Source organism: Salimicrobium humidisoli (assembly GCF_002295105.1).
Classification (GTDB): Bacteria; Bacillota; Bacilli; order Bacillales; family Halobacillaceae; genus Salimicrobium; species Salimicrobium humidisoli.
In genome coordinates this window covers 1-115343 of record NZ_NSGH01000008.1, presented here as the reverse complement: position 1 = coordinate 115343, position 115343 = coordinate 1, and the positions used below count along the sequence as shown (strand labels likewise).

The 115343-nt window shown below is 46.7% G+C and carries 114 protein-coding genes (1 of these 114 running past the window's edge); 4 read left to right on the top strand and 110 right to left on the bottom strand.

The window, feature by feature from the left end:
• The 4 genes from CKW00_RS06825 to miaA all read right to left on the bottom strand — a co-directional run.
• Positions 1-672, bottom strand: partial view of a methionine gamma-lyase family protein gene (locus tag CKW00_RS06825; protein WP_008587751.1) — the 5' portion only. The gene continues 549 nt to the left of window position 1, outside the view; only the first 672 of its 1221 coding nucleotides appear in the window; its start codon is at positions 670-672; its stop codon lies beyond the left edge, outside the window.
• Positions 665-1915 (bottom strand): GTPase HflX, encoded by a 1251-nt coding sequence (gene hflX, locus CKW00_RS06820; protein WP_095821942.1) that lies wholly within the window; start codon positions 1913-1915, stop codon positions 665-667. The genes CKW00_RS06825 and hflX overlap by 8 nt, the downstream gene beginning before the upstream one ends.
• A gap of 202 nt (positions 1916-2117) precedes the next feature.
• The gene (gene hfq, locus CKW00_RS06815; RefSeq protein ID WP_008587755.1) at positions 2118-2342 is read right to left on the bottom strand and encodes an RNA chaperone Hfq; all 225 of its coding nucleotides are present in this window, start codon (positions 2340-2342) and stop codon (positions 2118-2120) included.
• Positions 2343-2382: 40 nt separating this feature from the next.
• Positions 2383-3321, bottom strand: coding sequence for a tRNA (adenosine(37)-N6)-dimethylallyltransferase MiaA (miaA, locus tag CKW00_RS06810; protein ID WP_095821941.1), 939 nt, complete (start codon positions 3319-3321; stop codon positions 2383-2385).
• A 223-nt stretch (positions 3322-3544) separates the two neighbouring features.
• On the opposite strand from miaA, the gene CKW00_RS06805 reads away from it, so the two are divergent.
• A complete protein-coding gene (locus CKW00_RS06805) occupies positions 3545-3901 on the top strand; it encodes a helix-turn-helix domain-containing protein (RefSeq protein ID WP_008587760.1) in 357 nt (118 codons plus the stop codon).
• An 83-nt stretch (positions 3902-3984) separates the two neighbouring features.
• Here CKW00_RS06805 and mutL read toward each other — a convergent pair whose 3' ends face one another.
• From mutL to smc, 95 genes are all read right to left on the bottom strand, one after another.
• Positions 3985-5805, bottom strand: a complete 1821-nt coding sequence (gene mutL, locus CKW00_RS06800) for a DNA mismatch repair endonuclease MutL (RefSeq protein WP_095821940.1) — start codon at positions 5803-5805, stop codon at positions 3985-3987.
• Between the two features lie 15 nt (positions 5806-5820).
• A complete protein-coding gene (mutS, locus tag CKW00_RS06795) occupies positions 5821-8358 on the bottom strand; it encodes a DNA mismatch repair protein MutS (RefSeq protein WP_095821939.1) in 2538 nt (845 codons plus the stop codon).
• Positions 8359-8545: 187 nt separating this feature from the next.
• Positions 8546-8965 (bottom strand): RicAFT regulatory complex protein RicA family protein, encoded by a 420-nt coding sequence (locus tag CKW00_RS06790; RefSeq protein ID WP_008587765.1) that lies wholly within the window; start codon positions 8963-8965, stop codon positions 8546-8548.
• Positions 8965-10521 (bottom strand): tRNA (N6-isopentenyl adenosine(37)-C2)-methylthiotransferase MiaB, encoded by a 1557-nt coding sequence (gene miaB, locus CKW00_RS06785; protein WP_095821938.1) that lies wholly within the window; start codon positions 10519-10521, stop codon positions 8965-8967. The genes CKW00_RS06790 and miaB overlap by 1 nt, the downstream gene beginning before the upstream one ends.
• 222 nt (positions 10522-10743) lie before the next feature.
• Complete coding sequence (locus tag CKW00_RS06780) at positions 10744-11541, bottom strand: TIGR00282 family metallophosphoesterase (RefSeq protein WP_095821937.1); 798 nt, start codon at positions 11539-11541, stop codon at positions 10744-10746.
• Positions 11542-11611: 70 nt separating this feature from the next.
• A complete protein-coding gene (gene rny / locus CKW00_RS06775; protein ID WP_076570462.1) occupies positions 11612-13174 on the bottom strand; it encodes a ribonuclease Y in 1563 nt (520 codons plus the stop codon).
• A gap of 183 nt (positions 13175-13357) precedes the next feature.
• The gene (recA, locus tag CKW00_RS06770; RefSeq protein WP_095821936.1) at positions 13358-14410 is read right to left on the bottom strand and encodes a recombinase RecA; all 1053 of its coding nucleotides are present in this window, start codon (positions 14408-14410) and stop codon (positions 13358-13360) included.
• 158 nt (positions 14411-14568) lie between these two features.
• Positions 14569-15822 carry a competence/damage-inducible protein A gene (locus tag CKW00_RS06765; protein WP_095821935.1) on the bottom strand — a complete coding sequence of 418 codons (1254 nt, stop codon included), beginning with the start codon at positions 15820-15822 and terminating at the stop codon, positions 14569-14571.
• On the bottom strand, positions 15819-16397 hold the full coding sequence (pgsA, locus tag CKW00_RS06760) for a CDP-diacylglycerol--glycerol-3-phosphate 3-phosphatidyltransferase (RefSeq protein ID WP_095821934.1): 579 nt from the start codon (positions 16395-16397) through the stop codon (positions 15819-15821). Before pgsA ends, CKW00_RS06765 begins: the two co-directional genes overlap by 4 nt.
• Before the next feature lie 116 nt (positions 16398-16513).
• On the bottom strand, positions 16514-17407 hold the full coding sequence (locus CKW00_RS06755; RefSeq protein WP_095821933.1) for a helix-turn-helix domain-containing protein: 894 nt from the start codon (positions 17405-17407) through the stop codon (positions 16514-16516).
• A 15-nt stretch (positions 17408-17422) separates the two neighbouring features.
• Positions 17423-18226, bottom strand: coding sequence for a DUF3388 domain-containing protein (locus CKW00_RS06750; protein ID WP_008587782.1), 804 nt, complete (start codon positions 18224-18226; stop codon positions 17423-17425).
• Between the two features lie 148 nt (positions 18227-18374).
• Positions 18375-19070: an elongation factor P 5-aminopentanone reductase gene (gene ymfI, locus CKW00_RS06745; RefSeq protein WP_095821932.1), complete on the bottom strand. Its 696-nt coding sequence runs from the start codon at positions 19068-19070 to the stop codon at positions 18375-18377.
• Complete coding sequence (gene yfmH / locus CKW00_RS06740) at positions 19067-20353, bottom strand: EF-P 5-aminopentanol modification-associated protein YfmH (RefSeq protein WP_095821931.1); 1287 nt, start codon at positions 20351-20353, stop codon at positions 19067-19069. The genes ymfI and yfmH overlap by 4 nt, the downstream gene beginning before the upstream one ends.
• Positions 20354-20355: 2 nt before the next feature.
• On the bottom strand, positions 20356-21639 hold the full coding sequence (gene yfmF, locus CKW00_RS06735; RefSeq protein WP_095821930.1) for an EF-P 5-aminopentanol modification-associated protein YfmF: 1284 nt from the start codon (positions 21637-21639) through the stop codon (positions 20356-20358).
• A 107-nt stretch (positions 21640-21746) separates the two neighbouring features.
• Positions 21747-22703: an ABC transporter permease gene (locus CKW00_RS06730; protein WP_008587792.1), complete on the bottom strand. Its 957-nt coding sequence runs from the start codon at positions 22701-22703 to the stop codon at positions 21747-21749.
• The gene (locus tag CKW00_RS06725) at positions 22704-23750 is read right to left on the bottom strand and encodes an ABC transporter permease (protein WP_095821929.1); all 1047 of its coding nucleotides are present in this window, start codon (positions 23748-23750) and stop codon (positions 22704-22706) included.
• Complete coding sequence (locus CKW00_RS06720; RefSeq protein ID WP_095821928.1) at positions 23750-25276, bottom strand: ABC transporter ATP-binding protein; 1527 nt, start codon at positions 25274-25276, stop codon at positions 23750-23752. Before CKW00_RS06720 ends, CKW00_RS06725 begins: the two co-directional genes overlap by 1 nt.
• A 121-nt stretch (positions 25277-25397) precedes the next feature.
• Positions 25398-26516: a BMP family lipoprotein gene (locus tag CKW00_RS06715; RefSeq protein WP_095821927.1), complete on the bottom strand. Its 1119-nt coding sequence runs from the start codon at positions 26514-26516 to the stop codon at positions 25398-25400.
• Positions 26517-26624: 108 nt separating this feature from the next.
• Positions 26625-27350, bottom strand: a complete 726-nt coding sequence (locus CKW00_RS06710) for a GntR family transcriptional regulator (RefSeq protein WP_008587799.1) — start codon at positions 27348-27350, stop codon at positions 26625-26627.
• Positions 27351-27536: 186 nt separating this feature from the next.
• Positions 27537-29753: a DNA translocase FtsK gene (locus tag CKW00_RS06705; RefSeq protein ID WP_095821926.1), complete on the bottom strand. Its 2217-nt coding sequence runs from the start codon at positions 29751-29753 to the stop codon at positions 27537-27539.
• Between the two features lie 309 nt (positions 29754-30062).
• Positions 30063-30932 (bottom strand): 4-hydroxy-tetrahydrodipicolinate synthase, encoded by an 870-nt coding sequence (gene dapA, locus CKW00_RS06700; protein WP_095821925.1) that lies wholly within the window; start codon positions 30930-30932, stop codon positions 30063-30065.
• Between the two features lie 13 nt (positions 30933-30945).
• Complete coding sequence (dapG, locus tag CKW00_RS06695) at positions 30946-32166, bottom strand: aspartate kinase (RefSeq protein ID WP_095821924.1); 1221 nt, start codon at positions 32164-32166, stop codon at positions 30946-30948.
• Between the two features lie 25 nt (positions 32167-32191).
• A complete protein-coding gene (asd, locus tag CKW00_RS06690; RefSeq protein ID WP_095821923.1) occupies positions 32192-33238 on the bottom strand; it encodes an aspartate-semialdehyde dehydrogenase in 1047 nt (348 codons plus the stop codon).
• 413 nt (positions 33239-33651) lie between these two features.
• Positions 33652-35784 (bottom strand): polyribonucleotide nucleotidyltransferase, encoded by a 2133-nt coding sequence (gene pnp, locus CKW00_RS06685; protein WP_095821922.1) that lies wholly within the window; start codon positions 35782-35784, stop codon positions 33652-33654.
• A 106-nt stretch (positions 35785-35890) separates the two neighbouring features.
• Positions 35891-36160 (bottom strand): 30S ribosomal protein S15, encoded by a 270-nt coding sequence (gene rpsO / locus CKW00_RS06680; protein ID WP_095821921.1) that lies wholly within the window; start codon positions 36158-36160, stop codon positions 35891-35893.
• Positions 36161-36278: 118 nt separating this feature from the next.
• Positions 36279-37055, bottom strand: coding sequence for an FAD synthetase family protein (locus CKW00_RS06675; protein ID WP_095821920.1), 777 nt, complete (start codon positions 37053-37055; stop codon positions 36279-36281).
• A 22-nt stretch (positions 37056-37077) separates the two neighbouring features.
• Positions 37078-37953 carry a tRNA pseudouridine(55) synthase TruB gene (truB, locus tag CKW00_RS06670; protein ID WP_095821919.1) on the bottom strand — a complete coding sequence of 292 codons (876 nt, stop codon included), beginning with the start codon at positions 37951-37953 and terminating at the stop codon, positions 37078-37080.
• 53 nt (positions 37954-38006) lie between these two features.
• Positions 38007-38360: a 30S ribosome-binding factor RbfA gene (gene rbfA, locus CKW00_RS06665; RefSeq protein WP_095821918.1), complete on the bottom strand. Its 354-nt coding sequence runs from the start codon at positions 38358-38360 to the stop codon at positions 38007-38009.
• A gap of 18 nt (positions 38361-38378) precedes the next feature.
• Complete coding sequence (locus CKW00_RS06660; RefSeq protein WP_095821917.1) at positions 38379-38657, bottom strand: DUF503 domain-containing protein; 279 nt, start codon at positions 38655-38657, stop codon at positions 38379-38381.
• Positions 38654-40711: a translation initiation factor IF-2 gene (infB, locus tag CKW00_RS06655; RefSeq protein ID WP_095821916.1), complete on the bottom strand. Its 2058-nt coding sequence runs from the start codon at positions 40709-40711 to the stop codon at positions 38654-38656. Before infB ends, CKW00_RS06660 begins: the two co-directional genes overlap by 4 nt.
• Before the next feature lie 4 nt (positions 40712-40715).
• Positions 40716-41033: a YlxQ family RNA-binding protein gene (locus tag CKW00_RS06650; RefSeq protein WP_008587825.1), complete on the bottom strand. Its 318-nt coding sequence runs from the start codon at positions 41031-41033 to the stop codon at positions 40716-40718.
• Positions 41026-41301 (bottom strand): RNase P modulator RnpM, encoded by a 276-nt coding sequence (rnpM, locus tag CKW00_RS06645; protein WP_095821915.1) that lies wholly within the window; start codon positions 41299-41301, stop codon positions 41026-41028. Before rnpM ends, CKW00_RS06650 begins: the two co-directional genes overlap by 8 nt.
• Positions 41302-41322: 21 nt before the next feature.
• Complete coding sequence (gene nusA / locus CKW00_RS06640; protein WP_095821914.1) at positions 41323-42429, bottom strand: transcription termination factor NusA; 1107 nt, start codon at positions 42427-42429, stop codon at positions 41323-41325.
• 17 nt (positions 42430-42446) lie between these two features.
• A complete protein-coding gene (gene rimP / locus CKW00_RS06635; RefSeq protein WP_095821913.1) occupies positions 42447-42920 on the bottom strand; it encodes a ribosome maturation factor RimP in 474 nt (157 codons plus the stop codon).
• Positions 42921-43120: 200 nt separating this feature from the next.
• Complete coding sequence (locus CKW00_RS06630) at positions 43121-47410, bottom strand: PolC-type DNA polymerase III (protein ID WP_095821944.1); 4290 nt, start codon at positions 47408-47410, stop codon at positions 43121-43123.
• A gap of 57 nt (positions 47411-47467) precedes the next feature.
• The gene (locus CKW00_RS06625; protein ID WP_095821912.1) at positions 47468-49168 is read right to left on the bottom strand and encodes a proline--tRNA ligase; all 1701 of its coding nucleotides are present in this window, start codon (positions 49166-49168) and stop codon (positions 47468-47470) included.
• Between the two features lie 90 nt (positions 49169-49258).
• Complete coding sequence (gene rseP, locus CKW00_RS06620; RefSeq protein WP_095821911.1) at positions 49259-50515, bottom strand: RIP metalloprotease RseP; 1257 nt, start codon at positions 50513-50515, stop codon at positions 49259-49261.
• A gap of 15 nt (positions 50516-50530) precedes the next feature.
• Positions 50531-51676, bottom strand: coding sequence for a 1-deoxy-D-xylulose-5-phosphate reductoisomerase (gene dxr, locus CKW00_RS06615; protein ID WP_095821910.1), 1146 nt, complete (start codon positions 51674-51676; stop codon positions 50531-50533).
• A 14-nt stretch (positions 51677-51690) separates the two neighbouring features.
• On the bottom strand, positions 51691-52482 hold the full coding sequence (locus tag CKW00_RS06610; protein ID WP_095821909.1) for a phosphatidate cytidylyltransferase: 792 nt from the start codon (positions 52480-52482) through the stop codon (positions 51691-51693).
• Between the two features lie 11 nt (positions 52483-52493).
• Positions 52494-53261 carry an isoprenyl transferase gene (locus CKW00_RS06605; protein ID WP_095821908.1) on the bottom strand — a complete coding sequence of 256 codons (768 nt, stop codon included), beginning with the start codon at positions 53259-53261 and terminating at the stop codon, positions 52494-52496.
• 133 nt (positions 53262-53394) lie between these two features.
• Positions 53395-53952, bottom strand: a complete 558-nt coding sequence (gene frr, locus CKW00_RS06600) for a ribosome recycling factor (protein ID WP_095821907.1) — start codon at positions 53950-53952, stop codon at positions 53395-53397.
• Between the two features lies 1 nt (position 53953).
• The gene (gene pyrH, locus CKW00_RS06595) at positions 53954-54676 is read right to left on the bottom strand and encodes a UMP kinase (RefSeq protein ID WP_008587846.1); all 723 of its coding nucleotides are present in this window, start codon (positions 54674-54676) and stop codon (positions 53954-53956) included.
• Between the two features lie 83 nt (positions 54677-54759).
• The gene (gene tsf / locus CKW00_RS06590; protein WP_095821906.1) at positions 54760-55644 is read right to left on the bottom strand and encodes a translation elongation factor Ts; all 885 of its coding nucleotides are present in this window, start codon (positions 55642-55644) and stop codon (positions 54760-54762) included.
• A 95-nt stretch (positions 55645-55739) separates the two neighbouring features.
• On the bottom strand, positions 55740-56495 hold the full coding sequence (gene rpsB, locus CKW00_RS06585) for a 30S ribosomal protein S2 (RefSeq protein WP_095821905.1): 756 nt from the start codon (positions 56493-56495) through the stop codon (positions 55740-55742).
• 160 nt (positions 56496-56655) lie between these two features.
• Positions 56656-57102: a hypothetical protein gene (locus tag CKW00_RS06580; RefSeq protein ID WP_095821904.1), complete on the bottom strand. Its 447-nt coding sequence runs from the start codon at positions 57100-57102 to the stop codon at positions 56656-56658.
• Positions 57103-57175: 73 nt separating this feature from the next.
• Positions 57176-57949 (bottom strand): FliA/WhiG family RNA polymerase sigma factor, encoded by a 774-nt coding sequence (locus CKW00_RS06575; protein ID WP_095821903.1) that lies wholly within the window; start codon positions 57947-57949, stop codon positions 57176-57178.
• Positions 57950-57980: 31 nt separating this feature from the next.
• Entirely contained in the window at positions 57981-58700 is a 720-nt protein-coding gene (locus CKW00_RS06570) for a MinD/ParA family ATP-binding protein (RefSeq protein ID WP_095821902.1), read from the bottom strand.
• A complete protein-coding gene (locus CKW00_RS06565) occupies positions 58693-59760 on the bottom strand; it encodes a flagellar biosynthesis protein FlhF (RefSeq protein WP_095821901.1) in 1068 nt (355 codons plus the stop codon). The genes CKW00_RS06570 and CKW00_RS06565 overlap by 8 nt, the downstream gene beginning before the upstream one ends.
• A complete protein-coding gene (gene flhA / locus CKW00_RS06560; protein ID WP_095821900.1) occupies positions 59757-61787 on the bottom strand; it encodes a flagellar biosynthesis protein FlhA in 2031 nt (676 codons plus the stop codon). The genes CKW00_RS06565 and flhA overlap by 4 nt, the downstream gene beginning before the upstream one ends.
• Before the next feature lie 21 nt (positions 61788-61808).
• Positions 61809-62891, bottom strand: a complete 1083-nt coding sequence (flhB, locus tag CKW00_RS06555; RefSeq protein WP_095821899.1) for a flagellar biosynthesis protein FlhB — start codon at positions 62889-62891, stop codon at positions 61809-61811.
• 4 nt (positions 62892-62895) lie between these two features.
• Positions 62896-63675, bottom strand: a complete 780-nt coding sequence (fliR, locus tag CKW00_RS06550; RefSeq protein ID WP_095821898.1) for a flagellar biosynthetic protein FliR — start codon at positions 63673-63675, stop codon at positions 62896-62898.
• A gap of 4 nt (positions 63676-63679) precedes the next feature.
• Positions 63680-63949, bottom strand: coding sequence for a flagellar biosynthesis protein FliQ (fliQ, locus tag CKW00_RS06545; protein WP_095821897.1), 270 nt, complete (start codon positions 63947-63949; stop codon positions 63680-63682).
• Positions 63950-63959: 10 nt separating this feature from the next.
• Entirely contained in the window at positions 63960-64625 is a 666-nt protein-coding gene (gene fliP, locus CKW00_RS06540) for a flagellar type III secretion system pore protein FliP (protein WP_008587869.1), read from the bottom strand.
• Complete coding sequence (locus CKW00_RS06535) at positions 64618-65118, bottom strand: flagellar biosynthetic protein FliO (RefSeq protein ID WP_158221283.1); 501 nt, start codon at positions 65116-65118, stop codon at positions 64618-64620. The genes fliP and CKW00_RS06535 overlap by 8 nt, the downstream gene beginning before the upstream one ends.
• Positions 65119-65207: 89 nt before the next feature.
• Positions 65208-65570, bottom strand: coding sequence for a response regulator (locus tag CKW00_RS06530; protein WP_095821895.1), 363 nt, complete (start codon positions 65568-65570; stop codon positions 65208-65210).
• A 21-nt stretch (positions 65571-65591) separates the two neighbouring features.
• Entirely contained in the window at positions 65592-66785 is a 1194-nt protein-coding gene (fliY, locus tag CKW00_RS06525) for a flagellar motor switch phosphatase FliY (RefSeq protein ID WP_095821894.1), read from the bottom strand.
• Complete coding sequence (fliM, locus tag CKW00_RS06520) at positions 66775-67779, bottom strand: flagellar motor switch protein FliM (protein WP_095821893.1); 1005 nt, start codon at positions 67777-67779, stop codon at positions 66775-66777. The genes fliY and fliM overlap by 11 nt, the downstream gene beginning before the upstream one ends.
• 27 nt (positions 67780-67806) lie before the next feature.
• On the bottom strand, positions 67807-68211 hold the full coding sequence (fliL, locus tag CKW00_RS06515) for a flagellar basal body-associated protein FliL (RefSeq protein ID WP_332889045.1): 405 nt from the start codon (positions 68209-68211) through the stop codon (positions 67807-67809).
• Positions 68212-68222: 11 nt separating this feature from the next.
• On the bottom strand, positions 68223-68435 hold the full coding sequence (locus CKW00_RS06510) for a flagellar FlbD family protein (protein ID WP_008587881.1): 213 nt from the start codon (positions 68433-68435) through the stop codon (positions 68223-68225).
• A gap of 50 nt (positions 68436-68485) precedes the next feature.
• Positions 68486-69397, bottom strand: a complete 912-nt coding sequence (gene flgG / locus CKW00_RS06505) for a flagellar basal body rod protein FlgG (protein WP_095821891.1) — start codon at positions 69395-69397, stop codon at positions 68486-68488.
• Positions 69398-69475: 78 nt separating this feature from the next.
• A complete protein-coding gene (locus CKW00_RS06500) occupies positions 69476-69835 on the bottom strand; it encodes a TIGR02530 family flagellar biosynthesis protein (protein WP_095821890.1) in 360 nt (119 codons plus the stop codon).
• Positions 69825-70295 carry a flagellar hook assembly protein FlgD gene (flgD, locus tag CKW00_RS06495; RefSeq protein ID WP_233129730.1) on the bottom strand — a complete coding sequence of 157 codons (471 nt, stop codon included), beginning with the start codon at positions 70293-70295 and terminating at the stop codon, positions 69825-69827. The genes CKW00_RS06500 and flgD overlap by 11 nt, the downstream gene beginning before the upstream one ends.
• The gene (locus CKW00_RS06490) at positions 70296-71699 is read right to left on the bottom strand and encodes a flagellar hook-length control protein FliK (RefSeq protein ID WP_233129732.1); all 1404 of its coding nucleotides are present in this window, start codon (positions 71697-71699) and stop codon (positions 70296-70298) included.
• A gap of 29 nt (positions 71700-71728) precedes the next feature.
• Positions 71729-72304 (bottom strand): MotE family protein, encoded by a 576-nt coding sequence (locus CKW00_RS06485; protein WP_095821888.1) that lies wholly within the window; start codon positions 72302-72304, stop codon positions 71729-71731.
• A 4-nt stretch (positions 72305-72308) separates the two neighbouring features.
• A complete protein-coding gene (gene fliJ / locus CKW00_RS06480) occupies positions 72309-72755 on the bottom strand; it encodes a flagellar export protein FliJ (protein WP_095821887.1) in 447 nt (148 codons plus the stop codon).
• 54 nt (positions 72756-72809) lie between these two features.
• A complete protein-coding gene (gene fliI, locus CKW00_RS06475; protein ID WP_095821886.1) occupies positions 72810-74126 on the bottom strand; it encodes a flagellar protein export ATPase FliI in 1317 nt (438 codons plus the stop codon).
• A gap of 1 nt (position 74127) precedes the next feature.
• Positions 74128-74856, bottom strand: a complete 729-nt coding sequence (gene fliH, locus CKW00_RS06470; protein ID WP_158221282.1) for a flagellar assembly protein FliH — start codon at positions 74854-74856, stop codon at positions 74128-74130.
• The gene (gene fliG, locus CKW00_RS06465; RefSeq protein ID WP_095821884.1) at positions 74849-75856 is read right to left on the bottom strand and encodes a flagellar motor switch protein FliG; all 1008 of its coding nucleotides are present in this window, start codon (positions 75854-75856) and stop codon (positions 74849-74851) included. The genes fliH and fliG overlap by 8 nt, the downstream gene beginning before the upstream one ends.
• A 12-nt stretch (positions 75857-75868) precedes the next feature.
• Positions 75869-77464, bottom strand: coding sequence for a flagellar basal-body MS-ring/collar protein FliF (gene fliF, locus CKW00_RS06460; protein ID WP_095821883.1), 1596 nt, complete (start codon positions 77462-77464; stop codon positions 75869-75871).
• Positions 77465-77513: 49 nt separating this feature from the next.
• Positions 77514-77807 carry a flagellar hook-basal body complex protein FliE gene (gene fliE, locus CKW00_RS06455; RefSeq protein WP_095821882.1) on the bottom strand — a complete coding sequence of 98 codons (294 nt, stop codon included), beginning with the start codon at positions 77805-77807 and terminating at the stop codon, positions 77514-77516.
• An 11-nt stretch (positions 77808-77818) separates the two neighbouring features.
• Positions 77819-78274 carry a flagellar basal body rod protein FlgC gene (gene flgC / locus CKW00_RS06450; RefSeq protein ID WP_095821881.1) on the bottom strand — a complete coding sequence of 152 codons (456 nt, stop codon included), beginning with the start codon at positions 78272-78274 and terminating at the stop codon, positions 77819-77821.
• Entirely contained in the window at positions 78274-78660 is a 387-nt protein-coding gene (gene flgB / locus CKW00_RS06445) for a flagellar basal body rod protein FlgB (RefSeq protein WP_008587908.1), read from the bottom strand. The genes flgC and flgB overlap by 1 nt, the downstream gene beginning before the upstream one ends.
• A 362-nt stretch (positions 78661-79022) precedes the next feature.
• Positions 79023-79802 carry a GTP-sensing pleiotropic transcriptional regulator CodY gene (codY, locus tag CKW00_RS06440; RefSeq protein ID WP_008587910.1) on the bottom strand — a complete coding sequence of 260 codons (780 nt, stop codon included), beginning with the start codon at positions 79800-79802 and terminating at the stop codon, positions 79023-79025.
• A 16-nt stretch (positions 79803-79818) separates the two neighbouring features.
• Positions 79819-81213 carry an ATP-dependent protease ATPase subunit HslU gene (hslU, locus tag CKW00_RS06435; protein WP_095821880.1) on the bottom strand — a complete coding sequence of 465 codons (1395 nt, stop codon included), beginning with the start codon at positions 81211-81213 and terminating at the stop codon, positions 79819-79821.
• 13 nt (positions 81214-81226) lie between these two features.
• The gene (gene hslV, locus CKW00_RS06430; RefSeq protein ID WP_095821879.1) at positions 81227-81772 is read right to left on the bottom strand and encodes an ATP-dependent protease subunit HslV; all 546 of its coding nucleotides are present in this window, start codon (positions 81770-81772) and stop codon (positions 81227-81229) included.
• 11 nt (positions 81773-81783) lie between these two features.
• Positions 81784-82692, bottom strand: a complete 909-nt coding sequence (xerC, locus tag CKW00_RS06425; protein ID WP_095821878.1) for a tyrosine recombinase XerC — start codon at positions 82690-82692, stop codon at positions 81784-81786.
• Between the two features lie 324 nt (positions 82693-83016).
• Positions 83017-85101: a type I DNA topoisomerase gene (topA, locus tag CKW00_RS06420; protein WP_095821877.1), complete on the bottom strand. Its 2085-nt coding sequence runs from the start codon at positions 85099-85101 to the stop codon at positions 83017-83019.
• 96 nt (positions 85102-85197) lie between these two features.
• Positions 85198-86058 carry a DNA-processing protein DprA gene (gene dprA, locus CKW00_RS06415; RefSeq protein ID WP_095821876.1) on the bottom strand — a complete coding sequence of 287 codons (861 nt, stop codon included), beginning with the start codon at positions 86056-86058 and terminating at the stop codon, positions 85198-85200.
• A 76-nt stretch (positions 86059-86134) separates the two neighbouring features.
• The gene (sucD, locus tag CKW00_RS06410; RefSeq protein WP_095821875.1) at positions 86135-87037 is read right to left on the bottom strand and encodes a succinate--CoA ligase subunit alpha; all 903 of its coding nucleotides are present in this window, start codon (positions 87035-87037) and stop codon (positions 86135-86137) included.
• Positions 87038-87052: 15 nt separating this feature from the next.
• Positions 87053-88213 (bottom strand): ADP-forming succinate--CoA ligase subunit beta, encoded by a 1161-nt coding sequence (gene sucC / locus CKW00_RS06405; protein ID WP_093104891.1) that lies wholly within the window; start codon positions 88211-88213, stop codon positions 87053-87055.
• Positions 88214-88453: 240 nt separating this feature from the next.
• Positions 88454-88744 carry an EscU/YscU/HrcU family type III secretion system export apparatus switch protein gene (locus tag CKW00_RS06395; protein WP_095821873.1) on the bottom strand — a complete coding sequence of 97 codons (291 nt, stop codon included), beginning with the start codon at positions 88742-88744 and terminating at the stop codon, positions 88454-88456.
• On the bottom strand, positions 88741-90699 hold the full coding sequence (locus tag CKW00_RS06390) for a hypothetical protein (protein ID WP_095821872.1): 1959 nt from the start codon (positions 90697-90699) through the stop codon (positions 88741-88743). Before CKW00_RS06390 ends, CKW00_RS06395 begins: the two co-directional genes overlap by 4 nt.
• A gap of 15 nt (positions 90700-90714) precedes the next feature.
• Complete coding sequence (locus CKW00_RS06385; protein WP_095821871.1) at positions 90715-91473, bottom strand: ribonuclease HII; 759 nt, start codon at positions 91471-91473, stop codon at positions 90715-90717.
• Between the two features lie 106 nt (positions 91474-91579).
• Complete coding sequence (gene ylqF / locus CKW00_RS06380) at positions 91580-92419, bottom strand: ribosome biogenesis GTPase YlqF (RefSeq protein ID WP_076570377.1); 840 nt, start codon at positions 92417-92419, stop codon at positions 91580-91582.
• A gap of 13 nt (positions 92420-92432) precedes the next feature.
• On the bottom strand, positions 92433-92981 hold the full coding sequence (gene lepB / locus CKW00_RS06375) for a signal peptidase I (protein ID WP_095821870.1): 549 nt from the start codon (positions 92979-92981) through the stop codon (positions 92433-92435).
• Between the two features lie 151 nt (positions 92982-93132).
• On the bottom strand, positions 93133-93477 hold the full coding sequence (gene rplS / locus CKW00_RS06370) for a 50S ribosomal protein L19 (protein ID WP_095821869.1): 345 nt from the start codon (positions 93475-93477) through the stop codon (positions 93133-93135).
• A gap of 129 nt (positions 93478-93606) precedes the next feature.
• Positions 93607-94332, bottom strand: coding sequence for a tRNA (guanosine(37)-N1)-methyltransferase TrmD (gene trmD / locus CKW00_RS06365; protein WP_095821868.1), 726 nt, complete (start codon positions 94330-94332; stop codon positions 93607-93609).
• Positions 94332-94850, bottom strand: coding sequence for a ribosome maturation factor RimM (gene rimM, locus CKW00_RS06360; RefSeq protein WP_095821867.1), 519 nt, complete (start codon positions 94848-94850; stop codon positions 94332-94334). The genes trmD and rimM overlap by 1 nt, the downstream gene beginning before the upstream one ends.
• A gap of 1 nt (position 94851) precedes the next feature.
• Entirely contained in the window at positions 94852-95265 is a 414-nt protein-coding gene (locus CKW00_RS06355) for a YlqD family protein (RefSeq protein ID WP_095821866.1), read from the bottom strand.
• A 33-nt stretch (positions 95266-95298) separates the two neighbouring features.
• Positions 95299-95526 carry a KH domain-containing protein gene (locus tag CKW00_RS06350; RefSeq protein WP_095821865.1) on the bottom strand — a complete coding sequence of 76 codons (228 nt, stop codon included), beginning with the start codon at positions 95524-95526 and terminating at the stop codon, positions 95299-95301.
• A 15-nt stretch (positions 95527-95541) separates the two neighbouring features.
• Positions 95542-95814, bottom strand: coding sequence for a 30S ribosomal protein S16 (gene rpsP / locus CKW00_RS06345; RefSeq protein WP_008587945.1), 273 nt, complete (start codon positions 95812-95814; stop codon positions 95542-95544).
• A gap of 84 nt (positions 95815-95898) precedes the next feature.
• Positions 95899-97239 carry a signal recognition particle protein gene (gene ffh, locus CKW00_RS06340; RefSeq protein WP_095821864.1) on the bottom strand — a complete coding sequence of 447 codons (1341 nt, stop codon included), beginning with the start codon at positions 97237-97239 and terminating at the stop codon, positions 95899-95901.
• Positions 97240-97252: 13 nt separating this feature from the next.
• Positions 97253-97573 carry a putative DNA-binding protein gene (locus tag CKW00_RS06335; protein ID WP_095821863.1) on the bottom strand — a complete coding sequence of 107 codons (321 nt, stop codon included), beginning with the start codon at positions 97571-97573 and terminating at the stop codon, positions 97253-97255.
• 75 nt (positions 97574-97648) lie between these two features.
• Positions 97649-99046, bottom strand: coding sequence for a signal recognition particle-docking protein FtsY (gene ftsY, locus CKW00_RS06330; RefSeq protein WP_095821862.1), 1398 nt, complete (start codon positions 99044-99046; stop codon positions 97649-97651).
• Positions 99047-99061: 15 nt separating this feature from the next.
• The gene (smc, locus tag CKW00_RS06325) at positions 99062-102622 is read right to left on the bottom strand and encodes a chromosome segregation protein SMC (RefSeq protein WP_095821861.1); all 3561 of its coding nucleotides are present in this window, start codon (positions 102620-102622) and stop codon (positions 99062-99064) included.
• Between the two features lie 146 nt (positions 102623-102768).
• Between smc and CKW00_RS06320 the strand changes: the two genes are divergently transcribed.
• On the top strand, positions 102769-102996 hold the full coding sequence (locus CKW00_RS06320) for a DUF1128 domain-containing protein (protein ID WP_008587955.1): 228 nt from the start codon (positions 102769-102771) through the stop codon (positions 102994-102996).
• A gap of 176 nt (positions 102997-103172) precedes the next feature.
• Here CKW00_RS06320 and rnc read toward each other — a convergent pair whose 3' ends face one another.
• From rnc to sdaAB, 9 genes are all read right to left on the bottom strand, one after another.
• Positions 103173-103856 carry a ribonuclease III gene (rnc, locus tag CKW00_RS06315; protein WP_008587957.1) on the bottom strand — a complete coding sequence of 228 codons (684 nt, stop codon included), beginning with the start codon at positions 103854-103856 and terminating at the stop codon, positions 103173-103175.
• 83 nt (positions 103857-103939) lie between these two features.
• Positions 103940-104173, bottom strand: a complete 234-nt coding sequence (gene acpP, locus CKW00_RS06310) for an acyl carrier protein (protein ID WP_008587958.1) — start codon at positions 104171-104173, stop codon at positions 103940-103942.
• Between the two features lie 100 nt (positions 104174-104273).
• Positions 104274-105014: a 3-oxoacyl-[acyl-carrier-protein] reductase gene (gene fabG / locus CKW00_RS06305; RefSeq protein ID WP_095821860.1), complete on the bottom strand. Its 741-nt coding sequence runs from the start codon at positions 105012-105014 to the stop codon at positions 104274-104276.
• Positions 105011-105946, bottom strand: coding sequence for an ACP S-malonyltransferase (gene fabD / locus CKW00_RS06300; protein WP_095821859.1), 936 nt, complete (start codon positions 105944-105946; stop codon positions 105011-105013). The genes fabG and fabD overlap by 4 nt, the downstream gene beginning before the upstream one ends.
• On the bottom strand, positions 105943-106941 hold the full coding sequence (gene plsX, locus CKW00_RS06295; RefSeq protein WP_095821858.1) for a phosphate acyltransferase PlsX: 999 nt from the start codon (positions 106939-106941) through the stop codon (positions 105943-105945). The genes fabD and plsX overlap by 4 nt, the downstream gene beginning before the upstream one ends.
• Positions 106942-106956: 15 nt before the next feature.
• On the bottom strand, positions 106957-107517 hold the full coding sequence (gene fapR, locus CKW00_RS06290; protein WP_095821857.1) for a transcription factor FapR: 561 nt from the start codon (positions 107515-107517) through the stop codon (positions 106957-106959).
• An 82-nt stretch (positions 107518-107599) separates the two neighbouring features.
• Positions 107600-109636, bottom strand: a complete 2037-nt coding sequence (recG, locus tag CKW00_RS06285; protein WP_095821856.1) for an ATP-dependent DNA helicase RecG — start codon at positions 109634-109636, stop codon at positions 107600-107602.
• Between the two features lie 21 nt (positions 109637-109657).
• Positions 109658-110527 carry an L-serine ammonia-lyase, iron-sulfur-dependent, subunit alpha gene (gene sdaAA, locus CKW00_RS06280; protein WP_008587971.1) on the bottom strand — a complete coding sequence of 290 codons (870 nt, stop codon included), beginning with the start codon at positions 110525-110527 and terminating at the stop codon, positions 109658-109660.
• Between the two features lie 13 nt (positions 110528-110540).
• Positions 110541-111203 (bottom strand): L-serine ammonia-lyase, iron-sulfur-dependent subunit beta, encoded by a 663-nt coding sequence (gene sdaAB / locus CKW00_RS06275; RefSeq protein ID WP_095821855.1) that lies wholly within the window; start codon positions 111201-111203, stop codon positions 110541-110543.
• Between the two features lie 214 nt (positions 111204-111417).
• Here sdaAB and CKW00_RS06270 point away from each other — a divergent pair, with 214 nt between their 5' ends.
• Positions 111418-112692, top strand: a complete 1275-nt coding sequence (locus CKW00_RS06270) for an NCS2 family permease (RefSeq protein ID WP_095821854.1) — start codon at positions 111418-111420, stop codon at positions 112690-112692.
• 67 nt (positions 112693-112759) lie between these two features.
• Here CKW00_RS06270 and CKW00_RS06265 read toward each other — a convergent pair whose 3' ends face one another.
• Complete coding sequence (locus CKW00_RS06265) at positions 112760-114415, bottom strand: DAK2 domain-containing protein (protein ID WP_095821853.1); 1656 nt, start codon at positions 114413-114415, stop codon at positions 112760-112762.
• Positions 114416-114451: 36 nt separating this feature from the next.
• Positions 114452-114817: an Asp23/Gls24 family envelope stress response protein gene (locus CKW00_RS06260; protein ID WP_008587979.1), complete on the bottom strand. Its 366-nt coding sequence runs from the start codon at positions 114815-114817 to the stop codon at positions 114452-114454.
• Between the two features lie 186 nt (positions 114818-115003).
• Between CKW00_RS06260 and rpmB the strand changes: the two genes are divergently transcribed.
• Positions 115004-115192 (top strand): 50S ribosomal protein L28, encoded by a 189-nt coding sequence (gene rpmB / locus CKW00_RS06255; protein ID WP_008587981.1) that lies wholly within the window; start codon positions 115004-115006, stop codon positions 115190-115192.
• Positions 115193-115343 lie beyond the last annotated feature (151 nt).

Here is a 115343-nt window from a genome sequence, read left to right as displayed (position 1 = left end):
GTTCTTGATGAGGGAGCCCGCGATCAGATCAGCTCCCGCTTCCAGCGGTTCCGCTTTCTCTACAAATTCCCCGTAACAGTTGTCCACAAACACAATCGCATCAGGTTTCACTGCTTTTATTTCCTTTACCATCCCTTCGATATCCTCAATGGTAAAAGAAGGTCTGTCTGCATATCCCTTGGACCTCTGGATGGCTACCATCTTCGTCCGTGAAGTGATGACTTCCCTGAAACGCTCTGCATCCACCGCCCCTTCTTTTAAAGGTAAGGCACGATAGCTGATGCCGAAGTCGTGCAGGGAGCCGTGGTCTGCTCCATCCCCGGCAGGTTCAATTACTTCACGAAGAGTGTCGTAAGGTTCACCCGTCACATACAGAAGTTCATCCCCCGGACGGAGAACACCGAAAAAAGCGGTGGAAATCGCATGAGTCCCCGATACGAGCTGAGGTCTGACAAGCGCATCTTCAGCTCCGAATATTTCCGCATAAACTCCTTCGAGCGTATCTCTTCCTTCATCATCATAGCCGTAGCCTGTCTCCGAATGGAAATGGCGATCCGCTACGTTCTGATTTTGAAAAGCATCCAGCACTTTTTCCTGATTATGCAGCACGATGTCCTCGATCTTTTCTTTATAAGGACGGATTTCTTCTTCTATATTCACAATATCATTCATCTTTATGCTCCTTCGGTATTACTTTATCCCTCAAAGGGTGCAGAGGGTCGATATATCCGCGCACGACGTACTCCCCGCGCTCTTCGAGGAATTCACGTACGTAAACGAGCGTGTTAAGCTCCAGTGTTTTTAAGAATTTACCTTCTTCCGCTTTTACATACGTATGGTACGGATCCCAGTTTTCCGATAGTACTTCTTCGATTGCCGATAGTACGTCCCCGACTCCTCTGTCATCTTTAAAGGAAGTCTGGACCGACGGCTTTTCCATCGGTGTGAATGGTCCCTCTACCTTATCCTGCTTATTATAAACGGTAAGCCGGGGCAAATTCTCGGCTCCAAGTTCTTCAAGGAGAGAGAGGACCGTTTTTTCATGCTGGTCATGATCGGAAGCCGAAGCATCCACGATGTGCAGAATGAAGTCGGCTTCCGTCACTTCTTCGAGCGTGGAACGGAAGGCGGCAATCAATGTTGTAGGCAGGTGCTGTATGAAACCTACCGTGTCGGACATGAGAACTTCGAGCCCCGATGGGAGCTGGGTCTGCCGCGTCAACGGATCGAGTGTAGCGAAGAGCTTATCCTCCTGCAGAGAATCAGCGGAAGTTATTTTATTGAAAAAGGTCGTCTTGCCGGCGTTCGTATATCCGACGATCGCCACCTGAAACGCACTGTTCTCTTTTCTTCTTTCTCTGTATTGCTTCCTGTGCTCCACGACCTGATCGAGTCTCGTCCTTACATCACGAATCCTTCTTCTGATGTGACGGCGGTCTGTTTCCAGCTTCGTTTCCCCCGGGCCTCGCGTACCTATTCCGCCTCCGAGTCTCGACAACTGAACGCCCTGACCCGACAGTCTCGGCAGGAGATATTGCAACTGGGCAAGTTCCACCTGCAGTTTACCTTCTTTAGTTTTGGCTCTATACGCAAAAATATCCAGAATCAGCTGGCTTCTGTCTATGACCCTCACTTCCAGACGGTTCGTAATATTTCTGAGCTGCGTCGGCGACAGTTCATCATTGATGATTACCAGTTCAATATCATGTTCCTCTATAATGCCTGCAGCTTCTTCCAGCTTCCCGTCACCGAGGTAATGAGCTTTATGAGGTTTTTCCAGCTGCTGGACAAGAACACTCACAACTTCGCCTCCGGCAGTTTTAGTTAAATCTTTCAGTTCTTCCAGTGAATAATCGAATGTTTCTTTTTTTCTCGGGTCTTTTCTTGCTAAAATCAGCGCCTTCTCTTTATCCAAAGATAAGCATCCCCCTTTAATAAAAGTCTTTATTACTTCAGTCTTCCCGCTGTGGACAGATTTCATCCTTCCGGGGACAGGTTCTTTCTCCCTGATATCCTCTCATACTGTATCATCAGGGAAAAAGGTGGCGAATTAAGTTCTGCCGGCAGAAGCCGACAGACTTTTTTTCAATAATAAAACCGGGCCAAAAGCGCCCGGTTTACATGTCTTCTAATGTAACATTTTTATTCGGAGAAAAAGTGGAAATCGCATGTTTGAAGATCAACTGCTGCTTCCCTTCAGTTTCAACGAGCACTGTAAAGTTATCGAAAGCTTTGATAGTTCCCTTTAACTGGAAACCGTTCAGCAGGAACAGCGTCAACGGAATCTTTTCCTTACGCAACTGATTCAAGTAATTATCCTGAATGTTCACTGTCTGGCTCATAAAATGATCCTCCTCCATTCTATCTCTCTAGCTTAACAGTTTATTTCTCCGGCAACATCAAAAATCCTTCTAAATCCGACAAAATTAAAGAAACTTTTTCTGCAAAATTCTCCTCGGTCACTTCATACCACTCTACGGGAAGCTTATTTTTGAAATACGTGTACTGTCGTTTGGCGTATCTCCTTGAATTTCTCTGCAGAAGAGCTACCGCTTCCTCCAACTCTTTCTCCCCCTCGAGATAAGGGATCAATTCTTTGTAACCGATAGCTTTCATCGCCTGGGTCTCTTTCGGATATTTTTCCAGGAGATTGCTGATTTCTCCCGGAAGCCCGCCTTTGACCATGTAATTGACCCGTTGGTCAATCCTGTTGTACAACACTTTCCTTTCCATCTCGAGACCGATTATTCTGAAGTCGTAAAATGGAGGCTGCTGCAGTGACTCATGCTCGGATTTTGTCTTTCCGGTCACTTCATAAATTTCTAAAGCTCTAAGTACGCGTTTCGTATTATTAGGGTGAACTCTCTCCGCTTCATCCGGATCGATCAGGGTAAGCCGTTCGTGCATCTTCTCTTTTCCATCCTGTTCGAGTTCACGGGCCAGCCTTTCGCTTTTTACATGGTCCCGCGGAGTGTCAGAAAAAGAATAATCATATAGGAGGCCCTGAATATACATACCTGTACCCCCTACTATCACCGGCACTTTCCCTCTTGAGAAAATGTCTTCGATCAACTCTCTTCCCCGGGCCTGAAACTCGGCAGCCGAAAACGTGTCATCAGGGTACTTGATATCGATCATGTGATGAGGCACGCCTTCCGCTTCCGAATTCGTGATTTTCGCAGTCCCTATATCCATTCCTTTATAAATCTGCATGGAATCCCCGCTGATCACCTCCCCGTCAAATGCTTTACAGACTTCCACTCCCAGTTTCGATTTCCCTACCGCAGTGGGTCCCACGATGGAGACAACTTTTCTATTCATTAAAAAATCCCCGCTTTCTAATATATATTTTACACCATTCCCGCACCGAACTACAGAGGTAACTGAAAACGTTACGTGTTTATATCTGAATCCGTTACTGAAAACTAACGTTTTTAGTTACATGAAACTAAATGTTACCGTTAGTTTTTTTAAAGGTTTTCGTTAGTTTCTCTTTCCAAATCCGTTATCCTGTAGTACTATAGCATTTAGGAGCGTGATATCGATGCTTAACGAGAGAATCAAAAAGTTAAGGAAAGAAAATCGTTATACACAGCAGGAACTGGCCGAAGAAATTGAAGTCACCTCCCAAGTAGTGTCCAACTGGGAGAGGGCCTACACCTTTCCTGATGTAAATGACGTCAGAAACTTAGCCAAAGCTTTACATACAACTTCCGACTACCTGCTTGGGCTCTCCGATAATTCGGTGGATCAATATTCGAGAATACTTCGTCACCTGGAAGAAATAGACCTTTCCTGTCCGCTGTTTCTTCAATATGACAAATTGACGGAGCTGGATGCACAAAACATTCATCAGCTGGAAAACTACTTTCAGTTTTTACTGCAGCAACAGCAGAACTGAAGCCGTTTTTCCGGCATATTTTCACATAAGAAAAAGGATGACGTTAAAGCAACAGTAACGTCATCCTTTTTACGTATCTGAAATTAATTCATGACTCTTTTAAACATTTTCTCAATATCATACTCGGAAAAGAAGACGATGATAGGACGGCCGTGAGGGCATGTAAAAGGATCTTCGGCAGCTGCCAGATCATCTAGTAACACTTCCATATCCCTTGGCGTCAGGTGGTGGTTGGCCTTTATAGATCCTTTGCAGGACATGAGCGCCGCTGCATCATTCCGGAAGTTTTCAATGTTAATGTTGTTGGACTGTTCCAATTCCTCTACAATCTCTTCGATAATCTCCCCTTCATACCCTTTCGGAAACCATTCAGGATGAGAACGGACAATAAAAGTATTCGTTCCGAACGATTCGAAGAATACCCCGATGTTTTCGAGTATGTGACTGTTTTCCTCAATTTTCAAAGCGGTTCTGGCAGGAAATGTGAAGGTCAACGGGACGAGCAGCTCCTGCACTGTCTGATCCGGTTCCCCCAGCTTTTTTTTGAAACGTTCGTATTTGATCCTTTCCTGCGCAGCATGCTGATCTATCATGTACATGCCTCTTTCATTCTGTGCAATAATGTACGTTCCGTGGAGCTGACCGACCGGATACATATGAGGGACTCTTTGCGTGTTCATCTCTTCTTCCTGCCGGGTATCGCCGGAATCTTTCTCTGTTTCTTCTGCCGGCTCAGATTCCAAAGGGAACGGATTCTCTTTTTCCGGCCCGGGAATACTTTCATCTGTACGCTCCGTTTCGTAACTTTGATTGCTGTTGGCTGTATTCTCAGAAACCCGCGGTTTTTCAAAAATCATGGAGGTCTGTTCACTTTTATCTTCTTTTTTGTTGATCGTCGATGTCCCTTCCGGTATCAGCGTTTCTTCCCGGAAGGCTTGTTTAATCGTATTCTGAATAAGTTCGAAAAGTTCCTGTTCTTTGCTGAATCTGACTTCAAGTTTGGCGGGGTGAACGTTCACATCCAGAAGGGAGGGATCCATATCAATATTAATAAGGGCTACAGGGTATTTTCCTAAAGGAAGCAGCGTATCATAGCCCTTGAGAATCGCCTGGACGAGTTTAGGGTTACGGATAAACCTTCCGTTCACTATCAAAGACATATAAGCCCTTGAAGCACGGGTGATTTCCGGTCTTCCAATCAGCATCTCAAGCTTGAAATCTTTATCTTCGGCAGACGTTCTCTTCATCTTTCTCGCTACGTTACTTCCATATATTTGAGAAAGGACCTGCAGCTGATCTCCACGTCCGCTCGTCTGGAATAACGTTTTCCCCTGATGTTCCAGACGTATTTTTACGTGCGGGTTAGCGAGCGCCATACGATTCACAACGTCAGTGACGTGCCCGAGTTCAGTATGGATAGTTTTCATATACTTCAGCCTTGCAGGCGTGTTGAAAAATAATTCCTCCACTTTTATTTCCGTCCCCTGCCTTGCATCGCTTGCGTCATGATTCCTGACTTCCCCTCCCTCGAGATAGAGACTGATTCCGGAAGCCTCACCGGTGGAAGTTTTTACGCTGAGCTTACTGACAGCAGCTATACTGGCGAGAGCCTCACCCCGAAAACCCAATGTTTTCACATGAAACAAATCACGCTCATCTCTTATTTTTGACGTAGCGTGCCGCTGAAAAGCTCTTACGGCATCCTCTTTTTCCATACCTTTGCCGTTATCAGAGATACGGATATATTCAAGTCCGGCTTCTCTCAGTTCCACATTGACCACGGAACTTCCGGCGTCTATACTGTTTTCCATCAGTTCTTTAACGACGGAGGACGGCCTTTCCACCACCTCTCCGGCAGCTATTTTGTTTGCCAGCGCATCCGGCATGACGTGAATATTATCCATATATATATCCCCCCTTCATTTCACCATTTTTTGCAGTCTGTACAAGGCGTTCATCGCTTCCATAGGCGTCATTTCCATCAGTTCCATGCGGGAAAGCTCCTTTCTTACTTCGCTTTCTCGTTCATCCCCCTGTTTACGGGGTGTTTCAGGTTCAGGGTGAAATAAGGACAGTTGGGTCTCTTGTGTGTCTTGACTTTCAAATTCCTCCAGAAGCCGCTCCGCTCTTGTAATTACTTCAGACGGCAGTTCAGCCAGTTCCGCCACATGGATTCCATAACTTTTATCCGCTGCCCCTTCTTTCACCTGATGAAGAAAAACCACTTTCCCGTCCACCTCTTCCGCACGGACGTGTACGTTCTTCAGGGAACCGAGCTCGGATTCAAGTGTGGTCAGTTCATGGTAATGAGTGGAAAAAAGCGTTTTCGCTTTAATATTTTCATGGATGTATTCGACAATCGACTGCGCGAGCGCCATACCATCGTACGTACTCGTTCCGCGCCCGATTTCATCAAACAGGATCATACTCCTGTTCGTAGCATGAGTGATGGCGTTATTGGCCTCCAGCATTTCCACCATGAATGTACTCTGACCGGAAATAAGGTCATCTGCTGCTCCAATTCTTGTAAATATCTGATCGAAAACAGGGAGTACTGCTTCTTCACAGGGGACGAAGGAACCGATTTGCGCCAGGACGGATGTGAGCGCCATCTGTCTCATGTAAGTACTTTTCCCGGACATGTTAGGGCCGGTAATAAGAAAGATATTGGTGGACTCGTCCATATAAATATCGTTGGGTACAAACTCGTCCTCCATCACTTTTTCAACTACCGGGTGACGGCTGTTGACGAGATGCACGGTCCGTTCCGAAGAGAAAGAGGGCCTCTCATAACCGTTCATTTCAGCTGCGTAGCTGAATCCCTGCAGAACATCCAGTTCACTGATGTCTTTTGCCAATTGCTGAATCTTGTTAACATAACCTTTTACCAGTTCCCTTATCTCCAGAAACAGCTCATACTCAAGCTCAATACTTTTCTCCTCAGCCTGTAAAATAGTCGTTTCCTTTTCTTTCAATTCCGGAGTTATAAATCTTTCTGCGTTCGCAAGAGTCTGCTTCCTTTCGTACCGTTCAGGTACGTGTGTAAGATTAGCGCGGGTCACTTCTATAAAATAGCCGAACACTTTATTATATTTGATCTTCAGGGACCTGATGCCCGTCAGCTCTTTTTCTCTTTTTTCTAAATCCGCAATCCATTTCTTTCCGTTAATCTGGGCATCCCGATATTCATCCAGACTTTCGGAATATCCGCTCTTAATAATGTTCCCTTCACGGATAGTCAGTTTCGCATCCTCGTGAACGCTGTTTTCAAGAAGCTGTGCAAGTTCCTCCATAGGATCCATTCGTTGAACAAACGTTTGAATAACTGACACATCAAGGGTTGAGAGCGATGTAAGTATGGATGGGACTTTTTGTAAAGAACGTTTAAGCTGGAGCATATCTTTCGCGTTAATATTACCGAAAGCGACTCTCCCCGCCAGACGCTCCAGGTCATAAACAGAAGTCAGGTCTTCCCGGAAGGCATCCCTGTATAAGAAATTATCCATGAAACCCTGAACGATTTCCTGACGCTTCTGAATAAGTGACTCGTCAAGAAGCGGACGGTCTATCCATTTTTTCAAAAGTCTCGCTCCCATAGCTGTCACAGTGGAATCGATGACCGAAAGCAGACTTCCTTTCTTTCCTTTCTTCATCAGTGTTTCTGTCAATTCAAGATTTCTTTTGGAGTACATATCCAGCCTCATGTAATCTTTTATTTCAATGTACTGGACGGGCTGAAGGTGACTCATCGCCCTTTTCTGAGTACGGCTGATGTAATTATACAATCTTCCGAACACGGGGGTGAGTTCTTCACTCAATTTATTGACAAGATGGTGAGAATCCGCCGGAATATGCGTCTCCTCTTCGAAAGAGACGGTACAATCCAGTTTTTCCCGCGCTTCTTTCTGTACGTTTTCAGGGATCTCCCGGCTCATTACAATTTCTTTTACCGGCTGATGGTACAATTCGCCGATCAGAGAGTGGAAATCCCTACCGATATAAGAAGCGCTTGTCTCTCCCGTAGTAAGATCTGCATAACTTAACCCGAAGGAATGATCCTCGAGCAGGGAAACCGCTGCTAAAAAATTGTTTTCTTTCTCTTCAAGCATCGAGCCTTCCATGACTGTGCCTGGTGTGATGAGTTGGACTACCTCCCGTTTGACTACGCCTTTCGCCTGCTTCGGATCTTCCACCTGTTCGCATACGGCGATCTTGTATCCTTTTTCCACGAGCTGTTTAATGTAGTTCTCCGAAGAATGATATGGGACGCCGCACATTGGAATTTTATCACCGCCCCCGTCTCTTGCAGTAAGGGTGATTTCAAGTTCCTGAGCCGCCTTCAAAGCATCATCAAAAAACATTTCGTAGAAATCTCCCAGTCTGAAGAACAGGAAAGAGTCTTTGTAATCAGCTTTTATTTTTAAATATTGTTGCATCATCGGGGTGTATGTAGACATATATCTTCCTCCAGCACGTACTTATATTCGAACTAATTATAGCATAGTTGTCATTTTCTTTAAAAAGTCATTGTTCCTTATCACTCAGGTACCTACAGATTTTATTCTTGCACTTTGGAGTTGCTACTAAGTAATTATATGGAACAACTACAAAAAAAGAAGTCCTGATTAAAGGACTTCTTGCTCTTTAACATCCTCCGCTTGCCTGCTTGGAGCCGGTCTCTCCGCTAAGGATGTTTCCTCCGGTGGACTTGATCACTTCATTCGTAACTTCTCTTGAGATGGTACGTGAAATCATTTGCAGCAGGTCGTTCACGACGACCTGGGAATGTTTGAATTCCGCCACGACCGGAATTTCATCCAGTTCATCCTGAAGCCTGTCGATTTCTTTTTCTACTTTCTCAAGAGCTTCCGTTTTTCCGTAAGCCTGGAAATTCACCGCCTGCTTCTGAAGAGCTTTGATTTTCTTAATATAAAGCTGGACTTTATCGTTTTCGTTAAGTTTCGCTTCCAGCTGCTTGAAGCGGTCGATCTCCTCCAGCTCGGAAATCATCTTGGCCAAATCTTTCGCTTCTCCGAGCACCTGTTCTCTAGTGTATTCTGCCATTATTCTTTCACTCCTACTGTTGTCTCTGCCATTTCGCCATCCAGAGACCAAGTTTTTGCTTTCGTAATCCTTACGGGTACAATACTTCCAATAGCGGACTCAGGACCTACAAAGTTAACGAGCTTATTCCTTTTCGTGTAGCCTGCGAGAACGTCCGGGTTATTTTTACTTTCCCCTTCAACGAGGACGTGGACTATTTCATTTTCATACGTTTCCATCGTTTCTCTGGCCTGCTTATTGATAAGAGCATTCAGACGCTGAAGACGCTCTTTTTTCTCTTCCATAGAAACTTTATCGCGCATTTTAGCTGCAGGTGTATTTTCTCTCGGTGAAAAGATGAACGTGTAAGCCGCTTCAAAGCCTACTTCTTCCACGAGGGAAAGAGTTTCCTGGAACTGTTCTTCCGTTTCGTTCGGAAATCCTACGATAATGTCCGTCGTCAGTGTGGCATCAGGCATGGCCGCCCGGATCTTCCGTACAAGTTCCATGTAGTCTTCGCGGGAATATTTTCTTCCCATTATCTTCAGAACATCACTGCTTCCGGACTGGACAGGCAGGTGGATATGATCCAGCATGTTGCCTCCCTTGGCCAATACTTCAATGAGACGATCGTCGAAGTCCCTCGGGTGGGAGGTCGTGAATCTGACTCTCGGTATATCGATTTTGTGAAGGTCATCCATCAGATCTCCGAGTCCATAATCCAGCTCGAGATCTTTCCCGTAGGCGTTGACGTTCTGTCCGAGCAGCGTCACTTCCTTATACCCCTGGGCTGCGAGATGCCGCACTTCCTGAATGATATCTTCGGGGAGGCGGCTTCTTTCTTTGCCGCGTGTGTAAGGGACGATGCAATATGTACAGAATTTGTCGCATCCATACATTACGTTAACCCAGGCCTTTATTTTACCTTTTCTGGAACGGGGAAGGTTTTCGATAATATCCCCTTCTTTGGACCACACATCTATGACCATTTCCTTGCTGAACATCGCTTCCTTCAACAGTTCAGGTATTTTGTGAATGTTATGGGTACCGAAAATCATATCGATGAACGGGTGTTTCTGTAAAATACGGTTAACGACGCCTTCTTCCTGCGCCATGCAGCCGCATACGCCGAGGATAAGATCGGGGTTCTCACGCTTCAGCGATTTCAAGTGACCGATTTCACCGAAAACTTTGTTCTCTGCATTTTCACGGATCGCACACGTATTCAGAAGAATGATATCCGCTTCCTCCGCCTGTTTCGTCGGTTCATATCCCATCGTCTCAAAAATTCCCGCCATAACTTCGGTGTCATGTTCGTTCATCTGGCATCCGTAAGTACGAATTAAATACTTCCGGTCTTCCCCGACTCCCTCCATCTCCTCGGGAATCGTGAAATCATAGTGAACATCAACGTCTTTTTTGCGCCGGCGCTGGGCGTCTCTCATGTTCGGAGGCTGGTATGTCGTTTCGAAGTATTTCATGAATTCATCCGTGCTTTTATCTTTAATCCGCTCAAGGTTGTTTTTCGGATCTTTCTGTCGAACCTGATCCATCTCTTTTCTTTGTTGTTCGTTCATAATTATCCCCTTTCCACCGTGCAAATCAACTACATAATTATAACAGGTTTTTCAAGATATGATAAGCGACTATATCAGATGGTCCAAAAAATGACAGAAATGCAAAAGGAACTGGATCTTCGTCTCGAAAACAGTGCGTCCGGGACATGGACGGACATCACACCATCCACTGCAAAAGCTGCTTTCTCCCATCGTGAGAAAATAATTTTAATTATTCAAGTTTCAACTGAAGAACGGATGATCATCATTTATCATAATACGTCTGATTTTTTTAGCTTTCCCTGTTTTAACGTCCACGTCCACGACGACCCCGCTGAGCTGTGTCCGTCCATCCTTGGGCACTTCGAACCTCACTGGAAGCTGTGTCAGAAACCGTTTCATTACAGCCTCTCTTTCCATTCCGAGAATGCCATCGTAAGGTCCCGTCATTCCGACATCCGAAATGTAAGCGGTCCCCTGAGGAAGAATGCGTTCATCTGCCGTCTGCACGTGGGTATGGGTGCTTACGTTAACGCTTACTCTTCCGTCTACATACCAGCCCATAGCCTGTTTTTCACTGGTGGCTTCCGCATGAAAATCGAGGAATATGATATTCGTTCTCTTTTTCGCTTCGTTAATCAGTTCATCTATTTTCCGGAAAGGATCATCTAGAGGAGCCATGAACGTACGGGCCTGGAGGTTGATTACCGCAACTTCCGCATGAGGCGTTTTGATGAATGCCAGTCCTTTCCCGGGAGTACCTTCGGGCATGTTGGCAGGCCTCACCAGATAATCGGCGTCATCTATAAATTCAAAAATCTCTTTTTTATCCCAGGCATGGTTTCCCAGCGTGACTGCCTGAGCTCCCTTCTCAAGGAAGCGTCTGTAGATCTTTTCATTGATTCCTTTACCGGATGCTGCATTCTCTCCGTTTATTACGGTCATTGTAGGCTGATATTTCTGCTTAAGTTTCGGCAAATATGTATCTATCATTTCCCGCCCCGGAGAACCTACAACGTCTCCTATAAACATTATTCTCATCATCTCACTCCTGTCTTCCGATTTAAGGTTAAACATAAAGAAAAGCGGCAAAGAGCCGCTTTTCCCAGGTTTATTTTGCATACTCTACTGAGCGTGTCTCCCGGATTACGGTGACTTTGATATGCCCAGGGTAATTCAATTCATCTTCTATACGGCCACGAATATTTCTGGCCAGTTTCGTTGCCTCTAAATCATCAATTTCATCAGGGCTTACCATGATTCTGATTTCACGACCGGCCTGAATTGCAAAAGATTTTTCTACACCATCATATGATTCCGAAATTTCTTCCAGTCTTTCCAATCGTTTAACGTAGTTCTCCAGAGTCTCGCTTCTTGCTCCGGGTCTTGCGGCGGACAATGCATCTGCAGCTGCCACCAGTACCGAGATGATCGAAGTAGGTTCTTCATCTCCGTGGTGTGAAGCGATAGCATTGATCACTGTGTCGTTTTCCTTATATTTCACTGCGAGTTCCTTGCCGATTTCCACGTGACTTCCTTCCACTTCATGGTCGATCGCTTTACCGATGTCATGAAGAAGACCGGCGCGTTTCGCAAGCGTCACGTCTTCACCGAGCTCGGCAGCCATAAGGCCGGACAAATGCGCCACTTCCGTCGAGTGTTTCAAAACATTCTGACCGTAACTGGTACGATACTTCAGACGTCCGAGAACTTTAACCAGGTCCGGATGAAGACCGTGCACGCCTACTTCAAAGGTCGTTTCTTCACCGATTTCCCGAATGTAGTCGTCTATTTCTCTTCTCGATTTCTCGACCATTTCCTCGATACGGGCCGGATGGATACGACCATCCTGCACGAGTTTTTCAAGAGAAATACGTGCAATTTCACGGCGTACCGGATCGAACCCTGAAAGAATAACCGCTTCAGGTGTATCGTCTATAATCAGATCGATCCCTGTAAGGGTTTCCAGTGTACGGATATTCCTTCCCTCTCTCCCGATGATTCTGCCTTTCATTTCATCGTTAGGAAGATTTACGACAGATACCGTAGTTTCAGCTACATGATCGGCAGCACAGCGCTGCATAGCCAGGGAAAGAATGTTTTTCGCCTTCTTATCGGCCTCTTCTTTCGCCTTATTCTCTGCTTCCTTAACCATGAGCGAAGTTTCGTGGGAAAGATCATTTTCCACACGATCCAGGATTACCTGTTTTGCCTGATCCGCAGTCAGACCCGATATGCGTTCAAGCTCCGACTGCTGTTTCTCCACGAGCTGATGCATATCCTTTTCTTCCTGTTCCAGCTGTGTCTGTCTCTCACCGAGCATATCCTCTTTCTTCTCTACAGAAAGTTCACGCTGATCGAGAGTCACACTCTTACGGTCCAGGTTCTCTTCTTTCTGGTTCAAACGATTTTCAAACTTTTGCAGTTCCGTACGCCGTTCCCTTATCTCATTTTCCGCTTCCTGACGAAACGCCTGATTCTCTTCTTTCGCTTCCAGAAGAGCCTCTTTTTTAGCTGATTCTGCATTCCTTCGACCTTCTTCAACAATTTGCTTCGCAAGATCCTCTGCGCTCGAAATCTTCGCTTCGGCAATCGACTTCCGGACGAAATAACCTGCAGCCAATCCGATGATCAGGGCAAGCAAGATGAAGATGATCGTGGATACAATACCCATAGTTTCACCTCCTCGTGCTTCTAGAGCCCATTATTAGTTTTTAACCATCATTACTTTTTTGTCTGTTTCGTATCGAAATCATAAGTAACATAAATGGAATGATACACGTCTATTTTATGCCTGCCTATAAAGGATGTCAAGACAGTACAATAAAAGCAGGACTCTGTGGAGTCCTGCTTTGTATTACACGTCCAGTGATTCCTGATCTTCCTCGGAGGATTTCTCCTCTTTTTCGGGTGCACTGCTCTCTTCGTCCATGCCATAGTGCTCACGGATAAGACGTTTCAGCTCACTGTAAACTTCCGCGTTCTCTTTCAGATACTGCTTCGCATTTTCGCGGCCCTGTCCCAGACGATCACCGTTATAAGAGTACCAGGAACCGCTCTTATTGATGAGATCGAGTTCCGTAGCTATATCCACAAGTTCTCCTTCACGGGAAATACCTTCCCCGTACATGATATCCACTTCCGCTTTACGGAAAGGAGGAGCCACTTTGTTTTTAACCACTTTGATTCTCGTTTTATTCCCTATCATATCGTTACCCTGTTTCAGCGTTTCCGCCCGGCGTACTTCCAGACGTACGGAGGAATAGAATTTGAGGGCACGACCGCCCGGTGTCGTTTCCGGACTTCCGAACATTACACCCACTTTTTCACGGATCTGGTTAATGAAAACGGCTGTCGTGTTCGATTTACTGATAGCTCCCGAAAGTTTACGAAGAGCCTGGGACATGAGTCGAGCCTGAAGTCCCACGTGTGCATCTCCCATTTCACCTTCGATTTCCGCTTTCGGTACCAGTGCTGCTACCGAGTCGACTACAATCATATCTACCGCACCGCTGCGTACCAGCGCCTCCGCAATTTCAAGTGCCTGTTCCCCGGTATCAGGCTGGGAGAGGAGCAGCTCTTCAACGTCTACTCCAAGAGCTTTGGCGTACGTCGGATCTAGAGCATGCTCGGCATCGATGAAAGCCGCCTGCCCTCCTGCAGCCTGAGCTTCTGCAATAGCATGCAGAGCCACGGTGGTCTTACCGGAAGACTCCGGTCCATAAATTTCCACGATCCTTCCGCGCGGGTATCCGCCCACTCCGAGAGCGACATCCAGGGCGAGTGATCCACTCGGAACGGTGCTTATACGGCGACCGGCCTGATCCCCCATTTTCATAATCGATCCTTTACCGAACTGTTTCTCTATCTGTCTTAACGCCGAATCTAAGGCTTGTTTGCGTTCACTCATCAAATTCCCCTTTCCTCTTTTCTATACCCATCATAACTCTTTTCAGTCTGTTTGCCAACTAAAATGCGAATAAATGTTCCCGTTTTTTTAAGACAAAAACATATAGAAAACGAGGACATCTGCAGGAGAAAATCCTGTTTCTATATGTTTTCCCGTTCTTAATTCCCGTTATTCAATGTGTGGAATAAAAGTTGATATGCTTTTTTCACCGCTTTGTTCTGTACCTGTTCTCTTGATCCCTGGAGATGTATAAAACGGTGCCACGCTCTGTCTTCCCCTATTTTCACGCCTATATAAACGCTTCCGGGATCCTGGTTTTCACTCTTGGACGGGCCGGCCACTCCCGTAAAACTTATGCCGACTTCGGAATTGAAGATATGCTGCGCCCTTTCGGCCATAGCTTCCGCACATTCGGCACTTATCGTTCCGTAACGGTTCGTCACGTAAGGAGAAACGCCGAGGGCTTTTTCCTTTGCTTCTTTAGTGTAGGAGACCATCCCTCCTGTACATACTTCAGAGGCCCCCGGAAGACTGATCATCTGATTGATGAACCGTCCCCCTGTTAAACTCTCTGCAGCCGATATTGTCCATCCCCGTTCCTTCAGAAGTTCAAACACTTTCTGTTCGATACTGATGTCGTCACTGCCGTAGTAGTAGTCCCCGACTATTTCAAGAATGCGCTCCCTCTCTTTTTCAAGGAGGTCATCCGCTTCTTCTAATGAAGCTCCGGAGGCCGTCAGACGGACACCCACTTCCCCGAGGGAAGCCAGCGGCGCGATAGTAGGGTTGGTCTGATTACTGATACGTTCCGAAAGAAGATCTTCAAGGGCCGATTCCCCTATCCCGATGAATCTCAGCATTTCGGATTTGATCTCTGTGCTAAGCACGTATCTCTCCCTGAGATATGGGAATACACCATCTCTCATCAGCTGCTTCATTTCTACAGGAACGCCGGGGAGAAAGACCCACACTCTGCCTTCGTGTTCCACGATCTGCCCCGGGGCCATCCCCTCTTCATTAGTAAGTATATGCGCCTGTTCGAATACCTGAGCCTGTTTATAATTATTCGACGTCATCGATTGACGGTTTTTCTTATAAAAGTTCTCTATTTTTTCTTTTGCCGTCTCATCCGTCCGGAATGGCCGGCGAAAAAGAGTGTTCACCGCTTCTTTCGTCAGATCATCTTCGGTAGGACCGAGCCCTCCGGTCACTATGATGAGATTCGAGCGTTCCTGGGCCGTACGGAAAAGAGCAGCCAGCCGGTCCTGGTTATCTCCGGCGGCCGTGTGATAATACACTGATATTCCGTGAAAGGCCAGCTGCTCGGAGATCCACTGCGCATTAGTATTTGCAATCTGACCGAGAAGCAGTTCTGTTCCTACACCTATTATCTCCGATTTCCACTGTGTCATTTGGAATCCCTCATTACATGCCAGTTTTTCTTAAAGTAATCATATCCTGAATAAGCCGTAATAATCATGGCCAGGTACAGGGCGATGATACCGAGAGGAAGGCCGACGAATGCAAAGGGGAAATTGTGCAGAAGCATCAAAGAGACTGCTACAATCTGAACCCACGTTTTCAGCTTACCCATCTGACTTGCAGCAAGGACCGAACCTTCCCCGGCAGCGACCAGACGAAGACCCGTTACTGCGAATTCCCGGCTGATGATTATAATAACGATCCAGGCAGGTGCAATTCCTGCTTCCACGAGAACTATGAGAGCCGCACTCACCAGCAGTTTGTCGGCGAGAGGGTCAAGAAACTTCCCGAGATTGGTTACGAGATTATATTTACGGGCTATGTAACCGTCCACCCAGTCCGTAGTGGAAGCGATTATAAATAAGATCGCCCCCAGAAGATGGGATACAGGCAGTTCTCTTTCCCCCATATCAAACGAGCCCCAGCCGAACGGGACGGAAACTAGAATAATGAAAATCGGGATCATTAAAATACGGGCTAACGTAATTTTATTGGGCAAATTCATACAAATACTCCTTTTCTGCCCAGTACGAATACACGCAACCGGACAGTAAAATTTTATAAATACCGTTCGTGTCACCTACTAACAAGAAGCTGCCCTGTAAGGGGACAGCTTCTCATTCAGTTGAAGTTGATAAGCAGTTTCTGTGTGGATACCTCAGCAGGGAACTCAAGCTGTTCCCCGTCCACTGTAACTTTGGTTACAGCAGCGTTTCCGGTTTTCAGATATAGCTGATTTTTCCCCGATACGTCAATCTCAAGCGGACTGTCCTCTTCACTGTAAGGAATAGGATCGATAATACCTTCCCCGTTCTCGGAGGCAGTCGCTTCCAGATAGGCAGTTCCCGAGAGCTCCACTTTCACCTTTTCATCCGAAGCGTCCTTCACGCTGTACGTGTGCTCCGGAAAGTCCCCGCTTCCTTCCTGTTCCAGCTCAACTTCAGCCGTCGGCCCGTCGGCATCTTCTCCGGAGGATCCGTTTTCCGAGTCACCGGAATCTTCCGATGTTCCGTCACCCGAAGACTCCTCGTCGTCCTGCTTCCCGTCTTTATCTCCGGATATGACAACCTCATCCTGCGGGCCATCTCCGGCAGGGTTCGTTTCATCGGTAGTTGTAATCTGCTGAGTAAAGAAATAAACGATAAAAGCTATCAGAACTACCAGAACCCCGGTTATAACTGCCGGAAGAATTCTGGAGGTACTGCGGGAACTTCCGCCCCCTGCAGCGGCACGTACATCCGTTTTTTTGGATCGCGGATAAACGGCGGCGCTTCTCTCATCCACGGCGGGTAATTCATTTTCGTGCTCATTCATTACTTCTTCCGGATCGAGACCGACAGCAGAAGCGTATTCCCGAATGAAAGCCCGCGTATAAAATTTTCCCGGAAGAAATTCGAAATTATTTTCTTCCATGGCCTGTAAATATTTCTGCTGAATCTTCGTGGAAGATTCAATTTCTTCCTGGGAGAGGCCCTTTGCCTGCCGGGCTTCCTTCAACCTTGAACCAAGTTCCATTCTTTTCACCAACCTTTAAAAATCAAACATATTGAAACCGTCACCGAAATCCCCGAATCCGTGCTGCTTCTGTTTTTCTGCCGTTTCGTAGGTGATTTCCTGGTCTTCATGACTCCTCAACTCGATAATATAATCGAAGTCATCCATCTTATATTCCGTCTCCTGCACGAATATGTCCGGATGCTCAATCACTTTCATAGCCGGGAGCCTCATGATTTCGCGCACCAGCTGCCAGTGTTCTTCATCAGCACTCCTTGCGGAAACCATCCCGTCAATAATGTACACATTCTCCGGATTGAACTCTTCTTTAATCAATTTGTTGCGCACGGTCTGTTTCAGCAGCGTGCTGGAGAGAAACAGCCATCTTTTATTCGCACTGACACTCGCAGCTACGATCGATTCCGTTTTACCCACTCTCGGCATCCCGCGGATTCCAACCATTTTGTGACCTTCTTTCATAAACAGTTCAGCCATAAAATCGACAAGAAGCCCGAGATCTTTCCGGACGAACCGGAATGTTTTACGGTCGTCTATATCGCTATGTATATACCTTCCGTGACGAACCGCCAGCCGATCCCTCAGCTTGGGTTTCCTCAGTTTTGTTACTTCTATCGTATCCATCGTATGCAATATCGATCGCAGCCGGCTGATCTGCACTTCATCTTTACACAAAAGAAGCATGCCCCGGTGCGAATTTTCCACTCCGTTAATGGTTATGATATTGATGGACATCATGCCGAGTAGCGAAGCAATGTCTCCCAGAAGACCAGGCCGGTTGTACTGAATCTGATATTCGAGGTACCATTCCTGTTTTTCCATAATTAGAAGCTCCTCACTGTGCCGGATAATGAGACGGCTTGGACTCACTTACTATCATATATGATTTTCTCCCAATAGGAAAGAATATATGCCACAAAAATGGCAGGAACCAGCCGGGGGTTCCTGCCATTTTTCACTATTAAAGCCGTTATTTCCATCCGCCCGAGACATTGAGGATTTCGCCCGTTATATAGGAAGCCTTCTCTCCAAGTAAAAAAGAAGCGGCCGATGCAACTTCTTCCGCCCGCCCCTGCCTTCCGAGCGGAATCTCCTGCTCGATTTCCAGAACGTCCTCGTCACGGAGCAGATGGTTCATTTTTGTATCGATCATCCCGGGAGCGATGCCGTTCACCCTGACACCACTCGGACCGACTTCTTTGGCTAACGCGTTGATAAAAGCCCGCTGGGCGCCTTTCACCGAACTGTACAGCACTTCCGTACTTGCACCCGTCTCTCCCCATATCGACGTAATGACGAGGATATTCCCCTGCTTCTCCGTTATCATCGAAGGAAGCACGTGTCTCGTAATCTGCCACATCGATTTTACATGTACGTGGTGGAGGTAATCCATCATTTCCTCTTCGCTGTCCTGAAACAGTCCCTGCAAAGAAACGCCCGCGGCGAAAACGACCGCATCCCAGTCCCGCGAAAGACCGGAAAGAAAGCTGTCGATCCCCTCCGATGAGGACAGGTCTCCCTGGACAGAAAAGCTTCCCTCAGGCAAAACAAATTCAAGGGGGGTGGTGTTATAGTGGACGCCGAGAGACCATCCTTCATCGAGCAGTTCCTTACAGATAGCCTTCCCTATGTCCCCGCTTCCCCCGATAACAAGACATCTGTTCATTCTTTTGGTTTCACCTGGAACGTAGTCATCTGACTTTCCTGGATCCAGTTTTCAATAAACTCTTCCATATCCTCTTTTTTCAGTGACTCGATTTCAGGTAATACGTTGAACAGGTTCACACCGAGCATGTGGTAATGAGTGTACTGATTCGCAATGAATTCCAGAGAGTTGAGTGCTCTCATGAACTCTCCTATTTTTTTCCGCTTCATTTTCTCGAAATCTTCCGTGCTTATCTTCTCTTCCTTAACGGAAAGCAGCATCTTTTTCAGCCTCCGGAGAAAAGCATCAGGCTTGCGGGAGTCTCCCCCGAGAATGGTGAAACCGAATTCTCTTTCCCATTCCGTTTCGAAATGGAAACTGTCATCCACCAGGCCGCTTTGATACAGCTCGTCATAAAACTTCCCGCTCGTGGAAAAATAGTGATCGAGCAGCATATCCGAAAGCAGTTCGTTATGCAATATCTCTTCCCCGGACAGACCGTCCACCTGTTCCTTCAGACCTACATAGGCTTTAGGAGTCGAAACAGCCATTTCAATAGCCTCTTCCGATTTGAATGCGGAAGCCGGTTCCCGTGGGAATCTCCGGTTGATTTCGGGTGCTTCCGGAAAATCTTTCCGCTGCTGATTTTCGCGGATGAAATCCATCATCTGTTCCGGTTCGAAATTACCTGCGATGAACAACACCATGTTCGAAGGATGATAAAACGTTTCATAACAGGTGTACAGATCATCTTTTGTAATGTGCTGGATCGAATCCACTGTACCTGCAATATCGATTTTCACTGGATGCTTATGATACAGACTTCCTATCGTCCCGAAAAAACCTCTCCAGTCAGGCTGGTCATCGTACATGCGGATCTCCTGACTGATAATGCCTTTTTCTTTTTCGACAGACTGTTCGGAAAAATAAGGATCCTGAACAAAATCGACCAACGTTCTTACGTTCTCATAAACGTGAGAGGTGGCAGAAAACAAATAGGCGGTTTTCGTGAACGAAGTGAACGCATTTGCCGAAGCTCCGAGTTTCGTAAAATCCTGAAAAACGTCCCTGTCCTCTTTTTCAAACAGCTTATGTTCAAGAAAGTGGGCGATCCCCTCCGGAACGGTTATTTCTTTGTCTTCGCCCAGTGGAGTGAACGTCTGATCGATCGACCCGTAATCCGTGGTGAATATCCCGTATGTTTTCACCATTTCGGGTTTCGACAGTAGAAATACCTGAAGTCCGTTATCCATTTTTTCTTCGTGTATCGTCTCATTGATCTGGTGGAATTCCTGCGTTTTCATTTTTAGGCGTCCCCTTTCTCTAAGCTGGTCAGGAAATATACAGTATCGAGCTCTACCTTCTTCGCAATCCGCACCACGTCTTCGTGGCTCACTTTTTCCAGACGTTCGAAAAGTTCGGACGCTTCAATCTGTCTGCCGCTCAACTGCTGGTGGTAAAGAATCTCGATAAGTCCATACGGATGTTCCATCGTTTCTTTAAGCTGGTGGATGATCTGCTGTTTCGCTTCCTCGACGTCCTCGTCGGTGAACTCGCCATCTTCCACAGCTTTTTTCTGATCAAGAATGATAGTTTTCGCCTGATCGTAATCAGCCGGATCGATGCCGCTGAATACGAACATAAGACCTTTATGACTTTCAAATCTGGACGCCGCGTAGTATGCCAGACTGTGTTTTTCGCGAACGTTCATAAATAATTTCGAACTCGGGAATCCGCCGAATATTCCGTTGAACACCTGAAGAGCATAATAATCTTCTTCCCCAAAGAAGGTATGGGTACGGAAACCGATGTGGAGTTTCCCCTGACTCATTTCTTCTCTTTCTATGATTTCACGCGGCTCCTCTACCTGTATATCACTTACGGTAGTGGAAGGCGCCGGATCAGCAGCGGAACGTACGAAATACTCGTTAAACAACGGGAGCAATTCTTCCCGGGAAACATCTCCTGTAACGTACACGTCCAGCTCATCTTCCTGCAGCATGTTTTTATAGTAGGAATAAAGTTCTTCATTCGTCAAAGGTTCCAAATCTTCCAGATGACCCTGCGCATGGACCCCATAAGCCTCATCACTGCACATGTGGTCGAGCAGACGGGTGTTGGCGTAACTCATCTTATCGTCTTTAATAGACCGGATTCTCTGAGCAAGCGTCTCTTTCTCCCTTTTGAATACGGAAGAAGAAAATCCTTCCCCTTCCGATTTCGGATGGAAAAGAACGTCATTCAGGATGTGTAATGCTTTCTTCAGGATGGAGTCTTCATCTTTCAAGTAACGGTCATTCACAACTTCCATGCGGAACGTAATTACATGATTTTCCCCTTTTTTCGAGGCGTCTGCACTTAAAGCGGTGCCGTATAAATCCTCCAGCGCCCCCTGAAGTTTACGGGCGGAAGGAAAATTTTCCGTAGCCTTCTCCATAATGCTCGGTAACAGAGCCCGCCTGGTGATCGTTTCTTTCTCAAGAGGAGCTTTCCACTTCACTACGATGGAAACTGTCTTATATTTATTAGTGGGAAGCACGTGCAGGCGGTACCCCTGCTGTTCTTCTGTGTATTGTTTGGCTGTCTTCATTTTCTTCCTCCTATACAACAACGGTAAGTTATTTCTCCCTATCCTATGCTAAATGATGATTATCCAAAAGTAAAAACATATAACCCGGAATTATCCGGGCTATATGTTTACCGACTTCCTTTAATATAAGGTGTGCCCAGAGATTTCGGAGCTTCGGCCCGGCCGATGAACCCTGCCAGCGCTAAAATGGTGAGCGCATAAGGGAGGATCAGCAGAAACACCTGGGGGATGTTGGCGAATAATGGCCAGCTCGCCCCGTTAATGCTGATGGCCTGCGCGAATCCGAAGAAAATCGCTGCTCCGAGTGCGCCAAGCGGATGCCATTTCCCGAATATAACGGCAGCAAGGGACATGAAACCCTGACCGACGATAGTAGCCTGGGAAAAGGCCTGAGCTACTGTCAGAGCGTATGCAGCGCCTCCAAGACCACCCATAGCTCCGGAAATCATGACTGCAATATAGCGCATACGGTACACTTTAATACCGTTCGTATCTGCCGCCATAGGATGCTCCCCTACAGCCCGTAGTCTGAGCCCGAAGGAGGTCTTGAATAAAACGAACCAGCCTAACAGAGCAACAGCGATAGCGAGATACGTGGAGGGATAATTCTCAAAAAACATCCGTCCGAGAACCGGAATATCCGACAGGAACGGCACGTCCCACGTATAGAACGGGTTACTGATGATATCCGTCTGACCGCGGTCATAAAACTCACGGGTCAGGAACAGTCCGACACCGAGCGCCAAAAAGTTGATCGCCACCCCGCTTACCACCTGGTCTGCCCGGAAAGTTATCGAAGCTACGGCATGAACAAGTGCAAAAATCGCCGAGAGTACCATAGCAGCAAGCATCGAAATCCATGGGGTCATCGATCCGAACATATCCGAAAATGTGAGGTTAAACACGATTCCGACGAAAGCACCCATTACCATCAGACCTTCCAGTCCGATGTTGATAATTCCGGAACGTTCACTGAACACCCCGCCTATAGCCGTAAAAATCAGAGGAGCAGCAAATACAAGCGCAGAAGAAACCATTATAGCCAAAGCATCTAGAAAGTCCATTTATTTACCCTCCTTACTGAATTTCAGGAACACCCAGCGGATAATGTACCCGGATGCCACGAACAGAATAATCAATGCGATTACGATATCTACAAGTTCGGTAGGGACTCCTGCCTCGGTCGGCATATTAAGGGCCCCTATTTTCAGCGTACCGAATAAGATGGCCGCCAATATCACCCCGATGGCTGTATTCGCCCCGAGCAGTGCAACCGCGATCCCGTCGAACCCGATGTTCGTAAATCCGGAACTGACAGAGGCGTACTGGAACGTACCGAGTCCTTCCATGGCTCCCGCAAGACCTGCGAAACCACCTGAAATCACCATGGCGATGATAATGTTTCTTCCGACTTTCATTCCTGCATATTCTGATGCAAAGGGGTTGCTTCCGACTGCACGAAGCTCGAACCCACGAGTCGTTTTGTTAAGTAAAAACCACATGGTGAATGCCATTACAAGAGCAACGATGAAGCCATAGTGGATCCGGGAATAGAAAGTCAGTTCTCTCAGCCAGGGAGCAGCCAAAGACGCTGTTTCGGCTACGTTCCCCGTCCGGTCCTCTCCGTCTGTCAGTACACCCCGTATCACAGAGTTGGAAAGGTAAAGAGCTATATAGTTCATCATAATGGTTACAATAACTTCGTGAACCCCGAGTTTCGCTTTCAGCAGTCCCGGCACAAAACCCCAGATTCCTCCCGCTACAGCGGCTGCGAGCAGAGCAACCAGTACGTGGACGACCGGAGGCATGCCGAAAGAGGAACCTATCCAGACGGCTGCCAGCCATCCCACAATCACTTGTCCTTCCACTCCGATATTCAGAAGACCGGCTCTCATTGCAAAAGCGACCGCCAGTCCTGAAAGTATGTACGGAGTGACCTGTCGAACCGTTTCACCGAGGAAGTAGGCATCTCCGAACGCCCCGTTCCACATGGCGGCATAACCGGCTACCGGATTGTAGCCGAAAGACACCATAATAACAGCCCCTGCCAGCAGACCCAGTAAAACAGATACAATAGGTACGACTATATTAAACGTCCGATTACTGAACATTACGCTTCCCCCTGCTTTTCTGACTTTCTGCCGGCCATCAACAGTCCGAGCTCCTGCTCATCCGTCTCTTCCGGCTTCACTTCCTCGATGATTTTACCGTCGAACATTACGGCTATACGGTCACTGACATTCAAAATTTCATCAAGTTCGAATGATACGAGCAGAACCGCACGCCCTTTGTCTCTTTCTTCTATCAGTTTATTGTGAATAAACTCGATCGCCCCTACGTCCAGCCCCCGCGTCGGCTGTGAAGCTATAAGAAGATCGGGAGAGCGGTCGACTTCCCGTGCAATGATCGCTTTCTGCTGATTCCCCCCGGAAAGGGAACGGGCTTTTGTGTACTCATCCGGTGTGCGGACGTCGTATTCCTCGATCAGGGATTTCGCTTTTTTATAGATATTCTTAAAGTTCAAAATTCCTCTTTTCGAGTTGGGCTCCAGATAATAGCTCTGCATGACCATGTTTTCTCCTATGGGAAAGTCCAGAAGAAGTCCGTGTTTATGCCGGTCCTGAGGAATATGGGCTACCCCTGCTTCCGTAACTTTTCTCGGTTCCAGATTATAGATGGAACGATTATTAAGCGTTATTTCTCCCGCACTGCTTTTCTTCAGCCCTGTCAGCGCTTCCACAAGTTCTGTCTGCCCGTTTCCGTCGACTCCCGCGACTCCGACTATTTCTCCCTGTCTTACGTGCAGATTAAGGTCCTTGACCATTTCGACTCCACGCGAATCCTTAACTTTAAGGTTTTTGATGTCTAACGCATTCTCTCCCGGAGTAGCTTTCGTTTTATCCGTTTTAAACGTGACTTCTCTTCCCACCATCAGGGAAGCCAGTTCCGTCGCATTCGTATCTTTCACATCTACGGTACCTATTCCTTTCCCTTTGCGGATGATGGTACATTTGTCACATACCTGCATGATTTCTTTCAGTTTGTGGGTAATGAGAATAATCGACTTGCCTTCATTGACAAGATCTCTCATAATTTGTGTCAGCTCTTTGATCTCCTGCGGTGTAAGTACCGCGGTAGGCTCATCCAGAATAAGTATCTCAGCACCCCTGTAGAGCGTTTTCAATATTTCGGCTCTCTGCTGCATACCGACGGAAATATCTCTGATCTTAGCAGTCGCATCCACATTCAATCCGTACCTTTCAGAAAGAGCCTGCACTTCTTTTTCGGCTCTTTTAATATCGACGGTACCGGCTTTATTAGGTTCACTGCCGAGTACGATGTTCTCAGTGACGGTAAACGTATCAACCAGCATAAAATGCTGGTGTACCATGCCGATCCCGAGAGCGTTCGCGACGTTCGGATCTTCCACATTCACTTCTTCCCCCTGAATCCTGATGCTTCCCTTTTCAGGTTTATAAAGTCCGAACAGAACGTTCATCAGGGTCGACTTCCCTGCTCCATTTTCTCCTAAAAGTGCATGGATCTCCCCTTTTTGTACCTGGAGCGTAATGTCGTCATTCGCTACTATACCCGGAAACTCTTTCCTGATATTAAGCATTTCTATTACGTAGTCCATGAAATCCTCCCCCACTCATGCTTTTTTCTATTTCCAGATCATTCAGGGAAGAGTTTTTTTCCCTGGATGATCTGAAGATAGAAGGAGGCCGGTCATGGAAACCGACCTCGTAAACTTCCATCTATTTCAGAGAAGAAACATACTCTTCTGTTTCATCACGGGTCATTGGTACTTCGACCTCACCGTCAATGATTTTTTGTTTCCACTCTTCCACTGTAGATATAATTTCTTCTGTCATAGCTTCTTCATTGGTGCGTGCAAGGCTTACACCTTCATCTTCGAGTCCATATTCCACAACTTCGCCTCCAGGGAATTCGCCTTCCATCGCCTGTTTGGAAACGTCCTGAACAGCGATATCGACTCTCTTGACCATGGAAGTCAAAGTAACGTTCGTGTCATCGATGGCGCCTTCTTCATGCTGGTCACGGTCTACCCCGATCACCCATACTTTTTCGTCACCGCCGCGAACGCGGTCTTTCGCTTCAGAGAACACTCCGTTGCCTGTACCTCCGGCTGCGTGATAAATTACATCAGCACCCTGGGAATACATGTTGGAAGCAATCAGTTTACCCTGATCGGCGGAGTTGAAGCTTTCTGCATATTGTACATCGATTTTAATATCGGGATTTACTGTTTTCGCACCGGCACGGAAACCCGATTCGAATTTGTTGATAAGTTCACTGTCGACACCGCCTACAAAACCAAGATGATCCGACTCGGTTTTGTTAGCTGCAGCCACTCCTGCAAGGAAAGAACCCTGATGTTCTTTAAAAGTGATGCTTGCAATATTTTCCCCCTCCGCTACTGCATCCACCAGAGAGAAGTTCGTTTCAGGGAACTGCGAAGCTACTTTTTCAACGTCGGGCTGTAAAAGGAAGCCGATACCGAAGATCAGATTGTAATCTTCGCGTACGAGACGGTTCAGGTTTGTGGTATAATCCGCATCACTTTCCGATTGAGCATAGTCATAACCTTTATTTTCTTCAAGGTTGTTCTCTTTACCGAATTCCTGCAATCCTTCCCAGGCCGACTGGTTGAAAGATTTATCATCCACTCCTCCTGTATCCGTAACCATCGCCACGGTGAAGTCACTATTGCCGCCCTCACCGGAACCTTCCTCTTCGGATTTCGAATCGCTTCCGGAACTTTCAGAGCCCCCTCCGCTGTCCGAGGAACCGCAGGCTGCAAGAAAAAGTCCAAATGTGAGTACCAGTGTCAGCAAAAATAACGTACGACGCATAATAATTCCCCCTTAATTTTTTGAACATTCAATCTTCATCAATAAGAAAGGTACATCCACCCCGAAGCCTCACCTCCTTAAAAGATTATATTATACTATTGAAAACCCTTACACTCTCCGGCGCAAAACGTGAAAGCTGAACTTATCTGCCCTGAAGTAGTTTAACGATAGAAGCAGCGGCTCATCATCTGCAGTATAATGCATCTGTTTCAAAAGAAGAAGCGCTTCTTCCGGATCGGTGTTCAAAACCGGGGAAACTATCTCGTGGTAACCGACAGGCTCAATATACGTCACGGCATAAGCGATCGGTTTCTGAGTATATTCTTCGATCAGCCTGAACATAGAGCCCTTCTCTTTCACATCCTGTAAAGATATGACGCCTTCCGGCAGTTTGTCCACACAATAGACTACCGGTTCCCCGTCTGCAGTCCGGACGCGTTCCAGTTTGGCTATTTTATGTAACTCTTTCGGGTGAAATCTCTCCCGGTCTTCTTCCGTAGGCTCTACGAGATCCGCAGATAAATACTGGGTGCCCGGAGTCATCCCGGAACTTGTAATCATACCGGTAACGCTGTCCAATTCCTCGATTCCGGCTGAAAACATCGGTTTTGGGTTAACGAAAGTGCCCACCCCGTGCCTGCGGGTCACCAGATTATCTTCTTCTAGGATTCTTAATGCTTCTCTTAAAGTCGCACGTGATACGCCCAGTCTTTTTGAAAGCTGAAACTCGGAGGGTAATTTTTCTCTTTCTTTATATACTTCCTCCTGTATATCCTTTTTCAACTGCTCAATCACCTGCAGATAAAGATGTCTCGGATCCTGTTTTATTGCCATATGCGCACCTCCTGCTCCTGGAAATTCGTTTCGAATGTTGGAGATCTGACCTCTGACGTTCGACACATATTATTGAAATAAATATAACACTTTTTTCCCAATAAATAAATATTATTGTTGCAACTTTAATAGTTTTTTGAATTCGAAAGGATTTCCCTCCGATATATTCCATATCGGAGGGGCTTTTTATGACTCACTGTTTTCCTCGTCCACTCCGGAAACCAGAACCGTACGTGGCTTACTGCCCTCGGAAGGTCCCACTATACCGTTTTCTTCCATTGAATCCACAAGTCGTGCCGCTCTTGTATAACCTACACGGAATCTCCGTTGAATCATCGAAGCACTTGCACTTTGCATCTCTACAACCATCTGAACGGCTTCAGGATACAATTCGTCGTCCACTTCCTGCTGGACTTCCGTCTCTTCTTCGGGGATCATCTCTTCCTGATATTGCGCTTTCTGCTGTTCCACACAAAAGTCGACGATATTTTCCACTTCCTCGTCAGAAAGGAAAGCTCCCTGTACTCTCGTCGGTTTATTTGCGCCAACCGGTGTAAAGAGCATATCCCCCCGGCCGAGAAGCTTTTCAGCTCCTCCCGAATCAAGGATAGTCCTCGAATCAGTCTGGGATGAGACGCTGAAGGCTATTCTCGAAGGAATATTCGCTTTGATCACTCCCGTAATGACATCTACCGATGGACGCTGCGTAGCAATAATCAGATGTATCCCTGCAGCTCTCGCCATCTGAGCCAGTCGTGTGATGGAATCTTCCACTTCATTTGAAGCTACCATCATCAAGTCCGCTAGTTCATCCACGAGAACGACGATGTAAGGAAGCGTGGGCTGGTCATCTTCTTCCTGTTCGTTATGTTTCTTAATATATTCATTGTACCCTTCGATGTTTCTCGTGCCGCTTTCCGAAAACAGGTCGTACCGCCTGTCCATCTCACTTACTACTTTCTTCAGTGCCCTGGAAGCTTTCTTCGGATCGGTGACGACCGGTGATAACAGGTGAGGAATGCCGTTGTAGACGTTCAGCTCCACTTTCTTCGGATCAATCATCATCATTTTCACTTCATGTGGCTTGGCACGCATAAGTATACTGGTGATGATACCGTTTATACACACGCTTTTCCCGCTGCCGGTTGCTCCTGCCACGAGCAGATGTGGCATCTTGTTCAGCTCGGCCATGACAGCTTCCCCGGAGATGTCTCTGCCCAGCGCAAAACCTAATTTCTGATCTTTTTTGAGAGAACCCGACTCCAGCACTTCTCTGAGTGTGACCATGGAGATCTCCTGGTTCGGGACTTCAATACCGACAGCGGATTTACCCGGAATCGGGGCTTCAATACGTATATCACGGGCAGCCAGTGACAGAGCGAGGTCATCGTGCAGATTAACGATCTTACTTACTTTCACTCCTGTATCGGGATTCACCTCGTATTTCGTGACGGAAGGACCGACATGTACTTTCGTCACTTTCGCCTTCACTCCAAAACTGTCGAAAGTGGTCTCCAATTTCCTGACCGTCTCCTGAATATGGCTTCTGTCCTGACTTTGCGGGTTCCCTCCCGGTGCTTTCAGCAAATCGAAGCCGGGGAGTTCATAATCATGGTTTTCCGTTTCCCCGGTAGCTAACGATACGTCCCTCGTCTCTTCTCCCGTATCTTTACCCGATTCCTGGACCGCAGGCGCGGGTCTGTTCTTAGTCTGTTCCGTAAAGTCCTGAATAATCGGATGTTCCGCTTCTGACTCCGGATTTTCCGCTGGAGCAGGTTTCTGCTCCTTACGCTCAGGCTCCACCGGTGATTTGGAAGAAGTCTTTTTCTTCTTTCTTCCGGAGACCTTTTTCTTCCACTTTTTGAAAAATTTACTAATTTTCTCTGCCGGTGACCACTCCCTGATCATCATACTTCCTATGACGATCATAAATACGGAAACTATAATCGAACCCGCCTGTCCAAAAAGAAAGTCAGTTATGCTGTAGAGGACAGCTCCACTGAAACCCCCGCCCATCTCAATGAAGGATACATCGCTTCGATAAATCCCCCAGGTGGCAGAGAACACACCTCCGTTCGACGGATATAACGCCTGGACGTGCGAAAGAAGCAGTACTCCTGCAACGACAAGGAATGTACCTCCGGGTTTCTTAATGATCGGCCACGACCTCTTAAGCATGACATATCCGCCAAGCACCAGCAGACCGAGCGGTATCATAAAATACCATAATCCAAAAATCAGCTGGAAAACGAAAGTCAGGAATTTCGGGACAGCTCCCGTTTTGAAAAAGGGCAGTCCACTCCCGAAAATTGCTGTAATGACAAACAGCAGACCGAACAATTCATAACGTATGCGATTATTTATCTTTGATTTCTTTTTTCTGTTTCTTTTTCTTTTAGCCATGGAAATCCTCCTACTTTGACGAAAAAACAGGATGCCGTGGTTATCCGGGGCATCCTGGAAGGTTCATTCTATAATTATAGCATATTCCTTTCTTATACACCTATACCCTCCGGTCACAAAAACAGAAGGACTCTGATGAATTGCGCAGAGTGAAAGGACTGGAGGATGCTTGAAAATACGTAACGACCGGCCTTTCGGAAAAGACCGGTCGAACAATTGATTCCCCTCAACTGACAGATTGGGCACCGGAATACTGCAGGTACCGGCAACAGGATGTCAGGGAGATATTAATGGTGAAGGACAGCCGGATTACAGGTCATCCACCAGGTTGTGGATGAATGTTTCTTCCTCCTTTGTCAAAGGCACCATCGGGAGACGTACTCCTCCGACATCGAGACCTTTCCTTTTCAAAGCCTCTTTGATCGGCGCCGGCGAAGGAGCTATAAACATCCCTTTACAGACCGGTACGAGCTTACGATGTATGGCGGCAGCTTTTTTTATTTCACCCTGGTCAAATAAATCAAGCATTTCCTGCATCGTTTTACCGGCTACATGAGAAGACACCGACACCACACCACGACCACCGATAGCGTACGTAGGATATGTCAGATGATCATCGCCGGTATAAACGTTAAAATCATTGGATGCGCCCTCTATGATTTCAGCCATGGCGCTCAGGTCGCCGGTAGCTTCCTTAACGGCTGCGATATTGGGGATTTCGGAGAGCCTTACGATAGTCTCCGGATTCAAGCGTACGACTGTGCGACCGGGGACGTTATATACCATTATCGGTACGTCCACTTTCTCAGCAATCGTTTTAAAATGCAGATACAGGCCTTCCTGATTCGGTTTGTTGTAGTAAGGAACGACCAGCATCAGACCGTCGACTCCCACATTCTGAGCCAGAAGGGAAAGTTCCAGAGATTCCTGGGTTCCGTTAGTACCTGAACCGGCAAGGACAGGGACCCGTCCGTCCGCTGCGTAAACGGTCCTTTCCCATACTTTCACTTTCTCATCAAAAGAAAGAGTGGCAGATTCCCCGGTCGTCCCGGCTACCACCAGGCCGTCGCTTCCGTTATTAACCAGATGGTCGACAAGTTCATCAATTTTCGGAAAATCCACCTGTCCGAAACTGTCAATCGGAGTTGCCATAGCAGTCAGTACCCGTCCGAAATCCATATTCATCTCCCCTTTATATATCTTCGCTCAGTTGAAATATCGAATGTAGAGCATTAACGGCTTCCTTAATGTCCTCTTCCCTGATCAGCATCCAGATAGTCGTGTGTGAGTCTGCGGACTGAAGAATCTGCACTCCGGCACTGCTTAATGTATTAACTATCTTGGAAGTAACGCCCGGGACCCCTGAAATTCCGGCCCCCACAGTCGATACTTTGGCACAGTTCCGTTTTATTACCGGAGAAAATCCTTCCTGTTCGAACAGCTCTCTCGCCTTTTCCGTATAAGGTTCGGCAATGGTGAATACAATCGAGTTCGGTGAAATATTGATGAAATCCACCGAGATACCCGCTTCTGCCATCATACCGAAGACTTTTGCCTGAACATTGCCGTTTTCTTCTTCCACCGGAATTTTTATTTGTGTAATTCCAGTCATATGGGCGATACCGGTAACGAGTCTGTCATCGATATCACTGCCATTCTCCCCGTCCGTGGAAGCAGAAACGAGCGTGCCCGGTAAGTCCGAATATGTAGACCTTACCCGTAACGGAACTTTTGCGTGCATGGCGATTTCTACAGCTCTCGGATGTATCACTTTGGCTCCCTGATAAGCAAGATTACTGATCTCATTATACGTAATCTGCTTCATCGTACGGGCCGATTCCACAATTCTCGGATCTGCAGTCATAATACCTTCGACGTCCGTGAAGATATCCACGTATTCTGCATTTAAAGCTGCACCGAGTGCGGCAGCAGTCGTATCACTGCCTCCGCGTCCGAACGTCGTGACATCCCCCTCTTCGGTTTTTCCCTGGAAGCCTGCCACAACTACTACATCTAAATCTTTAAGTTCCTGCAATATTCTGTCCGGTTTCATATCGACTATTTTAGCTTTGGTGAAATCACTGTTAGTGAAAAACCCTGCCTGTGCTCCGGTAAGAGCTGTCGATGAAACACCGGCCTTCGATAATTCATCCGAAAATACGACGGATGATATCACTTCTCCGCAGGACATGAGAAGATCCTGTTCCCTCGAAGACAAAGTTGTATTCGGATGATCCACGAGACTTAACAGAGTATCCGTCGCATACGGTTCACCTTTTCTCCCCATCGCGGAAACCGCTACTACTACTTTGTATCCTTCTTTCACTGCTTTCTCAATGTGGGACATGGCCCGGGCACGGCTTTCTTCGTCCCGGACCGATGTTCCTCCAAATTTCTGAACTACGATATCCATTCCTTACACCTCTATAGTCATTGGATTACAACCAGTTATTTGTCACGACTCTTTCTGCTATCTGTATGGAGTTCCAGGCCGCGCCTTTGAGTAGATTATCCGAGACGACCCACATATGAAAACCGTAATCGACATCCGGGTCTTTACGAATCCTTCCGACAAATACATCTTTCTTGCCGGCTGCCGACAGCGGCGTAGGATAGTCCTGCTCGGACGGGTTGTCCTGAAGTGTCAGGCCTTCTCCATTACTGATGACTTTTCTGAAATCACTTACGCTTACTGCTTCTTGATCGATTTCGACATATACACTCTCCGCATGGGAAACCGCAAACGGGAGGCGTACACACGTCGCTGAAACGGGAAGTTTGTCCATATGCATAATCTTCTTCGTTTCATTGATCATTTTCTTTTCTTCGAAAGTATAGCCGTCTTCTTCGAATACGTCGATTTGCGGCAGAGCGTTAAAAGCTATCGGAAAATGTTTTTCGTCTCCTTTGACAGGAAGTATATTCGTTTCGTACTCTTTCCCGTCGAGCATCGCTCTCGACTGTTCATTCATCTCATCAACTGCATCGTTTCCGGCTCCGGACACTGCCTGATAAGTCGATACAAGGACCCGTTTCAGCCCATATTTGTCATCAATCGGCTTAAGAGCAGCGACCATCTGAATTGTGGAGCAGTTAGGATTCGCTATTATCCCTTTGTTTTCTTTAATATCTTCTTCATTCACTTCCGGTACTACGAGAGGGACTTCCGGGTCCATCCTGTACGCACTTGTATTATCAATAACAAGAGCACCGCGTTTCACCGCTTCCGGCGCAAGTTTTTTGGAAATCGATCCTCCTGCGGAGAACAATGCGATATCCACATTTTCAAAGCTTTCCGGTTGTGCTTCTTCCACTGTATATTCTTCACCTTTGAAAGAAATCTTTGACCCTGCAGAACGACTTGAAGACAACAGTTTCAGTTCTTTAACAGGAAAGTCTCTATCTTCCAGTGTTTCGATCATTTTCTGTCCGACCGCTCCGGTAGCACCGAGAACGGCTACATTAACTTTTTTCTGCTCGCTCATCATTATCTTCCTTTCCCTGTAATTGATTTTGAAAATTAATTACAGTCCCACTATTTTGTTATTTTATCACATTTCCCCGGTTTACGTCATAAGGAACAATACTCATTATACCCGGAACACCAGGGTCCGTCAGCCTTGAGGAACGTATGGTGACTGCGTGCGAACTGCCGGTAAACCACACCTGTAAACTCATACTACCCAATCGTAACCTAATACTTCTCCGGAATGCTAATACAATAGATGAGCCGATTCGGTAACTAACCTTCTCAATGGAGAACTAAGTATATCCTGGCAGCGTATTCTCCGATTTCCTCCCGAAAGTTCTGAACTGCTTCGAAACAAGTGAAAAAGCACGGTTGTGCTATATGTTTTTAATTAAAAAAAGGAACTGGAATTATCCAGTTCGCTTTTCTTTACTCTGTCTGCTGTCCTTCTTCACTCTGCTCTTTCTCTTTCTGTTCTACAAGGATCGCTTTTCTGGAAAGGTTTATCCTTCCCTGTCTGTCGATCTCTTTCACTTTTACAGTCAGCGTATCCCCAACATTGGCTACGTCTTCTGTTTTTTTAATGTGTTCTTCCGCCAGCTCGGAGATGTGTACGAGGCCTTCTTTGCCTTTGAACAGTTCCACGAAGGCTCCGAATTTCTCCACCCGTTTCACTGTACCATCATACACTTCTCCCACTTCTACGTCACGAACGATATCTTCGATCACTTTTTTGGCGTTTTCATTCATTTCGCTATTTTGAGAGGAAATGAAGACAGTCCCATCCTGCTCAATGTCGATTTTCACCCCTGTTTCTTCGATGATCTTATTGATCTGTTTGCCGCTCGGACCGATGACATCACGAATTTTATCGGGGTTGATCGACATTTTCATAATTTTAGGAGCGTAGGAGGACAGTTCACTGCGTGTGGAAGGCATTACTTCAAGCATGTGCCCGAGTATGTCCATTCTTCCTTTTTTCGCCTGTTCCAGCGCCTCTTTCAGAATATCTCTCGAAAGACCTTCAATCTTGATGTCCATCTGCAGGGCAGTGACACCTTTTTCGGTACCGGCTACTTTGAAATCCATATCTCCGAGAAAGTCTTCCATTCCCTGAATATCTGTCAGAATCGTGTAATCATCCCCTGATTTCACAAGACCCATGGCAATACCGGCTACGGGTGCTTTAATCGGCACACCGGCGTCCATCATTGCAAGAGTACTGGCACATATACTGGCCTGGGAAGTGGAACCGTTGGATTCAAGCACTTCGGAAACGAGCCGTATAGTATACGGAAATTCCTCTTCGGATGGAATGACCACTTCAAGTGCTCTTTCCCCCAAGGCTCCATGACCGATTTCACGACGGCCCGGACCGCGTATCGGTCCTGTTTCCCCGACGGAGAAGTTCGGGAAATTGTAATGGTGCATAAAGCGTTTCGATTCTTCCAGGTCCAGACCGTCCAGGATCTGGACTTCTCCCAGTGCTCCAAGTGTACATACGCTGAGCGCCTGGGTCTGACCACGGGTGAACATCCCCGATCCGTGTGTGCGTGGCAGCACATCCACTCTTGAGGTAAGAGGTCGGATTTCACGCGGGCTTCGGCCGTCAGGTCTTATTTTCTCTTTCGTAATCAGTCTGCGTACCTCGGCTTTTACAATATCGTCCAGGATGGACTTGATCTGACCGATCGCTTCTTCCTCCAAATCCTCTTCAGCGACTTTATCCAGGTAGTCGTTTTTAGCCTTATCGATCGCTTCTTCCCGTGCTTTTTTATCGTTAATCTGAATAGCTTCGACTATGGAAGCCGTAGCTTCCCTTTCCGTCTTCTGCTGAAGCTGTTCGTCATTTGAAAGAAGTTGCACTTCCATTTTTTCTTTTCCGGCAGCTTTAATGATCTCTTCCTGAAATTCCACCAGGCGTTTAATCTCTTCATGCCCGAACATGATCGCTTCAAGCATATCGGCTTCCGGAACTTCAAGTGCTCCTGCTTCCACCATGTTGACCGCATCTTTCGTTCCGGCCACTGTTAAATCGATGTCACTCGCTTTCTGCTGTTCGACGGTCGGGTTGATGACGAATTTTCCGTCCACCCGTCCGACGATAACTCCGGCGATCGGTCCCGCGAACGGGAGGTCAGAGACACTGAGCGCGATAGAAGACCCTATCATCGCCGCGATTTCGGAGGAACAGTCCTGATCCACACTCATCACAGTGTTGATAACCTGGATATCGTTCCGGAACCCGTCCGGAAACAGCGGTCTGATCGGGCGATCGATCAAACGGGCAGTCAATACCGCTTTGTCGCTCGGACGCCCTTCACGCTTAATGAAGCCGCCCGGTATTTTCCCTACGGCATATAGACGTTCTTCATAGTTAATAGTCAACGGGAAAAACGGAAGGTCTTTCGGCTCTTTGGAACCGGTAGCTGTGGAAAGAACCGATGTATCACCATAGCTGATCATCGCTGCTCCGTTCGCCTGCTTTGCCATTTCACCTATTTCCACCGACAGCGTCTGACCGCCGATATCAATAGAAAACACTTGTTTATTATCTGTCATAGAAGATTGTACTCCTCTCTAATTTGCAATACCGATCAGTGTCACTAAGCTTATAGATATGTAAACATACAGAAAAAGCGGGATCCCTCCCGCTTTTACCTGTACGTTAGCGACGCAGACCAAGACTTTGGATCAACTCACGATAACGTTTAATATCATTATCACGTAGATAGCTCAACAGATTACGACGTCTACCAACCATTTTCAACAGTCCGCGACGGGAATGGTGATCATGTTTATGATAACGCAAATGATTGTTCAGTGTAGTGATTTGCTCTGTCAAAACTGCGATTTGAACTTCCGAAGACCCTGTATCATTTTCGTGAGTCTTGTACTGTTCAATTATTTCGTTTTTACGTTCCTTAGTTAAAGCCATTACAGCTCCACCTCCTAAAATTAATTCATTCCCTTGCCCCAAGCGATCGTCGGTGAGTCGAAGCGCCTAGCGAAGGTTCATTTTAAATCATACAAAACTGAAAGGAAAAATGCAACCTTTAGGGTTGTTTTCGCAATTCTTCAAGAAAATGAACAGGCACATCTCCTTCGTTCCTGTTACATCCGTTCTTCCATTCAATTCTGCTTCCTTTTACCACTGCGCGCCCTCTCTCACCATCAACCTCTACTTCATATTCTCCGTCTTCGGGATGGTGGTAATGGAGAGGTATCTCCAGCTCCCCTGCCCCGGCAGGCTTCGCATATATTACATAGCTGCGACCGAGAAGTTCATTGGCCGCATTCACCTCTCCTTCATCCAGCAGTTTTCTTATCCGGGTGGAACTGACCTTTTCGCTGCCTTCCTGAAATTCCTCGACGGTCGAAGATGTAAATCGTCCGTCAGCCAGCTGATCGATGATGTCCATATTCCCTTTTCCTTTATGCCCGAATGAGAAATCGAACCCTGCCACTACATGGGCGATACGAAGACCTGCAAAATATTCATCCACGAACGTTTGCGGACTCAAAGATGCCAGTTCCTTCGTGAATGGAACAATGAAAAGGTAATCGGCTCCCAGTTCTTCTATGAGCTTTTCTTTCACCGGCAAAGGGGTTAAGTACTGGGCATTTTCCACTCCCTTCAATACTACTGAAGGGTGGGGATCGAAAGTCATCACTCCCCATTTCCTGCCTTCTTTCTCTGCCATCTCTTTCGCTTTCATCATTACTTTGCGGTGACCTGTATGCACACCATCAAAAAAACCGACAGCTGTTACGCTGGTCTCCACCTGTTCTTTCACACTACTGGTACGGTTATCCAATCGAAACACTTTCATACTGTCTCACCTGCTTCATTTATTACTGTTTAAGTACGCGGATCGGCTTTATCAGACCCGGTTTATCAGGGTGGTCATGATACAGAGCAAGCAGTTCCCCCTGATGAACAGCGACGTGAATTTCTCCTGCACTCCAGCTGGCCGGGCGATCAAATCTCTGACCATTTCTTATAAGAGACGCCTCTTCTTCCGTAACCTCCCACTCAGGCAAATGAGGGACGGCTTTCTTCATCGGAAGCAGCCCGTTATTCAGTTTATCTCTGTCCAGATCTTCGAGTCTTACACAATCGGTTTCGGTGAACTCCCCGGTACCGGTCCTCGTTAATTCCTTCATGTGTGCAGGCAGTCCGAGAGCTTTTCCTATATCCACGCAAAGCGTTCTTATGTAAGTCCCCTTGGAGCAGACCACTTTCACTCTGAACGATTCCCTGCTCACTCTCTCCATCCAATGCAGTTCGTGAATCGTCACCTGCCGTTCAGGTCTTTCCACTTCCATACCTTCCCTCGCATATTCGTACAGTCGCCTGCCATTTACTTTAACAGCCGAATACATGGGGGGCACCTGCGTAATGTGTCCCTGAAAATCCTCCAGCACCTTCTGGATATAATCATCGGAAATATCGGGCACTTCAGCCGTGCCGATCGCTTCTCCCCAGGCATCTTCCGTCTCCGTCGCCGTGCCGAGGGAAATAACTGCCTCGTAGGTTTTTTCTGTATCGGTAAGAAAAGGAACGAGCTTAGTCGCTTTGCCGATACACAGCGGCAATACCCCTTCCACCTCAGGGTCCAGAGTACCGGTGTGACCGATTTTTTTCGTTCCGGCTACTTTTCTTACCTTCACTACGCAGTCATGGGAAGTTAACCCTTTGGGTTTCCACAATGGAAAAATACCATCCATATTCCTGTTCCCCTCCAATTATAAATGTAACCCCGGTTATTGAGAACCCGGGGTTACGTGTTATTCGTGTCGTTCAGATTGTTCAACAGGGACTCGATGCGGTTTCCGCGTTCTACTGCTTCGTCAATTTCGAAAGTGATCTCCGGAGTTTTCCTCAAACGGATCCTCTTTCCTATTTCAGAGCGTATGAACCCTCTGGCTTTGGCCAGTCCTGCAAGCGTATCCTGGGTTTCCGGGTCATCACCGAGCACGGTGATATATACAGTTGCCTGCTGCAGATCTCCGGTCACTTCCGCATCTGTCACAGTCACAAAACCTATACGCGGATCTTTTATCTTTTTACTGATAATGTCCCCTAATTCTTTTTTGATCTGCTCTGCTACACGATTCGCTCTCATTTCACTCATATTTCTTCACCCACTTTCCTAAAGACGTTCCAGGAAGGTATCCATTCGTTCAAATTCCGGAAAAGAATCAATAAAGTGCAGCACTTTCTGAATGGTCTGTTCCGCTTTTTGATAATCGTACGAGATGGTGACCACTCCGATTTTGGTGCGTTGCCAAAGATTCTGGTGATCGATTTCGCTCACAGAGACGTTAAATTCGTTTTGAATCCTGGATTGTACACGGCGCAGAACCGCTCTTTTTTCTTTGAGCGATTGGGCACCGTGTATCATTCCATCTATCTCTGCACTTACAATCACGTTCGTTCTACTTCTTCCATTACGAAAGGTTCAATGATATCTCCGACTTTTATATCGTTGAAGTTTTTGACGGTTACACCACATTCATAACCCTGTACTACTTCCTTCGCATCATCTTTGTACCGTTTCAGCTGGTCGATTTCACCTTCGAAGATTACGACACCGTCGCGGATGACGCGTACGCCTGCGTTCCGGTTGATTTTACCGTCTGTAACATAAGAACCTGCGATGGTACCGACTTTTGAAACTTTAAAGATTTCGCGGACTTCTACCTGACCGATTATTTTTTCTTCGAATTCAGGATCGAGCATACCCTTCATAGCAGCCTCAATCTCTTCAATGGCTTTGTAAATGACATTGTGGAGTCTGATCTCAACGTTTTCGGCTTCGGCGGACTTTCTTGCGTTACCGTCCGGACGTACGTTGAATCCGATAATAACTCCGCTGGAGGCGGCAGCCAGGGAAACATCAGACTCTGTAATAGCCCCTACTCCGGTATGGATGATGTTAACTTTCACATCCTCGACTTCAATCTTTTCAAGTGAACCGGCCAGAGCTTCGACCGAACCCTGAACATCGGCTTTAAGAATAAGATTGATCTCTTTCAACTCACCCTGCTGGATCTGTTCAAAAAGATCGTCGAGACTGACTTTCTGAGTCGATCGTCTTTCTTCTTCGATTTTTTGCTGTTTACGTGCTTCACCGATAGACTTGGCTCTCTTTTCATCTTCAAAGACGAGGAAACGATCTCCCGCATGCGGTACGTCATTAAGTCCCGTCACTTCCACTGGTGTAGAAGGAGCAGCTTCTTTCACCCGGCGGCCGATATCGTTGACCATGGCACGCACACGACCGTATGTGTTACCTACAACGACGGAATCTCCGACGTTCAGAGTTCCATTCTGTACAAGAAGTGTTGCGACAGGTCCTCTTCCTTTATCAAGTTCGGCTTCGATGACCGTTCCGAATGCAGGACGTGCAGGGTTGGCTTTCAGTTCTTCCATTTCGGAAACTAATGTAATCATTTCCAGAAGCTCATCTATTCCTTCTCCTGCAAGAGCGGACATTTTCACAAAGATCGTGTCGCCGCCGTAATCTTCGGCAACCAGTTCGAACTGCATGAGTTCCTGCATAACACGGTCAGGATTCGCACCTTCCACGTCCATCTTGTTAACGGCAACGATGATCGGTACTTCGGCTGCTTTCGCATGTGAAATCGCTTCTCTCGTCTGCGGCATTACCCCGTCATCAGCCGCAACGACAAGAATCGCCACGTCCGTTACCTGAGCACCACGGGAACGCATACTTGTAAATGCTGCGTGTCCGGGCGTATCAAGAAATGTAACTTTTTTATCGTTCTCTTCGATCTGATACGCTCCAATGTGCTGCGTAATTCCCCCTGCTTCCCCTGCAGTGACCTTCGTATTACGGATCGAATCAAGGAGAGTAGTCTTTCCGTGGTCAACGTGACCCATTATGGTTACTACGGCAGGGCGTTCTTCAAGGTCTTCCGGGCTATCTTCGAAAGTGAGGTTTTCGATATCGGTTTCGTCCACCGCTTCTTTCTCTTCGACCTCCACACCGAATTCGTCACCGATCAGTTCAATCGTATCGCTGTCGAGAGTCTGGTTCTTATTGGCCATAACTCCCATAAGGAGAAGTTTCTTCAATATTTCGGAAGAATCCTTATTCAGCTTCTCCGCAAGTTCGCTCACCGTAAGTGTGCCTTCGTAAAATACTTTGGAAGGAGTCTCATTTTTGCTTTTAGGTTTTCTTTCCTGCTGTTTATGAGCTTCCTGCTTATTTTTCGCTTTTTTATTGTTGCTTTTCTTTTTCTTAGGTTTTTTCTCTGCGCTCTTCTGCGTGTTTTCAGCAGATTTTTCTTCCTGACCGGAAGAAGGGTTGAACGTTTTGTCCAGTTGCTGCTGCGTTTCTTCCGTTATGGCAACCATGTGGTTCGTAACGTCCATCCCCATTTCGTTAAGTGTTTCGATCACTTTTTTATTTTCTACATTATTCTTTTTGGCGTATTCGTAAATTCTCATTTTACTCATACTTTCACCCCCGATTAATTTCCTCGAGTAACGACTGCATTTTTTTGGCGAAACCTTTCTCCGTAACTGCGATCGCAACTCGTCCCGATTTCCCTATTGCTTGTGATATCGTCTGACGATCATCCACTTCGAAAATCGGAATTTGATAATAGCTGCATTTGTCATTCAGCTTTTTCTTTGTCTGTTTCCCGGTATCTGCGGCAACTAACACCAGTTTCGCACGTTTCGACTGGATATCTTTTACGATGGATTCTTCCCCCACCGTTATTTTACCGGCTCTCATTGCCAGCCCGAGAAAATCCAGATAGGTACCTTTACTCAATTTCGGTCACTTGTGCTCTTAACTGTTCGAACACCGCGGAATCGATGCCTGTGTTCAAATGCCTTGCGAGCATCCCCTGTTCTTCGGCGGTATTGATTACATTCAGATCTTTAGAAATATAGGCACCTCTGCCATTCTTTTTACCGGTCGGGTCTACAAAGACCTCTCCCTCTTTATTGCGAACCACGCGAATCAACTGCTGTTTCGGCTTCATTTCCTGGGTTACTACACACTTCCGTAAAGGTGTCTTCTTTTTCTGTTTAGGCATGAATATTCCCCTTTCTCCTTATCACTCTTCCAAAGGATCAGGATTATCTGCCGCCTCTTCCTCCAGGTCGCTATCATCATCAAGAAGGCCGTTTTCGAGAGCTTCGGATTCACTTTTAATGTCAATCTTCCACCCGGTTAATTTAGCCGCCAGTCTGGCGTTCTGACCTCTTTTACCTATAGCAAGCGAAAGCTGATAATCCGGCACGATCACCGTCGTTGCCTGTTCCTCTTCATTGACGATGACTTTACGTACTTTGGAAGGACTGAGCGCATTAGTGACATATACAACCGGATCTTCCGACCACTGTACAATGTCTATTTTCTCGCCTTTAAGCTCATCCACTATAGTCTGTACGCGCTGACCGCCCTGACCGACACAGGAGCCGACCGGATCGATTTCCGGATCTTCCGCATATACGGAGATTTTAGAGCGGTCTCCGGCTTCACGTGCCACGGACGTCACTTCTACTGTCCCGTCGTATATTTCCGGCACTTCCATTTCAAAGAGACGCTTCAGTAGATTCGGGTGCGTCCTCGAAACATAAACGTGCGGACCTTTATTATTGTTTTCCACTTTTGTGACATAAACTTTAAGACGGTCATGGACGTTGTACGTTTCTTTCGGCATCTGTTCTCCCTCGGGAAGCCGGGCCTCCACTTTACCGAGATTTACGTAGACGAACCGGTTGTCTTTTCTCTGGATGATGCCGTTCATAATATCTTCTTCACGGTCGACATACTCTCCGTAAATGATTCCGCGTTCCGCTTCCCTGACTCGCTGGGTCACCACCTGTTTCGCAGCCTGAGCGGCTATTCGGCCGAAATCTGCGGGGGTAACTTCCACTTCCACAACATCTTCGGCTTCGTAGTTAGGGTTGATTTCCTTTGCTTCTTCAGTGGAAATTTCCTGCTGGTTATCTTCCACTTCATCCACTACTGTTTTTTGAGCGAAAACTTTCATAGCGCCTTCTTCTTCATTTATACTTACGCGAACATTTGTAGCGGCATTAAAATTCTTCTTATATGCTGAAATCAATGCAGCTTCCAACGCCTCGAGCAGAAAATCCTTATCGATGCCTTTTTCTTTTTCCAAATAATTCATGGCATCAAACAATTGCTGACTCACCTGAATCCACCCCTTTATTAATTAAACGTAACTGCCAGTCGTGCTTTGGCTATCTTATTGAACGGCACTTCCAGCGTCTTTCTTCTCGTTTTTATTCTTATTTCAATTTCTGCAATTTCATCCTGGAAACTTCTGAGGGTTCCTTCAAATTCTTTTTCCCCTTCTACGGGCTCATAAAGCTTCATGTAGACGTATTCTCCGACATACTTCTCAAAATCCTCTTTCTTCTTCAGTGGTCTTTCTGCACCAGGAGAAGAAACATCGAGGAAATAGGCGAAATCGACCGGGTCTTCTTCATCAAGTTTTTCACTCAACTTCTCGGAGACGATCCCGCATTCTTCAATATCAATTCCATTTTCTTTATCGATAAAAACGCGTAGAAACCAGTTCTTTCCTTCTTTTTCAAATACTACATCGACTAATTCTGCATTAAGATCCTGTAAGATCGGCATGACTAATTGTTCTGTTACTTTAATTACGTCCTGACTCAACCACACGACCTCCTTACGCTATATTTTCTTTTTCTCATGAGAAACCGCTATGATCATTATCATAGCGGCAGCAATAAGCAGGGAGAAGCTCATAAAAAATAGAAACAAAAGAGTGGGCGTATCCCCACTCTTTTCCCTGCTTGCTATCACGTTTCCAACCATAATTAATATATCATAATTGGCTCCGGTACGCAACTTGCCTAGAACAGAGAGAGCTGGTTCTCATCTGGCATGTCGGATAAGCATCCATGATCGTCCAGATACTCAAGTACCGTTTTGGAGATACGGCTCCTTTCCCTCAAATCCTGTTTCGATAAAAATTCACCGTCTTCTCTGGCTTTCACAATATTGATAGCCGCGTTTGTTCCAAGGCCGTCGACCGCATTGAACGGAGGGATGAGAGTGTTCCCGTCGACGATGAATTCCGAAGCGGTGGAACGGTAGAGATCCACGCTCCCCAAACTGTAACCACGTTCACACATCTCAAGTGAAATTTCGAGAACTGTCATAAGGTTCTTTTCTTTAGGAGTTGCATCCAGCCCTTTCTGCTGAATGTCTTCTATACGGCTCCGGATAGCTCCGGAACCTTTAACCATTGTATCCAGTTCAAAATCACTCGCTCTTACTGTGAAATAAGCAGCGTAGAAATAAATGGGATAATGCACTTTGAAGTATGCAATACGGACTGCCATCAATACGTAGGCAGCAGCGTGTGCTTTCGGGAACATGTACTTGATCTTCTTACAGGACTCGATGTACCAGTCCGGTACGCCGTGTTTCTTCATTTCCTGGATCCATTCATCTTCAAGACCCCGCCCCTTACGGACGAACTCCATAATCTTGAACGCAAGCCCCGGTTCAAGACCTTTGTGCATAAGATAGACCATTATATCATCACGGCAGCCGATCACTTCCGGAAGTGTGCATATGCCGTCGCTGATCAGCTGTTCGGCATTCCCGAGCCAGACATCGGTGCCGTGGGACAGTCCTGAGATGATAACAAGTTCCGCAAATGTTTTCGGCTTCGTATCTTCGAGCATCTGACGTACGAATTTCGTTCCGAACTCCGGCACGCCAAGGGTCCCCGTTTTACAGTTGATCTGCTCGGAGGTGACTCCTAAAACATCAGGACCGCTGAAAATTTTCATTACTTCTTCATCATCCACCGGTATATCATTCGGATCGATGCCTGATAGGTCCTGGAGCATACGAATGACGGTCGGATCATCGTGACCGAGAATATCGAGTTTCAACAGGTTATCGTGGATGGAGTGAAAGTCGAAATGGGTAGTACGCCAATTGGAGTCGGTATCGTCCGCCGGGAACTGGATTGGTGAAAAATCATAGATATCCTTGTCGTCAGGTACTACGATTATGCCTCCGGGGTGCTGCCCGGTAGTTCTTTTCACACCCGTACATCCCTGAACGAGTCTGTCGACTTCGGCATTTTTATACTGCAGCTGATGATCCGACGCGTACCCTTTGACAAATCCGTAAGCCGTTTTCTCAGCTACCGTGCCGATAGTACCGGCCCGGTATACTTTATCTTCCCCGAACAGTTCTTTCGTGTAATCGTGAGCTCTCGGCTGATACTCCCCGGAAAAGTTCAGATCAATGTCGGGAACTTTATCGCCTTTGAAACCGAGGAACGTTTCGAAAGGTATGTCCTGACCGTCTTTGACGTACGGCGTTCCGCATTCGGGACAGGCTTTGTCCTCAAGGTCAAAACCACTGCCGACACTGCCGTCCGAGAAGAATTCATGGTGTCTGCAGGACGGACAGACGTAATGGGGAGGGAGCGGGTTGACCTCCGTAATATCTGTCATGGTAGCTACGAATGACGAACCGACAGACCCCCTCGACCCTACGAGGTAACCGTCGCTGAGTGATTTAGTCACCAGCTTTTGAGAGATAAGATAAATTACGGCAAATCCGTTTCCGATAATACTTTCGAGCTCTCTTTCCAGTCGGTTTACGACAAGTTCGGGCAGCTCGTCTCCATAAATACTTCGAGCTTTATTGTAGGACATATCCCTGATTTCCTGATCCGCGCCTTCAATATTGGGAGTATACAAATCTTCTTTCACAGGGTGGACTTCTTCCATGAGCCCCGCTATTTTGTTCGTGTTGGTGACGACAACTTCTTTCGCTTTCTCTTCACCCAGAAAAGAAAATTCTTCAATCATTTCATTCGTAGTTCTGAAATGCACCTCAGGAAGCGTCTGCCGGCTCAGCGGGTTTCCGCTTTGGGAAGAGATGAGAACCTGTCTGTAAATTTTATCGCGCTCGTTAATATAATGGGTATTCCCGGTAGCCGCTACGGGTTTATTCAGTTTTTCACCGAGGGCGGTCAGCTTTTTCAGAATATCGTACACCTGAGCTTCCGTCTGAAGAATATCTTTCTCTATGAGATGGGCGTAATTACCGACCGGCTGAATTTCTATGTAATCATAAAATTCAGCCACCCTCTCGGCCTCCTCTTCGGATTTCTGCATCATCGTTTCAAAAAGTTCTCCTTTGTCGCATCCGGAACCGACAATCAGGCCTTCCCGGTGCATAGTAAGCCGGGAACGGGGGATGCGCGGGACCCTGTAAAAATAATCGATATGCGATTCCGAAATGAGACGGTAAAGATTCTTCAGTCCGGTGTCATTTTTAGCAAGTATGATGCAGTGGCTCGGTCTCGAACGCTGATAGGCTTTCCCTTCCCCCATATAATCGTTCAAATTTTTGTGGTTATATATTTCTTTCTCGTCCATCGTCTTTTTAACCAGCTTCCACAACAGGTACCCTGTTGCTTCCGCATCATAAATAGCCCGGTGATGCTGAGTGAGTTCAATATCAAACTTCTTACACAACGTATTGAGCCGATGATTTTTAAGATCCGGGAGAAGGAATCTGGCCAGCTCGAGCGTGTCGATGACCGGGTTCTGTGATTTACTGAGCCCCACCGATTCGTATCCCGTATTCAAAAATCCCATATCGAAACTTGCATTGTGAGCAACAAGAATATCTTCTCCGGCCCACTCCTTGAAATCATTCAGTACTTTTTCAATTTCAGGGGCATCGTTCACCATATCGTCGGTAATTCCGGTCAGTTCCACGGTGGTCTCCGACAATGGCTGGTGCGGGTTGGCGAATGATTCGAACCGGTCCATAATCTCGCCTTCCTCGATTTTCACAGCAGCAAGTTCAATGATCTTATCGTAAACGGCTGAAAGCCCCGTAGTTTCCACGTCAAACACTACATATACCGAATCCTTCAACGGACGGTCCGTGGGCTCGTAAGCTATGGGCACCCCGTCATTAACGAGATTCGCTTCCAGTCCATAAATGACCTGGATATCGTTCTTCTCCCCGGCAGCGTGCGCTTCGGGGAAAGCCTGGGCTGCGGCGTGATCCGTGATGGCAATCGCTTCATGACCCCAGTCTGCCGCCTGCTTAATGAGTGTGGAAGGAGAAACGGGGGCGTCCATTTGACTCATCGTCGTGTGAGCGTGCAGCTCCACCCTTTTTTCTCCCTCAGGGGCTGTATCTTCACGTTCCTTCACTTTGATCTGAATGATGTCGTTCGCCATCATAGTAAGTTCGTTTGTAAAGTTGTCGGTCTGGATGCCTCCGCGCATTTTCACCCACATTCCGGCCTTCACCTGTTTGAAAATCGCAGCCTGATCGTCTCCGCGCGAAAACATTTTTACAGAAAAAGAATCGGTGTAATCTGTCACTTTCAGAAGAAGAAGGTGGCGGCCGGACCGCAGTTCCTTCACTTCAGCGTCAAAAATGTATCCCTGAAGCACAATACGGCGCTCCTCTTCTTCAACGGAAGACATAGGAACGGGCTCCTCCTGGATTTTATAACCGATTTCCACCGGCCCTTTGGGACCCTCCGACTCTTTGACTTTCTCTTTCTCTTCTTTTTCTTTCACGGCTTTCTGGACTAGCAGCTGATCTTCCTGCTTTCGCTCTTCTTTGAATTTCGTTACCGCTTCTCCCTGCTCTTCCAGACGAACGCTGATCTGACACGAAGGGAGGCCTGCCTCTTTACAGTACTCCTGAAACGCTTCCTGAAGTTTCTTCTTCATCGCTTCCCCTTCTGCTTCATTTCTGCATGTTAACATAATTCTATTACCGTTAATTTCCGGTTTTTGTTCGCATACATAGTCTTTGTAAGCAGGAGAAAGCTTCGTCATTTTATTGGTGAATAATTTCCAGTAGTCAAGGATGGTCTCCTCATCGAAAGAGGCTTCCACCTGTGTTTCCCAGCTTACGTGAGCCAGTGAACTGAACGTCGACTGAAGAGTTGAAGTGAATAAATCATACACTGTCGCAGGCAACGGGGTCGGAAAGTGGAAGTGGAAATGCCAGCGCTTTTCTTTTCTGTAGACAGAAAGTTTCACCAGTTCACTATCCCTGAAATAACTTCGTATATCCTCCGACAGCTGCAGCTGTTCGATCAGGTAATGCATTTTCTCCTGATTATTGACGCTCAAATTTTCTTCCTCCCTCACGGCAACAATACCCCTGCCGGATGAGCAGGGGTATTCATTTTATGCCAGCAGATTTTTAATTTCATCCATAAGCGAGGAACGGGCAATTTCCGTTTTGCTTTCCTCATTTCTCATTTTCACTTCCACGATGTCTTCGCCTGCCCTTTTCCCGACAATAATTCTCAGGGGAATGCCGATAAGGTCACTGTCTGCGAATTTTACTCCGGCTCTTTCCGGACGATCATCGTACAGTACCTCGATCCCCTCATCAAGAAGATCTGCGTAAATGTCGTCGGCAAGCACGCGCTGTTCTTCTTTTTTAGGATTGAGGGACAGGATGTGAACCAGATATGGAGCTGCCTGCTTCGGCCATACGATGCCTCTGTCGTCGTGGAATTGTTCCACCATGGCAGCCAGCGTTCTGGATACGCCGATTCCGTAGGACCCCATAACCATCGTCTGGGACTTTCCGCTATTATCCAGGAAAGTTGCACCCATGTTCTCGGCGTAAAAAGAACCCAGTTTGAATACATGGCCGACTTCGATACCGCGGGCGAACTTGATGACCCCTTCCCCGTCCGGAGAGGGATCCCCTTCCTCGACAAAACGCATATCAGCGTACTCATCCGGCACGAAATCTTTTCCGGGAGTTACATTTTTATAATGGTACCCTTCTTCATTCGCACCACAACTGACGTTCACAAGAGATTCCACTGCATAATCCGCAACCACTTTCACTTCTTGCGGAGCACCGACGGGGCCGAGGGAACCGAAACCTGTCCCCATAAGCCGGACCGTATCTTCTTCCGTAGCCAGATCTACCACTTTCGCATCCATGAAGTTTTTCACTTTAACGTCATTTACTTCATGATCCCCCCGGGTGACTATGAGAACATACTCGTCATCCACCTTGAACATAATGGATTTCAAGCCCTGCTCCAGTCCATGACCGAGGTAATCAGCCACTTCCTGCATCGTTTTCCTGTCAGGTGTAGAAACCTTTTCCATTTCTGCGGGAGTTTCCGCAGACTTTTCATACTTATTCGTTACCGGAGCCATTTCTACGTTAGCGGCGTATTTGGAAGTATCCGAATAGGCTATTACGTCCTCTCCTACTTCAGAAAGAACCATAAATTCGTGAGTTTCTTTTCCGCCCATGGCCCCCGAATCGGCTATTACTGCCCGGTAGTTCAATCCAAGCCGCTCGAAAATACGGCAGTAAGCATCATACATGTTCTGATAACTCTGATCCAGGCTCTCAAAGGACTCATTAAATGAATAGGCATCCTTCATTAAAAATTCTCGACCGCGCAACAGTCCGAACCTTGGCCGCTTTTCATCCCTGAATTTGTTCTGAATCTGATACAAAGTCATCGGAAGTTTTTTGTAAGTGCCCACCTCATTACGTAAAATGCTGGTCATCGCTTCTTCATGAGTGGCACCGAGGGCAAATTCCCGGTCGTGACGATCTTTCATTCTCATCAATTCAGATCCGTACGTATACCATCTCCCGCTTTCCTGCCAAAGTTCGGCGGGCTGCAAAGCGGAAAGCAGCATTTCCTGGGCCCCTGCACGATCCATTTCTTCCCTTATGACAGTCTCTATTTTCGTCAGCACGCGTTTACCTAAGGGTAAAAGCGTATAAATGCCCGAAGCCAGCTGCCTTATGTAACCTGCTCTTACCAGAAGCTGGTGACTTGCTATGTCAGCTTCAGCCGGGTTTTCCTTTAATGTGGGAACTAGCATTTTACTCTGTCTCATTCCTGACACCTCTCCTCTTTTTAAAAAGGGAAAAGGCGCTAACGCCTTTTTCCCGCTTCTTTTATGTGATTACCGCCTAATATCCGATACTTACAGAAACAGGCGCTGAATATCGTTCCACGTCACCACAATCATAAGCAGAAGCAGTAAAGCGAAACCGAAGAATGTGATTGCTCCTTCTTTCTGAGGGTCCACCGGCTTCCCGCGGATCAGTTCTACACCGATGAACAACAGCCGCCCTCCGTCAAGTGCCGGAATAGGCATAAGGTTTACAATCCCGAGGTTCACACTCAATACAGCTGTCCACATAACGAAATTTGTAAGGCCGGTCTGCACAACCCGGTCTGTAGCGTCATAGATTCCGACAGGACCGGACAGCATGTCTATAGAGAACTGGCCAGTAATCAGTTTGCCGAGGTTCGTCAGTATGAGCGTGGACCATTCGTACGTCTGGGTAAATCCGAACGTCGCTTTCTTCGCGAAGGAATCTTCGAAGGCTCTCGTCACTCCGACCTGACCAATCTCTCTTTCCTGAGCTTTTACGGATCTCGGGGTCACTTCCACCTCTTCCGTTGTGCCGTTCCTCGAAAGAGTAACATTCATCGTTTCTCCCGGATGTTCCTGTACAATCCCTGTGAAATCTTCCCAGGACTCCACCTGCTGCCCTTCGGCCTGGATAACTTCATCCCCGGCCCGGAAACCTGCTTCACTTGCGGGAGAATTCTCCTGTATCTCCCCGAAACGTGCTTCATCTGATGGGATACCCTGGACGAATCCCAGTATCGTAAATAAAATAAGTGCAAGCACAAAATTCATCATGGGTCCGGCGAAGAGCTGCATTGCTCTTTTCCTTTTCGGTTTCGAAGCGAACTGCCGGTCATACGGGGCAATCTGGGTTTCTTTTTCGTCCATTACGAACATCGCTTCCGGATGTACATTAAATGACAGTTTCTCTTCTTCCCCGGGTTCATACCCATTAATGGTAAGAGTGTGATCGAGGTCTGCGTGCTCCACTTCGACAATGCGGGCATCGGGATGCCTCGATTTATTGTTTACAACTATTTTATTGACGAGACCGGATTCATCGAACTCGAGACCGATGTGATGTCCGGGCTTAAGGTCTATGATTTCCGGGTCCTCTCCGGCAACTCTTACATATCCCCCGGCAGGTATAAGCCGAATCGTATACAAAGTTTCATTTTTGGTGAACGAAAACACTTTTGGCCCGAACCCGATAGCAAACTCGCGAGCAAGCATCCCTGCACGCTTTGCAAAGATCAAATGCCCCCACTCATGCACAAACACCAGGAGACCGAACATGAGTATAAACGCAATAACCGTCGTCACATGAAGCACCTTCCTTTATTTAACGTAACGTTCCACACGTTTTCTCGTTTCTTTATCAATCTCTATTATATCTGATAATGAAGGTTCAGAAACAGAATTATGCTCTGTAAGCGCCCGTTCGACAAAAGCTTCTATATCCAGAAAAGAGATCTGTTCATTCAGAAACATAGCCACTGCCTGTTCATTGGCAGCGTTCAGTACTGCCGGCATGGACCCTCCCTGCCGGCCGGCCTGAAAGGCGAATTTCAGGCAGCGGAACCGTTCCATGTCCATCTTCTGAAAATGAAGTTCAGCTAAATCCTCAAGTTCCAGTGATTCGCTGCCACTGAGAGGAATTCTCTCGGGATAGCTGAGGGCGTACTGGATAGGCACTTTCATATCCGGCGACCCAAGTTGGGCCATGACGCTGCGGTCCTGAAACTCCACGAGCGAGTGGATGACGCTTTCTCTGTGAAGCAGGACATGTATCTTGTCATACGGCATATTGAAAAGCCAGTGGGCTTCAATTACTTCCAGCCCTTTATTCATCATCGAAGCGGAATCCACGGTAATTTTAGCTCCCATGCTCCAGTTCGGGTGATTCAGAGCATCTTTTACATTGACCCCCTGAAGTTCTTCCCTCGTTTTATCGCGGAAACTGCCTCCCGAAGCGGTTATGATCAGTCTGCGTACATCTTCATGTCTTTCCCCGTTCAGCGCCTGAAAAATTGCCGAATGTTCACTGTCCACCGGAAGAAGAGGAGTATCGTACTTTCTTGATTCTGCCATAACCAGATGACCGGCTGTAACGAGCGTCTCTTTATTCGCGATAGCTATCCGTTTCCTTGCCCGGATAGCTTCGAGGGTGGCCGGAAGACCGATACTTCCCATCACCGCATTGACGAAAACGTCGGCACCGGGATCTTTCGCAACCGCAACCATGCCTTCTGAACCGACCATGATGTTTTTATGGGAAGTAGCTTCGAACACTTTCCGCCGTGTTTCTTCGTCCGCGGTCACCACCGCTTCGGGTTCGAATTCCCTTATCATAGGAATCGCTTTACCGGCATTCGTTCCGAAAGCTAAAGCGAAAACGGAAAACTTATCTTTGTGCTGCCGGATCACTTCCAGTGTCTGTTCTCCTATTGATCCGGTCGCTCCTAAAAGTGCAATATTTTTCATAACAACGCTCCTAATTATGGTATAAAATTAATCAGATGCAAAACCGGAAGCATAAAGATGAGGCTGTCGAAACGATCCAGCACTCCTCCGTGGCCCGGCAGAATATTCCCCGAGTCTTTGACTAAGTAATGACGTTTGAAAGCTGATTCCACCAGGTCGCCGATCTGACCGGCTACAGAAATGAGAATCGTTACGGCGATAAGTATAAACATGGATGAATGGAGTGGATGGAATATCTGAAAAATGACTGCGGTGATGCAGGCAAGTACTACACCTCCGAGAGCACCTTCCACCGTTTTTTTCGGGCTGATTTTAGGCCATAACTTCCTTTTCCCGAACATACGTCCGAATACATACGCCCCGGTATCAGTAGCCCAAACGACGAACAGGGCATAAAATACGTAATCAAGTCCTCCCTCGATTCTCGTCTCGATCAGGTAATAAAATCCCATTCCGACGTAGACGGCTGAAATAAGAAGAAATCCTGCATCATCGAAGGTGAATTTGTTATTTACGAGGACAGTGTAACTCAAAAGAAGCAGGACCGTCACCAGCGATAGCTCAGCCTTCGTTACAAAAGAGCTCAGTTCATAGGAGTTTATTTCCGGTAACATCAGTGCCCACATAAATAGCAGTATAATGAGCGAAGACACGGAATATCTTGCAATTTTCTTCATTCTCATAAGTTCGAATATAGCTATACTTGCCAGTAAATATACAAACAAAGTAAATAAAGTTCCGCCAAGCAGAACGATAGGTATAAATATCAAACCTGCAATAATCGCTGTTACAGTACGCTGTTTCATCTAACCACACCTTACACGCCGCCGTACCGACGCTTTCGATTTTGATAATTGATAATGGCTTCGTTCAACGTATATTCTGTGAACGAAGGCCAGTAAACCTCTGTAAACCAGAACTCCGCATAAGCCAGCTGCCAAAGCAGAAAATTACTTAACCGCTGCTCCCCGCTCGTCCGGATAAGCAGATCGGGCTCACAGAGATGGGAGGTGTATAAATAGGAGTTGAACGTTTCCTCGGTGATGCTGTCGGCCGTAAGCTCCCCTTCCTCCACTTTGGACGCAAGCATCCGCGTCACTTCCACGATTTCATTTCTGCTCCCGTAATTCAAAGCGAAGTTAAGCACCATGCCTGTATTGTTTTCCGTGCGATGAATAGCTTCATCCACAGCTTTTTGAGTATGTTTCGGAAGAAGATCTTTCGTACCGATCGTCTGGACCCGTATGTTATTTTCAACCAGTTCCGGAAGATACGTCTGTAAAAAATCGACCGGCAGTTTCATAAGAAAATCGACTTCTTTTTTTGGCCGCTTCCAGTTCTCCGTAGAAAATGCGTAAAGGGTCAATACTTCGACCCCGAGATCCGAAGCATGCCGGACCACTTTCTTCACAACGTCCATACCTTCTTTATGACCGGCAATTCTCGGCAACCCTTTATCCTTTGCCCAGCGGCCATTTCCATCCATTATAATTGCTATATGTTTTGGTATATTTGTCATATCAATTTCTGTTTCTGCTTCCGGCTTCGGATCTCTCCGATTTATAAATGGAAGATTTAGTGGCATGGATACCATCCTTTTCTTAATTCACTATATGTAATTCGGATAAGCGTTATCCCTTCCTAACAAAACTACCACATATGATAGCAAAACAAAAGCCGTACTGCCAAACAAATACAGCACGGCTTCCCCTTTAATTTTATACTTCCAGCATCTCTTCTTCTTTCTGTTTCGCCAGGTTATCTATTTCTTTTACGTACTCATCTGTAAGCTTCTGTACGTCATCCTGATAAGAACGGAGGTCATCTTCGGTAAGTTCCCCGTCTTTCTCGTTCTTCTTAAGAGCGTCGTTCGTTTCACGACGGATGTTTCTGATCTGTACTTTTGCTTCTTCCGTATATTTCTTGACGAGCTTTGTCAGATCTTTACGTCTCTCCTGCGTAAGTGCAGGGATATTGATGCGGACCACGTTACCATCACTCGAAGGGGACAGACCGAGGTCGGCTTTCTGAATGGCTTTTTCCACTTCCGAAATAGCTGATTTATCATAAGGTGTGATCACAAGGAGTCTCGGCTCCGGAGCTGAAACCTGGGCCAGCTGCTGAAGCGGAGTGGAAGCTCCGTAGTAATCGACATATACCGGGTCGAGAATCGACGGGTTCGCACGTCCCGCCCGCACGGTAGCCAATTGTTTCGAAAAAGCCTGGGTAGCTTTTTTCATCTGTTCCTTCGTTTCTTTGATAAGTTTGTCAGACATGTTATTTCCCCCTCACTAACGTTCCAATATCCTCACCGAGGACTGCTTTTTTAATATTTCCTTCTTCCATAATCGAGAATACCAGTAAATCGATATCGTTGTCCATACATAATGATGAAGCAGTGGAATCCATCACTCCAAGTCCTTCATTCAATACTTCCATGTAAGAAAGACGATCGTACTTACGTGCATCGTCATTCAATTTCGGATCGGATGTATACACTCCGTCGACGTTATTTTTAGCCATAAGAATAACGTCCGCTTCCACTTCGGCAGCGCGGAGAGCAGCGGTCGTATCCGTGGAGAAATAAGGGTTGCCGGTTCCGGCTGCGAAAATCACTACCCGTTTTTTCTCCAGATGGCGCATTGCCTTCCTGCGGATATAAGGTTCTGCCACCTGGCGCATTTCGATGGATGTCTGGACACGTGTAGGAATACCGATGTTCTCAAGACTATCCTGGAGAGCAAGGGAATTCATAACCGTTGCCAGCATCCCCATGTAGTCGGCGTTTGCACGGTCCATGCCCATCTGGCTTCCTACTTTCCCGCGCCAGATATTACCGCCTCCCACAACTACTGCAACTTCCACTCCCAGTTCAGCCACATCTTTGATCTGCTGTGCGACCGACTGGATAATGCTCGGTTCTATTCCAAATCCTTCTTCTCCACTTAATGCTTCCCCACTTAATTTCAGCACGATTCTGTTATATCGGGTTTTATTCATAATAACCTCCATGGCAGTATTCAACTAAAGTTTCACTTTTAAAATAGGGAACACAGCGTGTCCCCTATTTTGAGTGAATGTTATTATTTTTTAACCTGACTCATCACTTCGTCAGCGAAGTTCTCTTCACGTTTTTCCATACCTTCACCAACGCCGAAACGTGTGAATTCGTTGATTTTTCCACCCTTGGATTCCACGAACTGTTTCACTTTCTGATCCGGGTCTTTAACGAAGTCCTGTTCAAGCAGGCAGATTTCCTGTAGAAACTTGTTCAGGCGGCCTTCTACCATTTTCTCAACGATGTTTTCAGGCTTTCCTTCATTCAGCGCCTGAGTTTTCAATGTTTCACGCTCTGTATTAAGCTCTTCCTCAGGTACCTGCTCACGGGAAGTGTAGCGGGGGTTAACGGCTGCGATATGCATAGCTACATCTTTTGCAGCAGCTTCATCCGTAGAACCTTCAAGTACTGTCAAAGCACCGATGGAACCGCCCATGTGAAGATAAGAACCGAAAGCGTCGTTATCCGTTTTTTCTTTCACGACGAAACGGCGAAGAGAGATTTTCTCACCAATTTTCGCGATGACATCAGTGATGTAGTCGCCGACCTTCTGTCCTTCACCGTGAAGAGGCTGTTCCAGTGCAGCTTCTACATCGGAAGGATTTTCGGAAAGAATGTGGTTCCCAAGTTCCTGAAGGAGGTTCTGGAACTGCTCGTTCTTAACTACGAAGTCTGTTTCGCAGTTCACTTCGATCATAGCTGCTGTATTACCGGAAGTAACGATATGAGCGGAACCTTCCGCTGCAATTCTGTCAGCTTTTTTGGCTGCTTTCGAAATTCCTTTTTCGCGAAGCCAGTTCTGAGCTTCTTCCATATCACCATTTGTTTCTGTAAGAGCTTTTTTACAATCCATCATTCCTGCACCAGTAATTTCGCGCAGTTCTTTGACCATTTTTGCATTAATTGCCATATCATTTTCCTCCTTGGGATTAAATTTGGACGAAGCGCCCTCCGCTGTAAAAAAGGTGATAAAAGGTTTCCCTCTTATCACCCCCTGAAACCTGCCTACTCTTCTACAGTTTCCGTCTCTTCTTCTGTTTCCCCGGAGTCTTCTTCACCGGCTGCTTCAGCTTCCTCTTCACCTTGTTTAGCTTCAAGGATGGCATCAGCCATTTTTCCTGTAAGAAGTTTAACGGCACGAATAGCATCGTCGTTTGCAGGAATTACATAATCAATTTCATCCGGGTCGCAGTTGGTATCCACCATACCGACGATCGGAATATCCAATTTATGAGCTTCCGCAATCGCGATACGCTCTTTACGAGGGTCGATTACGAAAAGTGCATCCGGCAGGCTTTCCATATTACGGATACCGCCGAGGAATCTTTCGAGTTTTTCTCTTTCTTTATTCAGTTCCATAACTTCTTTCTTAGGAAGAACTTCGAATGTTCCGTCTTCTTCCATACGCTCGATATCTTTCAAACGACCGATACGTTTACGGATTGTTTTAAAGTTAGTTAGTGTACCACCCAACCAGCGCTGGTTGATGTAATACATACCGGCACGGTTCGCTTCTTCACGAACTGTGTCCTGTGCCTGTTTTTTAGTACCTACAAATAGTACTGTACCGCCGTCCGCAGCAAGATCACGTACATAGTTGAACGCTTCATCGACTTTCTTTACAGTTTTCTGAAGGTCAATGATGTAAATACCATTACGCTCCGTGAAAATGTACTTTTTCATTTTAGGGTTCCAGCGACGTGTCTGGTGACCGAAGTGAACTCCTGCTTCGAGCAGCTGCTTCATTGAAATAGCTGACATAATAAAATCCTCCTGTTTGGTTTATTTAGTATCCTCCATCCCCTTCTTTTTTCATTGCAAACTCCCTGTCTAACAGGAAGCAACCTACAACGAAATCCGGAGACGTGTGTATTGACACCGGAGGTTACTATACCATACAAGAGAAAAATTAGCAACCCCCTCATTGCTGTCTTCGAATCAATTTCAACATCATCTCCACTTCTGTTTTTCCGGTGCCCAGCAGTTTTGCCATTTCCTCCAGCGTTTTCCCCTCTTCTGCCATCTTTTTCACCTTCAGTTCCTCTGAAAATTCCACTTTTTCTCTACTTTCAGTAACCTCAGGTTGGAACTCTATAGGACGTTCCAAATTCGTCCGCCCGTTTCCGGACACTTCTTCTTTCTTTTCGGCGAGAGAATCTGACCTTCGGGAGATGGTATTCTGTTCAAATTTCCTGTTCTCCTCTCTGATTTCCTCCAGGTAGGATTGGAAGGTTCCTTCTATTTCCTTTGCGACCTGCTTTTGTTTCTGCATTTCCTCCCTGGAAGGGTCTTTCATAAACAACAGGAACATCCCGAAAAGGATGATCCCGTCCACGATAAAATTGATTATCAGTAAATACATCGTCATTTCGTTTTCACCAACTTAATTCTCTGCCTCATAAGCCTGCACAACTTCAGTCCGTCCCCCGGCAGTTCCCGGATCAATTCCGATACTTCCCGAGTGCTTCGCGCAGTTTGAATATTGCACGTCCATGAATCTGGGATATTCTCGAAGTAGTTAAATTCATCACTTCTCCTATCTCGGTGAGAGAGAGTTCCTCTTCATAAAACAGACTCAACACCAGTCGTTCCTTTTCATTGAGCATTTTAATCTCTTCAGTAAGCTCCCGGATGTTTTCACCTTTGACCGCCTGTTCATCCGGAGAATTTCCCAAGTCCTCGGGAACCAGATATCCTGCCCCCTCTTTGTAGTCACCGCCGTCGTCATGTGGTTTTTCTTCCACAGAGAGTACATTGGAAAAATAGACGTCCCTTGTCGTTTCTTCTACTTCTTCGGGACTCATATTTAAGACTTCGGCAATTTCCTCCGGTGCCGGCTGTCTGCCGAAATTCTGTTCCAGCTGCTCTGCAGTCTTTTCGATCTTTTTGGCCTTATCCCTGACTGTACGGGGGAGCCAGTCTTCTTTTCTGAGACCGTCTATAATGCTGCCCTTGATTCTGAAGGAAGCATACGTGACGAATTTCAAATTACGGGACAGTTCGAATTTCTTAAGTGCGTCGTAAAGCCCGAAATATGCTGAACTCCTTATTTCTTCCCTGCTTACACTTTGAGGCAGGTGCTGGGATACACGCTGGACCTGATAATTGATGAGATACTCATATTGAGCTACCAGTTCATTGGCAGCATTTTTATCGTTATGTTCGATCCACCTGTGCCACAATTTCTTTTCTTCGGAAGAAATTGGATTAGACATAGTAGCCCTCCTTTAATACTGATGGTTCTTTTCAGTTTTCTGCCGTGAATTTTTTCAACCTGATCAGAAAGGACCCCCCGGTTCTCCTCTCCTTTTGAAGCTCGTGTACGGAAGCGGAAAATACGGATTGACTTCCGCCAGTGTGAGGAAGTGGAACCGGCAGATGCACCTCTTTGCCGAGAAAATCGGCCGTCACCTGTTTGACCTTTTCGAGAGCTTTTCTATCATTTCGTTCATCCGAAACCGTGCCAGGCAATAGAGAAATGCGCTGTTCTGAAGACACGGAGTATAATTTCTTTATCATTGCATACGCTTTTTTAAGAGAATCATCATTATTTTCCATTATAATGAACGTTCCGTCGGCACATGCGGCGAATCCGGCTTCTTCCCGTAATATTTCATTTCCCAAATCAAGGAAGATATAGTCATGTTTGAACATCATCTTTTCGAAATCCGGAAAGGAATAGGGAAACGAAGTCGTTTCCATTTGATGCGGAGCTTCTTTATACAATCCGGAAGCTGTATAAGCGGCTGTCTCTTCCGACAACATCCCTGATGATACACGCCTTTCTCCGCCACTCCCGATGATGAGGACTTCCGGACCGTTCAAGCTTAATTCCACCGCAAAATCTGCAGCTATATCAGTACCCTTCTCCGTACTTCCTGCATTCAGGATAGAAATGACTCGCGCTTTGGTCGTAACATTCCGGGCCTCTAATTTTCTTCTCAGGTTTTCGGCCTGATCACTCACTCGTTTCTATCTCCTTCAGCAGTTGCTCCGTGAGTTCCGACAATGGGAGGGTGGTTATATCGTCGGGAACATTCTGACCGGTAGTAACGAAGGAAACACTTTTTTTATATTTTACGGCTAAGCTTACTGCTGCACCGAAGCTTCCGGATTCATCCATCTTTGTGAAAATCAGTGAGTGAAGAGGCACTTCTGAAAATCGTTTATACACTGACTCTATGTCTTTAAATTTACTTGTCATTGAAAGGACAAGGATAGTATCTGCCTCTTCCTCGAAGTCGATTATCTTCTGCAGCTCGCTTACGTAAGAAGAATCTTTGTAATTTCTTCCTGCCGTATCAATGATTACAAGATCTTTGTCTTTCATTTCCTCCCTCGCTTTCCTGTAATCCTCCAAATTGTAAACAACCTCCATCGGGATATCCAGAAGCCTGGCGTAAGTACGCAGCTGCTCGATAGCTGCTATCCGGTACGTGTCTGTAGTAATGAAACCTACCGACAAATTATCATCCAATATTGCATTGGCGGCCAGTTTAGCAGCCGTAGTCGTCTTGCCGACCCCTGTAGGCCCAATAAGATGGATATATTTATTATCCCCCGGACGGGAGGCGGCCGGGATTTCTGTGATTCCTTTGTGTAAATGATCTCTCACCCTCCCCCAGAAGGGGGCTGCTTCATTTTCTTCCTTTCTGATTTCCTGAAGGATCTCCGGGTTAAGCTCATGTTCTAAAAATGCGGAAATATGGTTTTCCGTCTCCGGCTCTTCTTTTGCAGCCCTCGCTGGATCTGAAGAGGGAGCCCGGACTGTTTCTTTCCGCTGCTGCTCCCCGGCACCGGCGGAAGTTCGTGGGGGAACGTCTTTCTCACTGACTGTATGACCCGCTTCCGGAGGTCCGGATTCTATAGCAGCCGTTATTTCTATCCGAATCTTTTTGAAAAGCCCGAAAATCCCTTTCGTTTTCTTTTTCCTGGAATTTAAAATAATCGCCTGGACACCCATCTCTTGTTTAACTTTTTTCATGGCCAGAGGCATCGTTTCCGCCTCAAACTTCTTTACGATCATCCCAGACTCACCGCCCCGACACTCTGTACTTCTACATTCGGGTCGATTTCATTGTAGGAAAGAACGACTACCTGAGGTAAGAAACGGTTGAGTAATTGTTTCACGTACATTCGTATTGCTGGTGAGCAGAGAATGATGGCGTTTTCTTCCTGCAGGGATAACTTCTCCACCTTACTCGCCACACTCTCCGTAATCTGCTGCTGTCTTTCCGGATCAAGGGCAAGGAAACTCCCATGTTCCGTCTGCTGAACATGATCTGCAATTAACTTCTCTACCTGCCCTGAAATCGTAACCACTTTAATTACACCTTCTTCTTTTTTGTACTGATTCGTTATTTGTGTAGCCAGCGACTGACGTACATATTCGGCCAGAAGATCCGTGTCGCTCGTCATTTTGGCAAAGTCGGCGAGAGTTTCGAAGATGACCGGCAGGTTCTTGATTGACACATTTTCCTGCAGCAGTTTAGCCAGCACTTTCTGTACTTCCCCAATCGCCATCGGCTCCGGTGTAACTTCTCCGGCAAGCACCGGGTACGATCCCTTCAAATGATCGATCAGTTGCTGGGTCTCCTGATGCCCAAGGAGTTCGTGAGCATGCCGCTTAATCGTTTCAGTTACGTGCGTGGAAACGACCGAAGGAGGGTCGACGACTGTATAGCCCAGTAACTCGGCTTCATCTTTCATATCTTCCTCCACCCATTTGGCTGGTAATCCGAAAGCAGGCTCCACCGTATCTATACCTTCCACCATTCCGTCGTCCTCCCCTGGTGTCATCGCCAGATAATGATCCAGCAGAAGTTCTCCTTTCGCCACTTCGTTCCCTTTTATTTTCAGCCTGTATTCGTTCGGGTTAAGCTGAATGTTATCCCTGATTCTCACTACGGGTATGACAATTCCAAGTTCGATTGCAATCTGCCTGCGAATCATGACTATTCTGTCCAGCAGATCCCCTCCCTGATTTGCATCAGCGATAGGAATGAGCGCATATCCGAATTCAAATTCAATCGGATCCATACTGATGAGATCCACTACATTTTCCGGAGCCTTCATCTGCTCACTCTCGGTTCTTTCTTCATCCTCCTCTTCGATATCAAGCTCGGCCGTTTCTCTCGACAGCCAATATCCTCCGAATATCATAACTGAGGAGATTAACATCGTAAGTGTAAACGGGATGGGAGTGAGACCGAGCAGAAAAATCGCTCCACCGGCCACGTATAGAAGTTTCGGAAAACGGAATAACTGCTCAGTCAAATCGTTACCAAGGTTCCCTTTGGAAGCTACTCTTGTAACTACTACACCCGTTGCCGTGGAAAGGAGAAGGGCAGGTATCTGACTCACAAGACCATCTCCGACTGTAAGTCTCATATATGTATCGACCGCTTCCTGAAACCCGAGCCCCATCTGAACCATACCTATGATCAGCCCGAATATGATATTCATTAAAACGATGATTATCCCGGCAATAGCGTCTCCCTTCACAAACTTACTCGCCCCGTCCATCGCTCCATAAAAATCAGCTTCCTGCTCCACTTTATCCCTGCGTTCTTTCGCCTGATGCTCATTGATCATACCCGCATTCAAATCGGCATCGATACTCATCTGTTTCCCGGGCATGGCATCCAGAGTGAAACGGGCAGCGACTTCCGACACCCGTTCCGCCCCTTTCGTAATAACGAGAAATTGAATGATTACCAGAATGACGAAGACGACGAAACCGACCAGAGGATTCCCCCCGATAACAAATGTACCGAAAGTTTCGATTACCTCCCCGGCTCTGGCTTCAGAAAGGATGGACCGGGTCGTCGATACGTTCAGACCGAGCCGGAAAAGCGTCATTAATAAAAGAAGGGTGGGGAAAACCGCAAACTGCAGCACGTCGTCCATATTCATCGAAACGAGAATAACAAGAAGGGCCAGAGTGATGTTCACCAGGATCAAAAAACTCAATAACCACCCGGGAAGAGGTATAACCAACATGACTATAATTAATATAATTCCTAATAATACAGATAAGTCCCTCGCTGACATCTTCGTCTCTCCTTAATGAATTCAAACTTTTTTCTGCAATTTATATACATAAGCCAAAACCTCGGCTACCGCCTGAAAAAATTCTTCTTCAATCGGCTCATTGATTTCCGTACGATTGTAAAGCCCCCGGGCGAGCGGACGATTCTCAACTGTGATAACGTCGTGCGCCCTGGCTGTTTCCTTGATTTTAAGAGCGATGAAATCGACCCCTTTCGCCACTACAAATGGAGCATCCGATTTCTGTTCGTTATACTTGAGCGCCACGGCGTAATGAGTCGGGTTAGTAATGATTACATCCGCTTCCGGGACTTCACTCATCATTCGTGCAGCAGACATCTGCCGCTGTTTTTCCTTGATTTTAGCCCGGATCTGAGGATCACCCTCCATATTTTTATATTCATCTTTTATATCTTTTTTGGACATTCGGATGTTTTTTTCGTGATCATACTTCTGATAGGTATAATCGATCACCGATAGAAGCAGCAGGGCCAGAGCCGAAGCAAGTCCCATTATCATAGTCGTATTTCCGAAAAAAGAGAGAGCCGCATCCAGGGATTTCTGAGCCGACATGATCATATCGTTTTTATTGGCCCAGATGACCGAAAAGGTTATGACACCAATCACAGTTATTTTCAACAGTGACTTCACCAGTTCCACCAGTGCCCTCGCGGAAAAAATACGTTTGAAACCCTGGATGGGGTTCAACTTCTTCGGGTCGACTTTCAAGGGTTCCGCCGTAAACATCACTCCTACCTGAATAAGGTTGGAAGTCAGCCCGGCCACGATCGCTATCCCCATGATGGGGGCCAGTACCTTGGAGATTTCGAGCGCCATTTTGTTGAGCACGTGGCTTACAGTCTGTTCGGTTATGTCCAGATGTATGTATTCCGTAAAGGACTGCTCGTACATCGTCAGCAGGGTATCTTTGAGCATGGGGCCGATAAGATAAAGAGTGCTGAACGTAAGCAGCAGGAGAAATCCGGTGTTCACATCCTGACTCTTTGCCACCTGCCCCTTTTTACGGGAATCCTGTTTCTTCTTGGGCGTAGCTTTTTCCGTTTTCTCATCGGCAGCGAAATATTGCAGATCAAGTTTCAGTCGCATTCCTCTAAGACCTCCCCAGCACATCGATAAAGCCGCGCATAGTTTCAAGAACGAGATCGAAAATCTCTTCGATTAAAAGCACATAAAAACCCATTACGATTGTCAAAACTGCCAACGCAACAAATATTTTCAGAGGCAGCCCCACCACAAATACGTTCAGCTGCGGAACGGTACGGGCGATAATCCCAAGTGCCACATCAACAAGAAACAGGCAGCCGACCAGGGGAAGAGCCATGAGAAAAGCTGAGATGAACATTTCGTTGAATGTATAAATGACGAATTCTATCCAGGACTCTTCCTGAAGCTGCAGGAACTGATCGATCTCTATGGCTTCATAGCTGTAAAAGATACCGTCAATCATTAAGTGATGGCCGTCCGTTACGAGAATAAACAGAAGAGTCACCGTATATAGATACTGACCTATCAGCGGGCTTTGGGCACCCGTCTGGGGATCGACGACGTTCGCAATGGCAAAGCCCATCTGGAAGTCGATGAATCCCCCGGCCACCTGGACTGCAGTAATGGCAATGTATGCCAGTAATCCTATGAAAAGACCTGTAATCGCTTCTTTCAACATCAGCATAAAAAATATTTCGTCTATCGAGAATTGAGGAGGTTCAATAGAAATATATAATATTAGTGCAAGAAAAAATGAGAAACCTACTTTATACTGTGCAGGAATTGTCCGATATGAGAATAGTGGGAGAGTCGCGAAAAACGCGGTGATTCTTATAAAAACCAGTAAAAATGCGGGAACGTTTGCAAGTGTAGCCCATTCCGCCACGGGGTTACCCTACCAGCATGTTCAAATTCCTGAACACTGAAGCCGTAAATTCCACCATATTGGTCAACATCCATGGACCAAAAAACACAAGACCGATCAGAACCGCTACAATCTTCGGGACGAAAGCGAGCGTCTGTTCCTGAATTTGAGTAGTAGCCTGAAAAATACTCACAAGTAATCCGACTGCCAGAGCGAGAATCAGCAAAGGGCCTGTCACGATCAAAACAGTGTACACCCCATCTTTGGCAAACTGTATAACCATTTCACTATTCATTTTTTTCCTCCTAGAAACCTTCCAGTAAAGAATGTGTAATCAAATACCAACCGTCCACCAGAACGAACAATAAAATTTTGAACGGAAGAGAAATCATAACCGGCGGAAGCATCATCATCCCCATAGACATAAGTACACTGGCGACAGCCATATCAATGACGAGAAAAGGTACAAAGATCATGAAGCCCATCTGAAAAGCAGTTTTCAATTCACTGATGGCATAAGCCGGTACGAGAGTAGTCATCGGGATTTCCTGTACAGTTTCCGGAGCTTCGGCACCGGAGTAGTTAAGGAACAGTTCCAGATCTTTCTGTCGTGTATGGGAAGACATAAATTCTTTCATCGGTTCACTCGCGTTCGTATAGGCTTCTTCAAGTGATATCTCTTCTTCGAGGAGCGGTGTCAGAGCATTCTCATTCACCTCATTGAAGGTAGGTGCCATTATAAAGAACGTAAGAAACAGCGCCAGTCCGATCAGGACCTGATTGGGAGGCATCTGCTGGGTGGCCAGCGAAGTCCGGACAAATGAGAGTACAATAATGATTCTCGCAAAACTTGTCATTAAAATGAGAATGCCCGGAGCTATCGACAATATTGTCAAAAGCAGAAGCAGCTGAACGGAAGTCGATATACTTTCAGGGTCCGCCCCTGAAAACAGGTCTACAAATTCACTCATCTGTATGATCCTTTCCGCGTCCATTTCTCATCCTGTTCTCTTTCATAAGAGAAAGCTGCTTATCAAAGAGCTGATGAAACTGCTTGCCGGAATTTTCATTGTCGCCTGAATGATCGGGCTCGCCGCTTAACAGCTGCTTCCTCGTTTCCTCATCGGTGATTTCTGTGAGCATCTCCACTGTGTCTCCCACTCCGATAATATAGACGTGTCCCCCGATTTTCACTGCCTGTACGGAGCGATTCTGACCGAGAGGTACTCCGCCGAGATTCTGCATCTGTCGCGTATTGGAAAAAAGATTATTCTTTTTCTGTATCAACTTCAGCACACCATATATCAGTCCGAGTACAAACACTAAAGCGAGGATTAGTTTGGTTGCACTCCACCATAAAGGTTCGGCAGCAGGCTGTTCTTCATTTTCCCCTCTGCTTTCCCCTCCTTCTTCTCCTTCTTCGCTGCATCCGTCGATTCCCGGGTTCTTGGCACATTCACTCACGCTGGGGCTTGAACTGTAAGCGACTGCCGGACTCAGACACAAAACGGAAAACATGATAACAGTAAGAGTTATGAATTTTTTCATGGAACCTATTTCAGAGCTTTTTGGATCGCTTCGATCATACGATCCGCCTGGAATGGTTTTACAACGAAATCCTTTGCCCCTGCCTGTATAGCCTCCACGACCATCGCCTGCTGCCCCATAGCAGAACAAATCACTACCCGGGCTTCCGGATCCGACTGCCTTATTTCTTTCAGAGCCTGTATCCCGTCTTTCTCCGGCATCGTTATGTCCATCGTTACGAGGTCGGGTCTGTATTCGTGATACATATCTACAGCCATCTGCCCGTTTTCTGCTTCCGCTTCCACTTCGTATCCATTCTTCGCTACAATATCCCGGATCATCTTTCTCATAAATGCAGCATCATCCACGATCATTATTCGCTCGCTCATCCTTACAGTCACTCCCTGGTTCTACCTTAATTTTTTCAGTCTGTCCTGCTGGCTTAAAATGTCGGTCACTCTTACTCCGAAGTTTTCATCGATCACTACTACTTCTCCAGTAGCCATCAGCTTTTCATTTACGAATATTTCCACCGGTTCTCCCGCAAGTTTATCAAGTTCCAAAATCGACCCGGAACTCAGATCAAGTATTTCCCTGATGGATCTTTTCGTCCGTCCCAGCTCGACCGTAACGTTCAGCGGAATGTCCAGCAGCATATCGAGGTTATTCCGACCGGAAGGAGCGGCATTGTGGTTGTGGAAACTTTCAAACTCCACCGATTCTGCATGACTTTCTCCGGTCGAGTGCCTGCCGAGCATTTGCGGTTTTCCGTTTCCGGCAGAAGAAAAAGAGGCAGTGTCCTCCGGGTTCTGTTCATGTGCTGCCGACCTTTTGACATCTGAATATTCCGCTGTATTATTCGAATGTTTTCCACCCGGGTCTCCTGGATGCCTCCCAGTCCTTTCTTCTTCCTGTTCATTCTCAGGATTCATCAGCTGTTCCACAAGGCCCTTCGAAAAATCAACGGGTAGCAGCTGCATAATTTCGGAATCGACTACCTCTCCGATTTTAAGGCGGAAAGATATTTTCGTCAGCAGATCCTCCGAGGGGATGTAATCAATACCGATTTTATTATCAATATCGAGCATCGTTATTTCCGGCGGGGATATATCGATTCTCGTGCGGAACATCGAAGACATGCTTGTGGCGGCGGAACCCATCATCTGGTTCATCGCTTCCTGAACGGCACTTAAATGAATGTCGCCAAGCTCCTCTTCCGGAGAAGTTCCATCACCACCGAGCATAAGATCGGCTATAATTGCAGCATCTTTCACCTTCAGGACGAGCAGATTGTCACCGGAAATACCGCTCGTGTATGTAACCAGCACCGCCACGTAAGGTTCGGGGAAGGTGTTCTCCAGTTCTTTACGTAAAATTGTAGTCGTCTCGGGCGCAGTGATTTGAACTTTCTGATTTAAGAGTGCAGAAAGCGCAGTTGTGGAATTGCCGAAAGAAATATTACCTATTTCCCCGAGCGTATCTTTCTCGACTTCGGAAAGTCCCGGCTGTTCTTCGTCATTCACAACATTCTCCGCTATTTCTTCATCATCACTCTCATTTAAGAGTGCATCGATTTCGTCTTGAGACAGCATATCATCCTTCATCGTCTTTATCCTCCCTTTCCAGGGTTTCTAAAACCTGTACAGCTATTTTATTTTTCACTTTACCGGGCTGCACCAGGAACTTGTCTTCTCTCCCCACTTTCAGCTGCAGCGGTTTGTCCACCGGCTGGTTCAGCTGAATCGTATCTCCCTTTTTCAAATGCAGAAACTCATCTATACTGATGTCTGTATTGCCGAGCTCAGCACTTACATCGACCTTCGTTTTTTCCACCGTTTTCGTCAGTGCCTGATACTCTTTCGGGTCTCTTTCTTTCAATTGCTTCTGCTGCATCCAGTAGTGGACGGACAAATTCGGAACGATCGGTTCGAGCACTACCTGAGGGATACATATATTCAGCATCCCGCTTGTCTCCCCTATCGTTGTATTCAACGAAACGACAACTACAGTCTCATTGGGAGAAACCATCTGAAGAAATTGTGTGTTCACTTCAAACTCTTCGAGAACCGGATCGATTTCCACTATGGAGCCCCATGCTTCCTGATAGTTTCCGAGCGCCCGTTCGAACAGTTTAGACATAAGAGTGGTTTCTATCTCTGTCAGATTCTCCACTTTACTGACGCTTTCCCCACGGCCGCCGAGGACCCGGTCAAGCATGGCGTATGCTATGTTCGGGTTCGCTTCGAGCAGTATGCGCGACTCGAGCGGCTGCACACTGAACATATTGAGTATAGTCATGGAGGGAATGGAACGGATGAATTCTTCGTATGGCAGCTGATCGACAGAAGCCACACTTATATTCACATACGCTCTCAGTTGAGCGGAAAAATAAGTGGTCAGAAGTCTTGCGAAGTTTTCATGTATCCGTGCCAGCGACCGGATCTGATCCTTGGAAAAACGGAGGGCTCTTTTAAAATCATATACCCTCACTCTTTTTTTCTCTTTATCATTCCTTAACTCCTCTGCATCCATTTCTCCGGTGGAAATAGCCGATAGTAAGGAGTCGATTTCACTTTGTGATAATATATCTTCCGCCACTGTTCCACCTCCTTCTGCCAATCTGCTTTACTGCAGAACTTTACTGATTGTATACACCTTTGTAACTTTCCCTTTCTCCATAACCTCATTAAGTTTTGAACTTATGGAATCTTCAAGGGTGGTTAAGTCAGCTTTAAAATCCTCTTCGTTCATCCGGGCCAGCTGTTTGAGGATTACGTTCTTCATTTGAAAATCACGTTTCTCAAGTTCTTTCAGTGAATCTTTACCATCCGTTACAATACGGAAGCTGATACGGACAAAACCCCCATCTTTAAGATCCGTCGTCATCTCTTCTGTCTCCAGAGAAGCATTCCTGATGTCGTCGATACTTCTTTCTCCATCAGCTTTCGTGTCATTCATATTGAGCACGAGAATTATCGCTCCAACCCCCAGTACTGTTAATACAGACAGTATGATAAGTGTAGTTTTCATCAATTTGGACATTATTCTTCACCTGCTTTACTGACTACCTGCCACAGACCGATCTCCCTGTAAAAACGTTTTATTTTTCCCACGACTTCTTTCTTCTCCTCTTTCACTACAAACGTTTTCCCCCTGGTAGTCGTGATGGTCGTATCCGGCGTCGATTGAACCTGCTCAATGTAAATAGCATTGAAAACAAACTGTTCCCCGTTAAATCTTGTCAGCTCAATCATAGTATGTATGGAGGGCGTGTCGCCCTCCTTCTCCTTCCTGTTGATGATAATTAACGCTTAAGATTGATCAGTTCATTCAAAATCTCATCCGACGTAGTAATGATTCTCGTATTAGCCTGAAATCCTCTTTGTGCCGTTATCATTTCCGTAAATTCTTCAGCCAGATCAACGTTCGACATTTCAAGAGTACCTGATACGAGCTGACCGGATCCGTCCTCGCCGGCTATACTCAAGTTATTGATACCGATAGGGCCGCCTGCCGGACCGTTCACCCATCCGGCGTTGGCCGTTTCCCGAAATTCATTGTTGCCGATTTTCCTGAGACCCGATGGGTTGGAGAAATTCGCCAGCATCACACGTCCTGCCACCTCTGTTTCCCCCTCGGGATTCACGTAGTTAATGGTTCCGTCGCTTTGTACACTGAAGCTCTGGGCGTCAGAAGGAATGGTCAGCGCGCCTGCCCGGCCCGTCAATCCGGTTCCATTCCCATTCCCCTGATCTCCGATGATATACTTACCATCTCCATTTACAAGGACACCGTCACTGTCGAGGTAAAAATTTCCGGCTCTTGAAAAAGTGATATTCTCATTTCCCTGCAGACCTCCACCCGTAGCTGTTCCATCCCCGCTTTCATACATGGCGAACATTCCGTCTCCTTCTATGGAAAGGTCCAGAGGCCGGTTAGTTGTTTGTCTGTTTCCCTGGGTGTGCAGGTTATCGATGGTACCTACTTTGGAACCGAGACCGACCTGTTTAGCATTCACTCCGCCGAGCGTACGCCCGGGACCGCCCCCAAGCGGGCCCTGAGCATCCTGCATCGTCTGACTCATCATCCCCTGGAACGTCGTTCTTCCTTTTTTGAAGCCGAAAGTATTTACGTTGGCAATGTTATTTCCTATCGTGTCTAGCTTCGTCTGAAAACCTTTCATTCCTGAAATTCCCGAGTACATGGATCGTAGCATGTTATTCATCCTCTCTTTAATTCAATCGCTTCTGTCCATCCGCGATTGGAAGGCTTCCTTTATAAGGTCCGGCCTTTGTTACATAATTATCGTCCCGTCGATGTTGGTGAAAAGGCGACTGTTCGCCGATTGTTTATCCATCGCGGTGACTACGGTGTTGCTGTTCGTGTTTACCACCAGCACAGCTTCCTTCGTAAGTACAAGCGAATCACGTACGCCTTTTTGTTTCGCTTCGGTCAGTTTCTCTCCGATTTTATTCCATTGCTCGGAAGATATATCTATATTTCTTTCTTCCAGTCTTTTCCTGGCATGTTTACTTAACGTAAGCTGCTGATCCAGCACTTCCTGAAAGGAGCGGTCCGTTCCTTCCGGTTTCGGCCTTTCCCACTTCACATCCAGTGGCATCGGGTGATAGGACCTGTGAATTTTAGGTTCCATACTGGTCGCCATCCCTGTTATTTCTCACTTCCTGGATGCTGCTAACAGGTACACGGGCTCCATCATCTAATTTAAGGAAAACCTCTCCTTCTTTCAGACTCACGGCTTCCACAACTCCGCTTTTCAGTTCCCCCCGGTCCCCTTCACTTTGCTCTTCCGGGAAATACGCAATCTCTTTAGCAATCATGTGACTGTATTCGGCTACGGAGCCTTCTGATTTATTAAAATACTTTTCGAATGTATTACTCATATTCGTCATCTGTTCCAGCTGAGTGAATTGTGCCATTTGAGCAATGAAATCCTTGTCTTTCATCGGATCAAGCGGACTCTGGTTCTGCAGCTGACTCATAAGTATTTTCAGGAAATCATCTTTTCCGAGAGTACCGGATTCCTGAGTATCTCTTTTTTTTATGTGGTTCTCCAGATAATACGTAGAATCGATTGTGTTCAATTCGACCACCTAAACTTTCTCATTTAGTATTTCGGAAAAAGAGAGTTCTTCCGCTTTCAATTCTTCGTCTTTCTCTTCTTCAAAAGTCGGGGTGCGAGCTTCTTCTTCCCTCTCTTCTCTTCCATCCTGAGAGTCTCTTTCGTACAGGAACTGCTGATTAAAGTTCGGTTCGACTTTTTCAACGACTACCTGATGGGGAGCGAACATGGAACGAAGTTGATGCATGTTGCTCTCGAGTGTTTCCTTCGCCGCCTGCGTACTCACTATCATCCTGACGGTAGTTTCCCCGCCTGATTGGGAGAATTTCAGAATCATTTCACCGAGAGACGACGGTTTCAACTTAATCAGCATACGCTGATTCCCCGCTTCATCATGAAAAATCCGGCTGGTAGTAAGCATTTCCTGGATCTGTTTAAGGAATTGCTGCCGTCCCGGGTTTTGCGAATCCATGGAAACGTTTTGGACCGTCATCTGTTCCGCTCTACTCATAGGCATAAAAAAACCGGGGAGGACATTCTTCTCTGTTTTCACTTCAGATACTGCAACGGGACGGTTTGAGCGACTTGAAACAGCTTGCGTCCCCCATTTTTCCGTTTCATTTACGGGTAACTTCCATCTTTCCCGTGTTGGAGCAGGCAGAGATGTTTCTTCTTTTATAATGTTCACCAGTTTCCTGAACAGCTTTTTCTCTTCTTCAGAACCTGTGGTTTCAGCTGTCGGGATGTTGCCGGTTCGACCCTCCGGAGTCGCGATGAATTTTTCAAGCAGGGTTTTGAAAACTTTTACATCTTCTTTATTTATTCTTCCGGCTGCTTTTACCGTGTGCAGAAGAGTCCGGAAGATCTGAAACGTATTTTCTGTTTCCTTTCCGGAAACACGCTCACCTCCTTCACCCTGGGGCGGCGATTCTGAAGTTAAGAGGTTCGTAAGCAAAGTGAAAACGGTAGATGTCTCACCGGAAGGTACTCTGTTCAACAGGGCCGTCAATTCACCGATCGTCGTTCCCTCATTTACGGGCGGTGGTTGCGACGGCGGTTCAGGGCTGACTGTATTTTCTTCAATCGCTTCCAGGACCTTGTTTATCATTTCGATTTCCACGGATAAATTTCCGCTTACCGCTTCTTCACGTATAAACAGCCCGGGTTCCGCTTCAGCCTCTGTCGCCCTTATATAAGACATATCTGAAATTGCCTCTCCGTTTGTCCGCGAAGCCTCGGGCATGAGCACATACTCTTCAATCGCTTTCATGATTTTGCTTATTATTTCATTTTCCGAGGATGCTTCCATTCCATCGCCGGCCGATTTCATGTTTAAAATCAACTCGGCAAACCCGCCTTCAGCTGACCGCGATACGGCTTTTCCGGTGAAGGGAACGGATTTCTCCGATAAATTAACGGCTGGCAAAGGTCCCATTATTTTCAACACTTTCACCTCCTTTCAATTCATTCAGTCGCCAGAAGTTCAGCTACAGTTGCTCCGGTTTCCGGCTCCATTGCGGCCAGTATTTCTCCTCTGGCTTCACTTTCCGTTTCTCTCAGCACCTGTACAACAATACCCAGTTCCATATTTTCGGATATTGAAGCAGCTTTTTCAGGATCCATTTCTTCAAAGGAACCCGCCAGTTCTGTAACATTCGTATTTTGTTTATTTTCTTCCTTATCCTCTTTATCGGTTACACTGCTTTCCAATGTAGCTATTTCCTGTTTCATATCTTCAATTTTACTGTCTCTGGCTTTAACGGTACCTTTAAGCTCCTCGATTTCCTTTTTGTAGTTTTCCACTTTCGATTCGAGCTCGGCGCTTTTCTGCTCGTCCTGCTTCTCTTCTTGCGCATTATCCGTTTCTGTGAATCCCGGGATTTTCCGGCCGACGTCGGCGGCTTCCTCCAATACGTTCATCCCCATCATCTTCATTACAACAATAGTAAAAATGGCCACAAAAATAAGGGGGACTACTATAACGAAAAAGAACCATTGTAATTTCCCGGCTTTCTGTTCCTCATTGTTCTTCCTGCTCATCTCATCACCTGTTCACTCTGTTTGAGTATTGCTGTAAAGATATCTCGTCCATTTCCCGGGCTTCCTCTTTTTTCAGCCAGCTGCTGTGTTCCTCTATTTTCAGCTCGATCAGCTTCTCATATTTCTTCACCTGTTTAAACGCTTCATTACGCTGATCTTCCAGCTCATTCATTTTGAACCTTGCTTCCTGCACCCGCGGATGGAGCTGTTTCACTTCATCTTCCACCATTTGTACCGCGTACTGATGATGCTGGATGGCCGAAAGGTCCACCATCCCCCCGGAAAGATTATCGTCAATTTTCATCTCCAGTTCCTCTTTTTCTTTCAGGAGGTTGTACAGAGACGTCGCTTTTTCTTCAAAAGTATCAACGGCCGCCTGATAGTTCTTTTGCATCTGATCTTTTTCCCGTTCCTTGAATTTCTTCAAATTCAGAAAAGCATTTATGTTCACTATTATTCCACCTTCTAAAGACGCTTCTTTTATCTGAGGACTATGTCTTTGAAATCATCCATCTGTCAGAAACAATTCTTCAAGCTCTGCGACTGTCAGCTCGTAAGGTGCTTTTTCCATAGTTTCCTGAGAAAGGAAATTAATCAGTTCCGGGTACTTACCGATAGCCGCATCAATACTTTTGCTGCTCCCTTTTTTATAAGCGCCGATCTGAATTAATTCTTTATTCTCTTCGTACGTCGACAGCAGGGAGCGGAACTGCTTCGCTGTCTGCAGATGGCGTTCGGTGACGATCTGGTTCATAACTCTGCTTACCGAACTGAGTACGTCCAGTGCAGGATATCTCCCCTGCTCCGCTATTTTACGGTTAAGGATAAAATGGCCGTCCAGTATGCCCCGGACAGTGTCCGATATAGGTTCATTGAAGTCGTCTCCGTCCACGAGTACAGTGTAAAAAGCAGTGATAGTACCCTCTGCACTGCTCCCGGTCCGTTCCAGCAGCTTTGGAAGCATAGCGAACACGGAAGGGGTATACCCTTTAGTGGTCGGCGGCTCTCCTGTAGCGAGGCCGATTTCCCGCTGAGCCATTGCGACCCTGGTCACCGAATCCATCATTAAATTCACATCGTATCCGAGAGATCTGAAATATTCACTGATGGCTGTGGCCGTATACGCTCCCTTTTGCCTGAGCAGAGCCGGCTGATCTGAGGTAGCCACGACAACGATTGAACGTTCAAGCCCTTCTTTCCCGAGATCGTTCTCCAAAAATTCCCTCACTTCTCTGCCCCGCTCCCCTATAAGGGCTATCACGTTAATATCTGCCGAGCTGTTACGCGCTATCATACCGAGCAGCGTACTTTTCCCGACACCGCTCCCAGCAAAAATACCTATCCTCTGCCCTTTCCCGACGGTCAACAGACTGTCTATGGCCCTTACTCCGAGTTCGATAGGCTCTCTGATCCTCGGGCGGGAAAGAGGGTTCGGAGGAGAATGGTTCGTTTTGAATTTATCGAGTCCGAGGGGGTGGTCACTTCCATCCATCGGTGCTCCGAGCGCGTTCAGCACTGAACCGATGAAGCCCCTGCCGACTTTAATATTCAGGGGGCTGTGGGTAGCTTCCACAAGGCTTCCCGGTTTGATTTCAACCATCTCCTGATAGGGCATCAACAGTATGTTCTCTCCCTGAAATCCTACAACTTCCGACAGGATCATCCCGTTTTCCGCCTTCGGACAATGGATATAGCACACATCACCTATGGAAGCCTCCGGTCCTTTCGATTCCACCATCAGTCCTACCACTCTGTGAATCCTCCCATAATGCTTATACCTTTGCACGTGAGATATTTCTTCGGTGACTGCCGTTATATCCATTTCATTCACCTTCCTTAACAAGCTCAATGACCGCTTTTCTGATCAGATCCAGCTGACTGTCGACACTTGCATCTATCCTTCCGAAAGGTGATTCGACATAGCAATCCAGTGGATCATCGAAATGTTTAACATAAACGGAAACGTGGGCTTCGGAATTAATAGTTTTTCTGAGCTCCTCCCGGTATACAGCTACCTGTTCATAAAAATCGGGATGTACATAAATAGAAACAGCCGGCTGATCGGCCACTTCTTTCACGGCTTCAGCGACCAGATGCTGGAACTGTTCAGGATGGTCCTGAAGCGATTGCCCGAGTATATTTTTGGCTGCGTGCATGGCAATATGCAGCACGTCCATTTCGGCACTCTTAATTTTATCCATCCGCTCTTCTTCAGCCTGGTCGATAAGATTATTCAGTTTTGCAATTAATGAGTCGTACCTTGCTTCGGCCTGCTGCATCCCTTCGGTGTAACCTGATTCGTATGCCTCTTCTCTGGCTGCTGCAAAAACGGCCTCCCTTTCTTCCTCAAGGGCCTCTCTTTCTCTTTCTGCCCGGGCCTTCGCACCGTTCAGCAGTTTCTCTGCCTGCTGTTTTCTTTGTTCAAAAAAAGATTCGGCTTCCTCTTCTCTCTGCATGATTTCTTCACTTTTTGCCGCCAACCGCTCTTCATTTCCGCGTGAGTGCCCTTCACCCGCAGAGAAAGAGCGGATGGGTATGATACGTTTAGACAATGATGTCATCTCCTCCTCCGCGGGCGATGACGATTTCACCTATCTCTTCAAGTTGTCTGATAGTGCCCACCACTCTCGTCTGGGCTTCTTCGACATCTTTCAGGCGGACAGGGCCCATAATTTCCATTTCTTCCCTGAAATTCTCAACCATTCTTTCCGACATGTTCTCAAACACCACTTCCTGTACTTCGTCACTCGCAACTTTGAGAGACAGCTGTAAATCTTCGCCGTTAACCTCTCTGATCACCCGTTGTATTCCACGGTTATCGAGCGTTACTATGTCTTCGAAGACAAACATCCGTTTCTTAATTTCTTCTGCAAGTTCAGGGTCCCGGGCTTCAAGTGCATCCAGGATGGTCTTCTCCGAACTTCGATCCACTCCGTTCAGTACTTCCACTACAGCCTCTATACCGCCGGTTTCGGTATAGTTATTCGTTAACGTGGCCGACAGCTTATTTTCAAGTATCTGTTCCACTTCATAAATAACTTCCGGCGAAGTGGAATCCATCGTGGCTATTCTGCGCGCAATGTCCGCCTGTACTTCCTGCGGTAGCTCGGACAGAATCTGGCCGGCCTGAGATGCATCCAGGTATGAGAGAACTAAAGCTATAGTCTGGGGGTGTTCATTCTGGATGAAGTTGAGTACCTGAGCAGGTTCCGCTTTTCTCGCAAAATCAAAAGGTTTTACCTGAAGGGAGGAAGTGAGTCGGCTCAGGATATTCGAGGCCTCGTCACTTCCGACGGCTTTTTCCAGAACTTCTTTCGCATAAGAAATCCCGCCCTGTGAAATGTAGTCCTGGGCGAGGGCGATCTTATGAAATTGTTCGACAATTTCTTCTTTCTGAGCACTGTCCACTTTCTGTACGGAAGATATTTCAAGCGTCAGCTGTTCCATTTCTTCTTCACTTAAATGTTTATAGACCTGGGCGGCTACGTCCGGACCTAGCGATATAAGTAAGGCAGCCGCCTTCTGTTTACCCGAGAGCTTTTTCTGCGGCATTCAGCCACCTCCTTAATCTTCCGAAATCCAGGTTCGCAATAACTTAGCAAAATCTTCCGGATTTTCTTTTGCCATGAGTTCAAGCTGCTTTTTCCTTCTGGCTGCTTCATCATCCCGATCGTCCATGTCAGGTAACGGTTCGGAAACGGCCGGTGCTGGTGCTGTTTCTTCATAATATTCTTCTTCGGTTCTGCGATTGCGGATAATTCTGAATACTAAGAAGATAAGACCAAGAGTAAGAAGACCTCCGACGATGTATATCCATAACGGAATTTTCTTCGATTCTTCTTCCGTGAAAGAAGCACCCTGGAATTCCTGGAAAACGATGGAGACACTGTCTTCCGGATTTACGTTCTCTTCATACTGAGTATTGATTGAAGTATTGATCATCGAGTTAAGCAGGGCATCAATTTCCCCGGAAACCTCTTCCTGTTCGGCTTCCGTCAAATATTCGATTTCCCCGTTTTCATTCTGGCCGCTGGCAGTATCCACCGCTACCTGTATACCGAGATCCCTGATTTTGAAAGGACTTTCCTCTATATCCTTATAAATGCGATTGAACTCATTATTAACCGTTTCTTTCGTCATTTCATAATCACCCTGTCCCTCTCCATCTTCTCCAGGGTAATTCTGTACGTCTTCATCGCCTGATCCTGCCACGCCCCCAGGGGCTGCTCCTCCGGTATAGGCTTCTTCGATCTTTTCTATACTGACAGGAAGCCCTTCCATTTCATCCGGATTTACGGATTCGACAAGTTCTTCCTTACGCTTTTCCTGAGTGAAGTCGATGTCCGCAGTGACACTCGTCACCGCTTTCCCGGGGCCCATCATGGCGCCGAGCATTTTCTGCACACGCTGCTGTATATCCCGTTCTATCTGCTTTTTAGTATCCTGCTGCTGAGTATAATCTGCAGCTCCGGCTACTGCATCAGAACTTTCGGAATCATAATATTCGAAATTCTGATCCATAATAGCTATATTTTCATTGGTAAGATTGGGCACGGATTTTGATGCCAGATTATACAATGCTTCCACCTGTCCCGCCTCCAGGCGGTGTCCGGGTTCCGTGTTCACTACAATGGAAGCCGACGTCTGCTGCTGATCGTCCGAGACGAATACTTCTTCTTCCGGAATGTTGATCATCACTTTTGCATCATTGATCCCCTCGATGCTGCTCATGAGGGCGGCGAGTTCCGTCTGCATGGAGTCGACACGGATCATATCGAATTCATTATCCGTCATCCCCCAGGACACGTTATTACTGAAGAAACTGTAATCGATGTTCCCGCTCTCCGGGATCCCGGCCGCTGCCAGGTCCACGAGAAGAGATTCTGCATTCTCGGCGGGTACGCTGATGGTTGTACCGCCGTCCGTTATCTCATATTCTATTCCCCGGGCTTCAAGCTCCCCTTTCACCTGTCCTACTTCCGACTGGGAAAGTTCCTGATAGAGTGGGACCATATTCGTTCTGGAAGCAAAAATACTAATAACTACTATAATGAACAAAAGAGCAAAAACTGATCCGACCATCAGTCTTTTTTGCCCTTTTGACCTATCTCTCCAGTAAGCATTCGCTTTATTTTTAAAATCGTTAAATTTCTCGTTCATATTAGCCCCCACAAAAAACAACCATATATTCGTATTTGTTTGTCAGAATCTACACTTGCATTCTCATCACTTCTTTATAGGCCTCAATCACTTTGGACTGAACTTCTGTGGCAGTAGACATCATGATGCTTGCTTTCTGAGAAGTGATCATTACGTTGTGTAAATTGTCCACCTCGCCGCGGGCCAGCGCTTTAGTCATTTCATTCGATTCAACCTGCGCGTTATTCACTCCGTCGATAGCGTTCTTCAAACTATCCCCGAACTTCGAGTGGACCTCGGAAGCTGACGGTCCGGAAATATCGCGTACTGCTATCTGGGGCAATCCGTTTATCGGGTTTACCATATCTCCGCCTCCTATCTTCCTATTTCAAGAGCTTTCATCAGCATGCTTTTCGACGCGTTCATGGAAGTGATGTTAGCCTCGTAAGACCTTGTAGCACTCATAAGTTCCGTCATTTCCCTTAAAGGATCGACGTTCGGCATCTGCACATACCCGTCTTCATCTGCATCCGGGTGCTCCGGCCGGTATACGTTTTTGAAAGGTTCGTCATCTTCTGTTATTTTTGTGGCACGCACGCCCGTTCCCTGCCCTGAAGTTTTCCCCGACGCATGATTCAGGTATGAACGGAAAGATTGTTGACCTGGTTCAAGGACGGCCATTTTACGACGATACGGTTCCCATTCCCCCTGTTCATTGAGGGTCGCCCGTGTAGAATCGGCGTTCGCTATGTTGGAAGAAGCCAGATCCATCCGCAGCCTCTGCGCCGTCAGACCACTGGCACTGTTATTGATGGAATGGAATATACTCATCAGGCACCTCCTCCTTTGATAACATTTTCAAGGGATCGGAATTTACCGCTCATCCGATCGACAAGTGCCTGGTAATAAATCTGATTATTCGCAAGCTCCGTCATTTCTTTGTCTATATCCACATTATTTCCATTATGGTTATATGTAGTCCCGGATCGTTCGAATTTGTGATAACCTGCTTTTTGTCCTTCGCTGAACGAAAGATGTCTCGCATTGGTACGCTCGGCTTCAAGTGCTCCATTAAGAACATTTCCAAACGACACATCCTTTGATTTATACCCGGGAGTATCCACGTTGGATATATTGTTTGAAATTGCCCGGTTTTTTGCCGTGGCGTAATTCAATGAATTTTCTAATACGTTAAAAGTATTATTGAATAACTGCAATTTTTCACCCCTATCAATGTAATCAGCCGCTTTTATCGCCTTTTTTTTAAAAAAACGGTGCAAGAGACTTTTTAGCCGTATGATTTCAAACGTGACCGAATTATTCCGCTTAGTTAAGACCTCGTCTTAAAAGCAAACCTTCCTTATCGTCATTTTCCCACAATTATTAATAAAAATAAACGTTTTTTTGTAATTTTTTTCAAAATAGCTTAAATTAGCAATTTTCACCGGATATTACATCTGTGAAAACAGGCGTGAAAGCCCCTTTATATATAAAAAAAGCCACAAACCAGATGTTAAAGTCTGCTTTGTGGCATTCAGTGGAATGAATCGTATTGAATTGTTCGACGGTCGTATATCTATCAGTCGGTTTTAAGTCTTTGCAGTTCGAGCAGGAAATTATCATTCAGCACTTTAATATAAGTCCCCTTCATTCCGAGAGAGCGAGACTCGATTACTCCGGCACTTTCAAGCTTACGCAGAGCATTTACGATAACGGAACGGGTAATACCGACGCGGTCTGCAATTTTACTGGCAACGAGCAGGCCTTCCTTCCCTTCAAGTTCTTCGAAGATGTGCTCAATTGCTTCAAGTTCACTATAGGAAAGAGAGCTTACAGCCATCTGGACGACAGCTTTGTTCCTTGCATCTTCCTCTATTTCTTCTGTTTTTTCGTGAAGAATTTCCATACCTACTACAGTGGATCCATATTCAGCGAGCAACAGATCATCTTCATTGAAACTCTGGTCAAGTCTGCTGAGAATCAGCGTTCCCAGACGCTGGCCTCCGCCGATAATCGGGCAAATAGTCGTCAAACCTTCTTCGAACAGATCTTTGTTCTCCTCCGGAAAAGCTGTATATCGGCTTTCAATATCCAGGTTCGACGTAGTCTCCTGGATATTAAAGAGACTATCCGTATAGTCCGCAGGGAATTGACGGTTGGAAAGCATGGAATTCATGCGTTCGTTTTCGATTTCCTGTTTGATTGCAAAACCGAGCAGCTTTCCTCTCCGGCTTACAACGAAAATATTAGCCCCGATTACGTCTCTGAGCGTAGCGGACATATCGTTGAAGTCCACTGATTTCCCTGTAGTAGTTTGCAGCATAGCGTTTATTTTTCTTGTACGTTCTAGCAAGTTCATTTTCATTCCTCCAGTCTTAAAGTATAAATCTGCTTAAATCTTTGTCATCTACAATCGCAGACAGTTTGCTGTCCACGTACTGCGGCGTGATTTCAATGGTTTCCATCGTCACTTCGGGAGCTTCAAACGACAGATCCTCGAGAAGCTTTTCCAGAATAGTGTGGAGCCGGCGGGCCCCTATATTATCCGTGTCCCTGTTAACGGTAGCCGCAATTTCCGCAAGTCTCGTAATCGCTTCGGGAGTAAAGTTGATTTCGATACCTTCTGTCGAAAGAAGTGCTTTATACTGCTTCAACAATGCATTCTGAGGTTCCTTCAGAATATTCTCGAAATCCTCGACGCTCAGTTTGTGCAGTTCCACGCGAATCGGGAAGCGCCCCTGTAATTCCGGTATCAGATCCGACGGCTTCGACATATGAAAAGCACCGGCAGCGATAAACAATATATGATCGGTGGAAACCGCTCCGTGCTTCGTCATAATTGTGGAGCCTTCGACGATCGGAAGGATATCTCTCTGTACGCCTTCCCGGGAGACGTTACCCTGGGATTCTCCCTTTGCAGCTACTTTATCTATTTCGTCTATGAAGATCATCCCGGACTGCTCCACCCTGTTCACAGCTTCCTGGTTTACTTCATCCATGTCGATCATTTTCTGGGCTTCTTCCTGGGCAAGCACTTTCCTGGCATCCTTTACTGCCAGCTTACGCTTTTTCTTTTTGTTCGGCATGAACTGACTGAAAGCATCCTGCATATTCATTCCCATCTGGTCCATACCCGAACCCTGGAACATGTCAAACGCCCCGGCCTGGGACTCTTCCACTTCAATCGTAACCATTTCATCTTCCAGTTCGCCGTTTTTCAGTTGCCTTTCAACGGTCTGACGCTTGTTTTTCGTATCATGGGCTTCGTTTTCTTCTTTTTCTTCCTCTTCATTGTCCTGATTGAAGAGCATTTCGAACGGGTTTTTCATCGATGGTCCTTGCTTCTCCGAAGAAGAAGGAACAAGAAGTTTTACGAGACGCTTGTCTGCCTGTTTTTCCGCTTTCTTCTGCACGCCTTCTGTCTTCTCTTCCTTCACGACCCGGATTGAGGCTTCTACGAGATCTCTGACCATCGATTCCACATCCCGGCCTACATAGCCCACTTCCGTAAACTTTGTGGCCTCCACTTTGATGAACGGGGCGTTCGTCAACTTGGCCAGACGTCTCGCCACTTCGGTTTTCCCGACTCCGGTCGGTCCAATCATGAGGATGTTTTTCGGGACTATCTCTTTGCGCATATCTTCATCCAGCTGCATTCTCCGATACCTGTTTCTCAGCGCAATCGCCACGGATTTCTTAGCTTCTTTCTGACCGATGATATACTGATCCAGTTTTTCTACAATCTTCTGTGGTGTCAAGTCTACAGACATATTCTGGCCTCCTTTATTCAAGTACTTCCAGCGTCAGCTGGTCGTTAGTGAACACACATACTTCACCGGCGATCGTGAGTGCAGCTTCAGCGATTTCTGCAGCCTGTTTTTCCGGGGCATACCTCATAAGCGCACGACCCGCACTAAGGGCGAAGTTTCCGCCGGATCCGATAGCCAGAATGTTATCATCCGGTTCGATGACTTCGCCGGTACCTGATAAAAGGAACATTTTTTTATCGTCCATCACGATAAGCATAGCTTCAAGTTTGCGGAGCATGCGGTCGCCTCTCCACTCTTTAGCCAGCTCAACGGATGCACGCGCCAGGTTACCGTCAAAAGCTTCAAGTTTGGCTTCGAACTTTTCGAATAGAGTGAATGCATCGGCTACGGAACCTGCAAAACCGGCAAGCACCCGGCCTCCGTATAACTTTCTCACCTTCGTCGCTTTATGCTTCATGACTACCTGGTTTCCCATTGTAACCTGACCGTCTCCACACATGGCACTTGTCCCATTATGTCGGACGGCAAATATAGTTGTTGCATGGAATGAATTCTCCATTGCTTTGACCCTCACTTTCTTGCTCGCGGATGACTGTTTCTGTATACATCTTTCAATCTGTCTTTTGAAACGTGGGTATATATTTGAGTGCTTGATAAATGATCATGACCGAGCAGTTCCTGAACGGAACGTAAGTCCGCCCCTTCATTCAGCAAATGCGTAGCAAACGTATGCCTTATTTTATGAGGATGGATGTCAATTGTCATAGCGGCATCTTTGACGAGTTTGTCCAGTACTACTCTGATCCCCCTCGGGGTTATCGGATTCCCCCGGTTGTTAAGAAATACTTTGGAGGAGGCGGCACCACTTTTATTCAGCAGCTGTACACGTCCCTCATTCAAGTATCGTTCGAGAGCGTTTTTGGCGTATTCACCGAAGGGAACGTACCTTTCCTTCCGCCCTTTCCCTGTGACCAGTATCGTCGACAGAGAAAAATCTATTCGATCCACATCCAGACCGGCACATTCACTCACCCGTATACCGGTACCATACAGCAATTCGAGAATTGCCATATTCCTCTGTCCGAGCGGTGTTGAAGTGGCCGCTGCTTTGAATAATTCATTTATTTCCTCTTCATAAAAGAACTGAGGAATGTATTTGTTTTCTTTAGGCAGGTGCATTTCCATTACGGGGTTCTTTTCAATCCCGCCTTCTCTTTCTATAAACCTGAAGAATCCCCGTAAAGAGGAAAGCTTTCGGGATACCGACCTTCTTGAGAGACTGTTGTCATATAATTGCGACAAATATAAACGCACAACCCCCATATCGATATGTACGATGCTCTGGATGACTTCCTGTTGAAGAAATTGTTCAAATTCCTCAAGATCTTTTTTATACATTTGTATGGTGTTAGATGAAGCATTTTTTTCGATCTGCAAATATTCCATATACTGACGCAACCACTCTTCGTATCCCGTCATTCACTTCACCTCACAAAACGACTAAATGATATCATTGAAAACAAGTAATTACAACATATTCAACAAAATTGTAACAAAATTCAGAATTGTCGCCGACATCAAACATTTTACCACAAGCGCTTATTATATAGAAGCGTTATGCTACTGTCAACGATTAGCTTCCGCAGGTGATGAAACGGAAACAGAATTGAACAGACCCGGCAAAACCGCACAGTGATATACGGGTTCGCCGGGTCTGTTATTAATGAAACAACCGCTGAAGAACATGGTGCCGAATTGAATATACGGTTTTTGCCCTTTCGTCTTCAGTTTTGTTTCAAATAATTATTTTTCCTGAAGTTCCTCTTTATAATCACATTCCGTACACTGTATCTGATTACCCTTTTTCAGTCTTTTCTCTACGAGAAGAGATTCACATTTCGGACATGGCCTGCTTATCGGTTTGTCCCAGGAAATGAAATCACAGTCAGGGTATCGTTCACAGCCATAAAATTTCCTGTTCTTCTTACTTTTTCTTTCTACAATCTCACCCTTTTCACACTTAGGGCAAGTAACATCTATCTTCTTCAGAATAGGCTTTGTATTTCTGCAGTCAGGGAAGTTGGAACAGGCGAGGAACTGACCATACCTCCCCATCTTGTAGACCATTTCGTGACCGCATTTTTCACAGGCGATCCCTGCCGGTTCATCTTTTATCTCGATTTCTTCCATTTCTTTCTCCGCGGTTGTCAGTCTGGGTTCGAATCCTTCGTAGAATTCCCGGAGAACGCGTATCCAGTCTTCCTCCCCGTCTTCAATACTGTCCAGGTCATCCTCCATTTTCTTCGTGAATTCCACATCGAGAATTTCCGGAAAATATGCAAGGAGCTGCTCCAGCACTATTTCTCCAAGCTCTGTAGGAATAAATCGTTTATTGTCGAGAGACACGTAGCCTCTTCGCTGTATCGTATCCAGCGTAGGAGCAAAAGTGGAAGGACGGCCTATACCGAGTTCTTCAAGCGTACGTACGAGTCTTGCTTCCGTATACCTCGGAGGCGGTTGTGTAAAATGCTGGCTGGGTTCGACAGTTTCTGCTTCGACCGTCATCCCTTCCTCGAGGTGGGGCAGCTGTTTATTCTTATCTTTACTGCTGTCATCTTCTCCCTCTACGTACACTTTCATGAAACCTTTAAATTTAATATCCGATCCCGTTGCTCTGAATTCCACTCCTTCATTATACAAATGAACCGTCATCGTATCCATGACAGCAGGGGCCATTTGGCTGGCTACGAAACGTTCCCAGATCAGTTTATATAATCGGTACTGGTCTCTCGAAAGGATCTTTTTAAGAGAAGAAGGCTCTCTTAACGTGGAAGTGGGACGAATAGCTTCGTGAGCGTCCTGGGCTCCTTCTTTCTTCTTTTCCTTCTTTTTCTCTGCTGCGCTGAACTCCTCTCCGAATTCTTCCACAATGTAATCGAACGCTTCCGATTTGGCTGTTTCGGAAATACGGGTGGAGTCGGTACGCATATACGTAATAAGACCTGCCGTCCCCTGTTTTCCTCCAAGGTCGACACCTTCATAGAGCTGCTGGGCAAGCATCATCGTTTTCTTCGCCCGAAAATTGAGCTTCCTTGCAGCTTCCTGCTGAAGTGATGACGTAGTGAAAGGGGAGGCCGGATTTTTTCTTCTTTCCCTTTTATTCACTTTCTGTACTTCAAATTTGTCTCCCTGAAGACGCTTCGTAATGGCTGTGACGTCTTCTTCGGAATTTAAATTCTGTTTTTTGCCATCTACTCCGTAAAAGGAGCCTTCGAACGATTCTTTACCTTTTTTGAAGTTCCCTTCGATGGACCAGTATTCTTCGGGTGTGAAATTATTTATTTCTTTCTCCCGGTCGATGATCAGTTTCACAGCAACCGACTGCACGCGTCCGGCACTGAGACCTTTTTTAACTTTCTTCCATAAAATCGGACTGATGTTGTAACCGACGAGACGGTCAAGAATACGACGCGCCTGTTGTGCTTTTACAAGATCTTCATTGATGGTCCTCGGATTTTTGAAAGATTCCTTTACGGCATCTTTCGTGATCTCATTAAATACAACACGGCACTCACTTCCCCCGTCTATATTTAGAGCGTGGGCCAAGTGCCAGGCGATCGCCTCTCCTTCACGGTCGGGGTCGGCAGCCAGATATACTTTTTTCGCTTTTTTTGCAGCAGTTTTCAGTTCTTTCAATACGGGACCTTTGCCGCGTATCGTTATATATTTCGGGCTGAAATCTTCCGCTTCCACATCTACCCCCATCTGACTCTTCGGCAGATCACGGACGTGTCCGAGAGATGCTTTCACTTTATATTTCTTGCCCAGATACCTTTCAATTGTTTTAGCTTTAGCAGGTGATTCGACGATTACCAGATAGTCTGCCATGTACAAGCCTCCCATAGAGGTTTTTATAAATTAAATCTTACTCATTATTGAATAGATACATTCACTTTGTCAAACCGGTTCAACTTTTTTCTTCCATTAACGGTTCAGGATATCACGATGAGTATGGACTATTTTAGCCCCCTGGTCAATGATGGCGTGACAGCCTTCGCTCGTTTTACTTCCTACCGGTCCCGGGAACGCATAGACATCCTTTCCCTGCTCGAGAGCCTGATCCACTGTAATCATCGTACCGCTCTTCAACCGGGCTTCCACTACTACAGTAGCCTCACTTAAACCTGAAATGATCCGGTTCCTTTCCGGGAAATGAAATTTTCGGGGCGTGACATGAGGTGCATACTCCGTTATGACAAGCTCTTTATTCATCAGTTCCTTATAAAGGGCAAGATCGTTCACCGGATATACATTGTCCAGACCGGAGCCGAGAACAGCGACAGTCCTCCCCCCGTTACGGAGAGCAAGCCGGTGGGCATATTGATCAACTCCTGCAGCCATTCCACTGACGAAACAGACGTCTTCCCTGATCAGGGGGAGAAGAACTTTCTTCATAGCCGGAAGAGCGTATGAAGAAGGTTTTCTCGTACCGATTACGCTTATACTCCGTTTATGACCGAGAAGGGCGGTGTCCCCGGATGCGTAAAGGACAAGCGGCGGGTCGGGTATACATTTCAGCTGTTCCGGATAAATGGTATCTGAAATGATAATGGCGTGATACCTGTTCAGAGCTTTCTCGATGGACTTACTGGTATGGGGGAGGGAGACGTGTCTGCTTATTTTTCTTGCACGTTCGAGAGGAATATTAAGCTGTAGATACCAGCGTTCGGGGGGAAGGTGAGTATATGTAGTAAGATCAGGGTCCCGGGCGATCATTTTCCTCAGCAGATTCCGGGTTACGTTCGGAGAACTTTGTAATAGTAACAAATTCCATTTATCGTCCATTTTACACCTCATCCGGTTTATTCGATTTTTATAAAGATAGAGAAGGAGGCGGACCTCCTTCTCTATCGGAAAATGATTAATGTGTTTTACATTTGTCGTAAAGATCGCTCGATTTCAGTACGTTAATAAGAGTTTCACCCATGACGGAAGGCGTTTCAGCAACTTCAATACCACATTCGTTCATGACGCGGATTTTTTCGTCTGCTGTACCTTTCCCGCCGGAAATGATGGCTCCTGCGTGACCCATTCTCTTACCTGGAGGTGCCGTACGCCCTCCGATAAAGCCGACGACAGGTTTGCTCATATTGGCTTTCACCCATTCTGCGGCTTCCTCTTCTGCCGTACCGCCGATTTCACCGATCATAATAACAGCTTCCGTATCTTCATCTTCTTCGAATGCTTTAAGTACATCGATAAAGTCCGTACCGTTAACCGGGTCTCCTCCGATTCCTACAGCTGTGGACTGACCAAGACCTGCTTCTGAAAGTTGATGAACAGCTTCATAAGTCAGTGTGCCGGAACGGGAAACGACGCCGATGTGGCCTTTTTTGTGGATATAACCGGGCATTATACCGATTTTACATTCATCCGGAGTAATGACACCCGGGCAGTTCGGACCTACGAGACGTGTCTTCTTACCTTCCATGTACCGCTTAACCTTGACCATATCCAGTACCGGAATGTGCTCTGTGATACAGATGGCCAGATCCAGTTCAGCATCCGTCGCTTCCATGATTGCATCAGCTGCGAAAGGAGCCGGAACATAAATGACAGAAGCATTCGCTCCTGTAGCTTTTACAGCTTCCTCAACAGTATTGTATACCGAAATACCTTCAACTTCCGTACCGCCTTTTCCAGGAGTTACTCCGCCCACGATCTGTGTTCCGTATTCAAGCATCTGCTTAGCGTGGAACAATGCTGTGGAACCGGTGATCCCCTGGACAATTACTTTTGTATTCTTATCAACATATACACTCATCCTATTCCCGCCTTTCTACTTCACAAATTCTACGATTTTTTGTGCACCGTCAGCCATGGAGTCTGCTGCTGTAATATTCAATCCGGACTCGTCGAGAATCCTCTTACCTTCTTTTACGTTCGTCCCTTCAAGACGGACAACGAGAGGCAATTCGAGACCGACTTCTTTGGATGCTGCTACAATTCCTTCTGCAATTACGTCACACTTCATGATGCCTCCGAAAATGTTCACGAAGATTCCATTAACGTTTTCGTCGGAAAGAATCAGTTTGAAAGCTCCGGTAACTTTTTCTTTGCTCGCCCCTCCCCCTACGTCAAGGAAGTTAGCGGGTTCTCCGCCGTAGTGTTTGATGGTATCCATAGTTGCCATGGCAAGGCCTGCGCCGTTGACCATACAACCGATGTTTCCATCAAGCGCAATATAGCTCAGATCATATTTGGAAGCTTCGATTTCTTTCGGATCCTCTTCATCGAGGTCTCTGAGATCAGCGATATCCTTTTGACGGAAAAGAGCGTTATCGTCGAAGTTCAGTTTGGAATCAAGCGCAAGAACTTCTCCCTCTCCTGTCGTTACCAGCGGGTTGATTTCCGCAATAGAGCAGTCTTTTTTCATAAATACGTCGTACAGACCAAGCATGAACTTGACCGCTTTTGAAAGAGACTCTTTCGGAATATTGATGTTAAAAGCCAGACGGCGTGCCTGAAAAGGTGTCAGGCCGACAACCGGATCGATGACTTCTTTGAAAATCTTCTCCGGTGTTTCTTCAGCCACCTGCTCGATTTCTGTTCCGCCTTCTTCTGAGGCCATCATAGTGACACGGCTCGTATTTCTGTCAAGCACAAGACCTACGTAATATTCATTTTTGATATCACAGCCTTCTTCGATCAGTAAGCGCTTAACTTCTTTACCTTCTGAACCGGTCTGATGCGTTACCAGAGTTTTCCCCAGCAATTCCTCCGCATATGTACGTACGTCATCCAGGCTTTTAGCGATTTTGACACCGCCGGCGTTTCCGCGTCCGCCTGCATGAATCTGCGCTTTGACGACGGTTACGTCAGTACCGAGTTTTTCTGCTGCTTCTACTGCCTCATCGACATTATATGCAACGTGTCCATTCGGTACGGCTACGCCGAAATCACGCATGATCTGTTTTCCCTGATACTCATGAATGTTCATGTTTCATCCTCCCATCAATTTCTACTGCATGTCTTATTGTATAAAAGTTTAACTCCCATTGTCCACCGTTATACAAGCAATGACCAAAAAATTCAGACCACCGGCCTCTGCAGAAAGAAAGCGCATCCCTCTTTTTCGGGTGTTTTCATACAATGAAATCAAGAACCACAGTTTCTTTCCGCTAAGAAAAAAGAGCGGTTCACCACCATTACTGTAACACATGAAGCTCAATGATCTCTCCTATATGGAGTCATTTCTATTTTTCATTTCCCTGTCGGACCGGTAAATGAATGCAAACACTTCCGCTACTGCAAGATATAACTCCTCGGGTATTTCTTCGTTGATATTTATTTCGGACAAAAGGCTGAGCAGTGTAGGATCTTCCTGCACCGGTACCCCGGCCTCCTCCGCATTTTTCAGAATCCTCTCGGCAATATACCCCTGCCCTTTTGCTGTGACGCGGGGAGCTCCACTCTCTTCTGAATCATAGCGGAGCGCCAGCGCTTCTTTTTTAATTTTATTTTCTCTCATATACGAAAATCCACCCCCTGCTCCTTCTTGTGAAGAAAATTCGACTCTGCCGCGTCATTCCGGCCACGATCCTGCTTTATCTGCAGGTCTCCGAGTGAATATCCGGCTTTTTCCATCCCTTCCCTCAGGTCGCTCTTCAGCTCCTCGGCAATCCGGGGGAGCGCTTCTTTGTCGTTGTAAACGGTAACGTATGCTTTCCGGTTTTGTACCTGCATGTCTATTACGGTCTCATTCAGGGACTGGAGGTCGAGATAGAAAAGAATGTGACAATTATCCGGGCTGATCGCCCCTGTTTCTGTTTTTTCACTTTCCAGAAGCACGTGTGCATCTTCGCGGGCACCTAAAAGTTGACCTGGAAATTGCAGGGTAAGCTGAAGAGAGAGTGCACTGTCCTGTGAAGAGGTGATCTGCATGGAATTGAACATCTGCAACAAATTCCTGGCTGTCTCCGCACGCTGCCCTCCATTCTCCGTTATCAACCGGACCAGGCTCGACTTCAGGGAGACGTCTGATGTGTGCCGGCCCTGATTCAGAGTTGCTTCATCATCCATTCCACTAAGTTGCTGAAAAGCTTTCATCTGAAGGAGAATCCTTTCCTGAAGTGGCAAAGGCAGCTCCTTTTGGGATAATATTGTCCATTCGCTCAACAGTTTCGTGAAATGGGGAGGCACCTGACTGCCTGCAGAACGCTCTACTGTCCTGATGGCCTCATTCATCACTGAGGACCGGTAATGCTCAGAAACGCTGCCGGAACGCTTCTCCAGCAAATTAGCCATCTCACCTGGAAGTTGTTTCATTATACTTCGGAAAGATGCACCTTCCTCTACTGAAAGCTTTCCTGCCACCTTTTGGAAAACCCCCGCTTTTTCAAGTTTCCTGTGATTGGTGACGAAAGCTTCCAGCAGAGCCCGGGACGCAGGTTCTTCCGAATGGACTATTTTATTGAGCTGCTCTTTCCAGCCCTTCAGTTGCTGGAATTGCCTCGAAGAAATATGAAGTTGTCCGTTGAACAGCTGCTGGATTTTACCGGCATTCTTCCCTGAAACCACTTCATTTTCCCCGGAAGCAAGGTCGGCTGAGAAAGGATGTTTTCCTGTAATGGGGAGGAGTCTGTTCATGTCGCTGACGATATGGGGAGAAATCTGTTTCCCCGTCCCTGAGGCTATCGTACTTTTTCCGTCAGACTCCCCCATTATGGAAAGGAGCACCTTCTTTTTAAACTGAGCGTATGTTTCCGTTTCCGGAAGGATTCCGGCCTGTTTAAAAAGCTGGAACGATTGCCGGCTGTTGTTTTGAACCTCCTGAAGCAGTTTCACTTGTGCAGCTTTCTCGAAACTGGCGTCTGCAGCGGAAGGCATTATGGAATTTACCAGCAGGGAGGCCCGGGACGCGGGCGAAAAAGGTGCACCTCCTTCTCCAAGGGCACGGAAGAGTTCACTGAGCTGATGCTGTTTTCCTGCAGCCAAAGCCTGAAAAACCGGAGTTCTTATCGGAAGCTGTTTTTCAAACATATCTTCAATGACTGACATAGCCGCACCGGTTTTTTCGTTTTGAAGAATGGTGACGGCCTGTCTCAGCTCCTGGGGAGTGAAAGGAATCTGCTTATTTATCAGCGTTTTCACAAGCGCCATCGATTGTCTGTTCGTCTTTATCCCACGCTCGTTCATCCACGTTTGCAAAGGTGTGTCCTTCCCCGTCCCTGTCTGTTCCGATACAACTTTCAATCGGACGGGGGTGGTGCGGGCATCCACTTGAAAAAGATACCTTCCTCCTTTGGTGAGAGAAGTTTCCAGACGGGCGTTTATCTGTTTTTGTCCAATGTCCACCACGGCACGATTGCCGGGTAAAAGGTCGATCACTTTCCCCTTAACCACTTTCCCGTTGCTAAGGGAGATCGGGGCCTGTTTATGTATTTTTTGAATCGATTGGAACAAATTATCCATGATGGAACTCATCCCGTCCCTCCTCTCTCATTTTATACCGTCGGGAACGAAGCTTTTTCTGTGGTAAGGGGTGATGCCTTTTTCTTTTATAGCTTCCATGTGTTCTTTCGTTCCGTATCCTTTATTCTTCAGGAAGTTATATCCCGGGTACTCTGCATCCACTTCTTTCATAAAACGGTCTCTTGTAACTTTAGCTATTACACTTGCAGCTGCAATCGATACGCTTTTTTCGTCTCCTTTGACGAACGACTCCTGTCCGATCGGCACCGGTACCTCCATTGCGTCCACTAACAGATGATCCGGCGTCTCCCTCATATTCAAAACGGCCCGTTTCATTGCAAGCTTCGTCGCCCTGTATATGTTCCATTCATCTATTTCTTCGGCACTGGCTGCTCCGACACCCACATCAGCACGGGCCATAATTTCATCATAGAAGTGATTTTTGTCTTTCTCCGACAATTTTTTCGAGTCATCCAGTCCATAAAGCACAAAGGATTCCGGCAGACGCACAGCTCCGGCCATTACAGGGCCTGCTATCGGTCCGCGCCCCGCTTCATCTATTCCTGTAACGTATGCGAACCCGCGGGCCTTCGCATCTTCTTCGAGCCCGTTCATCCGGTCCCATTGATCTTTTAACTTAATCTTTTTCTCTTCCTTTGTTCTTATCCGTTTCACGATTTGCTGGACGCCTTTGCGCTCATCTCCATACAGTTCATGAAGATTTGCAACGGTCAGCACCCCTGTCTGTTCTTCTTCTTTTAACTGCTGAATAGACTTTTTTTTCATGACGTTATCCCTTCCTTTCTTTTGTATCGGATTACCGGTATTTTTATAAACTGCGCCTTCTCCCGATTTCCATAAAAAAACGCGTCACGGACTGAATCCATGCGCGTTACGGTCGTTCGAAGCTGATTCTGCCTATGCGGTTACTTCTCAGGTCCTGGATTATGATTTCAGCCACTTTTTCATAATCGACTACACCTCCGGCTTCCAGTGCCCCTCTTTTCTTTCCAATTTTATCGAACGCCTCTACTACATCTTCGAAGTCCGAAAAGCCGAATCTCTCTTCGAGCTGTTCCGGATAACGTTCTTTTAAATGATTCAAAATAAAGATGGCTACTTCATCCTGGGGCAGAATCTGATCTTTGATGGTTCCGATGGCGGCTAAACGGAAACCGGTCACTTCCTCTTCGAATTTCGGCCAGAGAATACCTGGTGTATCCAGCAGTTCAAACTCGTTCTTAACTTTAATCCACTGCTGTTTTTTAGTAACTCCCGGCTTATCCCCGGTTTCCGCTTTTTTCTTATGAGCGAGGCGGTTAATGAGAGATGATTTACCTACGTTCGGTATACCGACGATCATCGCTCTCGGATTCCTCGGATTGATTCCTTTGGCCCTTTGTTTCTCCAGTTTTTCTTCGGTTATCTGTCTTGAAGCTTCAGCGATTTTTTGTATATTTTTAGGATTGTTCACATCTACGGCCACAGCATGGGAAAACGTTGAATCGAAGTAGTCGATCCATTCCTTCGTCACTCCGGGATCGGCCAGATCCTTCTTCATCATTACGACAAGTTTCGGTTTATCCTGGATCTCTTCCTGTAACATAGGATTCTGTGATGAAAGAGGAGCTCTTGCATCCACCAGTTCGATGACGAAATCCACAAGTTTGAGGTTCTCCTTCACTTCACGTCTGGCTTTAGCCATGTGACCCGGATACCACTGTATACTCATTTGTCTGCCTCCTTTAGTCCAGCCACTGGATACGCCCGGGAGGCCAGTAGGAAATGACCGCTTCCCCCACGACTTTGTCCAGGGAAAGCATACCGAATGCACGGCTGTCCGTGGAGTTTTGCCTGTTGTCCCCGAGAACGAGTACGGAATCTTCCGGTACTTCTTCAAGATTCCCTTCGAGCTGCTCCAGTGTGAAGTCTCTTGTATAGTTCATGTTGTCTCCCATAGACGCTACTTCGCTTTCGAGAAACGGTTCTTCGACCGGTTCCCCGTCTATCAGAAGCTGATCGTCTTCAACCGCTACGTGTTCTCCCGGGAGCCCGATAACTCTTTTAATATAATCACGTTCTTCGGTGGCATGGAAGACTATAATATCAAAACGATGCGGTGAGCCGATGCTGTAGTTCAGTTTGCTCACTATCAGATGATCCCCGTTATGTAAATTAGGAAGCATGGAAGGTCCTTCCACAATTACCGGAGTAAACAGAAAGAAGCGCACAAAAATAGCAAGTAAAGCTGCGACCGTTAAAGCTTTTACCCAATCAATAATCTGTTTTTTCATTTGAGACACCTTCTTCAAAAATCTATAATGCGTGGCAAAGTCCTGGCAGGTATCCAGCCGGGAATTCTTCCAATTTCACAGGTCGGGGTAGTCGAATCGTTTCTGTTCAGTTAGAAAAAAGGAGCTTGACAGTGCAAGCTCCTTCTCCCTATTACATGATTTCTTTAATACGCGCTGCTTTCCCGCGTAGATTACGTAGATAATAAAGCTTAGCCTGACGTACTTTACCACGACGGGTACGTTCGATTTTCGCGATTCTAGGGCTATGAAGCGGGAAGGTACGTTCCACGCCTACACCGTAGGAAACTTTACGTACAGTGAATGTTTCACTGATTCCTCCGTTTTGACGCTTAATGACGACCCCTTCGAATACCTGAATACGCTCACGAGTTCCCTCGACAACTTTCACGTGTACTTTAAGAGTATCTCCCGCACGGAAAGTCGGATGATCGGTACGAAGCTGATCTTTAGTAATTTCATGAAGTAGTTCCTGCATTGTTTTCACTCTCCTTTTAACTAATGCTCTTCCCTCTATGAGTGAGCGGAACATCGTTTCTTTGCTTAAACCGAATGTTTAAACACAACGTTTAATATAGCATAATTTCCCTTGAGGCACAAGGGTTTATTAACGATTTTTCCATTTCTCTACCTGCTCTTTCTCTCCCCTGGAAAGCTCGAGCTTCTCAAGAAGATCAGGTCGTCTCAGAGTCGTACGTTTCAGGGACTCCTTGCGACGCCATTCATCGATTTTTGCGTGATTACCCGAAGTGAGGACATCCGGCACTTCCATCCCCCGGAAATTTTGAGGTCTCGTGTAATGGGGATGCTCCAGCAGCCCATCCGAAAAAGAATCTCTAGGGGCCGATTCCTCATTCCCGAGCACTCCGGGTACCAGTCTTATGACCGCATCCATCGTTACCATGGCCGGCAATTCTCCTCCGGTCAGTACGTAATCTCCGATGGAAATTTCATCCGTCACAAGATGCTCTCTTATCCGCTCGTCATAGCCTTCGTAATGCCCGCACAAAAAAACGAGATGCTCTTCTTCGGAAAGTTCTTCCGCCTTAGCCTGAGTAAGCGGTTCGCCCTGCGGACACATAAGAAGCACTCTGGCATTTTTATCAGGATTGATCGACTCCATAGCATCAAACATCGGTTGAGGGGTGAGGACAAGCCCCGCGCCTCCTCCATAAGGGTAATCATCCACTTTGTTGTGTTTATTCGTCGAATAATCCCGGAAATTGATGAATCTGTGTGTGAACGCCCCGCTATCCTGAGCCCTTTTCAGTATGGAGGAATTCAGCACACCTTCGAACATTTCCGGAAAAAGGGTCAGAATATCTATGTGCATCAGTCCAACAGTCCTTCCATCGGTTCAATTATGATAGATTTTTTCGATACGTCCACCTGTACCACTACATCTTCAATATAGGGGATGAGTGCATCTCCTTCTTCTTTCCTGTCGATCACCCATACGTCATTGGCCCCCGGTGTCATGATCTCTTTCACTTCTCCGACATAGTGACCTGCAGTCGTGTATACGTGGCAGCCGATGATTTCATGAAAGTAGTACTCCTCCGCTCCAAGAGGAGTCGTATCTCCTTTATGAATCATCAGCATACCGTTTTTTAACGGCTCCACTTCGTTGATAGTGGGGTAGCCCCGAAACTTCAGCAGGTCGAACCCCTTATGAATGCGATGGGACTCCACTGTCAATTCGGTCACTTCACCGATTCCTCCGGAGGACCAGTAAAGAGTATTTCCCTCCCGGAAACGTTCCTCAAAATCCGTAATTCTTTTTATTTTCACTTCCCCTTTAATTCCATGGGTGTTAATAATCCGCCCTACGTTAAGATACTCTGTCTCCATTTTATTCATCCCTCACTCGCTTTACGTGTCCGTCTTCGATTACAATTTCCCTCTCCTTCACCGTCTGCCACTTCATTCCTTCAAAGACCTCCACTACGCTCTCGACCTCATCAACTGTCAGTTCATGGAATTCCGGCAGAAGCTGGATCTGTTCCATGTGATAGTGAATACCTTCTATTTCGGCTTTTCTCTTGTTTACTTCTTTATTGAGGCGTTCATCAATGTTGGAAGGAAGGGAGCCGTGTTTCCTTTCCATTTTCTTCCGTTCAAAATGAAACTGTTCCACTTCTCTTTCCAGGTTACTTTCCCTCGTCTTCCATTTTTTCATCTGTGCTTCTCTTTCTTTTTCCGTAAGCACTACTTTGACCGGGACTTTCTTAATGATTTTCAAGGTAGCACCTCTTTTCGGATGCAAAAAAAGGGAAAGGCTATGTCCCTCTCCCTCTTCTTACATAATATCAACATAAACCTTCCTGGTTTTGTCTCTATTAGCCGCATATACGACTGTACGGATCGATTTTGCTACACGTCCGTTTTTACCGATTACACGCCCCACGTCATCCTGATGTACTGTAACGTGATAGACCGCCTTGTCCGGCTCTTCTTTCACATCAATGTTCAGCTCTTCAGGATATTCAATGAGCGGGGTGATCATCGTTTCAAGTAATTCTTTCATGTGATCACACTACTTTTACTTTTGGTTTTTTTTCTCGTGGAACTGTTTCATAATACCTTCTTTGGAGAAAAGGTTACGAACCGTGTCGCTCGGCTGAGCACCGTCACTCATCCACTTAATAGCTTTCTCCGCGTCGATGTGGACTTCGCTCGGGTTAGCTACAGGATTGTACGTTCCGATCTGCTCAATGATACGACCGTCACGTGGAGCACGGGCGTCAGCTACTACTACACGATAGAAAGGGTTACGTTTTGCACCCATACGTTTCATACGAATTTTTACTGCCATATTGTTGCACCTCCGAATTAATTTAATGACTCACACAGATAGAAATTGTAGCAGAAGTTATAAACTGTGTAAAGTATTTTTCCATTACATAAAAGGAAAATTCATTCCTTTTCCTTTCTTGCCTTTCTGGTTACTGAACTGTTTCATCATTTTTTTCATTTCGTTGAACTGCTTTAAGAGCCTGTTCACTTCCGATACGGAAGTCCCGGAACCTTTCGCAATACGCTTTTTACGGCTCGCATTCATTACGGAAGGGTCATTTCGCTCCTTCTTCGTCATCGACTGGATGATCGCTTCCACGTGTACGATCTGCTTATCATCGAAGGATGCGTTTTTCAGGCCTTTCATTTTACTGGCCCCGGGTATCATTTCGATGATTTCATCGAGCGGCCCCATGTTTTTCACCTGGGCCATCTGTTCAAGAAAATCATCGAACGTAAACGAAGCATTTCTCATTTTGGCTTCAAGTTCCTTCGCCTGCTTTTCATCCACCTGGGTTTCGGCCTTTTCGATAAGCGAAAGCATATCTCCCATACCGAGGATACGGGAAGCCATACGTTCGGGGTGGAATACTTCAAGTGCATCGAGTTTTTCTCCCATACCGACGAACTTAATAGGTTTCCCGGTTACAGCTTTGATGGATAACGCAGCACCACCCCTGGTGTCTCCGTCAAGTTTCGTGAGAAGCACACCGGAGATATCCAGCTGTTCATCGAAACTCTCGGCAACGTTAACTGCATCCTGTCCCGTCATGGCGTCCACAACGAGAAATATCTCATCCGGGTTGACCGCTTCTTTCACGCGATCAAGTTCTCCCATCAATTCACCGTCGATGTGAAGGCGTCCGGCCGTATCAATGATGACATAGTCATGATTCTGTTCTTTCGCTTCTTCCACAGCCTGTCTGGCTATATCAACCGGATCTGCATCCGTTCCTTCAGAGTAAACCGGGAAATCAAGCTGCTTCCCGATCGTCTCCAGCTGATCGATAGCTGCCGGACGATACACATCGGCAGCAGCCAGCATCGGTTTACGGTTGTAGCTCTTTCTTAAAAGATTCGCAAGTTTACCGGCCGTAGTCGTTTTACCGGCACCCTGAAGACCTACCATCATAATGACGGTAGGGGGCTTTTTAGCTACGGCTATCCTGCTTTCGTCCCCGCCCATCAATTCAGACAGTTCCTCTTTAACAATCTTGATTACCTGCTGACCTGGCGTCAGACTCTCCATTACTTCCTGCCCGACTGCACGCTCACGGATTTTTTTTATGAAATCCTTGACGACTTTGAAGTTTACGTCTGCCTCAAGCAAGGCCAGACGGACTTCCCTCGTCATTTCTTTTACGTCCTGTTCGTTGACTTTCCCTTTACCTTTGATCTTCTGAATCGTTCCCTGTAAACGGTCCGAAAGCCCTTCAAAAGCCATCTCCAAGACCCCCTTATTCTAGTTCCCGCAATTCATCAATATATGATTTGAACGGGTCGCTCTCTTCAAGCGATTGTGACATCATCTCCAGCAGCTTCTGCCGCTTACTGAATTTATCGTATAAAAGTAACTTTTTTTCGTATTCTTCAAGCATCATTTCTGTACGCCGGATGTTGTCATAGACAGCCTGCCGGGATACATCGAATGTCTCCGATATTTCACCAAGGGAATAATCTTCCAAAAAATAGAGCTCCATATAATTCCTCTGTTTCGGAGTTAAAAGAGACTGGTAAAAATCAAATAAAAAATTAACTCTCGTCGTTTTCTCTAGCATCCTTAAAACTCCTTGTTAAGTGAAATGCCTTTACAAATTTCAATACTAACGGAGATATTTCTGTACTGTCAAGGATTATTCCTTTTCCTCCGGCTCCTCATATTCATCAATCATATCCGCAAACAGTCCGTAGACGAACGCGTGAGCATCGAATGGTTCCAGATCATCGACACTTTCCCCGAGTCCCACCATTTTCACGGGAATCTCCAGTTCTTTTCGTATGGCAAGAATGATACCGCCTTTGGCAGTTCCGTCCAATTTCGTCAGAACAATTCCGGTAACATCCGTAGCTTCAGCAAACGTTTTAGCCTGGCTCATCGCGTTCTGGCCGGTAGTGGCATCCAGAGTCAACAGAACTTCATGAGGTGCTTCGGGTATTTCTCTCGTAATCACTTTCTTCACTTTCGAGAGTTCATTCATCAGATTGACTTTATTCTGAAGTCTGCCGGCAGTATCGCATATGAGGACGTCCGCCTTCCTCGACTTAGCGGCTTTGATACCATCGTATACAACTGCCGCCGGGTCGCTGCCCGCACTATGTTTCACAACGTCAACACCGACTCTGCTTCCCCATGCATCAAGTTGTTCGATAGCACCGGCCCGGAATGTATCTGCAGCAGCCAGCATCACTTTTTTGCCGTCCTGTTTCAACTGATGAGCCAGTTTACCGATAGACGTCGTTTTCCCGACGCCGTTCACTCCGACGAAAAGATAGACAGTCAGTCCGTCTTCCACTTCCTTCAGACCTTCCACTTCTTCTTCGTCTTCATCCCCGTAATAAAGCTCCACGAGTTTCTCGGAGATTACTTCCCGCACTTCCTTCGTGTCTTTTATATTGCGGCGCTTCACTTCCAGTTCCAGTTCCTCGATCAGATCCATAACGGCATGGACCCCGACGTCGGCCGAGATCAGTACTTCTTCAAGCTCTTCGAAAAAGTCTTCATCGACTTCCCGGTATTTTGCTACGAGTTCATTGATCCTCGTCGAAAATGAATTACGGGTTTTGGTAAGCCCCATTTTGAATTTTTCTGCAAGAGAGACCCGCTTCTGTTCTTCCGTGAGTCCCTCTTCGGGCTCGGAAGTTTCCGTTTCTTCCGGCTCCAGCAGAGGCAGGGCTTCCGCGGTTTCAGATTCAGGGGCTTCGAGTTCCTGCTCGGGTTCCGTAACTTCCGGTGCCTCCAGCTCTGCCTGCTCCGGTTGTTCCGACTCTTCCGGTTCAAGGTCTTCAGTTACCGGCTCCGGCTGCTCTTCTTCCGTTTCTTCCGGCTCTTCAGCAGTTTCCTCACTTACTTCCCCGGCTTCTTGTGCCCGTTCTTCTTCCCCGGTCTTTTCTTCCGGCAAAGCTTCCGAACGTTCAGGTTCCTGATGATCCCCTTCACTCTCCCCCGAATCGGTGACCTTATCGTCATGATCTACAGGTTCTTCCACTTCAATAGGTGTGAACTTTTCCTTCAATTTCTTAAAAAATCCCATAAAATCTTCCTCTCTTTACACTTCTAGTAGTGATTCCGAGTCCTCCAGCCTGACCGACACTACGCTCGAGACACCGGACTCCTGCATCGTGACTCCGTAAAGAACATCAGCATGTTCCATCGTGCCTTTACGGTGAGTAATTACGATAAACTGTGTATCGGCACTGAACTCCGTAAGGAATCTTGCAAATCGGTCCACATTGGCTTCATCCAGAGCCGCTTCCACTTCGTCGAGTACACAAAACGGAACGGGGCGAATTTTCAAAATGGAAAAAAGCAGGGTAATGGCCGTTAATGCACGTTCTCCCCCGGAGAGAAGGCTCATATTCTGAAGTTTCTTACCCGGAGGCTGGGCGATGATCTCCACCCCGGTCTCCAGCATATCATCAGGATCGGTAAGTTTCAGATCGGCTTTCCCTCCGCCGAAGAGCTGATTGAACACTCCATTGAACTCTCCCCGTATCTGTACAAATGTCTCTTCGAACTTGCGTTTCATTTCGTCATCCATTTCGTTCATTACGTTACGTAAAGTTTCCTTGGCGGATATGAGGTCCTCTTCCTGGTCTTTTAGAAAATCAAAACGTTCTTTCACTTCTTCATATTCATCAATGGCCGAAAGATTCACATTTCCGAGTTCATCGATCCCGCGTTTGATAAGTTTCACTCTCGTAACAGCTTCATCTGTGTTGTCGACGCGGTCATAGATGCTTTTCGCTTTCTCAAACGTCATTACGTATTCTTTTTCTAAATAACGCAGTGAGTTTTCGAGTTCCACATCAAGACGATTCGCCTTCACTTCTTTGTCCTGAAGATTCTGCAGATAATTCGAATGGATTCTGTGATCCTCCCGCAAGTGTGTATCGATCTCTTCCATTTCCTGCTGGTAGGAACGACGCTTTTCTTTCAGGTTGTCGAGAGCGTCTGACAGTGATTTCTCCTGTTCCTTTTTAACAGTGATCTTCTCTTCTATCTCTTCTTTCGTCTCTTTGTTATCAAAAAATCCCATGAGCTCCGTGTGATTCTTCTCGACTTCCCTGAGAGCATCCTGCTTCTCTTCGTATGCTGAAGTAACCTGAGCATAGTGATCTTCCGCATTTTTCGCTTCTGCTTTCTGAGTGGCTAGAGAAACTTTCAAATCCTGCTCCTTCGCAACGAGCGTTTCCCTGTTCTCTTCCTTTTCTTTTTTCACGAGAGTGAGGCGATCCACTTCCTCTCTCGTACGGCTGATTCTGTCTTCCAGATCTTTTAATTCCAGTTCGATTTTTTTCCCGTCTTCTTCCGTTCTGACCTGCTCCTCTTTCTGCTGGGAGTATTCCTTGTCCAGGAAAGAAAGACGTTCTTCATAATTGGAAAGAGAGAATTGCAGCTCTTTTTCTTTTTCCCTGCAGCTGCGTGCCTGCTCTTTGATGGAGTCATTTTCCTCTTCCAGCTCACGAAGGGATTTTTCTTTTTCATTCATACTTTCCTTGAGGGTTTTCACTTTTTTCTCGGCATTTTGCATCTTCCGGTCGTAATCCGTCACCTTTTTCCGGAGTTCTTTAAGCTCCTGCTCCTGAGTGAAAAGAGAAGAGGATTTCCCTGATTTCGCCCCTCCGGACATTGATCCTCCCGGGTTCACTACGTCTCCTTCAAGCGTTACAGCCTTGAATTTTCTTCCGGTAGCCTTTGCAATAGCATTTGCACTCTGAAGATCCCGGGCAATTATTATATGCCCGAGCAGATGTTCAGGAATGACGCGGTGTTTCTCCTCGGCCTCCACAAGAGCGCTCGCCACTCCTATGAATCCGTCAAGAGTCCGGAGGTTCTCGATCGTCCTTTCCGGAACGAAACGTTCTTTCACAGCATCAAGCGGCAGAAAGGTAGCCCGTCCCTGATTGGTTTTTTTCAACCATTCGATAGCATCGCGGGCAAATTTTTCATTTTCGGCTATTACGTGCTGAGCCTGAGCGCCGAGAGCCGTTTCGATAGCCGTCATATACTCCTCGGGTATAGACAGAGCTTCCAGCACAGAAGCTTCTATTCCGCCTATCTTCCTTTCTTCACGCGCTTTCAGCACGGCTTTCACGCCCTGAAAATAACCGGAGAATGACTCTTTCATCTCCTCAAGGGCATTTTTACGGGACTTGAGGCTTTCCATGTGCTGATAACCCTGGTAAAGTTTCTGACGCCATTCTTCATAGGAATCCTTCGTCTCTGTCCACTCTTTCGACTTCACGTCACAGGCGTCCTTGAGCCGTTGTTCCTCTTCTTCCAGAGGGCGCAGTTTCTCAGAAACCTCCTTAAGCTGTTTCTTCACATCTTCGAGTTCTTCACGAAGTTTTTTCGTCCTGGTATCGGAGTGAGCGGTATCGAGCTGATGAAGACGTTTGTTCAAATGCTGTTTCTCATTCCGTTTTGCAGCCTGCTCGTTAAGCAAATCGATATAATCGGCCTTCAGGCTTTCAATCGTTTCATCGATGGTTTCGATTTCTTCGTAGAGCACACTTGCCGTCGTCTTAAGTTCGGCTTTCGTATTCTGCACTTTCTGTTTTTTTTCAGTCCTGGCCTGTTCCGCTTTCCGGGAAAGGTCCTCCAACTCTTTCAGTTCTTCACGTAATTTACTACGATTATGTTCAAGAGCTTCTTTTTTCTCTTCATAGTGTTTCTTCTTCTCCTGGAACAGTTCGCGCTTTCCGGTAAGACTTTCTAGTTCTTTTGTACATTGAAGCAGCTGCCCGTGCGTCTCTTCAATGGAATTATCCGTATGCGATGATTTCTCACGGATTTCGGCGATTTTCTGTTCCTGCCCGGCAACTTTTTCAGCAAGTTTCCGCTCCTGTTGACGCTGGTTTTCAATCGCTTCTTCCAACGTCTTCCATTCTTCATCCATGTCTTCGATCTGAGTAACTAATAAAGCCACTTCCTCTTTCTTCAGATCTTCTTTTTTCTCGAGATAGTCGGAAGCTATCGAGGCCTGCCTTTTTAAAGGTTCGACTCTTCCTTCGATTTCAGAAAGAATGTCTTTCACTCTATATAAATTGGCTTCCGTTTCTTCGAGTTTCCCTTCCGCTTTCTGCTTACGCTGTTTATATTTCAACACGCCGGCGGCTTCTTCAAAAATAACACGGCGATCTTTCGGTTTGGAGTTCAGTATCTCCTCAACTTTTCCCTGGCTGATGATGGAAAACGTTTCTCTGCCAAGCCCCGAATCCATAAACAGCTCCACAATATCTTTGAGTCTGCATGGTTCTTTGTTTATGAGGAATTCACTTTCCCCTGTACGGTACACTTTCCGGCTCACCTGCACCTCATCATATTCGAGCGGCAGTGTTTTATCCCGGTTATCCAGAGTGAGACTGACCTCCGCATACCCCCTGGAACGCCTCGTCTCGCTGCCGGCGAATATCACATCTTCCATTTTGCTTCCTCTCAGTGAGCGTGCCGACTGTTCTCCGAGTACCCAGCGAATCGCATCCGTAATATTACTCTTTCCACTTCCGTTCGGACCCACGACGGCTGTGACCCCGGGAACGAATTGTACATCTATTTTATCAGCGAAGGATTTAAATCCTGCAGTTTCCAAGTTTTTGAGGAACATTTATTAATCCTCCTGTTTATGAATACTTACTCTAACCCGTACATTTTATCATACAACAAAGACGTCGCGCACCTGTCATTTGGGGGTTTTAAAATCGCAGACAATCCTCTATCATGGACATTAGTAAAATTAAAGGGAGAGAGACTATGAATCTTGAAGAAGCGAACAGAGAGAATCTGGATTACATGATTGAGACACTCGCAGATAAACTGCAGCTCGTAAACCGGAGTATGCTTAAGTCGGAAGATTTCGACATGGATCATTACTACGATATCAAGGAGCTGTACGATGTCGCCGAAATGAAAGGTCAGCTCAGCGTTCCTGAAATCCAGGCTTTCGTTTCTGAAATGTCGCAGTACAGAAAAGCACAATAAATCCGCAATTTCCGCTCCGCCCCGCCCGGTTTACAGAGCCGGCCTGAGAGGAACCGAAATTTGACCACTAATAAAAAGACCCTTTGCACCGCTGCAATCCGGAAGCGGGATTCCATTTTGGAAATCCGTTCAGGTATAGCGTGTGCCCGGGTCTTTTTTCGTTGATTGTGTCCTGATTACTGTAATTTGTCCAGAGCTTCTTCAGCAGCTCTCTGCTCTGCCTCTTTCTTCGTTCTTCCTACTCCGATACCCGCAGTATCCCCGTGAATATGAACGTGAGCGACAAACTCCCTGTTATGGGCCGGCCCTCGCTCATCCACTATTTCATAGTCGATGTCCGCCTGTTTTTCACGCTGGATATGCTCCTGCAGCTGACTTTTATAATCCATCGCATGAGAAAAAGCACCCCGCTTGATTTTAGGGTAAATATAGTAGCCTAAATAAGATAATACCCGGTCAAAACCCTGATCCAGGTAAAGAGCGCCGATGAATGCTTCGAATACATCAGCTAAGAGAGCCGGTCTATGACGTCCGCCGGTCATCTCCTCCCCTTTACCGAGGAGTACGTATTCCTGAAAGTTGAGATCATTGGCAAAGTCTACGAGTGATGCCTCACATACAATGGAAGCCCGCAGCTTAGTCAAATCTCCCTCTTCCATGTTCGGGTATTTTCTGTATAAGTACTGGGATACCCCGAGCTCAAGTACAGCATCTCCAAGAAATTCGAGACGCTCATTGTCCTTACGCTCCGTGTGCCGATGCTCATTCACATAGGATGAATGGGTGAAAGCCTGTTCAAGAAGCTTTACATCAGAAAATCGGACGTTCATTTGTTTCTGAAGTTTGTTAAAATCCCCCATGACTCACCCGTCCCTTTACTTTGTTCTTGTACTAACTCGTTTTTTACAGGAAAGGCTGCCTGTAGTCCAGGCAGCTCTCTGTTTTAAGACTGACTGTCTATGTAATTGACAGCGTCTCCCACTTTATTGATTTTTTCAGCTTCTTCATCGGAAATTTCCATGTCAAACTCGTCTTCAAGTTCCATTACAAGTTCGACTACGTCAAGTGAATCAGCTTCCAGGTCTTCTTTGAAAGACGCTTCCATCGTTACTTTGGATTCTTCAACATCCAGACGATCTACAATGATTTCTTTCACTTTTTCAAATGTCTCTGCCATTGGAGCTCACCTCCCTTCAGATATTATAGTAAATTTTCCCCTAAAAAACCATATGTTTAAGATCTATTTATAAATTTTTCTTAAACATTCGTCTTTCCGGCTACATTACCATACCGCCATCCACGTGGAGGGTCTGTCCGGTCATGTAGTCGGAGTCCGAATCCAGAAGGAAACGGACGACTCTGGCTACTTCTTCTCCGCTTCCAAACCGATTGAGAGGAACGAGAGAAAGCATCTGTGCTTTTTGCTCGTCCGTCAGCTCATCCGTCATGTCGGTTGCTATATAGCCGGGTGCTACGGCATTGACACGGACATTTTTAGCAGCCAGTTCTTTAGCGTTTGATTTCGTAAGACCGATAACTCCTGATTTTGCGGCTACGTAGTTAGCCTGCCCCGGGTTTCCGGACACTCCCACTATCGAGGAGACGTTCACGATACGCCCGAATTTCTGACGCATCATTTGTCTTGTCACTGCTTTTGTAGTTAAAAATACACCTTTCAGATTCGTATCGATAACCGCTTCAAAATCTTCTTCTTTCATTCTCATCAGCAGATTATCTTTAGTGATCCCGGCATTATTCACGAGCAGTTCCAGACTTCCGAAGGTATCCACCACTTCTTTGATCATCGCCTGTACGTCTTCTCCGTTTGAGACATCCGCCCTGATTTTAATTGCTTCCCCGCCTGAGGCCTGAATCTCTTCGACGACTTCCTGAGCTTTCTGTTCGTTTCCGGCATAATTCACCGCAACTTTTGCGCCGTGCGAGGCGAGCTCAAGAGCTATCGCTCTGCCGATTCCACGGGATGCCCCTGTTACGAGCGCAGTTTGTCCATTTATCATTTTTCTCCCTCCCTGTACCAGTTGATGAATGTTTCAAGGCTTTCTTCATTGTTGATCTGGAAAGTCTTCATTCTCCGGGCCACTTTACGGACAAGCCCCGACAATACTTTCCCTTCCCCGATTTCCACTACTGCATCCACACCTTCATTCACGAAAGCTTCAATCGTTTCCTGGAACCGGACCGGAGAATACAGCTGCTCTACGAGAAGGCGGCTTATTTCCTCTTTTTCCGTGACGGGAGCTGCAGTCACGTTCGCGTATACCGGAATCTCTGCATCCCTCACAGTAGCTTTATGAAGATGGTCCTCGAAATCATCCGCAGCCGGTTTCATAAGATCAGAGTGAAACGGTCCGCTTACATTCAGAGGCATCACCCGTTTCGCTTTATCCTGCAGTCTCTCACCGGCACTCTGGACTGCCGGTTTATCACCGGAGATAACTATCTGGCCGGGGCAGTTGATGTTTGCTACGTTCACAACTCCGTCGACGTGCTCCAGCTCCTCCTGTATTTCTTCAACGGAAAGACCGAGTACGGCACTCATGGCGCCTTTACCTGAAGGATACGCTTCTTCCATAAGCTTTCCACGGTTATGTACCAGACGGACAGCTTCGAGACTTCCGAGAGAGCCGGAAGAAACGAGAGCACTATACTCCCCAAGACTGTGCCCTGCAGTCATAGCCGGACTGATTCCTTCTTCCTTCAGCAGCTGGTCTATGGCCACGCTCACGAGCAGCAGTGCCGGCTGCGCATTTTCCGTCTTTGTAAGCTCCTCCTCCGGTCCTTCGAACATAAGCGATGTAAGCGAGTAGCCGAGAGTTTCATCAGCTTCGTCGAATAACTTTCTTACCTGGGCAGAGGAATCATACATTTCTTTCCCCATACCCACTTTCTGAGATCCCTGACCGGGAAAAACAAATGCGACTTTTTTCATTCTTCTTCGCCTCCTTTTTGTTCAAGAGCGGTTTTGATCGTTTCGGAAACATTATTCTCCACCATGTCGCGGGCCTGCCTTACAGCGTTGACTACCGCTGTACGATTCGAAGAACCGTGCGCTTTAATAACTGGAGCGGAAAGCCCGAGCAGGCCGGCCCCGCCGTACTCGGAATAGTCCATCTTATCTTTCAGTCCCCTCATATCATTCTTCACGAGCGAAGCGGCGATTTTCGTCTTGGCGTTCGACATGAACGTTTCCCTGATCATCGAAAACAGGTTCATAGCTGTACCTTCAATGGTCTTAAGAGCTATGTTTCCAGTAAAACCATCCGTCACCACTACATCCGCTGCACCGTTCAAAAGATCCCTGGCTTCCACATTGCCGATAAAATTGACAGGTGCCTCCTGTAACAGCGAGAAAGTCTGTTTCGTCAGTTCACTGCCTTTACCGTCTTCCGTACCGACGTTCAGAAGTCCTACTCTCGGGTTCGCGATGCCCCTGACCTTTTCGGCATAAATAGAGCCGATGATTCCGTACTGCAGAAGGTGTGCCGCTTTTGCATCGGTGTTGGCACCTACATCAAGCATGAGAAATCCACGGCCATCCAGTGTCGGCAGAGTCGGACTGAGGGCCGGGCGGTCCACCCCTTTGATTCTGCCGATGACAAAAAGCCCGGCGCTCATGAGTGCTCCTGTATTACCCGCTGATATGAAAGCTTGTGCTCTCCCCTGCTTCACTTCTTCTGCAGAAAGGACGAGGGAAGACTGCTTCTTCCTTCTTACCGCCCTTACAGGTTCATCTTCATTCGTTATCACTTCCGGGGCATGAAGGACCTGCAGACGGTTGTGAGGGGATAAAAATCTGTTTATTTCCTTCTCATCCCCGACAAGTGTAATCTCCACGTCTTCGTATGTATTGACAGCTTCCATTGCTCCATACACCATCTCTTCCGGAGCGTGGTCTCCGCCCATAGCATCCAGTACAATCTTCATCCTGTCTCTCTCCTTCTACTCCTCAGAACGGTACATATAAAAAGTACCCTGAAACACTTTTTCCTGACCTACATAACTGTCCACTTCCACTATCGTTCTGTTTTTATCGTCTGTTCCACCTACGTGTGCTTTTGCTACCACCCGCTCCCCGCGCTTCACCTGTCTCGTGAATTTAAGGGTGGAGCGCGCTGTAAGAGCCAGTTCGTCGTTGATAACTGCAACAGCAAGCGAATTGGCCTGAGCAAACAAGTGATGACCGCGGGCGATATCATTTCTTGAAAATACGTGTTCTTCCCTGATGTCCATCACGGATATAGCTTTGGAATCAAGTTCGAGGTCGATCACTTCTCCGATTACATCGTCTATAGCAAGCGCCTTAACCGTTTCCGTCCACTCATTAGTCGCAACGGATTTGATCCGTTCGCGGACCTCAGGTATCTGAAGTTCCATTCTGTCGAGCCGTATCGTCTGAATACTCACTGAAAATTTTTTAGCGAGTTCGTCGTCCGTTACGAACGGGGTGGCCTCGATCGTCTCCTGGAGCTCCTGCTGTCTTATCTGTTTTCTTTTTTTCATCTTATCTTATCCACCGTCCATTTTATGACTAGGTACTAACAGTAATATATTATAGTACGGGCTTAAACGCAACAATTGAGTGCTAATCGAGTGATTCGTCCAGTTTCTCCATATCTCTTCTCAGCATTTCTTTCAGCGGTGCAAAGCTCTGCTTTCGGTCAAGCCAGCCGTTTTCAATGATCTCGGCGGCATCTTTTCTAGCCGTCTCGAGCGCTCTGTAATCGTGCACCATATCCGCAACTTTGAATTCCGGCAGACCACTCTGTTTCTTTCCGAAAAAATCACCCGGTCCCCTTATTTTCAGATCCTCTTCAGAAAGACGGAAACCATCCGTCGTTTCGGTCATGATTTTCATTCTCTCTTTCCCGGTCTCCCCTTTGGGGTCGGCCAGTAAAATACAGTGGCTCTGCCGTTCCCCTCTTCCGACGCGGCCGCGAAGCTGGTGAAGCTGCGAAAGGCCGAAGCGGTCGGCGTCATAAATAACCATAAGACTGGCGTTAGGCACATCCACTCCTACTTCCACCACCGTCGTGGACACAAGGATTTGTATCCGGTTATCCGAGAAACGATGCATTATATCCTCTTTTTCCTCATTGGATAATTTTCCATGCATTAAACCGACAGTAATGTCCGGGTGATATACTTCCGTGAGCTGTTCGAAAAGTTCTACAGCATTCTGGATATCGAGTTTGTCCGACTCCTCGATCAAAGGACAGATAACATACGCCTGTCCTCCGTCTTCCACTTCCTTACGGATGAATCCAAGCACCCGCTCCGTCATTTTACCCTTCACCCAGTAGGTTTCTATTTCTTTTCGGCCCGAGGGCATCTGGTCGATGGAGGATACGTCCATGTCCCCGAATGCAGTAATCGCCAGCGTACGCGGAATCGGAGTCGCCGTCATGAATAAAACGTCAGGTTTCATCCCTTTCTCGCGGAGCGTTCGTCTTTGTTCGACCCCGAACCTGTGCTGTTCATCAATAACAATAAATCCGAGGGAGTTGAATTTCACTTCTTCCTGAATAAGGGCATGTGTGCCTACGAGCACATCGATCGTACCGTTCTCCATTTCCTCCATAATGTCTCTCCTCCGCTTCCCTTTTACGGACCCGGTCAAGAGAGCGATAGTCAGTCTTTCCCCGAACATCCGGCGGAGAGATGCCGCATGCTGTTCAGCAAGAATCTCCGTAGGGACCATCAGTGCAGCCTGTTTTCCCGATGTTACTGCTCCATACATACTGATAGCTGCAACCACCGTTTTTCCTGACCCCACATCTCCCTGCAGGAGGCGGTTCATCCGGTGCGGGGACTTCATATCTTTCAATATTTCTGCAAGAGATCTCTTTTGTGCTTCCGTAAGCGTAAACGGCAGGGACTGCACGAATTCCGTCAACAGCCCGTTATCGTAGTGGAGTGACGTGCCGGCGGTCGCTTCCTTGTACTTCTTCCTGAGCATTTGCATACGCAGTTGAAAAACGAGGAATTCTTCGTATGTAAACCTTCGGCGGGCATGTTTCAGCAAAATACGCGATTCCGGAAAGTGCATATGACGGACTGCTTTTGAACGTGCCGGCAATTTATACATGTCGAGATAATCCGGAGGGAGTACCTCCTCAATTTCCGCCCCGTATTCTTCCATTGCCTGTTTCATCACTTTCCGCAGTGCGGCTATTTTCACATTTTCATTCACGGAATAGACCGGCTGTATAGGTTCTTCGGATTTCGCTTCTCCTTTTTTAAAGTGGGTGGCCGTCAGCTGCAGACGATGCATGTCAAATTTACCGGTGACAGTTACAACGTCTTCGGGTTCCAGGTTCTTCTTGGCAAATGCCCTGTTAAACATGACGACTTTAACTGCAAACTCTCCCACCTGCATCGTAAACGTCAAACGTGACTTTTTCTTTCCATAATAAGCAAGGGAAGGCTGCGTGGCTACCTTCCCCTCCAGTGTGGCTGTTTCATTGTGCACGAGTTCCGTCAGCGGTTTCACTTCAAACTCATCATAACGGAACGGAAAATAAAACAGCAGATCACTTATCGTATATATTCCCAGTTCATTCAAATAAGAGGCCAGTTTCTCACCGACACCTTTTATTTGCTGTACCGATTGCTCCAACAATTCTTCTCACTCTTTCCCGGTTCAAGACCCATAAATTTTCTTCTCCAGTGCTTTGCCGGTAGGTGTTGCCGCAAGACCCCCTTCAGCTGTTTCACGAAAAGCCGAAGGCATGCGCTGGCCGACCTTGAACATAGCATCTATCACTTCATCGCACGGTATTCTGCTGGTGACTCCCGCGAGAGCCATGTCAGCCGAGACTATAGCCTGAGATGCCCCCATCGCATTTCTTTTAACGCACGGAACTTCAACCAGTCCGGCTACGGGATCACAAATTAATCCTAGCATATTTTTAAGAGTGATAGCCATAGCTTCCGCTGTCTGTTCAGGAGTCCCTCCGGCCATCTCGACGATAGCTGCAGACGCCATACCGGCAGCCGAACCGACTTCAGCCTGACATCCTCCTGCCGCCCCGGAAATGGAAGCATTGTTTGCAACGACGAATCCGTAAGCACCTGAAGTGAATAAATAGCGGAGCATATCCTCCCGGGAGGCGTTAAGTCTGTCTTTCACTGCAAAAAGAGTCCCCGGAACACATCCGGCGCTTCCCGCCGTCGGAGTAGCACAGATCCTTCCCATCGCAGCGTTCACTTCGTTCGTCGCCACCGCCTTACTTACTGCATCAAGAAGAAGATCTCCCGATAACGGCTGTTTTTCTTTCATGTACTTCTGAATAAGTACAGCGTCCCCGCCTGTGAGTCCACTGTGGGATTGTACTCCTTTGATCCCTTCTTCCACCGCTTCCTCCATTACAGTAAGGTTCTCTTCCATCTGGGTCATCACCTTATCCCGGCTTAGTTCTTTCGCTTCCATCTCCTGTCTGATCATCACTTCGGACACAGGGATATTGTCTTCTTTTGCTTTTTCAATCAATTCTGCAACATTACGAAACATGCCATTCTCCCCTTTATTCTGAAATACGTGCAGCTCTCGAGATATGATCGGCTTCCTGAAGTTCTTCCATAACCGGATCCGTCAGATTCTGATCCACTTCGATGATCATTAAAGCCTGAGCACCTTCTGCTTTCCGCGAAACTTCCATTCTTCCTATGTTTATCTTTTCTTTAGCCAGTATGGCGGTAGCCGAAGCTATCGCACCGTAGCGGTCATCATGCAGAAGAACGACCGCGGGATGTTCGCCTGTGAGATGAAGAGGGAAACCGTTCAGTTCGGTGATTTCAATTTTCCCTCCCCCGATGGATATACCTGTAAGTTCAAGCTCTTCATCACCGCTTTTCAGGCGCAGCCTGGCAGTGTTCGGATGTTCCGGTTCAGAAACTTCTTCATGTATAACGACTTTAACCCCTTCTTTTTCCGCAGTTTCAAGAGACGTTTTAATCCGGTCATCAAACGTCTCGTACCCCAGCACACCTCCGACCATCGCCACATCTGTCCCGTGTCCTTTAAACGTAGACATGAAAGACCCGTAAAAATGTATATCGATTTCTTCGGGTGTCCTTCCGAATAAATCCCTGGCCGCTCTTCCGATACGTGCGGCTCCAGCCGTATGAGAACTTGATGGACCTATCATAACCGGACCAATTATGTCGAACACAGACCTGTACTTCATCCTACCCTTCCTCTCTCCATAAATCATCTATTGTCATTTTATCACAAAAATCTCATTTTCCCTACTTTCTTCCGTTAATGTAATGCTGATATGACGGTATAGATAACGCTTACAAATCCTCTGTTTGCTATATTAGCCCGTAACGGGTACAATAATATGCTGTGGGTTCTTACGAAACCGGGCGGGAGAGGGACAATTTCATAAGGAGATCGAAATGCTGAATAAAAACGGAAAGCAAAATTCCTGGAAACAGGAACTGATCGCCGGATTTATCGGTTATTTCACGACCGTATATATCGTTGCCGTTAACAGTCAAATACTCTCCGATGCAGGCCTGCCCCTGGAAACAGGAATGGTGGCCACCATAGCAGCAAGTGCACTCGGGTGTCTTCTTATCGCCCTGTATGCCAATGCCCCTATGGTAGTCATACCGGGTATGGGGATTAACGCTCTGTTTGCTTACTCCATTGTCGAGGGTGCGGGATTCACTTACGAACAGGGTCTGGCTGTCGTTGTCGTCGCCTCCCTGGTCTTCCTGATTACTGCTTTCACTTCTCTCGGAGCCTGGCTGAGCAGGGCACTGCCTGTATCGCTTATACATGCGATTACTGTGGGTATCGGATTTTTCCTCGCTCTTCTCGGTCTTGAAAAGGGCGGTATAGTAGTTAAAGGAGAACAGTCGCTTATTGCTCTCGGAGAATTGTCCTCACCGGTCGTTCTTACCAGTGTTGCGACACTGTTTATTGCGATTTTTCTTTTTGCGAAGAACGTTCCTGGCAACTTCCTGATTACTCTTGCAGTCGGCACAGGGATAGCCTATTTCGCCGGAATATTGGGCGAACCCCAGCCTTCCCTTAATTTCAGGGAACAGCAGTGGGTTTTCGCGCCCGATTTTTCCGTGGTCACTGAGTTCGGCTTCTGGATGGGCGTTTTCCCGTTAGCTCTTGTGCTTATATTCGAAAATATGGGACTGATACACAGTCAGCTGGATATGGTCGGAAACAAAACCGATACGAAATTCCATAAATCCTATCAGGCTACCGCTTTTTCTTCTTTCACCAGCGGATTTCTCGGCACATCCCCTACTGTCTCTTCGGCAGAAAGTGCAGCCGTAATTGCAGCTGGCGGGAAGACCTGGCGTGCCTCTTTAACAATGGCGATACTTTTCATCGCCACGCTGTTTCTCATTCCGTGGATATCTATCGTGCCTTCCACAGCCATCAGCCCGATTCTCATTATCGTCGGTTCCCTGATGGTTCAGGAAATCAAACACATACCTTTCGATGATTTATCAGAAGCACTCCCGGCATTTCTTATGATAGCGATGATCCCTTTCACTTACTCCATTCCCGATGGATTGGCATTCGGATTTATCGCCTATCCTCTCGTTAAAATAGCGATGGGAAAACAGAGAGAGCTGACCGTGCCGATAATTCTGATCGCCTCGGCCTTTCTTATAGAATTTCTGCTTCGGGCTCTGTCTCTGTAGTATACGGGTGATTAAACTGTTATAGTTTTCCATAATAAAAAGCGCACCGATTGTGGTGCGCTTTTTATTATTCAACAGAGAATATATAGGAGTAGATGGGCTGACCGCCTTCATGCACCTCTATTTCCACATCTTCGAATTCCGTTTCGATAAACGATTTCAGGTCTGCCAGTTCCTTCTCTGACACTTCCTCTCCGTAAATCACCGTCAAAATTTCGTCTTCCTCAGCAATCATATCGGAAAGCAGTACCTTGGCCGTCTGCAGAAGGTCAGGATCCGAAACCGCTATATTTCCGTCATGGATCCCCATGAAATGATCTTTCTCTATCGAGACTCCTTCTATTTTCGTATCCCGCACTGCATAAGTTACCTGGCCGGTCTTGACTTCCCCAAGCAGCCCGTCCATCGCTTCCTTATTTTCTTCAAGACTCAGTTCAGAGGAGAATCCCAGCATAGCGCTCATCCCCTGGGGTATACTTTTGCTCGGAACTACAGCCACCTCTTCTTCCGCAAGATCGGCTGCCTGTTCTGCAGACATTATAATATTCTTATTGTTCGGGAGTATGAGTATGTGTCTGGCATGAGCTTTTTTGATAGCTTCCGATATATCTTTCGTCGACGGATTCATCGTCTGTCCGCCTTCGATAACTACCGATACACCGAGGCTTTCAAAAAGTTTCTTCACCCCGTCACCCATGGCAACTGTTACGATGCCGAATTCACTTTTCTCACGGGGGCGGGACGCTTTGTCACCTACGATAGACGTGTGCTGTTCCCTCATATTTTCTATTTTAATATTCGTCAGACTTCCATATCGCTGACCAAGACTCAGGGCTCTGCCCGGGTCTTCCACGTGAACGTGGACTTTGATAAGCTCCTCATCCGATACTACGAGAAGAGAGTCGCCGAATTCACTTAGATCTTCGCGAAACGCATCTTCATCATAAGCGGTTTCTTCAAGCTTCGCTTCTTCGAACTTCACCATGAACTCCGTGCAGTATCCGTAGTGGATATCTTCCGTATTCATAAAATCCTGGTTCAATTTATGATGTTCGGCACTGACCATGTCTTCCATATCAATCGAAGTATCTTCTTCCTGCACCTCTTCTCCTTTGAGATTGGCAAGAAACCCTTCATAGATGGTCAGAAACCCCTGGCCACCGCTGTCGACGACTCCTACTTCCTTCAGTACAGGAAGAAGTTCGGGCGTGTTTTCCAGGGACTTTTTCGCGGCTGTCACTACCCGTTCGAGAAACGGAATGAACTCTTTTTCCTCTTCCGCGGCCTTCTGAGCTTCTTCACTTGCTTCGCGGGCAACTGTAAGAACCGTGCCTTCCACCGGTTTCATAACTGCTTTGTAGGCCGTTTCCACCCCTCGGGCCATGGCGGTGGCATAGTCTGTGGTCGTTACAGTCCGTTTCGTTTCCATCGATTTTGAAAATCCGCGGAACAGCTGGGACAGAATGACACCCGAGTTGCCCCGTGCCCCCATCAGCAACCCTTTGGCCAAAGCTTTGGAAACCTCTCCGGTATGATCGCTCGTTATATTTTTAACTTCTTCCTGACCTGAAGTCATGGAAAGGTTCATGTTTGTACCCGTGTCCCCATCAGGAACGGGAAACACGTTCAGAGCATCAATCATTTGAGCATTCTTCGACAAGTAGCGGGAACCCTGAAGCACCATCGCTGCGAAGGTCCGCCCGTCCAACTCCTGTAAACTCACGTTTCTTCCTCCTTTAGCTGACTTTCTCATTTTGATCTAATCATCACTCGTCACTCGCACGCCCTGTATATAGATGTTAACGGAGCTTACTGTGAGTCCGATCGTTTTGCCTAAAGTATATTTAACCTGAGATTGTACGTTGTGGGCTATCTCGGAAATTTTCGTACCATAACTCACAATGATGTACATATCAATATGTACTTCTTCTTCTTCCTGACGCACTACCACTCCCCGGGAGAAGTTCTCTTTCTTCAGCATTTCCGACAATCCGTCCCTCAGCTGATTCTTCGAAGCCATCCCTACTATACCGTAGCATTCTACTGCAGCCCCACCGGCAACTGTGGAAATAACTTCGGTGCTTATTGTGATTTGACCATTATTTGTATTCATTTCTACCGACATTCGGATCCTCCTTTAACATGTTCTCCATGCCCAGCAATTATAACACAGGACGACCTTCTTCCCTATAATACTCTGTAACAATTGAATCGTTCTGTCAAGAGGAAATTCTTGATATAATGGATTGCATTACGTTTTTGACTATGATAGAGTAATTAAGTATCTAAATTGTAATTGGAGGGATTCGATATGGCACGTCGTTGTGTCGTTTCTGGACGTAAAACCCGGAGCGGGAACAATCGTTCTCACGCTATGAACGCAAATAAACGTAAATTTAAAGCTAACGTACAAAAGGTTCGCATCCTCGTTGATGGAAAACCGAAAAAAGTTTACGTTTCTGCCCGTGAGCTGAAATCAGGCAAAGTAACTCGCGTATGATGCTAAAAAGCACCCCACGGGGTGCTCAGGCTGTCGAGAAAGTCTCGGCAGCTTTTATTTTTTTCTGTTTTTTAAATAGATCACCGCGTTAATTTGTTATAATAGCTGTAACTTATCAACGAAAGGTGATTGGATGTTTCAATCTAAAACT

Bases quoted from the DNA above. Each gene is read 5' to 3' on its own strand.
- CKW00_RS06790 (WP_008587765.1), bottom strand. From the start codon at position 8,965: ATGGCAGAATACACTAGAGAACAGGTGCTCGGAGAAGCGAAAGATTTG.
- sdaAA (WP_008587971.1), bottom strand. From the start codon at position 110,527: ATGTTTCGTAATGTTGCAGAATTGATTGAAAAAGCAAAAGAAGACAAT.
- dxr (WP_095821910.1), bottom strand. From the start codon at position 51,676: ATGAAAAATATTGCACTTTTAGGAGCGACCGGATCAATAGGAGAACAG.
- rimM (WP_095821867.1), bottom strand. From the start codon at position 94,850: ATGGAGACAGAGTATCTTAACGTAGGGCGGATTATTAACACCCATGGA.
- sdaAB (WP_095821855.1), bottom strand. From the start codon at position 111,203: ATGAAGTACAGGTCTGTGTTCGACATAATTGGTCCGGTTATGATAGGT.
- pnp (WP_095821922.1), bottom strand. From the start codon at position 35,784: ATGACAGATAATAAACAAGTGTTTTCTATTGATATCGGCGGTCAGACG.
- hslV (WP_095821879.1), bottom strand. From the start codon at position 81,772: ATGGAGAATTCATTCCATGCAACAACTATATTTGCCGTCCGACATAAT.
- CKW00_RS06605 (WP_095821908.1), bottom strand. From the start codon at position 53,261: ATGCCACTAAATCTTCCATTTATAAATCGGAGAGATCCGAAGCCGGAA.
- plsX (WP_095821858.1), bottom strand. From the start codon at position 106,941: ATGAAGATTGTACTGGATGCTATGGGCGGAGACCACGCTCCGGAAGAG.
- fliE (WP_095821882.1), bottom strand. From the start codon at position 77,807: ATGGTAAACCCGATAAACGGATTGCCCCAGATAGCAGTACGCGATATT.
- recA (WP_095821936.1), bottom strand. From the start codon at position 14,410: ATGAGTGAACGCAAACAAGCCTTAGATTCGGCGTTAAGACAGATAGAG.
- dapA (WP_095821925.1), bottom strand. From the start codon at position 30,932: ATGGATTTCGGACGGGTACTGACTGCTATGGCAACTCCGATTGACAGT.
- CKW00_RS06320 (WP_008587955.1), top strand. From the start codon at position 102,769: ATGAATCTTGAAGAAGCGAACAGAGAGAATCTGGATTACATGATTGAG.
- CKW00_RS06395 (WP_095821873.1), bottom strand. From the start codon at position 88,744: ATGAGAGAAAATAAAATTAAAAAAGAAGCGCTGGCGCTCCGCTATGAT.
- fliP (WP_008587869.1), bottom strand. From the start codon at position 64,625: ATGAGTGAATTTGTAGACCTGTTTTCAGGGGCGGACCCTGAAAGTATA.
- ftsY (WP_095821862.1), bottom strand. From the start codon at position 99,046: ATGGGATTTTTTAAGAAATTGAAGGAAAAGTTCACACCTATTGAAGTG.
- sucC (WP_093104891.1), bottom strand. From the start codon at position 88,213: ATGAACATTCATGAGTATCAGGGAAAACAGATCATGCGTGATTTCGGC.
- rbfA (WP_095821918.1), bottom strand. From the start codon at position 38,360: ATGAGTGAAATGAGAGCGAATCGTGTAGCAGAGCAGATCAAAAAAGAA.
- ylqF (WP_076570377.1), bottom strand. From the start codon at position 92,419: ATGAGTATACAGTGGTATCCGGGTCACATGGCTAAAGCCAGACGTGAA.
- CKW00_RS06725 (WP_095821929.1), bottom strand. From the start codon at position 23,750: ATGTTCAGTAATCGGACGTTTAATATAGTCGTACCTATTGTATCTGTT.
- fliF (WP_095821883.1), bottom strand. From the start codon at position 77,464: ATGAACGAGAAATTTAACGATTTTAAAAATAAAGCGAATGCTTACTGG.
- CKW00_RS06675 (WP_095821920.1), bottom strand. From the start codon at position 37,055: ATGAAAGTGTTTCGATTGGATAACCGTACCAGTAGTGTGAAAGAACAG.
- dprA (WP_095821876.1), bottom strand. From the start codon at position 86,058: ATGGACGATAAATGGAATTTGTTACTATTACAAAGTTCTCCGAACGTA.
- sucD (WP_095821875.1), bottom strand. From the start codon at position 87,037: ATGAGTGTATATGTTGATAAGAATACAAAAGTAATTGTCCAGGGGATC.
- fliG (WP_095821884.1), bottom strand. From the start codon at position 75,856: ATGCCGCAGAAAAAGCTCTCGGGTAAACAGAAGGCGGCTGCCTTACTT.
- rpsP (WP_008587945.1), bottom strand. From the start codon at position 95,814: ATGGCAGTAAAAATTCGTATGAAACGTATGGGTGCAAAACGTAACCCT.
- lepB (WP_095821870.1), bottom strand. From the start codon at position 92,981: ATGAAAAAACAGATTATTGATTGGGTAAAAGCTTTAACGGTCGCAGCT.
- CKW00_RS06390 (WP_095821872.1), bottom strand. From the start codon at position 90,699: ATGAGTTCCATCATGGATAATTTGTTCCAATCGATTCAAAAAATACAT.
- asd (WP_095821923.1), bottom strand. From the start codon at position 33,238: ATGAGCGAGCAGAAAAAAGTTAATGTAGCCGTTCTCGGTGCTACCGGA.
- CKW00_RS06610 (WP_095821909.1), bottom strand. From the start codon at position 52,482: ATGAAACAGCGTACTGTAACAGCGATTATTGCAGGTTTGATATTTATA.
- CKW00_RS06335 (WP_095821863.1), bottom strand. From the start codon at position 97,573: ATGCTAGAGAAAACGACGAGAGTTAATTTTTTATTTGATTTTTACCAG.
- mutS (WP_095821939.1), bottom strand. From the start codon at position 8,358: ATGTCTACATACACCCCGATGATGCAACAATATTTAAAAATAAAAGCT.
- rny (WP_076570462.1), bottom strand. From the start codon at position 13,174: ATGGGTATTGTATCCACGATCATCTTCATCTTGCTTGCCCTGATCATC.
- CKW00_RS06490 (WP_233129732.1), bottom strand. From the start codon at position 71,699: ATGGGACCTTTGCCAGCCGTTAATTTATCGGAGAAATCCGTTCCCTTC.
- fabD (WP_095821859.1), bottom strand. From the start codon at position 105,946: ATGAAAAAAGTCGCATTTGTTTTTCCCGGTCAGGGATCTCAGAAAGTG.
- trmD (WP_095821868.1), bottom strand. From the start codon at position 94,332: ATGCACATAGATATTCTGACCCTTTTTCCGGAAATGTTCGAAGGTGTG.
- infB (WP_095821916.1), bottom strand. From the start codon at position 40,711: ATGAGTAAAATGAGAATTTACGAATACGCCAAAAAGAATAATGTAGAA.
- fabG (WP_095821860.1), bottom strand. From the start codon at position 105,014: ATGATAAATGGACAAACTGCGCTCGTAACAGGGGCATCCCGTGGAATC.
- CKW00_RS06780 (WP_095821937.1), bottom strand. From the start codon at position 11,541: ATGAGAATAATGTTTATAGGAGACGTTGTAGGTTCTCCGGGGCGGGAA.
- CKW00_RS06270 (WP_095821854.1), top strand. From the start codon at position 111,418: ATGCTGAATAAAAACGGAAAGCAAAATTCCTGGAAACAGGAACTGATC.
- dapG (WP_095821924.1), bottom strand. From the start codon at position 32,166: ATGGATATCGTAGTTCAGAAATTTGGAGGAACATCGGTCCGGGACGAA.
- yfmF (WP_095821930.1), bottom strand. From the start codon at position 21,639: ATGAAGACAGCCAAACAATACACAGAAGAACAGCAGGGGTACCGCCTG.
- tsf (WP_095821906.1), bottom strand. From the start codon at position 55,644: ATGGCAATTAATGCAAAAATGGTCAAAGAACTGCGCGAAATTACTGGT.
- CKW00_RS06510 (WP_008587881.1), bottom strand. From the start codon at position 68,435: ATGATTGAGCTGACAAGATTTAACGGGGAACAGTTTGTTTTCAATGCT.
- CKW00_RS06260 (WP_008587979.1), bottom strand. From the start codon at position 114,817: ATGTCGGTAGAAATGAATACAAATAATGGTCAAATCACAATAAGCACC.
- truB (WP_095821919.1), bottom strand. From the start codon at position 37,953: ATGGATGGTATTTTTCCATTGTGGAAACCCAAAGGGTTAACTTCCCAT.
- yfmH (WP_095821931.1), bottom strand. From the start codon at position 20,353: ATGAAAACGCAGGAATTCCACCAGATCAATGAGACGATACACGAAGAA.
- frr (WP_095821907.1), bottom strand. From the start codon at position 53,952: ATGTCTGACAAACTTATCAAAGAAACGAAGGAACAGATGAAAAAAGCT.
- CKW00_RS06500 (WP_095821890.1), bottom strand. From the start codon at position 69,835: ATGGAACCTAAAATTCACAGGTCCTATCACCCGATGCCACTGGATGTG.
- smc (WP_095821861.1), bottom strand. From the start codon at position 102,622: ATGTTCCTCAAAAACTTGGAAACTGCAGGATTTAAATCCTTCGCTGAT.
- flgC (WP_095821881.1), bottom strand. From the start codon at position 78,274: ATGAGTATATTCCATTCCATCAATAACAGTGCCAGTGGTCTGACGGCG.
- miaB (WP_095821938.1), bottom strand. From the start codon at position 10,521: ATGAACGAACAACAAAGAAAAGAGATGGATCAGGTTCGACAGAAAGAT.
- fliY (WP_095821894.1), bottom strand. From the start codon at position 66,785: ATGAAGGATGATATGCTGTCTCAAGACGAAATCGATGCACTCTTAAAT.
- CKW00_RS06485 (WP_095821888.1), bottom strand. From the start codon at position 72,304: ATGAGCAGGAAGAACAATGAGGAACAGAAAGCCGGGAAATTACAATGG.
- codY (WP_008587910.1), bottom strand. From the start codon at position 79,802: ATGAACTTGCTAGAACGTACAAGAAAAATAAACGCTATGCTGCAAACT.
- CKW00_RS06530 (WP_095821895.1), bottom strand. From the start codon at position 65,570: ATGAGCGAGCGAATAATGATCGTGGATGATGCTGCATTTATGAGAAAG.
- flhB (WP_095821899.1), bottom strand. From the start codon at position 62,891: ATGCGACTGAAACTTGATCTGCAATATTTCGCTGCCGATGAGAAAACG.
- rpsB (WP_095821905.1), bottom strand. From the start codon at position 56,495: ATGTCAGCTATTTCAATGAAGCAGCTGCTCGAAGCAGGAGTTCACTTC.
- CKW00_RS06580 (WP_095821904.1), bottom strand. From the start codon at position 57,102: ATGACGATGTATTTACTGATAATCAATTTTATCGTGGACGGGATCATC.
- CKW00_RS06385 (WP_095821871.1), bottom strand. From the start codon at position 91,473: ATGAAAAAAAAGTCTATTCAGCAGTTAAAAGAAGAAGAACAGACAGGG.
- mutL (WP_095821940.1), bottom strand. From the start codon at position 5,805: ATGGATAATATTCACGTCATGCCGGATGCGCTGGCAAACAAAATAGCT.
- rpsO (WP_095821921.1), bottom strand. From the start codon at position 36,160: ATGGCTTTAACTAAGGAACGTAAAAACGAAATAATTGAACAGTACAAG.
- flgG (WP_095821891.1), bottom strand. From the start codon at position 69,397: ATGCTACGATCCATGTACTCGGGAATTTCAGGAATGAAAGGTTTTCAG.
- ymfI (WP_095821932.1), bottom strand. From the start codon at position 19,070: ATGAACAGATGTCTTGTTATCGGGGGAAGCGGGGACATAGGGAAGGCT.
- CKW00_RS06705 (WP_095821926.1), bottom strand. From the start codon at position 29,753: ATGGCTAAAAGAAAAAGAAACAGAAAAAAGAAATCAAAGATAAATAAT.
- CKW00_RS06710 (WP_008587799.1), bottom strand. From the start codon at position 27,350: ATGGCAATAAAACAGGATCCGAGACATCTTTATCTGCAGGTGATTGAG.
- fapR (WP_095821857.1), bottom strand. From the start codon at position 107,517: ATGAAAAAAAGAAAACAGATAAGACAGCAGGAGCTCCAGGAGACGATC.
- rnc (WP_008587957.1), bottom strand. From the start codon at position 103,856: ATGGGGGATTTTAACAAACTTCAGAAACAAATGAACGTCCGATTTTCT.
- CKW00_RS06350 (WP_095821865.1), bottom strand. From the start codon at position 95,526: ATGAAAGAATTACTTGAAACGATGATCACCCCGCTCATTGAATATCCT.
- CKW00_RS06765 (WP_095821935.1), bottom strand. From the start codon at position 15,822: ATGACACAGTGGAAATCGGAGATAATAGGTGTAGGAACAGAACTGCTT.
- CKW00_RS06730 (WP_008587792.1), bottom strand. From the start codon at position 22,703: ATGGACTTTCTAGATGCTTTGGCTATAATGGTTTCTTCTGCGCTTGTA.
- fliQ (WP_095821897.1), bottom strand. From the start codon at position 63,949: ATGAATAGTGAAATGGTTATACAGTTTGCCAAAGATGGGGTGTACACT.
- CKW00_RS06720 (WP_095821928.1), bottom strand. From the start codon at position 25,276: ATGGACTACGTAATAGAAATGCTTAATATCAGGAAAGAGTTTCCGGGT.
- xerC (WP_095821878.1), bottom strand. From the start codon at position 82,692: ATGACGGGATACGAAGAGTGGTTGCGTCAGTATATGGAATATTTGCAG.
- pgsA (WP_095821934.1), bottom strand. From the start codon at position 16,397: ATGAATTTGCCCAATAAAATTACGTTAGCCCGTATTTTAATGATCCCG.
- CKW00_RS06565 (WP_095821901.1), bottom strand. From the start codon at position 59,760: ATGATCGTAAAGAAGTTTGAGGCGGAAACGATGCCTCTGGCCATGAAA.
- CKW00_RS06805 (WP_008587760.1), top strand. From the start codon at position 3,545: ATGCTTAACGAGAGAATCAAAAAGTTAAGGAAAGAAAATCGTTATACA.
- CKW00_RS06625 (WP_095821912.1), bottom strand. From the start codon at position 49,168: ATGAGACAGAGTAAAATGCTAGTTCCCACATTAAAGGAAAACCCGGCT.
- topA (WP_095821877.1), bottom strand. From the start codon at position 85,101: ATGGCAGACTATCTGGTAATCGTCGAATCACCTGCTAAAGCTAAAACA.
- rplS (WP_095821869.1), bottom strand. From the start codon at position 93,477: ATGCAGGAACTACTTCATGAAATTACTAAAGATCAGCTTCGTACCGAT.
- hfq (WP_008587755.1), bottom strand. From the start codon at position 2,342: ATGAGCCAGACAGTGAACATTCAGGATAATTACTTGAATCAGTTGCGT.
- hslU (WP_095821880.1), bottom strand. From the start codon at position 81,213: ATGTCTGTAGACTTGACACCACAGAAGATTGTAGAAAAACTGGATCAG.
- CKW00_RS06755 (WP_095821933.1), bottom strand. From the start codon at position 17,407: ATGGAACTTGGTTCAAGGTTGAAGGAAGCCCGGCAGGCAAAGGGCCTC.
- CKW00_RS06750 (WP_008587782.1), bottom strand. From the start codon at position 18,226: ATGGAAAAACAGGAATGGTACCTCGAATATCAGATTCAGTACAACCGG.
- acpP (WP_008587958.1), bottom strand. From the start codon at position 104,173: ATGGCAGAGACATTTGAAAAAGTGAAAGAAATCATTGTAGATCGTCTG.
- fliI (WP_095821886.1), bottom strand. From the start codon at position 74,126: ATGGATATAACGGCAGTCACCGAAGAAATATCTCACGTGCAAAGGTAT.
- miaA (WP_095821941.1), bottom strand. From the start codon at position 3,321: ATGAATAGAAAAGTTGTCTCCATCGTGGGACCCACTGCGGTAGGGAAA.
- rnpM (WP_095821915.1), bottom strand. From the start codon at position 41,301: ATGCCTAAACAGAAAAAGAAGACACCTTTACGGAAGTGTGTAGTAACC.
- CKW00_RS06575 (WP_095821903.1), bottom strand. From the start codon at position 57,949: ATGTCTAATCCAATTTCTTCCGAAGAAAAGAAATTGTGGCACAGGTGG.
- pyrH (WP_008587846.1), bottom strand. From the start codon at position 54,676: ATGAATAAAACCCGATATAACAGAATCGTGCTGAAATTAAGTGGGGAA.
- CKW00_RS06715 (WP_095821927.1), bottom strand. From the start codon at position 26,516: ATGCGTCGTACGTTATTTTTGCTGACACTGGTACTCACATTTGGACTT.
- fliL (WP_332889045.1), bottom strand. From the start codon at position 68,211: ATGAAAACTACACTTATCATACTGTCTGTATTAACAGTACTGGGGGTT.
- ffh (WP_095821864.1), bottom strand. From the start codon at position 97,239: ATGGCTTTTGAAGGGCTTTCGGACCGTTTACAGGGAACGATTCAGAAG.
- flhA (WP_095821900.1), bottom strand. From the start codon at position 61,787: ATGTCAGCGAGGGACTTATCTGTATTATTAGGAATTATATTAATTATA.
- rpmB (WP_008587981.1), top strand. From the start codon at position 115,004: ATGGCACGTCGTTGTGTCGTTTCTGGACGTAAAACCCGGAGCGGGAAC.